Below are 113887 nucleotides of genomic sequence, written 5' to 3' on the forward strand. Positions count from 1 at the left end.
ATTGGTAGAGCAACTGACTTGTAATCAGTAGGTTGGGGGTTCAAGTCCTCTGGCCGGCACCACTTGTACGAGCCATTAGCTCAGTTGGTAGAGCATCTGACTTTTAATCAGAGGGTCGAAGGTTCGAGTCCTTCATGGCTCACCATTTATATATGCGGGTGTGGCGGAATTGGCAGACGCACCAGACTTAGGATCTGGCGCCGCAAGGCGTGGGGGTTCGACTCCCTTCACCCGCACCATTTTTATTTTGAATATTTGCGGAAGTAGTTCAGTGGTAGAACATCACCTTGCCAAGGTGAGGGTCGCGGGTTCGAATCCCGTCTTCCGCTCCAATAAGTGCCGGGGTGGCGGAACTGGCAGACGCACAGGACTTAAAATCCTGCGGTAGGTGACTACCGTACCGGTTCGATTCCGGTCCTCGGCACCACTTATTGATGCGCCCGTAGCTCAATTGGATAGAGCGTTTGACTACGGATCAAAAGGTTAGGGGTTCGACTCCTCTCGGGCGCGCCATAAACGGGAAGTAGCTCAGCTTGGTAGAGCACTTGGTTTGGGACCAAGGGGTCGCAGGTTCGAATCCTGTCTTCCCGACCATTTTTATTACTCTTTTTGGGGCCTTAGCTCAGCTGGGAGAGCGCCTGCTTTGCACGCAGGAGGTCAGCGGTTCGATCCCGCTAGGCTCCACCAAAAACATTTTAAAAAAGTTATTGACATAACAAGTTAAGATGTTGTATGATTATAAAGTCGCTTCTGAAGCGAATGAGATTGTTCTTTGAAAACTGAACGAACGTAAAACGTCAAGCGTAATTCTAAAAAAGCTGATTTATCAGCAACAAAGCACCATAGGTGCAAATGAGCTAATCAAACACTTTATTGGAGAGTTTGATCCTGGCTCAGGACGAACGCTGGCGGCGTGCCTAATACATGCAAGTCGAGCGAATCTGAGGGAGCTTGCTCCCAAAGATTAGCGGCGGACGGGTGAGTAACACGTGGGCAACCTGCCTGTAAGACTGGGATAACTCCGGGAAACCGGGGCTAATACCGGATAATATCTATTTATACATATAATTAGATTGAAAGATGGTTCTGCTATCACTTACAGATGGGCCCGCGGCGCATTAGCTAGTTGGTGAGGTAACGGCTCACCAAGGCGACGATGCGTAGCCGACCTGAGAGGGTGATCGGCCACACTGGGACTGAGACACGGCCCAGACTCCTACGGGAGGCAGCAGTAGGGAATCTTCCGCAATGGACGAAAGTCTGACGGAGCAACGCCGCGTGAGTGATGAAGGTTTTCGGATCGTAAAACTCTGTTGTTAGGGAAGAACAAGTATCGGAGTAACTGCCGGTACCTTGACGGTACCTAACCAGAAAGCCACGGCTAACTACGTGCCAGCAGCCGCGGTAATACGTAGGTGGCAAGCGTTGTCCGGAATTATTGGGCGTAAAGCGCGCGCAGGCGGTTCCTTAAGTCTGATGTGAAAGCCCACGGCTCAACCGTGGAGGGTCATTGGAAACTGGGGAACTTGAGTGCAGAAGAGGAAAGTGGAATTCCAAGTGTAGCGGTGAAATGCGTAGAGATTTGGAGGAACACCAGTGGCGAAGGCGACTTTCTGGTCTGTAACTGACGCTGAGGCGCGAAAGCGTGGGGAGCAAACAGGATTAGATACCCTGGTAGTCCACGCCGTAAACGATGAGTGCTAAGTGTTAGAGGGTTTCCGCCCTTTAGTGCTGCAGCAAACGCATTAAGCACTCCGCCTGGGGAGTACGACCGCAAGGTTGAAACTCAAAGGAATTGACGGGGGCCCGCACAAGCGGTGGAGCATGTGGTTTAATTCGAAGCAACGCGAAGAACCTTACCAGGTCTTGACATCCTCTGACAATCCTAGAGATAGGACTTTCCCCTTCGGGGGACAGAGTGACAGGTGGTGCATGGTTGTCGTCAGCTCGTGTCGTGAGATGTTGGGTTAAGTCCCGCAACGAGCGCAACCCTTGATCTTAGTTGCCAGCATTTAGTTGGGCACTCTAAGGTGACTGCCGGTGACAAACCGGAGGAAGGTGGGGATGACGTCAAATCATCATGCCCCTTATGACCTGGGCTACACACGTGCTACAATGGATGGTACAAAGGGCTGCAAGACCGCGAGGTTTAGCCAATCCCATAAAACCATTCTCAGTTCGGATTGTAGGCTGCAACTCGCCTACATGAAGCCGGAATCGCTAGTAATCGCGGATCAGCATGCCGCGGTGAATACGTTCCCGGGCCTTGTACACACCGCCCGTCACACCACGAGAGTTTGTAACACCCGAAGTCGGTGGGGTAACCTTTTGGAGCCAGCCGCCTAAGGTGGGACAGATGATTGGGGTGAAGTCGTAACAAGGTAGCCGTATCGGAAGGTGCGGCTGGATCACCTCCTTTCTAAGGAATATACGGAATTAACTTGATGTTAGACTGTTCGTTCAGTTTTGAGAGTGCAATCTCTTTGATATGATTAAATACTTTACCGTGAAGTTATGTGGGCCTATAGCTCAGCTGGTTAGAGCGCACGCCTGATAAGCGTGAGGTCGATGGTTCGAGTCCATTTAGGCCCACCATTTTAACTTTAATACGGGGCCTTAGCTCAGCTGGGAGAGCGCCTGCTTTGCACGCAGGAGGTCAGCGGTTCGATCCCGCTAGGCTCCACCAACAAATCGTTCTTTGAAAACTAGATAATGTAATGAAGAAGATTACCGAGTAATCGCCACCTTAGTTATTTTTTCTCTCTATATATTATAGATTGATTTAAGATACTAAACTTTTTTAATAAACACAACCGAGAGGGTTGTGAGAAGCAAGCAGTTCAAGGAAGCGAGCGAGGAAACACCGGAGTGTGCGTCTTGTGCACATGAGGATGTTGACGAGTGAGCTGACGCCGAAATGCGTAGCTTATCGCAAGCCGAACAATGGTTAAGTTAATAAGGGCGCACGGTGAATGCCTTGGCACTAGGAGCCGATGAAGGACGGGACTAACACCGATATGCTTCGGGGAGCTGTAAGTAAGCTTTGATCCGGAGATTTCCGAATGGGGAAACCCCCTATCCGTTATGGGATAGGATCCATACCTGAATACATAGGGTATGGAAGGCAGACCCGGGGAACTGAAACATCTAAGTACCCGGAGGAAGAGAAAGCAAACGCGATTCCCTGAGTAGCGGCGAGCGAAACGGGATTAGCCCAAACCAAGAGGCTTGCCTCTTGGGGTTGTAGGACATTCTATACGGAGTTACAAAGGAACGAGATAGACGAAGAGGTCTGGAAAGGCCCGCCATAGGAGGTAAAAGCCCTGTAGTTGAAACTTCGTTCCCTCCAGAGTGGATCCTGAGTACGGCGGGACACGAGAAATCCCGTCGGAAGCAGGGAGGACCATCTCCCAAGGCTAAATACTCCCTAGTGACCGATAGTGAACCAGTACCGTGAGGGAAAGGTGAAAAGCACCCCGGAAGGGGAGTGAAAGAGATCCTGAAACCGTGTGCCTACAAGTAGTTAGAGCCCGTTAATGGGTGATAGCGTGCCTTTTGTAGAATGAACCGGCGAGTTACGATTACATGCGAGGTTAAGTTGGACAGACGGAGCCGTAGCGAAAGCGAGTCTGAATAGGGCGAATGAGTATGTGGTCGTAGACCCGAAACCAGGTGATCTACCCATGTCCAGGGTGAAGTCCAGGTAACACTGGATGGAGGCCCGAACCCACGTACGTTGAAAAGTGCGGGGATGAGGTGTGGGTAGCGGAGAAATTCCAATCGAACTTGGAGATAGCTGGTTCTCTCCGAAATAGCTTTAGGGCTAGCCTCATGCGTAAGAATCTTGGAGGTAGAGCACTGTTTGGACTAGGGGCCCTCATCGGGTTACCGAATTCAGACAAACTCCGAATGCCAAAGATTTATCCATGGGAGTCAGACTGCGAGTGATAAGATCCGTAGTCAAGAGGGAAACAGCCCAGACCACCAGCTAAGGTCCCAAAGTATACGTTAAGTGGAAAAGGATGTGGAGTTGCTTAGACAACCAGGATGTTGGCTTAGAAGCAGCCACCATTTAAAGAGTGCGTAATAGCTCACTGGTCGAGTGACTCCGCGCCGAAAATGTACCGGGGCTAAACGTATCACCGAAGCTGTGGATTGAACATCGTTGATGTTCAGTGGTAGGAGAGCGTTCTAAGGGCGTTGAAGCTAGACCGTAAGGACTGGTGGAGCGCTTAGAAGTGAGAATGCCGGTATGAGTAGCGAAAGATGGGTGAGAATCCCATCCACCGAATGCCTAAGGTTTCCTGAGGAAGGCTCGTCCGCTCAGGGTTAGTCGGGACCTAAGCCGAGGCTGAAAAGCGTAGGCGATGGACAACAGGTTGATATTCCTGTACCACCGTATTCTGTTTGAGTGATGGGGGGACGCAGGAGGATAGGGTAAGCGCACTATTGGATGTGCGTCTAAGCAGTTAGAGGGACCATGAGGCAAATCCCATGGTCATATACCTTGAGCTGTGATAGCGAGGGAAATTTAGTACCGAAGTTCTTGATTCCACACTGCCAAGAAAAGCCTCTAGCGAGGAATAAGGTGCCCGTACCGCAAACCGACACAGGTAGGCGAGGAGAGAATCCTAAGGTGAGCGAGAGAACTCTCGTTAAGGAACTCGGCAAAATGACCCCGTAACTTCGGGAGAAGGGGTGCTCATTAGGGTGTTAAAGCCTTGATGAGCCGCAGTGAATAGGCCCAGGCGACTGTTTAGCAAAAACACAGGTCTCTGCGAAGCCGCAAGGCGAAGTATAGGGGCTGACGCCTGCCCGGTGCTGGAAGGTTAAGAGGAGAGGTTAGCTCACGCGAAGCTTTGAATCGAAGCCCCAGTAAACGGCGGCCGTAACTATAACGGTCCTAAGGTAGCGAAATTCCTTGTCGGGTAAGTTCCGACCCGCACGAAAGGCGTAACGATCTGGGCACTGTCTCAACGAGAGACTCGGTGAAATTATAGTACCTGTGAAGATGCAGGTTACCCGCGACAGGACGGAAAGACCCCGTGGAGCTTTACTGTAGCCTGATATTGAATTTTGGTACAGCTTGTACAGGATAGGTAGGAGCCTTAGAAGCCGGAGCGCTAGCTTCGGTGGAGGCGTCGGTGGGATACTACCCTGGCTGTATTGAAATTCTAACCCACATCCCTTATCGGGATGGGAGACAGTGTCAGGTGGGCAGTTTGACTGGGGCGGTCGCCTCCTAAAGAGTAACGGAGGCGCCCAAAGGTTCCCTCAGAATGGTTGGAAATCATTCGTAGAGTGTAAAGGCACAAGGGAGCTTGACTGCGAGACCTACAAGTCGAGCAGGGACGAAAGTCGGGCTTAGTGATCCGGTGGTTCCGCATGGAAGGGCCATCGCTCAACGGATAAAAGCTACCCCGGGGATAACAGGCTTATCTCCCCCAAGAGTCCACATCGACGGGGAGGTTTGGCACCTCGATGTCGGCTCATCGCATCCTGGGGCTGTAGTCGGTCCCAAGGGTTGGGCTGTTCGCCCATTAAAGCGGTACGCGAGCTGGGTTCAGAACGTCGTGAGACAGTTCGGTCCCTATCCGTCGTGGGCGCAGGAAATTTGAGAGGAGCTGTCCTTAGTACGAGAGGACCGGGATGGACGCACCGCTGGTGTACCAGTTGTCTTGCCAAAGGCATCGCTGGGTAGCTATGTGCGGAAGGGATAAGTGCTGAAAGCATCTAAGCATGAAGCCCCCCTCGAGATGAGATTTCCCATAGCGCAAGCTAGTAAGATCCCTGAAAGATGATCAGGTTGATAGGTTAGAGGTGGAAGTGTGGCGACACATGCAGCTGACTAATACTAATCGATCGAGGACTTAACCAATTCGAAATGCGGAGGCGCCTTGCCCAGGTGCGACAAGCATAAGACGAATTTGACAGGAGGTTGTTCTTTAACCTCATGACAAATTTGGCTTATGACCTCGAGCACCTAGGCGCCGCAGCTAGACAGCACTACGTAAGTAGTCGCGTCAGCAACGCATAGGCGATTACTCAATAAATATCTTCTTCAACATTACCTAGTTTTGAGGGAACGATTCCCTTACAATTTCATAGTCCGGTGGCGATAGCGAGAAGGTCACACCCGTTCCCATACCGAACACGGAAGTTAAGCTTCTCAGCGCCGATGGTAGTTAGGGGCTGTCCCCTTGTGAGAGTAGGACGTTGCCGGGCAAGATAAAAGAGCACATCATTTGTATGTGCTCTTTTTTGTCGTGCTATAATGAATTCGTTTATTTAAATGGACAAATAACATCTACACAATCTAAACATAATATAAATTTAATGAATCAACCTATATTTCATACGTTTGAGATTTAGAAAAAAAGGGGAAAATTAATAATACTACTTCGTTGCAACATTTCACACAAATCATGTATAATTTATGTCAAATATAGTCAAAGTCAGATAGGGGGAGGCCGGGTGAAAAATATATCAGATATTATTGAAAAATATCTTAAAGAAGTCTTGGAACTTAGCGAAAGGGAAATTGTTGAAATTAAGCGGAGCGAGATCGCTGATAAATTTCAATGTGTCCCATCTCAAATAAATTACGTCATAAATACTCGGTTTACAGTTGAAAAAGGCTATGCTGTCGAAAGTAAACGTGGCGGTGGTGGTTATATAAGAATCACCAAAGTGCAAGCTTATGATTATGTTGATTTAATTAATCAATTGATTAGGATTGTACGTGATCGTATTTCACAAAATAGTGCTGAAAATATTATAAACAGATTAGTTGAAGAAGAGATTATTACTACTCGAGAAGCGAAGATTATGTTAAGTGTCATTGACCGTTCAGTTCTTTACTTAGAGTTACCCTATAGGGATGAGTTAAGAGCAAGGATGCTTGTTGCGATGCTAAATACATTGAAATATAAGTAGGCTGTAAAGTATGGAGGGGTGAAACAGATGATATGCCAAGAATGTAATCAGAGACCTGCGACTCTACATTTTACAAAAATTATGAATGGCGAAAAGGCTGAGTTCCATTTATGTGAAAAATGTGCCCAAGAACATGGGGATATGTTTATGTTAAATAATGGATCTGGATTTTCTATTAATAATCTATTGAGCGGATTATTTAATATAGATACAAGTTATGCAAATAACCAAGCTCAGTTAAATAAACAAGCGCAGGTAGTACAGTGTGAGCAATGCTCGATGACCTTTCCTCAATTTGTTAAAGTCGGGAAATTCGGATGTGCCCACTGTTATGAATCTTTCCGAGCACAGTTAAAGCCAATTATTAAAAGGCTTCATAGTGGTAATTGGAATCATAATGGAAAAATCCCTACAAGAATGGGTGGAGATATCCATTTGAAAAAGCAAATTGAGGATTTAAAAATAAACTTGAAAGAACTTATAACTAAAGAGGAATTTGAGAAAGCAGCAGAGACAAGAGATGCAATACGTCAATTGGAAAAAGAAATGAAAAACCATCTAGAGGGAGGGGAATGAACTTGTCTTTAGAAAGGTTTATCAATCAGGCTGTCAGCTCTTGGATGAGTGCAGAAGGTCCTGATTCTGATATCGTACTTAGTTCTAGAATTCGTTTAGCTCGCAATATTAAACAGGTTAATTTTCCAACAATCTTTTCCCATGATGAAGCTAAACGTGTGATAGAGATCATTAAAGCAAGAATGGAAAAATCGACTTTTGATACTTATGGTGACTTTTCGTTATTGCAAATGGATGATTTACAACCATTGCAAAAAAGGGTGCTGATGGAAAAACATTTGATTAGTCCTCATTTAGCAGAAAACGCTAGTCATGGTGCCTGCCTACTTACTGAAAATGAAGAGGTTAGCATTATGTTGAATGAAGAAGATCATATACGTATACAGTGTTTATTTCCAGGCTTCCAATTATCAGAAGCATTAGAAGTTGCAAACCAAATTGATGATTGGTTAGAAACTGAGATTGATTATGCATATGATGAACAGGTAGGGTATTTAACTAGTTGCCCAACGAATGTCGGTACAGGTCTCAGAGCATCTGTCATGATGCATTTACCAGGATTAGTATTAACTCATCAAATGAATAGAATCATTCCAGCAATTAACCAACTTGGATTAGTTGTTAGAGGAATTTATGGAGAAGGTAGCGAAGCATTAGGTAATATCTTTCAAGTTTCTAACCAAATCACATTAGGGAAATCAGAAGAAGATATTGCTGAGGATTTAAAAAGTGTTGTGGAGCAATTAATTTCGCAGGAAAGGTCAGCAAGAGAAGCATTAGCGAAAACCTCTAACATACAATTAGAAGATAGAGTCTTCAGATCCTATGGTATTTTATCTAATAGCCGAATCATTGAATCAAAAGAAGCGGCTAGATGTTTATCGGATGTTCGCCTTGGAATAGACATGGACTATATACAAGGCATATCAAAAAATATATTAAATGAATTAATGGTTTTAACGCAACCAGGATTTTTACAGCAATATGCTGGAGGCCAATTACGACCGTTTGAACGGGATATTCGTAGAGCTTCTCTTATTCGAGAAAGATTAAAAATGGAAGATCAAGAGTTGGGAGGATGATGATAGATGATGTTTGGACGTTTTACTGAGAGAGCACAAAAAGTATTAGCATTAGCACAGGAAGAAGCCATTCGCTTAGGACATAACAATATTGGGACTGAGCATATACTTCTAGGGTTAGTAAGTGAAGGTGAAGGAATTGCCGCTAAAGCACTTTATGCCTTAGGTCTAGGTTCAGAAAAAATTCAAACGGAAGTTGAAAATCTAATAGGTAGAGGGCAAGAGGCCTCCCAAACACCGCATTATACACCAAGAGCAAAAAAAGTAATTGAATTATCAATGGATGAAGCAAGAAAATTGGGCCATTCCTATGTGGGAACTGAGCACATTTTACTTGGTTTAATTAGAGAAGGTGAGGGTGTAGCTGCAAGAGTACTTAATAACCTTGGCGTAAGTTTAAATAAGGCAAGACAGCAAGTACTACAATTACTTGGTAGTAGCGAGTCTAACGGGCATCAAGGCAGCTCTTCAGCCAATGCAAATACACCAACACTAGATGGTTTAGCGAGAGATTTAACTGCCATTGCACGTGAAGGAAGCTTAGATCCAGTTATTGGACGTAGTAAAGAGATTCAACGTGTAATTGAAGTATTAAGCAGAAGAACAAAAAATAACCCCGTATTAATTGGAGAACCTGGTGTGGGTAAGACTGCGATAGCAGAAGGCCTAGCTCAACAGATCATAAATAATGAAGTGCCGGAGACGCTACGTGATAAACGTGTAATGACTTTAGATATGGGTACGGTAGTTGCAGGTACTAAATACCGTGGTGAATTTGAGGATCGCTTGAAGAAAGTGATGGACGAAATTCGTCAGGCGGGCAACATTATTTTGTTCATCGATGAATTGCATACATTAATTGGTGCTGGTGGAGCAGAAGGTGCGATTGATGCATCAAATATTCTAAAGCCATCACTTGCGCGTGGAGAGCTACAGTGTATTGGAGCGACGACGCTAGATGAGTATCGCAAATATATTGAGAAGGATGCAGCGCTTGAGCGTAGGTTCCAACCAATTACGGTTGATGAGCCGACTGCAGATGAGTCCGTACAAATTTTAAAAGGACTACGTGACCGTTATGAAGCCCATCACCGTGTGACAATTACGGATCAAGCCATCGATGCGGCAGTTAAATTATCAGATCGTTATATCTCTGATCGTTTCTTACCAGATAAAGCGATTGATTTAATTGATGAAGCAGGCTCAAAAGTTCGCCTACGTTCTTATACAACGCCTCCGAATCTCAAGGAGTTAGAAGTTAAATTAGAAGATGTAAGAAAAGAAAAGGATGCAGCTGTTCAAAGTCAAGAGTTTGAGAAAGCAGCATCTTTAAGAGACAATGAACAAAGATTAAGAGAAAAGTTAGAAGAAACTAAGAAAACATGGAAAGAAAAGCAAGGGAAAGAAAATAGTGAAGTGACGGTAGAGGATATTGCCAATGTCGTTTCTAACTGGACAGGAATTCCAGTTACTAAATTGGCACAAACTGAGACCGACAAACTATTGAATTTAGAAGAAATCTTACATTCGCGCGTAATTGGCCAAGAGGAAGCAGTAAAGGCGATCTCTAAAGCAGTTAGACGGGCAAGAGCCGGTCTTAAAGATCCGAAGAGACCAATTGGTTCTTTCGTTTTCCTAGGGCCAACAGGTGTGGGTAAGACAGAACTTGCTCGTGCCTTAGCTGAAGCGATGTTCGGTGATGAGGAAGCGATGATTCGCATCGATATGTCTGAGTATATGGAGAAACACTCCACATCTAGATTAGTTGGTTCACCTCCAGGTTATGTTGGATTTGAAGAAGGAGGCCAATTAACTGAGAAAGTACGTAGAAAACCGTATTCAGTTGTTTTATTAGATGAAATTGAGAAAGCCCATCCGGATGTATTTAACATTCTTCTGCAAGTCTTGGAAGATGGACGGTTAACAGATTCTAAAGGACGTACAGTCGATTTCCGAAACACGGTGCTTATCATGACGTCAAATGTTGGTGCCGAAGCACTTAAGCGTAATAAATATGTAGGCTTCAATATTCAAGATGATGAGCATGATTACAAAGATATGAAAGGTAAGGTTATGGAGGAATTGAAAAAGGCCTTCAGACCTGAATTCTTAAACCGTATCGATGAGATTATTGTCTTCCATGCATTAGAAAGAAAGCATCTGCAAGAGATTGTTACACTCATGTCCGATGCCTTAACGAACCGTTTAAAAGAACAGGATATTACATTATCCCTATCTGAATCTGCTAAGGTAAAAATCTCAGAAGAAGGCTACGATCCAGAGTATGGTGCAAGACCGCTTAGAAGAGCGATCCAAAAGCATATTGAAGATCGCTTATCTGAGGAATTATTAAGAGGAAAAGTGCTTACTGGTCAAGAAGTAGTAATCGATGTTGAGGAAGGCGAATTTGTCGTAAAAACAGCCGAACCAACTGGCACTGCCCAAAAATAATGAAATGTTAGAGAGAAGGTACACGCTAATCAATAGTGTGTACCTTTTTTGATAACAACAAATTTTCTTCCAATTATATGTTAACCTTTGAATACAAACGATTCCATTGATATAGTAAGAAATATAAATGTGTTGTACGAAAGAGAAGGAGAATGAAGATTGGCGAAAAGAAAATCAAAATTCATATGTCAAGAATGTGGTTATGAATCGGCAAAGTGGATGGGGAAATGTCCCGGATGCGGTGTATGGAATAAAATGACGGAAGAGATAGAGAAACCTGCTAACTCGAGAAGAGGGGCTTTTGCACATACACAAGAGACAACGATTAGAGCAAAAGCGACTCCGATTCCAAAAATTGAAACAGTCAATGAGCCACGTATTTATACGGAAATGAAAGAGTTAAATCGAGTCCTTGGTGGTGGGGTTGTTAGAGGATCTCTCGTTTTAATAGGTGGAGATCCTGGGATTGGAAAATCAACACTACTGTTGCAAGTTTCTTCACAATTATCTAATAAACAGCATTCTGTACTTTATATTTCTGGAGAAGAGTCGATAAGACAAACGAAGCTACGAGCTGACAGATTAAATATTTCATCAGAACATCTACTTGTTTATGCAGAGACAAGCTTAGAAGAGATTAGTCAAACGATTGATGAGGTGAAGCCGGAGTTTGTTATTATTGACTCCATTCAAACTATTTATCACCCGGAAGTGACCTCGGCCCCTGGTAGTGTTTCACAGGTAAGAGAGTGTACGGCTGAGCTTATGAGAATCGGGAAAACGAAAGGGATTGCGATCTTTATTGTTGGACATGTAACGAAAGAAGGATCGATCGCCGGTCCTAGGTTGCTGGAACATATGGTGGATACGGTGCTTTATTTTGAAGGGGAAAGGCATCACACGTATCGAATTTTAAGAGCAGTCAAAAACCGATTTGGTTCTACGAATGAAATGGGTATATTTGAAATGAAAGAATTAGGTTTAGAAGAAGTGGCAAACCCATCAGAGATTTTTTTAGAAGAACGATCACAAGGAGCAGCGGGTTCAACTGTTGTGGCTTCAATGGAAGGAACTCGGCCCGTTCTTGTAGAAATACAAGCATTAATATCCCCTACGAGTTTTGGTAACCCAAGAAGGATGGCAACAGGGATTGATCATAACCGTGTGCCGCTATTAATGGCGGTATTAGAGAAACGGGTCGGTATGTTGTTACAAAATCAAGATGCGTATTTGAAGGTTGCTGGAGGGGTAAAACTAGATGAGCCAGCAATTGATTTGGCAGTTGCAGTTAGTATCGCATCAAGCTTTCGGGACAAGCCAACAAGAGCAACAGATTGCATTATCGGTGAGGTGGGCCTCACTGGAGAAATAAGAAGAGTTTCAAGAATTGAACAGCGAGTCCAGGAGGCTGCGAAACTAGGATTTGAGCGTATTATTTTACCAGCGAATAATTTGAGCGGCTGGACAGGTCCTAAAAATGTTCAATTGATTGGCGTTCACTCGGTTAGTGAAGCACTTGAAGCTGCATTAGGAGGGTAAGCATATGGATTCAAAGAAACAAAGTGAAATTACAATCAGCGAATTATTGAAATTTTTAGCACCAGGGACACCCCTACGTGCAGGTATAGATAATGTATTAAGAGCAAACACGGGTGGGTTAATTGTTCTTTGTTCTAAGGAGCAGATTGCCAGTTTAGTGGATGGGGGCTTCCAAATTAATTGCCCTTTTTCGCCAAACTATTTATATGAGCTAGCGAAGATGGATGGGGCTATTATTCTCAATCAAGAAGGAAATAAAATCCTTATTGCCAACGCCCAACTCGCACCAGATTCGAGTATTCCTTCCTCTGAGACAGGGATGCGACATCGGACAGCAGAACGGGTGGCGAAACAAACAGGTGCGCTTGTTATTGCTGTTTCACAACGCCGTAATGTCATTACTTTATATAAAGGGGCTTCTCGTTATTCACTAAAGGATATTGGAGTTATATTAACAAAGGCTAATGTGGCAGTCACAACATTAGAGAAATATAAAGTTGTTCTTGAGCAAAGTATATCGAATTTAGGTATTCTCGAATTTGAAGAACAGGTGACCTATAATGATGTGTTAAATGTTATGCATAATATAGAAATGCTGTTAAGAATTAAAAATGAGTTACTAACTTATTTAAGCGAGTTAGGGACAGAAGGACGTCTCATTCGTTTACAAATGAATGAGTTATTGATTGAAATGGAAAGAGAATCAGAATTCGTTATTATGGATTATGCTAATGATCGTGATATTAGGGCAAAGGAAGCGCTTCAAAAGCTTCAAGAGTTATCAAAAGGTGAGACTTTAGAAGACTCAGTTATCATGAAATTACTAGGCTTTCATGGCTATATTCATACCGAAGAAGTCATTCATCCTAGAGGGATTCGGGTGCTGCATAAGGTGCCGCGATTACCACCTATTATTATTGATAACCTCGTTGATCGCTTTGAGGAACTGAGGTATATAGCGGCAGCTTCTATTGAAGAATTAGATGAGGTAGAAGGTATAGGAGAGGTACGGGCTAGGAAGATTGACGAAGGCCTCAAGCTTATACAAGACCAATTTTTTTCTGACCGACATTTATAAATACCATTGAACTACTATTCACCTTATGATAGAATAGGTAGTTTATCATTTGACATTCCCTTACTTACGGTGCTAGTCTAAGAGTATTCATAACCGTTTGATCTATCCTTTTATTTAGTTTACTGCAATAATTTTTTGTTTATAATATAAAATTTTCCAATATTGTGCGTTTTTTATTTTTGGAATTTGTTAATAATGAATAAAAGGAGGTGAGGGAATGTTAAAGAGAATTGTACAAGTCTGTTTCCTTATATTTGGGATCACATTAGGGATCTTTGTGATACCAGAATTACTAATTTTAGTCAGTTTAGATGACATTCCATTATTAAATAATCCTTATGTTTCCGCCATTTTAGGAGCTATTATTTTCTATCTTTTAACATTTTGGGCGGTTGACCATGTTGTCAATTTCATTAAATGGACAGAAGAATCGATTGTAAAGGTGCCAATTACCGATATTATATTTGGTAGTGTTGGACTGGTGTTTGGTCTTGTTGTCGCGTTTTTACTTGGTTATGGATTGTCGACACTCGAGATACCGGTATTAAATACTGTTGCTCCTATCGTCTTAACACTGTTATTTGGATATTTAGGTTTTCAAGTTGGATTTAAAAAACGAGATGAATTACTCAATCTTTTTACAAACAAAAAGAAAAAGTTAACTGAAGAAGAAGATAGTCAATCTGATGTGAATAAGCTTAAAATATTGGATACAAGTGTTATTATCGATGGTCGAGTAGCTGATATTTGTCAAACAGGGTTTTTAGAAGGAACAATTGTTATTCCTCGTTTTGTCTTAGAAGAATTACAGCATATTGCCGATTCTTCTGATGTGTTAAAAAGAAATCGGGGCCGCCGCGGTTTAGACATTCTCAACCGTATTCAAAGTGAGCTATCTATAAAGGTAGAAATTTACGAAGGTAATTTTGAAGAAATACAAGAAGTGGATAGTAAGCTAGTGAAATTAGCGAAATTAACTAACGGTGTGGTTGTAACCAATGATTTCAACCTGAATAAGGTATGCGAGCTACAGAAAGTCGCAGTTCTAAATATTAATGATCTGGCGAATGCTGTGAAGCCGGTTGTGCTTCCGGGAGAAGAAATGAAAGTTCAGGTCATTAAGGACGGAAAAGAACAAAATCAAGGGATTGCCTACTTAGACGATGGCACAATGATTGTCGTAGAAGAAGGTAGAAATTATATTGGCAAGCATATTGATGTAGTAGTGACAAGTGTATTGCAAACATCTGCGGGTAGAATGATTTTCGCTAAACCAAAACTTTTAGAAAAAGCATTATAATTATAGTATAGAAGAAGCAGAAGAGGGGGCCGTAAATTGGCTCTTTTCTTCCGCTTTTTATGCTGATTAAGGGAGTTAGAAGAAAATATGGGGTATAGAGTCGTCATCCCTGCAGCGGGGCAAGGGAAGAGAATGGGTGCTTCAAAAAATAAACTGTTGCTAGAACTAAGAGGGGTACCTATTTTTATACATACATTGCGCGTTTTCCAACGAGACTCCGCATGTGAAGGGATTTATTTAGCTATTAATCCTGCTGAGGAAAAGGAGATACGTGCGTTAATCGCTAAGCATGGGGTGGATAAGGTAAGGGCGTATATCGGTGGTGGACAGGAAAGGCAGCATAGCATTAGTCATGTGATACGTGAGTTAACAGGTGAAGGGATTGTGTTGGTACATGATGCCGCTCGACCTTTTGTTGAACAAGAGCATATCGATCAACTTGTATCTCAAGCTCAGTTCAATGATGGCGCCATTTTAGCCGTTCCCGTGAAGGATACGATAAAAAAGGGACGTGATGGATTAGTCGAGGGAACAATTGATCGAACGAGTCTATGGTCTGTGCAAACCCCTCAAGCTTTTAAGCTTAGTATTTTACAAGCGGCATATGAGAAAGCGCAAAAGGACCAATTTGTAGGGACTGATGATGCAAGCTTGGTGGAGAGAGTACATAATAAGATTGCTTTTGTACAAGGGAATTACGATAATATAAAACTAACAACGCCTGAGGACCTATATTTTGCTGAGGCGATTTTAAATAAAAGAGATGACTTTATCTAAAGGAGAAGATAATATGTTTCGCATTGGTCAAGGATTTGATGTACATCAATTAGTTGAAGGACGACCACTGATTATGGGTGGGGTTACGATTCCATATGAATTAGGATTACTTGGACATTCAGATGCGGATGTTTTATTACATACAGTGTCAGATGCCTGTTTAGGTGCAATTGGTGAAGGTGATATTGGTAAGCACTTCCCTGATACAGACCCAGACTTTAAAGATGCGGATTCAGCTAAACTGATGCAACATGTGTGGCAATTGGTAAAAGAAAAGGGTTATGAACTTGTGAATGCAGACTGTACTATTATTGCTCAAAAACCAAAAATGGCTCCTTATATTCCTGCTATAAGAGAAAGAATAGCGGAATTGTTAGAATCAGAAGTAGAGAACATTAACGTGAAAGCCACAACAACGGAAAAACTAGGATTTACAGGCAGAGGCGAAGGAATTGCTGCTCAAGTGGTTGTGTTGTTGAAGAAAAGTGCCTAGTCGGTTATTTACGGACTTTGACAACTTACAGTAGGATGATAAAATAAAGGGTGCTATTCATATTCAATTTTTGATAAAAAAGATGGATCGTCAGGTGGCTTATATAGCAATCAGCGGTTTTTCGAAATAGAACCGATTTTGAAGGAGGATCATCATGTCAAGTGATATTCGTGTACGCTATGCACCAAGTCCAACGGGACATTTACATATTGGTAATGCGCGTACAGCTTTGTTTAATTATTTATTTGCTCGTAGTAAAAATGGTAAATTCATCATTCGTATAGAAGATACAGATAAAAAACGTAATATTGAGGGCGGAGAAGAGAGTCAATTAAAATACTTACAATGGCTTGGTATAGACTGGGATGAAAGTATCGATAAAGATGGTGGATACGGCCCGTACCGTCAATCAGAAAGAAACGAAATTTACAAAAAGTATTATCAACAGTTACTTGATAGCGGACAAGCTTATAAGTGTTATTGTACGGAAGAAGAGTTAGAAGCTGAACGTGAGGCGCAAATGGCTAAAGGTGAAATGCCGATTTACTCAGGAAAGTGCAGACATTTATCAGATGATGATCGCCAACAACTCGAAGCTGAAGGAAGAAAACCAAGTATTCGTTTTCTTGTCCCACAAGGAAAAGTGTATGCATTCAATGATATGGTTAAAGGAGAAGTGTCATTTGAGTCAGATGGCATTGGTGATCATGTAATTGTTAAAAAAGACGGGACACCGACATATAATTTTGCTGTAGCCATAGATGATTATTTAATGAAAATCTCTCATGTATTACGTGGAGATGATCATATTTCAAATACACCTAAACAAATTATGATTTATGAGGCACTTGGCTTCCAAGTACCTGTATTTGGTCATATGACGCTAATAGTGAATGAAAGTCGTAAAAAATTAAGTAAACGTGATGAGTCAATCATTCAATTCATTGAACAATACGAAGAGCTAGGTTACTTGCCTGAAGCCTTGTTTAACTTTATCGCTTTACTTGGTTGGTCTCCGAGTGGAGAGGAAGAATTATTCTCCAAAGAAGAGCTAATTGAAATCTTTGATGAGTCAAGGTTATCTAAGTCACCGGCTTTATTCGATATGCAGAAGCTTGCTCATATTAATGCGCAGTACATGAAAAAGTTAGATGGTGACCAGTTACTTGATTTAACGTTACCTCATTTTAAAAAAGCAGGCAAAGTAGGAGATAATCCTTCTGACGATGAGTTACAATGGTTAAAGAAATTAGTGTTGTTGCTACAAGAGAAAATGAGTTATGGTGCGCAAGTAATTGAACTAAGTGAATTATTCTTTGTTCAGGATATCGAAGTTGAACCAGAAGCAAGCGAAGTTTTAGCTGAAGAGCAAGTACCGGAAGTGTTGACTGCTTTCTTACATGAAGTAGAGGCGCTTGAGGTATTTGAAGCTGATCAAATAAAGGCGGCAATGAAGTCAGTACAGAAAGCGACAGGACATAAAGGGAAAAAATTATTTATGCCGATTCGCTCAGCAACAACGGGGCAGACACATGGCCCAGACCTACCGAAAGCAATGGAGTTATTAGGTAGGGAAACTGTAAAAATTCGCCTACAGCGTATTTTAGGTTAACATATCGGTAAAAATATAATATAGTATAGAATATTAACGTATAAATCTTTAGAAAATCATTATAGATGCTAAATCATTGAAGAGGAAAAGTAAGAGTAATGACTGTTTATTAGAGAAAACCATCATCGGCTGAAAGTGGTTTAAACCTCTCATTCTCTGAAGTGCCCCTCTGAGTCCTGTTTCGAACCTTTATAGTAGAAATAGGCGGTTACCTTCCCGTTAACGAGGCAGAGTTGGAGCTTTTATTATATGAAAGCTTAAACAGAGTGGAACCGCGTGTAAACGTCTCTGTCTATTTTAGACAGGGGCGTTTTTTATTTATAGATATGTTATTTGTTTTCTGGTGATAAGGACCCACCCAAAGAGAGAGTGTAATCACTGTTACTTTTGTTGTTTTTATTATACGAGAAAAATGCTATTTAAAGACTGGAGGGAGAGAGCATGTTTAAAAGAATGAAGGAAGATATAGATGTTGTGTTTGAACAGGATCCTGCCGCAAGAAGTGTTTTTGAAGTAGTGTTAACCTACTCAGGATTACATGCGATTTGGAATCATCGCATTGCACACAGTCTTTATAAAAATAAATTTTTCTTCCTTGCAAGGTTGGTTTCACAAATTAGTCGTTTTTTTACTGGGATAGAAATACACCCTGGGGCGAAAATAGGCCGTCGATTTTTTATTGATCACGGGATGGGTGTTGTTATTGGCGAGACATGCGAGATTGGAGATAATGTTACTGTCTATCAAGGTGTAACACTTGGGGGGACAGGGAAAGAAAAAGGCAAGAGACATCCAACGATTAAGGATAATGCTCTTATTGCTACAGGGGCAAAAGTGCTTGGATCCATTACAATTGGGGAAAACTCAAAAATAGGTGCCGGCTCAGTTGTTTTACATGAAGTGCCACCTAATTCAACGGTTGTTGGTATACCTGGTAAGGTAAAAATCCAAGATGGCGTCAAAGTAACGAAAGATTTAAATCATACAGACTTACCAGATCCCATTTCTGATCGCTTTAAAGAGCTAGAAAATGAGTTAGAGCGCGTGAAAAAAGAGTTTGAACAACTGAAAGCTGAAAGGAGCCACTCATAAATGGCGATTCAATTATATAATACGTTAACAAGAAAAAAAGAGCCGTTTATCCCGTTAGAAGAGGGTAAAGTAAAGATGTATGTTTGCGGACCTACTGTATACAATTATATTCATATAGGAAATGCTCGCCCTGCAATTGTGTTCGATACAGTGAGGAGATATTTGGAGTATCGCGGATATGATGTGAATTTTGTGTCAAATTTCACAGATGTCGATGATAAATTAATCCGCACGGCCAAAGAACTAGGTGAAGACGTGCCGGAAATTGCGGAGAGATTTATTGAAGCGTATTTTGAAGATGTATCGGCATTAGGTTGCAAAAAAGCAGACACACACCCGAGAGTAACGGAAAATATGGATACGATTATTGATTTTATCCAAGCGCTGATTGATAAAGGTTTTGCCTATGAATCAGAAGGAGATGTGTACTACCATACACGAAAGTTTGAAGAGTATGGAAAGCTTTCTCATCAATCGATTGATGAGTTAAAGTTAGGCAATCGAATTGCTGTTGGTGAGAAGAAGAAAGACGCACTTGATTTCGTCCTTTGGAAAGCGGCGAAGGAAGGTGAGATTAAATGGGATAGTCCTTGGGGGGCAGGTCGCCCAGGGTGGCATATTGAATGCTCCGCTATGGCTCGTAAATATCTAGGTGACACGATTGATATTCATGCTGGAGGACAAGATTTATCATTTCCTCACCATGAGAATGAAATAGCACAGTCAGAGGCAGTGACAGGTAAAACTTTCGCTCGTTACTGGATGCATAATGGCTATATTAATATTGATAACGAAAAAATGTCTAAATCACTCGGTAATTTCGTCTTGGTACACGATATTATTAAGAAGCACAATCCGCAAGTGTTAAGGTTCTTCATGTTAGCAGTGCATTATCGTAATCAAATTAACTATAATGAAGAATTGCTGGAAAATACAAAAGCGGGTTATGAGCGTATTAAAGCATCGTATGAGAATTTAAAGCATCGTAAAGAGGCGAGTAGTGAGTTAACAGAAAATAACCAAGAATGGTTAGAGAAAATTGGTGATTTACAAAAGCAATTCATCACAGATATGGATGATGATTTTAACACGGCGAATGCCATCTCTGTTGTATTTGAATTATCAAAACAAGCGAATTATTATTTGATGGAAAAGAATACGTCCACTGCTGTAATCGATGCATTTATGACTCAATTCGAGGATTTCTTCGGTGTGCTTGGACTATCATTAGAGGATGAGCTACAGCTGTTAGATGAGGAAGTGGATCAATTGATAGCCGATCGGATTCAAGCAAGAAAAGATCGCAATTTCCAATTAGCTGATCAAATTCGTGATCAATTAAAAGAAATGAATATTATTCTTGAGGATACAGCTCAAGGAACAAGATGGAAAAGAGGATAAGAGTGATGCTTTCATACGAAGAAAATCTTAATCCTAAACAATTAAACAGTCTCGCCCTTGCTTATATGGGCGATGCTGTTTATGAACAATACGTACGTCAGGACTTATTACAAAAAGGTAATATAAGGCCAAATCAGTTGCATAAGGCAGCAACGAAATATGTATCTGCTAAAGCACAATCAAAAGTGATTCATGCATTTTTGGACGAGGGCGTTTTATCAGAAGAAGAAGAGGCGGTAGTAAGACGGGGGAGAAATGCTAAATCTGGCACCATTCCGAAAAACACCGATGTACAAACTTATCGTTATAGTACTGCATTCGAAGCATTGATAGGTTTCTTATATTTATCTAAACGAGTAGAGCGGTTAGAAGAGTTAGTAGTAAAAGCATTTAAGTGGACTGAGGATAGGAAGGAGGAGAGCAAGAAATGAGTCATGATTTCATTATTGGTAAAAACGCTGTAATCGAGGCACTTAAGTCAGAGCGTGATATGAATAAAATTATGGTTGCGGAAGGCTCTCAAAAAGGGCAAATGCAGCAAGTGGTTGGAATGGCGAAGGAAGCGGGTGTGCTGGTTCAATTTGTTCCGAAAAAGAAATTGGATCAAATGGAGCTAGGGAATCATCAAGGTGTGGTTGCTCAAGTGGCTGCCTATCAATATGCCGAGTTAGATGACCTATTTAAAAAAGCAGAAAACAGTGGACAAGCTCCATTCTTTCTTCTATTGGACGAGATTGAAGATCCTCATAATCTAGGCTCGATTATGAGAACAGCTGATGCTGTAGGTGCGCATGGGATTATTATTCCAAAGAGGCGTGCGGTTGGTTTAACAGCAACAGTTGCTAAAGCTTCAACGGGAGCGATTGAACATATCCCTGTTGCTCGTGTAACGAACTTAGCAAGAACGATTGATGAATTAAAAGAACGAGGCGTTTGGATTGCGGGTACAGATGCAAGCGGTAAACAGGATTATCGCCAATTGGATGGAGTGATGCCCATCGGATTAGTCATTGGTAGTGAAGGGAAAGGAATGGGAAGACTGATTAGAGATAAATGTGATTTTCTTATCAGCTTACCAATGGCTGGAAAAGTAACATCTTTAAATGCTTCAGTCGCTGCTGCTTTGTTGATGTATGAAGTCTACCGCAAACGCTCTCCGATTGAGCGATAATGATGAATATCCTTCTTGTTGACGGATACAATATCATCGGTGCCTGGCCAGAGCTTCAGCTTCTAAAAAATAAGGATTTAGAAGCAGCCAGGGACCTGCTGGTAGAAAAGATGGCTGAATATCAAGGGTATTCCGGTTACCGAGTCATAGTTGTCTTTGATGCCCATTACGTAAAAGGGACAGAAAGAAAATTTAAGAATTATAATGTTGAAGTTATTTTTACACGTACAAACGAAACCGCAGATGAACGTATTGAAAAGCTAGCGATTGCGTTAAATAATATTAAAACACAAATCTATGTAGCTACTTCAGATTTTACAGAGCAGAGAGTCATCTTTGCTCAAGGTGCGTTAAGAAAGTCAGCCCGAGAATTACACAATGAAATGAATCATATTGAAAAACAAATTAACAAAAAAGTAAAGAAAAGCCAGGAAAATAAGCCAGTGTCTAAAATCCCATTAAGTGATGAAATCGTTGAAATTTTCGAAAAATGGCGCAGAGAACGTTAAATGATTGGTTGACGCTGGAAAATACCCTACTGTATAATATTTCTAACCATGCTTGTACGGTCGGAGGGATCAGGATGAGTATCGACTTCAGGACAAAAGCTGAAAAGCATTCTTTATACGTGCAACTCGAAGATGAAGAAGTAATTGAATTAGTGCATAAAGGTGAAAGTGAAGCGCTAGATTATTTGATCCATAAGTATCGAAACTTCGTGCGTGCAAAGGCGAGGTCTTATTTCCTCATTGGTGCCGACAAGGAAGATATTGTGCAGGAGGGAATGATTGGTCTTTATAAGGCCATTCGAGATTTTAAGGAGGACAAGTTGTCTTCCTTCAAAGCATTTGCAGAATTATGTATCACAAGACAAATTATCACTGCAATTAAAACAGCAACAAGACAGAAGCATATCCCGTTGAATTCTTATGTATCGCTTGATAAGCCTATTTATGATGAGGAGTCAGATCGTACGTTAATGGATGTCATTTCTGGAGCGAAAGTGATGAACCCAGAAGAGTTAATTATTAATCAGGAAGAGTTTGACCACATCGAAGTAAAAATGTCTGAACTTTTGAGCGATTTGGAAAGAAAGGTGCTTGCCCTTTATTTAGATGGGCAATCATATCAAGAAATATCAGAAGAATTGAATCGACATGTGAAGTCAATTGATAATGCTTTGCAAAGAGTGAAGAGAAAACTAGAGAGATATTTAGAAATAAGAGAATTCTCTTTATAACTACTATATGTTAATATATTATTTATGGGCATATGAGAACCATTTTCGATTGATAACAGTGGAGGTTTTCCTATTTTTGCTGTTATTGACATGGATTATTGGCCATGGTAGAGTTTTAATGGCATAAATGTCGAAGAGGTGTGAAAAATGCCGAAAAAAGTGATACTAGCTTGTGCCGATTGTGGGACAAGAAATTACACTACCAATAGTAACAAAGGTAATGAGAGATTGGAATTAAAGAAATTTTGCAGTAAATGCAGTGCACATACAGTTCATCGCGAAACAAAATAATAGAGTAAAGAAGAGACAAAAAAGTAATAGAATGGCATTCAGGGGGATGTATTCTTAATCAACGCTTTTTTGTTAAAGGATATATCTCTTTAAAAGTTGGGGGTTAAGAAATGGGACGCATCGTGAAGTTTTTCCGTGAAGTTGGACGTGAGATGAAAAAGGTTAGCTGGCCTACAAAGAAAGAGCTAACGAAATATACGATCACAGTTATTGTCGTTGTTTTATTCTTTACGTTATTCTTTACTGTTGTTGATTTAGGTATTTCTGAATTGATTCGTTTAATTCTTGAATAACCCCTGAGCTTCCATGGTATAATGGATGATAACACAGGAACATTTGCAGGAGCCCGGTAACGGGTTTTTTCATTTGGTCAAGAAAGGCCTAGTCCATTTGCTTAGGATTCGATTGGTTTCGTAATCCGTCACTTTAGACAAACAAGAGATGTCAGTCTTTCAAAAATAAAAATAGATTGCAGGGAGGGAAGGACGTTAAGTCCCCTTTGATATGGAAAAGAATTGGTATGTAGTACATACGTACTCAGGGTATGAGAATAAAGTAAAAGCAAACCTTGAAAAACGTGTGGAATCGATGGGCATGCAGGATAAAATTTTTAGAGTGGTTGTCCCTGAAGAAGAAGAAACAGATATTAAGAATGGTAAGAAGAAAGTTGTAAAACGAAAGGTGTTCCCAGGTTATGTGTTGGTGGAGATTGTTATGACAGATGACTCTTGGTATGTAGTGCGTAACACACCTGGTGTAACGGGATTTGTTGGTTCAGCGGGTTCTGGCTCCAAACCGACTCCATTGTTGCCTGAAGAAGTGCAGGTCATTCTTAAACGTATGGGTGTTGAAGAAAAACGAATGGATGTAAACTTCGAAGTTGGGGAAACGGTTCAAGTAAACGAAGGTCCATTTGCTAACTTTACTGGATCTATTGAAGAAATCGATAAAGATAAAGCGAAAATCAAGGTGCTTGTAAATATGTTTGGAAGAGATACGCCAGTTGAATTAGATTTTTCGCAAATCGAAAAAATTTAACGGTCTTTCTCCCTTATATTTAACTAGAGAAAGTTGATTTTTGTATGATTTCGCCGTATCTAGCCATTGTCTTTCGCTTATGAGCTCTCCTATATTTTTGAAAAGAACTTGAAATCGTCTTTGAAAAATGATAATATTTCATAGGTCAGTATGTCTCAGAAGACGAGACCGGACATTGGACATTATTCTTTATGTTAATATAAAGAATTAACAGTTGAGTGGGAGGGGGAAAACCCCTATTACCACATCACGGACTTTAAGGAGGTGTGTCTCGTGGCTAAAAAAGTAATCAAACTTGTTAAATTGCAAATTCCTGCAGGTAAAGCAAATCCAGCACCACCAGTTGGTCCTGCACTAGGTCAAGCCGGTGTTAATATCATGGGATTCTGTAAGGAATTTAATGCACGCACAGCTGAACAAGCTGGTCTAATTATTCCTGTTGAAATCACGGTATTTGAGGACCGTTCATTTACATTTATTACGAAAACTCCACCTGCTGCTGTATTGCTTAAGAAAGCGGCTGGTATTGAGTCTGGTTCTGGTGAACCAAACCGTAATAAAGTAGCAACAGTCAAGCGTGACAAGGTACGCGAGATTGCTGAAACAAAAATGCCTGATCTAAACGCTGCTAGTGTAGAAGCTGCTATGCGTATGGTTGAAGGTACTGCACGCAGCATGGGTATTGTCATCGAAGACTAATACTATTTGCTATGTATGTATGATGATTGTTTCTAAAAAGGTTGCGATGCTGAATTAGTTTCACTCGCAACCTTTATAATGTTCGGACCTTGAGAAATTCTCGAGGGACCGACGTTTTTGAGATGAGAGGCAAACGTGCTTTTCGTCGGTGGGAGGTTATTCCGCTAAAACCACATTCAAGGAGGAAATTAAAATGGCTAAAAAAGGTAAGAAGTATGTAGAAGCTGCTAAACTTGTAGATAGCACAAAAGCTTACCCAGTTGCAGAAGCAATTGCTCTTGCGAAGAAAACAAACTTTGCTAAATTTGATGCAACAGTTGAAGTAGCTTTTCGTTTAGGTGTAGATCCTAAGAAAGCTGACCAACAAATTCGTGGAGCTGTCGTGCTTCCGAACGGTACTGGTAAAACTCAACGCGTGCTTGTATTTGCAAAAGGTGAAAAAGCGAAAGAAGCAGAAGCTGCGGGTGCAGACTATGTTGGAGATGCAGAATTCATCAACAAAATCAACCAAGGTTGGTTTGAGTTTGACGTAATCGTTGCTACTCCAGACATGATGGGTGAAGTTGGTAAACTTGGTCGTGTACTTGGACCAAAAGGTTTAATGCCAAACCCTAAAACAGGTACAGTTACATTTGATGTAGAAAAAGCTGTTAATGAAATCAAAGCAGGTAAAGTTGAATACCGTGTAGAAAAAGCTGGTAACATTCACGTGCCTATCGGAAAAGTATCATTTGAAGATGACAAGCTTGTTGAAAACTTCAACACAATCTTCGATACAATGATGAAAGCAAAACCTGCTGCAGCAAAAGGTACTTACATGAAAAACGTTTCTGTAACTACTACTATGGGACCTGGTGTGAAAATCGACCCTTCTACAGCGGCAACAAAATAATTAACCATTATTTGGTTTTTAAATAAAGTTGACATAGCAAAGTCCATTCTGTAGAATGAATCTTGTTATTATCATAACTTAATCATTTATACCGTAGACAGCAGGAGCCGATTGGGGCTTAATAACCTGCCGAGGTAATACGATAGATTTTAATTGCTTGAACGAGCTATTGTATACTTCCTCCATGTCTACCTTTGATATGGAGGTTTTTTAATGAGATGGTGAGCCTCACCTATCTGATTGAACGGTATGAATGCATAATTCAATAGGAGGTGTAAAGATGAGCAGCATTATCGAACAAAAGAAACAAATCGTAGAAGAAATTGCAGACAAATTCAAATCAGCTCAAACAGCAGTTGTTGTTGATTACCGCGGATTAACTGTTGCAGAAGTAACAGAACTTCGTAAACAACTACGTGAAGCGAATGTTGAATTCAAAGTTTACAAAAACTCTATGAGTCGTCGTGCAGCAGAAGCTGCTGAACTTGCAGGCTTAAACGAACATCTTACTGGTCCTAATGCAATTGCATTCAGTACAGAGGATGTTGTCGCACCAGCGAAAATTTTAAACGAGTTTGCTAAAAAGCATGAGGCTCTTGAAATTAAAGCGGGTGTAATTGAAGGTAATATCGCTTCACAAGAAGAAGTGAAAGCTCTTGCTGAACTTCCATCTCGCGAAGGTTTACTTTCTATGCTACTCAGCGTACTTCAAGCTCCAGTTCGCAACCTTGCTCTTGCAACAAAAGCTGTTGCAGATCAAAAAGAAGAACAAGGCGCTTAATTATCGGTTTTAACCAATATAATCTAACAAAAATTAAGGAGGAAATTATATCATGACTAAAGAACAAATCATTGAAGCAGTTAAAAGTATGACTGTTTTAGAACTTAACGATCTAGTAAAAGCAATTGAAGAAGAATTCGGAGTAACTGCTGCAGCTCCTGTAGCTGTTGCTGGTGGCGCTGCTGGTGGAGACGCTGCTGCTGAGAAAACAGAATTTGACGTAATTCTTAATTCTGCTGGCGATCAAAAAATTAAAGTTATCAAAGTTGTTCGTGAAATCACAGGTCTTGGCCTTAAAGAAGCGAAAGAAGTTGTTGATAACACTCCTAAAGCTATTAAAGAAGGCGCTTCTAAAGAAGAAGCTGAAGAAATCAAAGCTAAACTTGAAGAAGTTGGAGCTGGCGTAGAAGTTAAGTAATATAGTTTGTTTAAAAGCCCGCTTGTATGAGCGGGCTTTTTTAATATCAGTTATGTGGACTGTTTAGGTAAGTGAATTTAAGGAGAACGTTACAGCAACTAACGAAGCGTTTGCTTAATTTTACCCTCTACCAAAAAAATCCTCGCACATGCAGCTCTAATATCTGGAGGTGACCACTATGTCAGACCATTATTATTCTAAAACGCCTAATGTCGAAAGTAATCCACGTGTTTGGAGTTACAAACTAAGAGACAAAACATTTCAATTTAAAACCGATCATGGTGTATTTTCAAAAAGTGAAGTTGACTTTGGATCAAGGTTATTAATAGAGACGTTTATCCCTCCTGAAATATCTGGTGATGTATTAGATGTTGGTTGTGGGTACGGCCCAATTGGTTTATCAATGGCGTCGATTATGCAAGATCGTCAAGTCGTCATGCTCGACGTGAACGAAAGAGCGCTTGAGCTGGCACAAACGAACGGCGAGCTAAATGGTATCAACAATATCACTGTAAAAGAAAGTGACAAGTTGGCAGTTGTTAAAGACCAACAATTTGCAGCTATTTTAACGAATCCACCAATAAGAGCTGGGAAACAAACTGTTCATAGTATTTTTGAAGAGAGTTTTGAATGTTTATTGCCTGGTGGAGAACTATGGGTAGTCATTCAAAAGAAGCAAGGTGCACCATCTGCAATTGAAAAGCTCTCGGAATTATTTGCTGAAGTAGATACTGTTGTGAAGAAAAAAGGCTATTTTATATTAAGAGCAAAAAAAGATTGACTTGACATTTTCGCTATGTTAGTATTGTAAAATGCCAACATAATATACTACCAATAGGGATAAAAATTTATGCGTTATTGTATAAATTTATCCAGATGTGGGAAGTAATGAAAAGAATAGTCTAATGATGGAATTGTGGTTTTTGCTTGAAAAACCCTTTTTCTTTTTGTCTGATTGAGTTTATGTTTACGGAGGAAACTTGTGCTTTGGGGCTTCCGACGCTCTAGTTTTGGCAAAAATAGAGCGAAATGTGACTCGAGTTTAAGATATGTCAAGCTACCTGGATAATATTTCTCATGTAAAGAGTTTATCTCACTTGTGGGCTGGAATCCACAGGTAAAAAGATAGATTCTATTATTTACATGTGAGATTCACAGGTTGCTTTTCAAATAATAACGCTTGATTTGAGGGGTGAATCAGTTGACAGGTCAACTAGTTCAGTATGGACGACACCGCCAACGTAGAAGTTACGCACGAATCAGTGAAGTTTTAGAATTACCAAATCTAATCGAAATCCAAACCTCTTCTTATCAATGGTTTCTTGATGAGGGTTTAAGAGAGATGTTTCACGACATTTCTCCGATTGAAGACTTTACTGGTAATTTATCGCTTGAATTTATTGATTACAGCCTTGGCGATCCAAAATATTCGGTTGAGGAATCGAAGGAACGAGATGTTACATATTCTGCACCTTTGCGTGTGAAAGTGCGTCTTGTGAACAAAGAAACAGGCGAAGTCAAAGATCAGGATGTCTTTATGGGTGACTTCCCGCTTATGACAGAAACAGGAACATTTGTAATTAATGGCGCAGAACGTGTCATTGTTTCGCAATTGGTGCGTTCTCCGAGCGTATACTTTAGCGGAAAACTCGATAAAAACGGGAAAAAAGGCTTTACTGCCACTGTTATCCCGAACCGCGGCGCTTGGCTTGAGTATGAAACTGATGCCAAAGATGTCGTATACGTTAGAATAGATCGTACGAGGAAACTACCCGTTACGGTTCTTTTGCGTGCACTAGGGTTCGGATCTGATCAAGAAATCATCGAATTAATTGGTGACAATGAATATATCCGTAATACGCTTGAAAAAGATAACACAGAAGGTACGGACAAAGCATTGCTCGAAATCTATGAGCGTCTTCGTCCTGGTGAACCACCGACTGTTGAGAATGCAAAAAGCTTACTTGTATCAAGATTCTTTGATCCAAAACGCTATGATTTAGCAAATGTTGGACGTTACAAGATTAATAAAAAGCTTCATATAAAAAATAGATTATTTGGCCAAAGATTAGCTGAGAATTTGGTTGATCCTGAAACAGGGGAAATCATTGCTGAAAAAGGTGTTGTACTTGATCGTAGAACGCTTGATCGAATTCTTCCTTATCTTGAGAAGAATGTTGGCTTTAAGAAAGTGGACCTTGTCGGTGGCGTTATAGATGAAGAAGTCGATGTTCAATCGATTAAAATTTATGCACCGAATGAAGATGGCGAGAAAGTCATCAATGTAATCGGTAATGCGTATGTAGAAGAAGCTGTGAAGAATATTTCACCGGCTGATATTATTGCTTCTATTAGCTATTTCTTTGATTTATTACATGGTGTCGGCGATACAGATGATATTGACCACCTTGGTAATAGAAGATTACGTTCTGTTGGTGAGCTATTGCAAAACCAATTCCGTATCGGTTTATCAAGAATGGAGCGTGTAGTTCGTGAGAGAATGTCCATTCAAGATACGAACACAATTACGCCACAACAATTAATCAACATTCGTCCTGTTATTGCATCTATTAAAGAATTCTTTGGTAGCTCTCAATTGTCTCAGTTCATGGACCAAACAAATCCATTAGCTGAGTTAACACATAAGCGACGTCTGTCAGCCTTAGGACCTGGTGGATTAACACGTGAGCGTGCAGGCTTTGAAGTGCGTGACGTTCACTATTCCCACTATGGTCGTATGTGTCCAATTGAAACGCCAGAGGGACCGAATATCGGATTAATTAACTCTTTATCATCCTTTGCGAAAGTGAATCGTTTCGGATTTATTGAAACACCTTATCGTCGTATTGATCACGAAACAGGTACAGTATCTTCAAGAATCGATTACTTAACAGCTGATGAGGAAGATAATTATGTTGTAGCCCAAGCGAATGCAAGACTAGGTGAAGATGGTTCATTTATTGACGAGGAAGTTGTTGCTCGTTTTAGAGGGGAAAATACTGTTGTTAAACGTGACCGTGTTGATTACATGGATGTATCACCTAAGCAGGTTGTATCTGCTGCGACTGCATGTATCCCGTTCTTAGAGAATGATGACTCTAACCGTGCCTTAATGGGTGCCAACATGCAACGACAAGCTGTGCCTCTTATGCAGCCTGAAGCACCACGCGTTGGAACAGGAATGGAATATGTTTCTGGTAAAGATTCTGGTGCTGCGGTGATTTGTAAGCACGAAGGTATTGTTGAGCATGTTGAAGCGAAAGAAGTTTGGGTAAGACGTGTGAAAGAAGTAGATGGCCAAGAAGTAAAAGGCGATCTTGATAAATATAGAATGCTTAAGTTCATTCGTTCCAACCAAGGTACTTGTTACAACCAAAGACCAATTGTTGCAGTTGGTAACCGTGTAACGAAAGGTGAAATCCTTGCTGACGGACCATCAATGGAACTTGGTGAACTTGCGCTTGGACGTAATGTTCTCGTTGCTTTCATGACATGGGACGGTTATAACTACGAGGATGCGATCATCATGAGTGAGCGCCTTGTAAAAGATGATGTATACACTTCGATTCATATTGAAGAGTATGAGTCAGAGTCTCGTGATACGAAGCTTGGACCTGAAGAAATTACTCGTGACATCCCGAATGTAGGGGAAGATGCCCTACGTAATTTAGATGAGCGCGGTATTATTCGCACAGGTGCTGAAGTGAAAGATGGGGACTTGTTAGTTGGTAAAGTAACGCCTAAAGGTGTAACAGAACTAACTGCAGAGGAAAGACTACTTCATGCTATCTTCGGTGAAAAAGCACGTGAAGTACGTGATACATCCTTGCGTGTACCACATGGTGGAGGCGGTATCGTACTAGATGTCAAAGTCTTCAACCGTGAAGATGGCGATGAACTACCTCCAGGTGTAAACCAACTTGTACGTGTTTATATTGTTCAGAAGCGTAAGATTTCTGAAGGGGACAAAATGGCCGGCCGACATGGTAACAAAGGGGTTATCTCTCGTATTCTACCGGAAGAAGATATGCCGTATTTACCAGATGGCACACCGGTTGATATCATGTTGAACCCATTAGGGGTACCTTCTCGTATGAACATCGGTCAGGTACTTGAACTACACCTTGGAATGGCGGCAAGATCACTAGGCATTCATGTTGCTTCACCAGTATTTGATGGTGCAAACGAGGAAGATGTTTGGGAAACAATCGAAGAAGCTGGTATGGCTCGTGATGCGAAAACAGTTCTTTATGATGGACGTTCAGGAGAGCCGTTTGATAACCGTGTATCTGTTGGTGTCATGTATATGATCAAACTAGCACACATGGTTGATGATAAACTTCACGCTCGTTCTACTGGACCTTACTCACTTGTTACGCAACAACCGCTTGGTGGTAAAGCACAATTCGGTGGACAGCGTTTTGGTGAGATGGAGGTTTGGGCACTTGAAGCCTATGGTGCTGCTTATACACTTCAAGAGATCTTAACAGTTAAATCGGATGATGTCGTTGGACGTGTGAAAACATATGAATCCATCGTTAAGGGTGAAAATGTACCGGAACCTGGTGTCCCTGAATCATTCAAAGTATTAATTAAAGAACTTCAAAGCTTAGGTATGGATGTAAAAATCCTTTCAGGCGATGAAAAAGAGATAGAAATGCGTGATACGGATGATGATGAGGATATGCAACAGGCTGAATCCTTAACAATCGCTCCAGATACGCAAGAAACAGAAGTAGCAGAAACAGTAGCAACAAAAGAATAAATTTGAACAAGGAGGGCGATCACTGCCCTCCATTCGAGCTAAGTGGAATAGATGACTGGGACCCAAACTTATTAATAAGTTAATGGGAAAAACCTGTAGATCGAAAGGGAGGTAGGCCCCTTGCTAGATGTTAATAATTTCGAGTATATGAAAATAGGTCTCGCTTCACCAGATAAAATCCGCTCATGGTCTCATGGTGAAGTAAAGAAACCTGAAACAATCAATTATCGTACATTAAAACCTGAAAAAGATGGTTTGTTTTGTGAACGTATTTTCGGTCCAACAAAGGACTGGGAGTGTCATTGCGGTAAATACAAACGCGTTCGTTATAAAGGTGTTGTTTGTGATCGTTGTGGTGTTGAAGTTACACGTGCTAAAGTTCGTCGTGAAAGAATGGGGCATATTGAGCTAGCAGCGCCAGTATCACATATTTGGTACTTTAAAGGTATTCCAAGCCGTATGGGTCTTGTTCTTGATATGTCTCCTCGTGCATTGGAAGAAGTAATTTATTTTGCATCTTATGTTGTAACCGAATCCGGAGATACAGCATTAGAGAAAAAACAATTGCTCTCTGAAAAAGAATACCGTGCTTACCGTGAAAAATACGGTAATAAGTTCCAAGCGTCTATGGGTGCGGAGTCAATTAGAAAATTACTTTCAGATATTGACCTTGATAAAGAAGTAGATACTTTAAAAGAAGAATTAAAAACTGCACAAGGACAACGCCGTACACGTGCAATTAAACGATTAGAAGTGCTTGAAGCATTCCGTGGTTCAGGAAATGAACCGAGCTGGATGATTCTTGATGTGCTACCAGTTATTCCTCCAGAGCTTCGTCCAATGGTTCAACTAGACGGTGGTCGCTTTGCTACATCAGATTTGAATGACCTTTATCGCCGTGTAATTAACCGTAATAACCGTTTGAAACGTTTATTAGACCTTGGTGCTCCAAGCATCATCGTTCAAAATGAAAAGCGTATGCTTCAAGAAGCTGTTGACGCTTTAATTGATAACGGTCGTCGTGGACGTCCTGTTACAGGTCCTGGTAATAGACCACTTAAATCACTATCTCATATGTTAAAAGGTAAACAAGGACGTTTCCGTCAAAACTTGCTCGGTAAACGTGTTGACTACTCTGGGCGTTCTGTAATTGTCGTTGGTCCAAACTTGAAAATGTATCAATGTGGACTACCTAAAGAAATGGCATTGGAGTTATTTAAACCATTTGTCATGAAAGAGTTAGTTGAAAAGGGCCTAGCACATAACATTAAATCAGCTAAACGTAAAATCGAAAAAGTTCACCCTGAAGTTTGGGATGTACTTGAGAGTGTCATTAAGGAGCATCCGGTATTATTAAACCGTGCCCCTACACTTCATAGATTAGGGATTCAAGCATTTGAACCTACGTTGGTTGAAGGACGTGCCATTCGCCTGCATCCACTTGTTTGTACAGCATATAATGCTGACTTTGATGGTGACCAAATGGCGGTTCACGTACCTTTATCAGCAGAAGCGCAAGCTGAAGCTAGATTGCTTATGTTGGCAGCACAAAACATCCTGAATCCTAAGGATGGTAAACCAGTTGTTACGCCTTCACAAGATATGGTGTTAGGTAACTATTACTTAACTTTAGAAAGAGAAAATGCTGTTGGTGAAGGAATGGTCTTTAACGACACAAGCGAGGCGTTACTTGCTTACCAAAACGGATATGTTCACTTGCACACAAGAGTAGCTGTCCATGCTGGTTCGTTAAAAAATGAAACTTTCACTGAAGAACAAAACAAGCAACTATTAATGACAACAGTTGGTAAATTGGTATTCAATGAAATTTTACCGAAAACATTCCCGTATATTAACGAACCAACAAAAGAGAATCTTGAAATTGAAACACCGAAGAAATACTTTATTGATAAAGCTATTGATATTCCTGAAGCGATTCGTACAATGCCGATTGTCGATCCGTTTAAGAAGAAAATTCTTGGAAATATCATTGCTGAAGTATTTAAACGCTTCAAGATTACTGAAACATCAAAAATGCTAGACCGCATGAAGAATTTAGGTTTCAAATATTCAACTAAGGCTGGTATTACCGTTGGTGTGGCAGACATCGTTGTATTAGGTGAAAAAGAAGAAATTCTTCATGAAGCTCAAAATAAAGTTGATAATGTATTAAAACAATTTAGACGTGGTCTTATTACTGAAGAGGAACGTTATGACAGAGTTATCTCTATCTGGAGTGCGGCGAAAGATAATATCCAATCGAAACTAATGAAATCATTGGATAAATCCAACCCAATCTTCATGATGAGTGATTCAGGTGCTCGTGGTAACGCATCTAACTTTACGCAGTTAGCTGGTATGCGTGGTCTAATGGCCAACCCGGCTGGTCGTATTATTGAATTACCGATTAAATCAAGTTTCCGTGAAGGATTAACTGTATTAGAGTACTTTATCTCTACTCACGGTGCGCGTAAAGGTCTTGCTGATACAGCCCTTAAAACAGCTGACTCTGGTTACCTTACTCGTCGTCTTGTTGATGTTGCACAGGACGTAATTGTACGTGAAGATGATTGCGGTACAGATCGTGGCTTATTGATTTCTTCCTTGAAGGAAGGAACAGAAGTGATCGAAAGCTTAGAGGAACGTTTAATCGGTCGTCATGTAAGAAAAGCGATTAGACATCCGGAAACAAATGAAATCATTGCACGTGAAAATGAACTGATTACTGAAGATTTATCTGCAGAAATCATCGCTGCAGGCGTTGAAGAAGCATGGATTCGCTCTGCGTTCACATGTAATACTCGCCACGGTGTATGTAAAAAATGTTACGGACGTAACTTGGCTACTGGTCAAGAAGTTGAAGTCGGTGAAGCAGTTGGTATTATTGCCGCTCAATCAATTGGTGAACCTGGTACACAGTTAACGATGCGTACATTCCATACTGGTGGGGTTGCAGGAGACGATATTACACAAGGTCTTCCTCGTATCCAAGAGATTTTTGAAGCACGTAACCCTAAAGGTCAAGCGGTTATTTCAGAAATCAAAGGTACAGTGGTTGGCATTAATGAAGGTCGCGATCGTCAACATGAAATCGTTATTCAAGGAGAAGTTGAATCACGCACTTATACTGCACCGTATACTGCGCGCTTAAAAGTACAAATTAACGATGAAGTGGAACGCGGTCAAGAGCTAACAGAAGGTTCTATCGATCCGAAAGAGTTAATTAAGGTGAGAGATGTTACAGCTGTTCAAGAATACTTGCTACGTGAAGTACAAAAAGTTTATCGTATGCAAGGGGTTGAAATCGGTGATAAACACGTCGAAGTAATGGTACGTCAAATGCTTCGTAAAGTACGTGTTATCGATGCAGCCGAGACAGATGTACTTCCAGGCACATTGCTTGATATCCATCAATTTACTGATGCGAATAGAAAAGCACTTATGGAAGGTAAAATGCCAGCTACTGGACGTCCGGTATTACTTGGTATTACAAAAGCATCTCTTGAAACTGATTCCTTCTTATCCGCTGCTTCATTCCAAGAAACAACTAGAGTTCTTACAGATGCAGCGATTAAAGGAAAACGTGATGAGTTACTCGGCTTGAAAGAAAATGTTATCATTGGTAAACTTGTTCCAGCTGGTACAGGTATGCAACGTTATCGTCAAGCAGAGCCTTATACAAAAGAGGCAGTTGAAGAAACAATCACGGTTGAATAATGATAGAAGTAAGGGTGTCGTTCTTTTTAAGAATGGCACCGACCTTCTATATTAAAAAAATATGAATGATTGTTGACATCATTTTCAATTGGTGGTAATATAGCAAAGGTGCTCCTATTACTGGATACTTTGGAGGATGAATTTATGTCTTATGAAAAAGTATTGCAGGCGAAAGAAATTATAGTAGGAACTAAACAAACAGTGAAAGCTCTTAAATCTGGAATTGTATCTGAAGTAGTCATCGCTAGCGATACAAATTTTCAAGTCAAATCTATGATAGAAGAAGCTGCTAAAGATCATAACGTTCCAATCACATATGTTGATTCGATGAAAAAGCTTGGTAAAGCATGTGGGATAGATGTAGGTGCTGCAGCTGTTGCATTAACTATTTAAAAACTGTTTTTGTAGATAGAAATCTGCAAGGACTTTGTTTTTGCCTTTAAATGAACCACCTGGATGTGTGGGCTTACATGAAAAGATGAAGGGAGGAAAAATACATGCCTACTATTAATCAATTAGTACGCAAGCCTCGTAAAACAAAGGAAGAGAAATCAACTTCTCCTGCGTTGAACAAAGGTTATAACAGCTTCAAAAAAGTACAAACGAACATATCTTCACCACAAAAACGCGGTGTATGTACTCGTGTTGGTACAATGACTCCAAAAAAACCAAACTCAGCGTTGCGTAAATATGCACGTGTACGTTTAACTAACGGAATCGAAGTGAATGCTTATATTCCTGGTATTGGTCATAACCTACAAGAGCACAGTGTGGTACTTATCCGTGGCGGTCGTGTAAAAGACTTACCGGGTGTACGTTACCATATCGTTCGTGGTGCACTTGATACTGCTGGTGTTAACAACCGTATGCAAGGTCGTTCTAAATACGGTGCTAAACGTCCTAAAGCAGCTAAGAAATAATTCACAAATAAAAATAACCCTTTCTTGAAAGGAGGAAAAATTACATGCCACGTAAAGGTCCTGTAGCAAAAAGAGACGTATTGCCTGATCCGATTTACAACTCAAAGCTTGTTAGCCGTCTAATCAATAAAATGATGGTAGATGGTAAGAGAGGTAAATCTCAAGCAATTCTATATAATGCATTTGATATCATTAGTGAGCGTACTGGCAAAGAGCCAATGGAAGTATTCGATCAAGCGCTTAAAAACATCATGCCTGTACTTGAAGTAAGAGCACGCCGTGTAGGTGGAGCTAACTACCAAGTACCAGTTGAGGTGCGCCCTGATCGCCGTACAACTCTTGGTCTTCGTTGGTTAGTAAACTACGCTCGCCTTCGCGGTGAGAAAACAATGGAAGAGCGTCTTGCAAACGAAATTCTTGATGCAGCTAACAACACTGGTGCATCAGTGAAGAAACGTGAAGACACTCATAAAATGGCTGAAGCAAACAAAGCATTTGCTCACTATCGTTGGTAAGATTCATTTTTATAATATAAAAATAATTCCCATACTAGGAAGGAGAAAGACACAATGGCAAGAGAGTTCTCCTTAGATAATACGCGTAATATTGGTATCATGGCTCACATTGATGCTGGTAAAACAACAACAACTGAACGTGTTCTTTATTACACTGGTCGTATCCATAAAATTGGTGAAACACATGAAGGTGCTTCACAAATGGACTGGATGGAGCAAGAGCAAGAACGTGGTATTACAATCACTTCTGCCGCTACTACAGCTCAATGGAAAGGCCACCGTGTTAATATCATTGACACGCCAGGACACGTAGACTTCACAGTTGAAGTTGAGCGTTCATTGCGTGTACTTGATGGAGCAGTTGCTGTACTAGATGCTCAATCTGGTGTTGAACCACAGACTGAGACTGTATGGCGTCAAGCGACAACTTACGGCGTACCACGTGTGGTATTCGTAAACAAAATGGATAAAATCGGTGCAGACTTCTTGTACTCTTTAGGTACAATACATGATCGTCTGCAAGCAAATGCAGCAGCTATCCAATTACCAATTGGTGCTGAAGACGAATTCGAAGGTATCATTGACCTTATCGAAATGAAAGCTACTTTCTACGGTAACGATCTTGGTACTGATATCGAAACTCGTGAAATTCCTGAAGAATATATGGATCAAGCCCAAGAGTATCGTGAAAAATTAATCGAAGCTCTTGCTGAACTTGATGAAGAATTAATGGAGAAATATCTTGGTGGTGAAGAAATCTCTAATGAAGAGATTAAAGCTGCAATCCGTCAAGGTACAGTAAACGTTGAGTTCTATCCAGTTATTTGTGGATCTGCATTCAAAAACAAAGGTGTTCAAAAAATGCTTGATGCAGTAATCGACTATCTTCCATCTCCATTGGATGTACATGCCATTAAAGGTATTAATCCAGACACAGAAGAAGAAGTTACTCGTCCATCAAGTGATGAAGAGCCTTTCTCTGCATTAGCATTTAAAGTTATGACTGACCCTTATGTTGGTAAATTAACTTTCTTCCGCGTTTACTCTGGTACGTTAGATTCAGGTTCTTATGTTAAGAACTCTACAAAAGATAAACGTGAACGTGTAGGTCGTATCCTACAAATGCATGCAAACTCTCGTGAAGAGATCTCTACAGTTTATGCAGGGGATATTGCTGCTGCTGTTGGTTTGAAAGATACTTCTACTGGAGATACACTATGTGATGAAAAGAGTCTTGTAATTCTTGAATCTATGGAGTTCCCAGAGCCAGTTATCTCTCTTTCTATCGAACCGAAGTCTAAAGCAGACCAAGATAAGATGACTACAGCACTTCAAAAACTTCAAGAAGAAGATCCAACATTCCGCGCGCATACTGACCAAGAAACTGGTCAAGTAATCATCGCTGGTATGGGTGAGCTTCACCTTGATATCCTTGTAGACCGTATGAAACGTGAATTTAAAGTAGAAGCAAATGTTGGTGCACCACAAGTTGCTTATCGTGAAACTTTCCGTGCATCTGCAAACATCGAAGGTAAATTCGCGCGTCAATCCGGTGGTCGTGGTCAATTTGGTCACGTTTGGATTGAGTTCTCTCCAAATGAAGAAGGTGCAGGATTTGAATTCGTAAACGGCATCGTTGGTGGTGTTGTTCCACGTGAATATATCCCTGCAGTACAATCTGGTCTTGAAGATGCTATGGAGCGTGGTGTATTAGCCGGCTATCCAATGGTTGATATTAAAGCTAGATTATTTGATGGATCTTACCATGATGTTGACTCATCTGAAATGGCGTTTAAAATTGCCGCTTCTATGGCACTGAAAAACGCTGCTTCAAAATGTAACCCAGTTATCCTTGAACCGGTAATGAAAGTTGAAGTAGTTATTCCGGAAGAGTATATGGGAGACATTATGGGTGATGTTACTTCTCGTCGTGGACGTGTAGAAGGTATGGAAGCTCGCGGTAACGCGCAAGTTGTTCGTGCAATGGTTCCACTTTCTGAAATGTTTGGTTATGCTACTTCATTGCGTTCTAATACGCAAGGTCGCGGTACATTCTCAATGCACTTTGATCATTATGAAGAAGTTCCAAAATCAATTTCTGAAGAAATCATCAAAAAAAATAAAGGTGAATAATTGATTTTACCTTTTTAATCAAGTATAACTATCATTGTAAGTAACCTGACATTGGAAGGTAGCCACCGACCAATGTCAATCAAATACTTAATTTATTTAAATTTAAAGGAGGATTTTCCTAATGGCTAAAGAAAAATTTGACCGTTCAAAACCCCATGTTAACATCGGAACTATCGGACACGTTGACCATGGTAAAACTACATTAACAGCAGCAATCACAACTGTACTTGCGAAAGCAGGCGGCGGTGAAGCTCGTGGATATGACCAAATCGATGCTGCTCCAGAAGAAAGAGAGCGTGGTATCACAATCTCTACTGCACACGTTGAGTACGAAACTGAAAACCGTCACTATGCACACGTTGACTGCCCAGGTCACGCTGACTATGTTAAAAACATGATCACTGGTGCTGCACAAATGGACGGCGGTATCCTAGTAGTATCTGCTGCTGATGGCCCAATGCCACAAACTCGTGAGCACATCCTTCTTTCTCGTCAAGTAGGTGTACCTTACCTTGTTGTATTCATGAACAAATGTGACATGGTAGACGACGAAGAATTACTTGAATTAGTAGAAATGGAAGTTCGTGACCTTCTTTCTGAATATGAATTCCCTGGTGACGATATTCCTGTAATCAAAGGTTCTGCGCTTAAAGCTCTTGAAGGAGATGCTGCGTGGGAAGAAAAAATCATTGAATTAATGGCTGCAGTTGATGAGTATATCCCAACTCCAACTCGTGACACTGAAAAACCATTCATGATGCCAGTTGAGGATGTATTCTCAATCACTGGTCGTGGTACTGTTGCTACAGGTCGTGTTGAGCGTGGACAAGTTAAAGTCGGTGATACTATTGAAATCATCGGTCTTGCTGAAGAACCAAAATCAACTACTGTAACAGGTGTTGAAATGTTCCGTAAGCTTCTTGATTATGCTGAAGCAGGAGATAACATTGGTGCTCTTCTTCGTGGTGTTGCACGTGAAGATATCCAACGTGGTCAAGTATTAGCTAAACCAGCTTCAATTACTCCACACGTAAAATTCAAAGCTGAAGTTTACGTTTTATCTAAAGAAGAAGGTGGACGTCACACTCCATTCTTCACAAACTACCGTCCTCAGTTCTACTTCCGTACAACTGATGTAACTGGTATTTGTAACCTTCCTGAAGGTGTAGAAATGGTTATGCCTGGAGATAACATCGAAATGAACGTAGAACTTATCTCTCCAATCGCTATCGAAGAAGGTACTAAATTCTCTATCCGTGAGGGTGGACGTACTGTAGGCGCTGGCGTAGTTGCTACAATCGTTGAGTAATAAATTTTGATTATGATATTTGAAGGGGACGCCTTTCATAGAAAAAGCAGTCGGGACGCCGGCTGCTTTTTCTTTATGCTTTTTTTACATCAATCATGAAGAGGAGTGTACATTAAAGTATCTTGCTTCGGGGTGTGAAAACACCATAGCTGTAACAGAGGCTTCAGGTTCCATCATATAACCTTCTGTTAATTCGATCTCAATATCCTCTGGTTGTATAAGACGGAATAACTTCGCTTGATCTTCTAAATTTGGACAGGCTGGATAACCGAATGAAAATCGTTGTCCTTGATATTTAGCCGCAAAACGCTCCTCCATCGTCATTGTTGGGTGATCTGGAAAACCCCATTTATCCCTAATCTGTCTGTGAATATACTCAGCCAGCCCTTCAGCTGTTTCTAACGCAATTGCTTGCAATGCGTGACTTTCTAGAAATCTGCCTTCCTCTTTTAATTGTGTAGCTGCTTGTCGTATTCCCTTTCCTGCTGTTACAGCAAAAAAACATACGTAGTCTGTTTGCTTTTCTCTTAGATAATCAGCAAGACAAAGATTTTTTCCTTTTTCTTGTTTAGGGAATGCAAACTTTTCAATAGGAAGATCGTCTTTATTCATTATAATGATATTATTTCCATTGGCATTTGCTTTAAAAAATTGGTAAGTAGCTTTTGGTTGTATCCAGTTATTTTTAATTATTTCATGGATCAGTGAGTCTAACAGGATATTCACCTTTTCTAGTTTTTCATTAGTGAGCTCCCTTTTTTGATTTTTAACCCCAAGATGATATAGCAGCATTTTACGGTTAATATATGGTTCTATATGGTGGAAAGAGAGATTTGTAATTAAATGTCTCTTTAAGTCTTGCGGTTGAAAAATAGGAGCTTCTTGAACGGTTTTCATTCCAACGGCTGGTTCGGAATATTTTTTTATCAATTGGGCTTCTTCTTTGGTAGTTTGTGCTGTTCTCGAGATTTGTGCTTGAAATAATTCACTATAGCGACTTGGTTCTCGGATTTCATTTGCTAAACTCAGACCGGTCATTGCATCTTTTGCATATAAGACGAGTCCTTTGTAGTTAGGGGCGATTTTATTATTCGTAAATTTTCGAGATAAGGCAGCTCCCCCCACCATAATGGGGGTTTGTATATGGGCATCCTGTAAGTCCTTTGCTGTTAATGCCATTTGTTGTGCTGACTTTACGAGTAAGCCAGAGAGTCCAATGATGTCGGGTTTTTCCTCTCTAATGGCTGCGATAAGTTCAGCAGAAGAGACTTTAATTCCAAGATCAATGGTTTCAAATCCATTGTTAGAGAGAATAATATCGACAAGATTCTTACCGATATCATGGACATCACCTTTGACGGTTGCGAGTAAAACTTTCCCCTTACTTGTAGATGTTTGTTTATCATTCTCCATATAAGGTTCTAAAAACGCGACTGATGCTTTCATCACTTCTGCACTTTGTAAGACTTCTGCAACAATTAATTGATTATCATTAAATAATCTCCCTACTTCTGCCATACCATTCATTAATGGTCCGTTGATAATATCTAATGGATTTGGGTATTTCGCTAATGCTCTTTCTAAATCTGGGAGAAGGCCTTCTTTTGTTCCTTCTATTATATAGCTTGATAAACGTTCTTCTAATGATAGTAAATGGGTTTCTATCCTTTTTTCCTTCTTCTTATCACGATAAAAGTCAGTAAAATCAGCTAAAATGCTATCGCTGGTTTGAAAAAGAAGCTTTTCTGCTAATTCGACTTCATTTTTAGGGATGCTTGGGAAACGCTCTAGCTTTTCTGTATTGACGATTGCATAGTCTAGCCCGGCTTTCGTGCAATGAAAGAGGAAGACGGAATTTAAAATTTCTCTCCCCACACTCGGAAGACCAAAGGACACATTACTAATGCCTAAAATCGTTTTCGCCTCCGGTAGAGCTTCTTTAATAAGTTTAATACCAAGTACAGTTTCTTTAGCAGAACCAATATATTGTTCATCTCCAGTGCCGACAGGAAATACGAGGGGGTCGAAGATAATATCCTCTGGAGGTACTTGATACTGCTCAACGAGGATATGATAGGCCCGTTTAGCTATGACTAGCTTGTTTTCAGCTGTGATGGCCATGCCTTCCTCATCAATGGTACCGACAACAATGGCTGCTCCGTACTGATGGATAAGCTTTGCAGCAAAGGCGAATCGGTCCTCACCATCTTCTAAGTTAATCGAATTGATTATAGCTTTACCTTGAGAGTAGGTAAGAGCTTTGGCGATTACTTCATCATCAGTTGAATCAATGACTAGGGGAACTTTGATTTTTTTCGTTACTTCAGCTAAAAAATGGTCCATATCTTCTATCTCATTACGATCAGGGTCAGCAAGGCATATATCAATGACGCTTGCTCCTTTTTTAACTTGGGCTCTAGCAATTTCCGATGCTTCCTCATACTTTCCTTCATTAATCAACCGTTTGAATTTCTTTGAGCCAATGACATTTGTCCGCTCACCAACCATAATCGGTCTAATAGATTCATCATAGGTAAGGGGTTCAATACCTGATAGTTTATGCTGTCTCTTTTTAGTAATGGGACGGGGTGGTACATGGGCTAATGCTTGACTGATTGCTGTGATGTGCGCTGGTGTGGTACCGCAACAACCACCAACGATATTCACCCAGCCCTGTGTGGCAAAATCCAAAAGCTTTGTAGATAGAGATTCTGCTGTTTCGTGATAACAACCGTCTTCATCTGGTAAGCCTGCATTAGGATAACAGCTAACCCCAGTTGAAGAGAGTTGTGCTAGAGAGCGAATATGCTCTTGCATAAATTCCGGTCCAGTTGCGCAGTTGAGTCCAACAGCTATTGGTTTCATGTGCTCTATTGAAATGTAAAACGCTTCGATGTTTTGCCCTGCCAAAGTGGTGCCCATCGGTTCTATTGTCCCTGATACCATTATAGGGAGTTCTTTCTTTGTGTGATGAAAGGCTTCTTTAATCCCTAGGAAAGCAGCTTTTACATTAAGGAGATCTTGGCTTGTTTCTATTAATAATAAATCTACACCACCGTCAATGAGTCCTATGGCTTGTGTACGATAATCCATGACTAATTGTTTAAAAGTTGTTCCACCGGTAACGCTTAATGTCTTAGTAGTTGGTCCCATAGATCCTGCTACATATCGCGGATGATTAGGCTTGTCGTATTTATGCGCTGCTTTTATAGCGATTTCAGCCGCTCTGCGGTTTAATAATTCACTTAAATGCCCAATATTATATTCTTCCAAAACGATACGCGTCGCTCCGAATGTATTTGTTTCAATTATATCTGCCCCTGCCGAAAGATAAGCTTCATGAATTGATTGAATCAATTCAGGTCGCGTAAGTGTGAGATGTTCATTACAACCTTCTAAATCCTCACCACCAAAGTCATCTGCAGTTAGGTGGGCTTCTTGTAGCATGGTACCCATTGCTCCATCAATGATTAAAATCTTTTCCGTCATTTGTTTAGTGATGGCTACTTTTGACATAATGATGCTCCTTCATCTGTTGATCTTTTCTTCTAATATGATTGGTCAGCTCGGTTGTAAGTTGATATCTAAGGAAGGGGGTAACAAGGTAGATGCCTTGAAAGAGTTCTAAGGCTGCATCGATCAACTCTTTTGTAATTAATAAGCCTTCTTTCTCAGCTAGAACAGGGTTAACCGCTTTAGCCATTCTGTCGCGGGTCGTTTGAGTAATCTTGATACCAGGCACTTCGTTATGAAGATACTCTGCATTTTTGCTGCTAATCAGTGGCATCATTCCGATGAAAATAGGTGCGGACAGATGCTTTGTTGCCTCATGAATCTCTAATAGTTGTGTTACTGAAAACACTGGCTGTGACACGAAATAATCAGCGCCTGCTTTTATCTTCCTTTCAAGTCGGGCAACAGCTTTGTCTAAGGATTTGACATGAGGATTAAATGCTGCCCCGACAGAAAAGACGGCATTTTCACCAAGTTCAGAACCTGAAGGGGAAATTCCTTCATTAAATTGTTTAATCATTTCTATTAATTCAAAGGAAGATAAATCAAACACAGATGAAGCGCCTGGGAAATTACCAACTCTTGCCGGATCCCCTGTAATGGCTAAAATATCATGCAATCCCAATGTATGAAGACCCATGAGATGTGATTGTAAGCCGATTAAATTTCGATCTCTACAGGAGAGGTGGACAAGTGGTCGAACGTTTGTATCCTTTTGGATGATATGTGCTAGGGCTTCATTTGCGATTCGTGGTGTCGCAAGAGAGTTATCTGCGAGTGTGATTGCATCAACCCCAGCATCTTTTAAGGCTCTGGCACCTTCAAAAAATTTAGCAGTTGATAGCTTCTTAGGTGGGTCTAGTTCGACGATGATGGTGCGTTTTTTTTGTACAAGTGTCTCTAACGGGGTATTGGTGCGTTCGATTGTAATTCTCTCTATTTTAGGTTTCCTTTTATTTGTTACTTGTTTTTCAATAATAGGTACAGCATGCCTAACTTCGTCTGCAAATGCTTTAATATGGCCAGGTGTCGTTCCGCAGCAACCACCAAGCAGTCGAACACCTTGCTTAAGGAAGGACTTCGCTGATTTTCTAAAATAGTCTTCACTCTCCTTATATTGAATCGTACCATCGATATAGGCCGGTAGACTCGCGTTAGGATATGCAGAGAGAAACGCGTGCTGAGGTAATTCAACGGAGGAGAGTGTCTCTAACATATGATGTGGACCTAAACGGCAGTTTACCCCGACAACATCTGCCCCTTTAGCTTCTAACCTTTTTAAGGCGTCATTAATTAACGTCCCATTTTGTAATATAGCGATTTCTTGTAAAGACACTTGGGCAATTATAGCTATATCCGTTTCTTTCCGGGCAATAGAGAGAACCGTTTCTAATTCTTCTAAATCATAATATGTTTCAAGAAGGAGCCCATCTACGCCTTCTAACAATAAGCAGTATAGCTGTTCACGAAAGTTACTTTTAATTTCATCTAGAGGAATAGAGAGGGGGTTTAATCCTCGTACACCTCCAATTGTGCCAAGCACATATGCCTGGTGCTGTTGAATACTAGATCGTGCCAGTTTTACAGCCGCACTATTAATCTCTTTGACTGAATCCTCTAGGCCATACCGTTTCAATTTTAAATAATTCGCAGCATAGGAATTTGTTTGAATTAAATCAGCACCTGCATGGAGATAGGCTTGATGAATGTGCTGAATTTGTTCCGGTGCTGAGAGGTTTAACTCTTCAAAACATGTATCCGTACCATAAGAATAAAGAAGTGTTCCTATCGCACCGTCAGCAATTAATACTTGGTTCTTCATTTTTTCAAGGAAGTTCAAAGGTCTCACTCCTTCAATTCATATTTTGTTGAATTCAATGGATGAGAAGCCAAAGAGAAAATAAAAAAGGCCCTCAAGAAGAAGGCCTATTATTATCATAGTCATCTTCTCATCTTTCAAGCGTATAGCTTGTAGGAATTAGCACCTTTTCAATAGTGTTCACTATTGATGGTTGCTGAGGTGTCATCGGGCCTATCCCTCAACCTCTCATGATAAGAAATAAAAAATATTTTATTGACTAAAATTTACATGAATGAGTCTATGTTTGTCAAATAAAAATTTAGAAAATTTAAAAATAAGTAATTAAGTAAGCGTTTTTTTAGAAAATGATGTAAAGAGGAAGATATACTTGAAAACACTATTAACAGCAGTTATAATGTTAAAAGTGTGCAGAACAGAGAGAAACGCAATCAATAGTTGCATTTGTTATGTCTTTTCTGTATAATAGACAATGTTGGTCTTTGACTGCGATGAAGTGAAAGGTTGCTGACACACCCGGCCGCTTTGCCATGGCGAGTGTGTGGGAAATTTTCACGGAGAATGTCTATATGAAAATAGGCGAAAAGGAGGGAAAATAATGGCAAAACAAAAAATTCGTATTCGTTTAAAAGCTTATGATCACAGAATTCTTGATCAATCTGCTGAAAAAATCGTTGAAACTGCAAAACGCTCTGGTGCGGCTGTATCTGGTCCAATCCCATTGCCAACTGAAAAGTCAGTTTACACAATTCTTCGTGCGGTGCATAAATATAAAGATTCTCGTGAGCAATTCGAAATGCGTACACACAAACGTTTAATCGACATCATTAATCCAACACCACAAACAGTCGATTCATTAATGCGTTTAGACTTACCATCTGGTGTTGATATCGAAATTAAACTTTAATTAATACATTAAAACAATCTAGGAGGTGTGACTGAAATGACCAAAGGAATCTTAGGAAGAAAGATTGGTATGACTCAAGTATTTGCTGAAAACGGTGATCTTATCCCGGTAACAGTGGTTGAAGCTACTCCAAACGTTGTTCTTCAAAAGAAATCAGTTGATACTGATGGATACGAAGCAATCCAAATCGGTTTTGAAGATAAACGCGAAAAGCTTTCAAACAAACCGGAAAAAGGACACGCTGCTAAAGCTGATACTACTCCTAAGCGCTTCGTTCGCGAATTACGCGGAGCTGACTTAGCTGAGTATGAAGTTGGTCAGGAAGTCAAAGTTGATATTTTCGCTGAAGGTGAAAAAATTGATGTAACAGGAATTTCAAAAGGTAAAGGTTTCCAAGGTGCAATTAAACGCCACGGACAATCTCGCGGACCAATGGCACACGGTTCACGTTACCACCGTCGCCCAGGTTCAATGGGTCCTGTTGCTCCAAACCGCGTATTTAAAGGTAAACTATTACCTGGTCGCATGGGCGGAGAACAAATCACAGTACAAAACCTTGAAATCGTAAAAGTAGATGCAGAACGCAATCTTCTATTAGTAAAAGGTAATGTACCTGGCTCTAAAAAAGCGCTTCTAAAACTAGTAAGTGCGGTTAAAGCAAAGTAATAACCCGGAAAGGAGGAAGTAAGAATGCCTAAAGTTGCATTATTAAACCAAAGTGGTTCACAAGTTGGCGATATTGAGCTGAACGACTCAATCTTTGGTATCGAGCCAAACAACCACGTGATGTTTGAAGCTGTTATTATGCAAAGAGCTTCTCTACGTCAAGGAACTCATAAAACTAAAATTCGTTCTGAAGTAGCTGGCGGAGGACGTAAACCATGGCGTCAAAAAGGCACAGGTCGTGCTCGTCAAGGTTCAATTCGTTCACCACAATGGCGCGGAGGCGGTACTGTATTTGGTCCTGTACCACGCAGCTATAGCTATAAATTACCTAAAAAAGTTCGTCGCTTAGCTATCAAATCAGCGTTATCTACTAAAGTTGCGGAAGAGAACATTCTAGTATTAGAAACACTATCTTTCGAAGCTCCAAAAACAAAAGACTTTAAAGGTCTACTTAAAGGTCTTTCTGTAGATTCTAAAGCATTAATCGTAACTGCAGACATCGATGAAAACGTAGCATTATCTGCTCGTAACATCCCTGGAGTAACAGTTGTTACTGCTAACGGAATCAGCGTATTAGACGTTTTAAATCATGATAAATTGATCATGACTAAGCAAGCGGTCGAAAAAGTAGAGGAGGTGCTTGCATAATGGATGCACGCGATATCATTAAGCGCCCCGTTATCACTGAACGTTCTACTGACATCATGGCTGACAAAAAATATACTTTTGAAGTTGATGTAAGAGCTAATAAAACTCAAGTTAAAGATGCTGTTCAAGAAATCTTTGATGTAAAAGTTGAAAAAGTGAACATCATGAACTACAAAGGTAAATTCAAGCGCATGGGTAAATTCGGTGGTTATACAAACAAACGCCGTAAAGCGATTGTTAAACTAACTGCTGACAGCAAAGAAATCGAAATCTTTGAAGCTTAATTTCTAACAAGAAGAGGAGGGAAATGAAATGGCGATTAAAAAATACAAACCTACCTCTAATGGTCGTCGCGGCATGACGGTATCTGATTTCGCAGAAATCACTACAGACAAACCAGAAAAATCTTTGCTTGCTCCAGTAAAGCGCAAAGGTGGCCGTAACAACCAAGGTAAGTTGACAGTTCGTCATCAAGGCGGCGGTCATAAACGTCAATATCGTATCATCGACTTTAAACGTGACAAAGATGGAATACCAGGTCGCGTTGCTACAGTCGAGTATGATCCAAACCGCTCAGCTAACATTGCACTAATTAATTATGTAGATGGAGAAAAGCGTTACATCCTAGCTCCTAAGACTCTTAAAGTAGGCGCAGAAGTAATGTCTGGTCCTGAAGCAGATATCAAAGTAGGTAATGCATTACCACTTACAAACATTCCTGTGGGTACTGTAATCCACAACATCGAACTTAAACCTGGTAAAGGTGGACAGTTGGTACGTTCTGCTGGAACAAGTGCACAAGTACTTGGTAAAGAAGGCAAATACGTATTAGTACGTTTAAACTCTGGTGAAGTTCGTATGATTCTTGCTACTTGCCGCGCTACTGTAGGTCAAGTTGGTAACGAACAACACGAATTGATTAACATCGGTAAAGCCGGTCGTTCTCGTTGGTTAGGTAAACGCCCAACTGTACGTGGATCTGTTATGAACCCTAACGATCACCCACACGGTGGTGGTGAAGGTAAAGCTCCTATCGGTCGTAAATCACCTATGTCTCCTTGGGGTAAACCAACTCTTGGATACAAAACACGTAAGAAAAACAATCAATCTGATAAATTTATCGTACGTCGTCGTAAAAAATAACGGGATTGAACTACGGTTCCAAAGACGGGCCGTAGAACAATCACGAAGGGAGGTTCAATCATGGGTCGCAGCTTAAAAAAAGGACCTTTTGTTGACGAACATTTAATGACAAAGATCGAAAAGTTAAATGAAACTGATGGCAAGCAAGTAGTGAAGACTTGGTCTCGCCGTTCTACGATCTTCCCACAATTCATCGGACACACTATCGCAGTGTATGATGGTCGCAAACATGTGCCTGTTTATGTTACTGAAGATATGGTAGGCCACAAGCTTGGAGAATTTGCTCCAACACGTGCATACAAAGGCCATGGTAATGATGATAAGAAAACAAGACGTTAATGAGAGGAGGGCATTATAATGCAAGCTAAAGCTGTTGCAAGAACAGTTCGTATTGCTCCTCGTAAAGCTCGTTTAGTCGTAGATTTAATTCGAGGTAAGCAAGTAGGTGAAGCGGTAGCGATTTTAAATTTAACTCCAAAAGCTGCTTCTCCAATCGTAGAAAAAGTATTAAAATCTGCACTAGCTAACGCAGAGCACAACTACGAAATGGATGTTAATAATTTAGTAGTTGAGCAAGCATTTGTTGACGAAGGACCAACTTTAAAACGTTTCCGTCCACGCGCACAAGGTCGTGCTAGCGCAATCAACAAACGCACAAGTCACATCACAATCGTTGTATCAGAAAAGAAGGAGGGATAATCTGTGGGTCAAAAAGTAAATCCAGTCGGTTTGCGTATCGGTGTCATCCGTGATTGGGAGTCAAAATGGTACGCAGGTAAAGACTACGCTGATCTTTTACACGAAGACCTGAAAGTTCGTGAGTACATCACAAAACGCTTAAGCGATGCATCTGTTTCTAAAGTAGAAATCGAACGTGCAGCTAATCGCTTAAATATCACAGTCCATACTGCAAAACCAGGAATGGTTATCGGTAAAGGTGGTACTGAGGTAGAGGCGTTGCGTAAAGCACTTAACGCACTTACTGGCAAACGTGTTCACATCAATATTCTTGAAATCAAAAAAGCTGACATCGACGCGAAATTAGTAGCGGAAAACATTGCTCGTCAATTGGAAAACCGTGTATCATTCCGTCGTGCTCAAAAACAAACTATTCAACGTGCTATGCGCGCAGGAGCTAAAGGTATCAAAACAATGGTATCTGGACGTCTTGGCGGTGCTGATATCGCTCGTTCTGAATCTTATAGCGAAGGAACTGTACCACTTCATACTCTTCGTGCTGACATTGATTATGCTACAGCAGAAGCAGATACGACTTACGGTAAGTTAGGCGTAAAAGTATGGATCTATCGTGGAGAGGTGCTTCCTACAAAGAAGAATAATGGGGAAGGAGGCAAATAATATGCTATTGCCAAAACGCGTAAAATATCGTCGTGTACACCGTGGAAAAATGCGCGGTCAAGCAAAAGGTGGTACTGAAGTAACATTCGGTGAATATGGTCTACAAGCTCAAGATGCTTCTTGGATCACTAACCGTCAAATCGAATCTGCCCGTATTGCAATGACTCGTTACATGAAACGTGGCGGTAAAGTTTGGATTAAAATATTCCCGCATAAGCCATACACTGCTAAGCCTCTTGAAGTCCGAATGGGTTCTGGTAAGGGTGCTCCTGAAGGATGGGTTGCAGTTGTTAAGCCTGGTAAAGTAATGTTCGAAATTGCAGGTGTATCTGAAGAGATCGCTCGTGAAGCTCTACGTCTTGCAGCACACAAACTTCCAGTTAAATGTAAGTTTGTAAAACGAGAAGAAATTGGTGGTGAATCAAATGAAAGCTAATGAAATTCGTGACCTTACCACTGCCGAAATAGAACAAAAAGTTAAATCATTAAAAGAAGAGCTTTTTAATCTACGCTTTCAATTGGCGACTGGACAACTGGAAAACACAGCTCGCATCCGTGAAGTGCGTAAAGCAATTGCTCGTATGAAAACTGTTATCCGTGAAAGAGAAATTGGTTTTAGCAAGTGATATTGAGAGGAGGTTCGCACAATGAGTGAACGTAACCAACGCAAAGTATACTCTGGACGCGTTGTTTCAGACAAAATGGATAAAACTGTTACTGTTTTAGTCGAAACATACAAAAAGCATCCATTATACGGCAAACGCGTAAAGTACTCTAAAAAGTTTAAAGCTCATGATGAGCAAAATGAAGCAAAAATCGGCGATATCGTTCGTATCATGGAAACTCGCCCATTATCTGCGACTAAACGCTTCCGTCTAGTTGAAGTTGTTGAGAAAGCAGTTATTATCTAATTGTTCGGAAATATGTTTGATCCCGAAGGGAGGTTACACAGATGATTCAACAAGAATCACGTTTAAAAGTTGCTGATAACTCTGGTGCTCGTGAAGTACTTACAATTAAAGTTTTAGGTGGATCAGGCCGTAAAACTGCCAACATCGGTGATGTAATTGTTTGCACAGTGAAACAAGCAACACCAGGTGGCGTTGTTAAAAAAGGTGATGTTGTTAAAGCTGTTGTCGTTCGTACAAAGAGCGGCGTTCGTCGTAAAGATGGCACATACATCCGTTTTGATGAAAACGCATGTGTAATTATTCGTGACGATAAAGGTCCTCGTGGTACACGTATCTTTGGACCAGTTGCTCGTGAACTACGCGAGAACAACTTCATGAAAATCGTATCATTAGCTCCAGAAGTACTATAAAAATTAAACAAAATGCCTTTAAGGAGGTGCACACAGATGCATGTAAAAAAAGGTGATAAAGTAATGGTCATCTCTGGTAAGGATAAAGGCAAATCAGGCGTTATTCTTGCTGCTTACCCAAAACAAGAACGCGTTCTTGTAGAAGGTGTTAATATCGTAAAGAAACACGCTAAACCATCTAACTTGAATCCTCAAGGTGGAATCCTTAGCCAAGAAGCACCTATTCATGTATCAAACGTTATGCCGGTTGACCCTAAATCTGGTGAACCAACTCGCGTAGGCTATCAAACGGTTGATGGGAAAAAAGTGCGTGTAGCAAAAAAATCAGGTGAATCTTTAGATAAATAGATCAATGAAGAAGGGAGGTACAATCGATGAACCGCCTAAAAGAAAAACATGTAAAAGAAATTACTCCTGCTCTTGTGAGCAAGTTTAACTATAAATCAGTAATGCAAGTACCAAAACTTGAAAAAATCGTTATCAACATGGGTGTGGGTGATGCTGTGCAAAACTCTAAAGCATTAGATAATGCTGTTGAGGAATTAACACAAATCGCAGGTCAAAAACCTGTTATCACTCGCGCGAAAAAATCAATCGCTGGCTTCCGTTTACGTGAAGGTATGCCAATCGGAGCGAAAGTTACTTTACGTGGAGAACGCATGTACGAATTCTTCGATAAATTAGTATCTGTTTCTCTTCCACGTGTACGTGACTTCCGTGGTATTTCTAAAAAGTCTTTTGACGGACGCGGAAACTACACACTTGGTATTAAAGAGCAATTGATCTTCCCTGAGATCGATTACGATAAAGTAAGCAAAGTTCGTGGTATGGATATCGTTATCGTAACAACTGCCAATACTGATGAAGAAGCTCGTGAACTTTTAACACAATTTGGAATGCCATTCCAAAAGTAATCGTTAATTAGAGGGAGGCGAAAACGTGGCTAAAAAGTCAATGATTGCGAAACAAAAACGCACGCCTAAATACAAGGTACAAGAATATACACGTTGCGAACGTTGTGGACGTCCACATTCTGTATACCGTAAATTTAAGCTTTGCCGTATTTGTTTCCGTGAATTAGCATATAAAGGACAAATTCCTGGCGTTAAAAAAGCTAGCTGGTAAACCCAAAGTTAGGGAAGGAGGTAAAAACAATGGTCATGACAGATCCAATTGCAGATTTGCTAACTCGCATCCGTAATGCGAACATGGTTCGTCACGAAAAATTAGAAGTTCCTGCTTCTAATATTAAAAAAGAAGTTGCTGAAATCCTTAAGCGTGAAGGCTTCGTACGTGATGTAGAGTTTATCGAAGATAACAAGCAAGGCATTATCCGCATTTTCTTAAAATACGGTGCAAAAAATGAACGTGTAATCACAGGCTTAAAACGTATCAGTAAACCTGGTCTTCGTGTTTATGCTAAAGCTGATGAGGTACCACGCGTTCTTAACGGTCTTGGTATCGCACTCGTTTCTACTTCTCAAGGCGTTCTTACAGACAAAGAAGCTCGCGCGAAACAAGTAGGCGGAGAAGTACTAGCGTACGTTTGGTAATATAGTTTCAGAAAGAATGGAGGTGCAATAAATGTCCCGTATAGGTAAAAAACCAATTGAAATCCCTAGTGGAGTAACAGTAACGCTTGATGAAAATCATCACGTTATCGTAAAGGGTCCTAAAGGTGAGCTTTCTCACACTTTTAATAAAGATATCGCAATTAACATCGAAGAGAACGTAATCAACATCGTGCGTCCTTCTGATCAAAAAGAGCACCGTGCGCTTCATGGTACAACTCGTGCATTGATCGCTAACATGGTTGAAGGTGTATCTAAAGGCTTCGAAAAAGGCTTAGAACTTATCGGTGTCGGTTACCGTGCCCAAAAACAAGGTAAAAAGCTTGTATTGAACGTTGGATACTCTCACCCAGTTGAAATCGAACCTGAAGAAGGTATCGAAATCGAAGTACCAGCTAATACGAAAGTAGTAGTAAAAGGTGCAAGTAAAGAACGTGTAGGCGCTTTAGCGGCTAACATTCGTGACGTTCGTCCTCCAGAACCTTACAAAGGAAAAGGTATTAGGTATGAAGGAGAATATGTTCGTCGTAAAGAAGGTAAAACAGGTAAGTAATGCTGCATAGCTAAACGAAAGGAGTGACCGAAATGATTACGAAGGCTGATAAAAATGCAGTGCGTAAGAAAAGACACGCTCGCGTAAGATCTAAACTTTCTGGCACTGCGGCTCGTCCTCGTCTAAATGTGTATCGCTCAAATAAACACATTTATGCACAATTAATTGACGATGTGAACGGAGTAACTCTTGCTAGCGCGTCTACACAAGACAAAGAAGCTAGTATTGAAGCTACAGGCAACGTTGATGCGGCTGTTAAAGTCGGCGAATTAATCGCTAAACGTGCGGAAGCAAAAGGATTGAAATCAATCGTATTTGACCGTGGAGGATACTTATATCATGGTCGTGTTAAAGCGTTAGCAGATGCTGCTCGCGAAAACGGGTTAGAATTTTAATAGACAAAGGAGGGACATATAGAATGCGTCGTATTGATCCAAACAAACTTGAACTTGAAGAGCGCGTAGTTACGGTAAACCGTGTAGCTAAGGTTGTTAAAGGTGGACGTCGTTTCAGATTCTCTGCTCTTGTAGTAGTTGGAGATAAAAACGGTAACGTTGGCTTTGGTACAGGTAAAGCTCAAGAGGTACCAGAAGCTATTCGCAAAGCAATTGAAGATGCGAAGAAAAACTTAATTGAAGTTCCTATGGTTGGAACAACAATTCCTCACGAAGTAATCGGTCACTTCGGAGCTGGCGAAATTCTTCTAAAACCTGCATATGAAGGTACAGGAGTTATCGCTGGTGGACCAGTTCGTGCGGTACTAGAGTTAGCGGGTGTAGGCGATATCCTTTCTAAATCATTGGGTACAAACACACCAATTAACATGGTTCGCGCAACACTAGATGGTCTACAACAATTAAAACGTGCTGAAGACGTAGCTAAGTTACGTGGTTTATCAGTAGAAGAACTGTTAGGATAAGGAGGGAAATCAAATGGCGAATAAACTAGAAGTTACCCTCACTCGCAGTGTGATTGGTCGCCCTGAGGACCAACGCCAAACAGTAACAGCTCTTGGATTACGCAAAATGCACCAAACAGTTGAGCACCAAGACAATCCTGCCATCCGTGGTATGATTAATAAAGTTGCTCATCTTGTAACGGTAACTGAAAAATAATTTTCGATCTTCTACAAAATAAGGAGGTGCCAACATGAAACTTCATGAATTAAAACCTGCAGAAGGTTCACGTCAAGAACGTAAACGCAAAGGTCGCGGTATTGGTTCAGGTAACGGTAAAACTGCTGGTAAGGGACATAAAGGTCAAAATGCTCGTTCTGGCGGCGGCGTACGTCCTGGATTCGAAGGTGGTCAAACACCTTTATTCAGACGCTTACCAAAACGCGGATTCACTAACATTAACCGTAAAGAATATGCGGTAGTTAATCTTGACGCACTTAATCGTTTTGAAGATGGAGCGGAAGTTACTCCAGAGCTTCTTATTGAAACGGGTGTTGTAAGTAACGAAAAAGCAGGAATTAAAGTTCTTGCTAAAGGCAACGTAGAGAAAAAGCTTACAGTTAAAGCTCATAAATTCTCTGCTGCGGCTAAAGAAGCAATCGAAGCTGCCGGCGGTAAAGCCGAGGTGATCTAATGCTTCAGACAATCTCCAATTTTATGCGCGTGGGTGACATAAGAAGAAAGATCATTTTCACCCTATTAATGTTAATTGTATTTCGCATCGGCACATTTATCCCCGTTCCAGGGGTGAATGCACAAATTTTACAATCACAGGATCAAATGAGTGTATTTGGTGTCTTGAATGTATTTGGTGGCGGTGCGTTATTAAACTTCTCAATTCTTGCGATGGGAATCATGCCGTATATTACAGCATCAATCATTGTTCAGTTACTACAAATGGACGTTGTGCCGAAATTTACGGAATGGGCTAAGCAAGGTGAGGCAGGTCGTCGTAAACTAGCTCAGTTTACACGATACTTTACTATCGTGCTTGGTTTTATCCAAGCTCTTGGTATGTCTTATGGGTTTAATAATCTTGCTGGTGGCATGTTAATTGAAAATACGGGTATTGGCTCTTATTTATTAATTGCTACAGTATTAACTGCAGGAACTGCTTTTTTAATGTGGTTAGGGGAGCAAATTACGGAAAAAGGTGTTGGTAATGGTATTTCTATTATTATCTTCGCTGGAATCGTTGCCGGTATTCCTTCCATCGCTAACCAAATTTATGCGCAGCAAATTGAAGGTGCTGGAGATCAATTATTCCTACGTATCGTAACCCTTGTACTTATCGTGCTTGCGGTTATTGCTATTGTAGTTGGAACAATCTTTATCCAACAGGCATTAAGAAAAATTCCAGTACAATATGCAAAACGTGCATCAGCAGGTAAGACGCCAGTAGGTGTTCAAAACACTCATTTACCTTTAAAAGTAAATGCTGCAGGTGTTATCCCTGTTATCTTTGCGATTTCATTTATCATTACACCACGAACGATTGCAGGCTTTTTTGAATCGAATAGTGTAACGAGTTGGATCCAGAAGATATTTGATTATACTGAGCCAATTGGTATGGTCATCTATGCTGCATTAATAATTGCTTTCACATATTTCTATGCATTCATTCAAGTAAACCCAGAGAAAGTCTCTGAGAACTTGAAGAATCAAGGTGGTTATGTACCGGGCATCCGTCCTGGTAAAAACACGCAGGAATATTTAACTAAAGTCTTATATCGTTTAACTTTTGTTGGTGCTCTTTTCTTAACAGCGATTGCAATCATTCCAATGTTCTTCATTAATGTTGCAGGGCTACCAGAAACTGCTCAAATCGGTGGAACGAGCTTACTAATCGTGATTGGTGTTGCTCTTGATACTTACAAACAGTTAGAGTCTCAGCTAGTTAAACGTCATTATAAAGGTTTTATCAAATAGAAAGGTTTAAGGGGACGATTGTTCCCTCAAACCTAATAGAATAGGGGGGAATTCACTTGAATCTTGTATTAATGGGGCTCCCTGGTGCCGGTAAAGGTACACAAGCAGAAAGAATTGTTGAAAAGTACGGTATTCCGCATATCTCTACTGGAGACATGTTCCGTGCAGCGATCAAAGAAGAAACTGCTCTAGGTTTAGAAGCAAAGTCTTTTATGGATAAAGGTGAACTTGTGCCAGACGAAGTAACAATTGGTATTGTTAGAGAACGTCTTGGTAAACCCGATTGCGAAAAAGGTTTTCTTTTAGATGGTTTCCCTAGAACCGTTGCTCAAGCGGATGCTTTAGAAAATATTCTTTCTGATCTATCAAGAAAAATTGATTACGTTATTAACATTGATGTAGATCAAGAGATTTTGATGGAAAGGCTAACTGGCCGCAGAATATGTAAATCTTGTGGGGCAACATATCATCTTGTATTTAATCCTCCAACTAAAGAGGGCGAATGTGACCGTTGTGGTGGAGAATTATATCAACGTGAAGATGATAATGAAGCAACTGTTAAAAATAGACTTGACGTAAACATTAAGCAAACAAAACCTTTGCTTGATTTCTATGAAAATAAAGGCTATTTACGTAACATTAACGGTCAACAAGAAATTGGTAAAGTATTTACTGATCTAGATAGTCTTTTAAGAGGCTTACAATAATGATCATAAGCAAAACTCAACGTGAAATCGATATTATGCGAGAAGCTGGTAGAATTGTCGCTTTAACACATGAGGAATTACAAAAGCATATCACTCCGGGAATAACGACAAGAGAATTAGATCGTCTTGCTGAGGCTTTTATTCTCAAATGTGGGGCCGTCCCATCTTTTAAAGGATATAACGGTTTTCCAGGTAGTATATGTACATCTGTGAACGAAAAGCTAGTTCACGGGATTCCTGATGATAACAGCTTAAACGATGGTGATATCATCAGTATTGATATAGGTGCAAAATATAACGGTTATCACGGTGATTCTGCCTGGACCTACGCAGTAGGGGCAATTGATGAACAATCAAAAGCATTGCTTGAAGTTACTGAGCAGTCATTATATGAAGGCTTAAAACAAGCAAAGCCAGGTGTACGCTTATCGAACATCTCTCATGCAATCCAAACATATGCGGAAAGCAAAGGTTTTTCCATTGTACGAGAATATGTCGGACATGGGGTAGGGCAAGACTTACATGAGGAACCACAGATTCCACATTTTGGTCCCCCGAATAAAGGGCCTCTATTAAAACCAGGTATGGTATTAGCTATCGAACCGATGGTAAATATCGGTAGTAGATATGTATCAACGCTATCCGATCAATGGACAGTCGTAACAGTCGATGGTAAGCGTTGTGCCCATTTCGAACATACAATAGCCATTACTGAAACTGGTTATGAAATACTTACTGTAAAATAACAGTAGGCTTTTCTAAAATACTCCGTTTCTAACTCATTTTTCTTTTTACTATAAGGAGACGTCAAACTCTTTTTATGTTATAATCAGAAGGTTGTTGTGTATATGTTTAAAATCATTTGTTTTGAGTAAGATGATTATTAGCTCATAAAGCTTGCATTGATTACGCGACCTATGAGATTATGTATCGGAATGTCCGAATGTGTTATTCTGCGAACCTTTTAGCAAAGAATATCTACATGCTTGGGAAAGCATTTGATATATTTCGTATATGATTTTATGGAAGGGAGACTTGTTTAGTGGCGAAAGATGATGTAATTGAAGTAGAAGGCACAGTCATAGACACTTTGCCAAATGCAATGTTTAAGGTAGAATTAGAAAACGGTCATACAGTTTTAGCTCATGTTTCCGGTAAAATCCGCATGCACTTCATTCGTATTTTACCAGGGGATAAAGTAACAGTTGAGCTTTCTCCTTATGACTTAACTCGCGGAAGAATCACTTATCGTTTTAAATAATCATTGCACTCCGTACTACTAAGGAGGTTAGGATAATGAAAGTAAGACCATCAGTTAAACCGATCTGCGAAAAGTGCAAAGTCATCCGCAGAAAAGGTAAAGTAATGGTTATCTGTGAAAACCCTAAACATAAACAAAAACAAGGCTAATTTGAAGGAGGTGCGCATATAGTGGCACGTATTGCAGGTGTAGATGTACCACGTGAAAAACGTGTAGTAATCTCATTAACTTATATCTATGGTATTGGTAAAACAACTGCTCAAAAAGTTCTAGCAGAAGCTGGTGTAAACGAGAATACTCGTGTACGCGATCTTACTGAAGATGAATTAAACAAAATTCGTGAGCAAATCGATTCATTAAAAGTTGAAGGTGACCTTCGTCGTGAAGTATCACTTAACATCAAACGTCTAATGGAAATCGGATCCTACCGCGGTCTTCGTCACCGTCGTGGCTTACCTGTTCGCGGACAAAATACTAAAAACAATGCTCGTACACGTAAAGGTCCTCGTAAGACTGTAGCGAACAAAAAGAAATAATCGGTAAAGGAGGGTTCTTAAAATGGCTCGTAAAACTAATACACGTAAACGTCGTGTCAAAAAGAATATTGAAAGCGGAATTGCACATATTCGTTCAACATTCAATAATACAATCGTAACTATCACTGATTCTCATGGTAATGCTCTTTCTTGGTCAAGTGCTGGTGCGCTAGGATTCAGAGGTTCTCGTAAATCGACTCCTTTCGCTGCGCAAATGGCTGCTGAAACAGCTGCGAAAGCATCTATGGAACATGGTATGAAAACTTTAGAAGTAACAGTTAAAGGACCTGGTGCAGGTCGTGAAGCTGCTATTCGTGCATTACAAGCTGCTGGTCTAGAAGTTACTGCTATCAGAGACGTTACTCCAGTACCACATAACGGATGTCGTCCACCAAAACGCCGCCGTGTATAATTAATCTGTATAAACTTTTGAATCCCTGTCTATAATGGGATATGATACAAAGTAAATGAATTATACAGTATTTATTATTCCAGTTGTTGTGCACAAAACGGGAACGTATACATGGGGGAATTTCGGTTAATAAACCGGGGTTTCGACGTTTTGAAGGAGGGTGTATTTTGATGATCGAAATAGAAAAACCAAAAATCGAAACGGTTGAGATCAGCGATGATGCTAAGTATGGTAAGTTCGTCGTAGAACCACTTGAGCGTGGATATGGAACAACTTTGGGTAACTCCTTACGTCGTATCCTATTATCCTCACTCCCAGGTGCCGCTGTCACTTCGATCCAAATTGATGGGGTACTTCATGAGTTCTCAACAATTGAAGGCGTCGTAGAAGATGTAACATCTATCATTTTAAACATTAAAAAGCTCGCATTGAAAATCTATTCTGATGAAGAAAAAACATTAGAAATTGACGTTCAAAGCGAAGGTGTAGTTACTGCTGCAGATGTAACACATGATAGTGATGTAGAGATTCTTAATCCGGATCTTCATATTGCTACTCTTGGTTCAAATGGTCATTTGCATATGCGTCTAACTGCTAAACGTGGTCGTGGTTATACACCAGCTGTTCAAAACAAAAAAGAAGATCAACCAATCGGTGTAATTCCTATTGATTCTATTTATACGCCAGTTTCACGCGTACAATATCAAGTTGAGAATACTCGTGTTGGTCAATTGAGTAATTTTGATAAATTGACTTTTGATGTTTGGACTGACGGAAGTACTGGCCCTCAAGATGCAGTTGCACTTGGAGCGAAGATCTTAACTGAGCATTTGAATATCTTTGTTGGTTTAACTGATGAAGCTCAAAATGCTGAAATTATGGTTGAAAAAGAAGAAGACCAAAAAGAAAAAGTCCTTGAAATGACAATTGAAGAACTAGATTTATCTGTTCGTTCATACAACTGCTTAAAACGTGCAGGCATTAACACTGTTCAGGAGTTAGCTAATAAAACTGAAGAGGATATGATGAAAGTACGTAACTTAGGTAGGAAGTCTCTAGAGGAAGTAAAACATAAACTAGAAGAGCTTGGATTAGGTTTGCGTAAAGACGACTGATTGTCTTTTGAAATCTAGCCTTTAATGACTTCAACAAAGGAGGGAAACTTTCATGGGATACAGAAAGTTAGGACGCACTAGCGCTCAACGTAAAGCGATGCTACGTGACTTATCAACAGATTTAATCATCAATGAGCGTATTGAAACAACTGAAGCTCGTGCTAAAGAACTTCGTTCAGTAGTTGAAAAATTGATCACTCTTGGTAAACGTGGAGATCTTCACGCTCGTCGCCAAGCAGCTGCATATGTTCGTCATGAAGTAGCTGATGCTGAGAAAAACCAAGATGCTGTTCAAAAATTGTTCAGTGATATTGCTCCTCGTTATGAAGAGCGTCAAGGTGGTTACACTCGTATTATGAAAATCGGTCCTCGTCGTGGCGACGCAGCACCAATGGTAATCATCGAATTAGTATAATAAACGTATCTTCTTAGATTAGGATAACCTAACCTTTGGGATTCATGTGCAGATTGAGGGCGCCTGAATGGTTTCATTGGAACTTATTCAATGCCCTCTTTCTTTAAATAGGGATACCCCTAAAGCCAATGAGCAAAACCATTTTGAGTGTTACGATGGACATCCGTAATATTGAGGTGTTACGTCTAGCTCTTTGCATCTTCATCCATTTGCTTTACTCGTCCATACAGGAATGCCTGTATTACTAGGATGAGGATGCAGGCTTTTTTAAAAACAACCATTGCCAAGGCAATTATTAATGAGCCTTTGTTATGGAGATAGTTGCAGATAGGATAGAACTCCATATACATAGTAGCTCGCCATCAATAATGGCGGCTTTTTTATTATATAAAGAGAAATTTTTGTTTTGCCCCTAAGTTTAGTTAATAGAACTTTTGTAACTCCTTATTCAATAGCATAATTAGTGGCAGAGTACGTGGGTATGTATGGTCGGTGCGCATACAGGTAAGGGAAAAAAGAAGAATTACTTATATACGTGAAAACGCGTAAAAGATATGGGGAAAGTGAAGAACTGCATGCACAGGGTGAAATCGCGCAAAAGGTAGGAAAGAAAGGCAAAGAATTGCGCGTAAAGGGTGGAATCGCGCAAAAGGTAGGAAAGAAAGCCAAAGAATTGTGCGTAAAGGGTGAAAGCGCGCAAAAAGTAGTAAAGAAAGCTAAGGAATTGCGCGTAAAGGGTGAAAGCGCGCAAAAGGTAGTAAAGAAAGCTAAGGAATTGCGCGTAAAGGGTGAAAGTGCGCAAAAGGTAGTAAAGAAAGCTAAGGAATTGCGCGTAAACGATGGAAACGCGCAAAAAGTAGTAAAGAAAGACAAAGAACTGCGCGTAAAAGGTGGAAACGCGCAAAAAGTAGTAAAGAAAGCTAAGGAATTGCGCGTAAACGATGGAAACGTGCAAAAAGTAGTAAAGAAAGCTAAGGAATTGCGCGTAAAGGGTGAAAGCGCGCAAAAAGTAGTAAAGAAAGACAAAGAACTGCGCGTAAAAGGTGGAAACGCGCAAAAAGTAGTAAAGAAAGCTAAGGAATTGCGCGTAAAGGGTGAAAGCGCGCAAAAAGTAGTAAAGAAAGCTAAGGAATTGCGCGTAAAGGGTGAAAGCGCGCAAAAAGTAGTAAAGAAAGCTAAGGAACTGCGCGTAAACGATGGAAGCGCGCAAAAAGTAGTAAAGAAAGCTAAAGAATTGCGCGTAAAGGGTGAAAGCGCGCAAAAAGTAGTAAAGAAAGCTAAGGAATTGCGCGTAAAGGGTGAAAGCGCGCAAAAGGTAGTAAAGAAAGCTAAGGAATTGCGCGTAAAGGGTGAAAGCGCGCAAAAGGTGGCAAAGAAAACCAAGGAATTGCGCGTAAACATTGGAATTGCGCTAAAACTAGTAAAGAAGCAAGACTTGTGCATAAGGAATCATTAAACGCATGAACCATTCTGAATGCAAGCCAGTGATATTAGTACGATTAAGAATTGGTTTTCTATCACTTCAGAGCCGTGACTTATTGATAGCATTGAAGAATAGCGATGAAGTGAGTTAGAAGAAAGAGTGAAGTATAAGAGCAACTAAGACTCTGTCATTGTCTTAACGGGCTTGCCAATCGCCCATTTTTCAATCACTTCAGAGCAATTATCTTTTGACAAGCAGAGAAGAATAATAGCTATGAGGCCTGTCAAAAGAAAGAACGAAGTATAAGAGCAACTAGGTCTCTGTCGTCGCCTTAAAGGCTTGCCAATCGCACAGTTTTCTAATAAAATTTAGACGTTAGATTTTTAGGTTTGTTTTTAGTAGAGTTGAGAGCAGCAGAGGTTGGAGAGGAGTAGATGAGTATGAAGAATTCCCTCGTGCAGATAAGGAATCTTTCTTTTAAATATGATGAGAATGCGGATTATGCGTTGAAAGATGTGACGTTTGATATATATGAAGGGGAATGGTTGGCGATTGTTGGTCATAATGGATCAGGGAAGTCAACGATGGCTAAGCTTTTAAATGGCTTGAATTTCCCCAAGGAAGGCAGTATTACGGTAGATGGTTTGCTGCTATCAGAAGAAACGGTTTGGGACATACGAGATAAAATTGGGATGGTTTTTCAAAATCCCGATAACCAGTTTGTTGGTACGACTGTACAGGATGATGTGGCTTTTGGTTTAGAAAATCACGGCATCGAGAGAGAAGAAATGATTAAGCGTGTCCATGACGCGCTGGAGAGTGTGAAAATGGAACAGTTTCTTGATCAAGAGCCGCACCATTTATCAGGTGGCCAAAAGCAGCGTGTGGCCATTGCAGGGGTTCTAGCGCTTAGGCCAAATATCATTGTCTTGGACGAAGCGACCTCTATGTTAGACCCGCGTGGTCGTGAAGAGGTGTTAGAGACGATTAGGCAGTTAAAAGCATCGCAAGAAATGACTGTTATTTCCATCACACATGATTTAGAAGAAGCAGCAAAGGCTGATCGCATGATTGTGATGAATAAAGGACAGCTTTATCGGGAAGGTAGTCCGGAAGATATTTTCCAATTAGATGAAGAGTTGATTTCGTTAGGACTCGATATTCCATTCCCTGTGAAAATGAGCAAAATGTTAAAAGGCTTAAATATCCCAGTATCTAAGCATCATTTATCTGAAGAAGAATTGGTGGAAGAATTATGGACATCTCACTCAAAAATGTAGAATATCGCTATCAGGTCAATACGCCGTTTGAAAGATTAGCGATTCAAGATGTGTCTATAGATATTCCGTCTGGCACATTTCTCGCTTTAATAGGACATACTGGTTCTGGGAAATCGACCGTCCTACAACATTTAAATGCATTACTGAAACCTACAGCGGGCGAAGTTGTTATTGGTGAGAGAACGATTACTTCTGAAAAGAAACAGAAAGGCTTAAAAGCGATACGCCAAAAAGTAGCGATTGTGTTTCAATTTCCTGAGCATCAACTATTTGAAGAAACTGTAGAGAAGGATATTTGTTTTGGTCCGATGAATTTCGGTGTGAATGAAGAAGAAGCAAAAAGGCGAGCGCATGAAGCAATTAAACAAGTGGGCCTAGATGAGTCGATTTTACAAAAATCGCCGTTCGATCTTTCTGGTGGACAAATGCGCCGAGTTGCCATTGCTGGTGTATTAGCGATGCATCCTGATGTCATTGTGCTTGATGAACCAACAGCTGGCTTAGATCCTCGTGGGCGTAAAGAAATTATGGATATGTTTTATCAGCTTCATAAAGAGCGGAATTTATCTACGATTCTTGTAACGCATAGTATGGAGGATGCCTCACGCTATGCGGATAAGATTGCTATTATGCATAAAGGTGAAGTCTATAAAGTGGGCACACCACTCGAGATTTTCTCTGACCCGGAGCAATTGATAAAAATGGGCTTAGACGTACCAGAGGTTGTGAAGTTCCAGCAAAAGCTAGAGAAAACATTCGGCTATAAGTTTGCTAAAACATGCTTAACAATAGAGGAAATCAGTCAAGAAATGCCTCGCTTTTTAAAGAGAGGTGAAGCCTAATGATGGAAAAAATGATTTTTGGACGCTATGTTCCAGCTGATTCAGTGATTCACCGAATGGACCCGCGTTCCAAACTCATTATCGTTCTTTTATTCGTATGTGTTGTTTTTATCGCTAATAATGCGATTACGTATGGTGCCCTTGTTGTCTATACCTTATTAATGCTAGCGATGTCGAAAGTGCCGATGCGCTTTGTATTTGGCGGCTTAAAACTCGTCTTCATTTTGATTATTTTTACGTTCTTGATGCATATCTTTTTAACAAGAGAAGGACCGATTATTTTTGAATTAGGATGGTTTAAAGTTTACGAGGAAGGCTTGAGACAAGGGATATTTATCTCTTTACGCTTTTTCCTATTAATCTTAATCACATCGATCCTAACGTTAACAACAGCCCCTATTGCGATTACAGACGGTTTAGAGAGTTTGTTAGGCCCACTTAAGAAGTTGAAGTTTCCGGTGCATGAGCTCGCTCTAATGATGTCTATCGCCTTAAGGTTTATTCCGACGCTCATGGAGGAAACAGATAAGATTATGAAGGCACAATCAGCAAGAGGCGTGGAGTTCTCCTCAGGCCCTGTAAAAGACCGTGTGATGGCGATTATTCCACTACTGATTCCGCTGTTTGTGAGTTCATTTAAACGAGCAGAGGAGCTTGCCACAGCAATGGAGGCTCGTGGTTATCGTGGAGGCGATGGACGGACAAGGTATCGTAAGCTTGTGTGGAGCGGTATTGATACCTTGATGTTGTTATTGCTTTTGGCTTTAACGATATTGTTAATTATATTTAGAACATAAAGAGGACATATCATGAGAATCAAATGTATTATCGCTTACGATGGCACAGGCTTTGCGGGCTATCAAGTACAACCGAATAAACGGACTGTCCAGAGGGAGCTAGAATCAGCACTTACGAAGCTGCATAAGGGCAGTGAAGTGAAAGTTGTTGCTTCTGGCCGCACGGACGCTGGTGTTCATGCGGTGGGTCAAGTAATTCATTTCGATAGTCCTTTGCAGTTGCCTGAGGAGCGGTGGCCAGCTGCTTTGAATTCTATTCTGCCGAATGATGTTGTAGTAGAGGAAGCGGCCTATGTAGCAGAGGACTTCCATGCGCGATATCATGCTATAGGTAAGGAGTATCGCTACCGATTAATACGTACGAAGAAAAGCAACCCTTTTTTGCGGCATTATGCTTATCAGTATTCCTTTCCAATAGATGTGGAACGTATGCGCAAAGCCATCCCGTATTTATTAGGAGAACATGACTTTACAAGCTTTTGTTCAGCAAGATCTGAAGTGGAAGATCGCGTGCGGAACATCTATGGGATTTATATTGAGGAACATGATGATGAGCTACTGTTCCGTTTTGTTGGTAACGGGTTTCTTTATAATATGATTCGCATCTTAATGGGGACCTTACTTGAGGTTGGTAAGGGCGAGCGAGAGCCACATGAAATAGAGAAGATTTTAGCGAAGAAAAACCGTATCTTTGCTGGGAAAACGGCACCTGGTCATGGCCTGTATTTATGGCAAGTCTATTACGATGAAAATATTGCTAATGATAAGTAAAGAGCGTCATTTGCTGGATTTGCGAGAAAAAATTCTTAAAACAACTAATCCAGGTGTAACATCGACTTGACAATCAGCTGGTAAAGTTATATTATAGCATATGGTATTATTATTAAAACCACGATAAGCCCCGGAATCTTATTGTGTAAGAATATATGAAACCAAAAATGATTATAATGGATTTAATTTAGGAGGGAAAACCGATGCGTACAACGTTTATGGCGAATGCAAACAATATCGAACGTAAATGGTACGTAGTTGATGCTGAAGGCAAAACTCTTGGACGTCTTGCTAGTGAAGTAGCATCAATTCTACGTGGTAAACATAAACCAACTTATACACCACATGTGGATACTGGTGATCATGTAATTATCTTGAACGCTTCTAAGATCGAATTAACTGGTAAGAAGCTTACTGATAAAATTTACTACCGCCACAGCATGCACCCTGGTGGTTTAAAAACTAGAACTGCTAATGAAATGCGTACAAACTACCCTGAGAGCATGTTAGAGCTTGCTATTAAAGGCATGCTTCCAAAGAACTCTCTTGGTCGTCAAATGTTTAAAAAATTACATGTTTACGCTGGTAGCGAACATGCGCACCAAGCACAACAACCAGAAGTTTACGAACTTCGTGGATAATTAATTAGGGGAGGTTATTAACTTGGCACAGGTTCAATATACTGGTACTGGTCGCCGTAAGAGCTCAGTAGCTCGCGTACGTTTAGTCCCTGGCGACGGTAAAATCGTTATCAATGGTCGTGAAATCAATGAATATATCCCGTTTGCAGCTTTACGTGAAGTTGTTAAACAACCACTAGTAGCTACTGAAACAGTAGGAAGCTACGACATTCTTGTAAATGTTAAAGGTGGTGGATACACTGGTCAAGCTGGCGCAATCCGCCACGGTATCGCTCGTGCGTTACTTCTAGCTGATCCAGAATACCGTCCAACACTAAAACGCGCTGGACTATTAACACGTGACGCTCGTATGAAAGAACGTAAAAAATACGGTCTTAAAGGCGCTCGTCGTGCACCTCAGTTCTCAAAACGTTAATATACCAACGTTTCAAGACCCTCGAACAGTTTTGTTCAAGGGTCTTTTTTGATGAGAAAAATAGCTTTTGACCTAATTTTGACCTAATTTATTCTAATTCCATAAATTTAAGGAAGTTTTCAGCGGTTTTTTGAGACATTGTTTTTGAGACATGAGTATATACATTCATTGTTGTTTGGATGTCTTTATGGCCCAACCTAGCTTGTACTTCTTTAATGCTTGCGCCAGCTTCAAATAACATTGAGGCATGTGTGTGTCTCAGTCCATGAATAGTAATACTATGTAGGTCATAGATCGTTATAAAGTTATTTAATAGTTCATTCGGATATGCTAACCTTATAGGTCGTAAATCGCCTCTTAAGAGAATATGTGAGGGCTTCTTGTTGATTCCGTCCGCAAGCAACAATTCTTTCTGCTTAACCTTCCAACTTGTTAATAACTTTGTTGTATGGCTATCTATGTCAATCGCTCTATTTGATGCGTACTTTTTAGCTGTTTGAACAATTTCCTTTCCTTTTTCAAAGAACATAGTTTTATTAATATTTATTGTTTGTTCTTTGAGGTCTATATCATCCCATGTCAGAGCGACCAGCTCACCTTTCCTCATGCCTGTATATATTAACAAATAGAACATCATAAAGTATTGTATAGACATATGCTTTTTTGCTAATTTTAAGAATTTCTTAACCTCATTTTTTGTCCAGTAATTCCTTTCTTCTTTAGCAGCTAAAAAAGTTTCTTCTTTCTTCGGTATTGTTACATACTCCATTGGATTTTTTAGGATATAGTCCATTTTAACAGCATACTTAAAAACTAAATTTGCTTGAATCTTGATATCATTTACAGAATTTATTTCATCAGCTATTTCATTTATTACTTTTTGACAATACCCCTTTGTAATTTCTTTTATTTTTAGTTTGCCGAATCTTGGTAGTATATGCTTGTCAAACTTCGATAATTTGCTGTATTTCGTGCTCGGCTTTATTGTTTTTGAGTGAATATCCCACCATTCCTTAAATATATCTTCAAACAATAGAGCTTGCTTAGAGAGAAGGCCAGAATCAATTTCCTGCTTAAGTTTCATGTAAGCTGCTTGGGCTTCTTTTTTTGTCTTGAATCCTCTGCGTGTAGTCATTACTTTTTTTCCGGTCCCTGGATCAATTCCAATAATTAATTTGAACATCCACTTATCGCCTTGCTTAGTCTTATATTTTTGGTAGGAGGCCATAATAATCACCCTTTCCATATCTTTATTTTGTTGCTACAGCTACTTTATTTCTCTTTTTAATATAGTAACCACTCTGGAAATATAATTTATTTTGAAACATTTCTAATCTCCTTAAAGCGAAATCAAAGTCCACATTAAATTGATTCATAATTTCATTAGCCGTTACATTCTTTATTTCCTCTAGCATAAAGGTTGGTACGCAAAAGTGATAAGCGAAGTGATTTGCTTGAAATTCTTGCAAATCTCTAAATAAGGGGTGCATATTCAATTGATTTCCACAATGCCTTATATAATGTGTTACCTCATGTCCGAATAACATCCACTCTTCTTGTTTTGTTCCTCTAACTAAAACTATTTCATTATTTAATCTAAAAGGTCTCATTTTATAAACAAGTTTAATCCCTATATTTTTTGCAATTTTATTCATATCTAAATCTTCTGGTTTCTCCACTCCAATAGATGTGTATAGTTCATAAATGAAATCTTCAAGGTGTGAATACAAATAATGACCTCCATTATAGGAATGTATGTTCCCTTTTTAGGCAAAATATAGGGTGCACAAATATATGTACACCTTTAATTTTTAATTAGCATTTTCAAGACCAGTCATCGATTTTATGACAGATGGTAACTCTCCATCAAGGTAATTACGCGAGATTTCCCCAATATAATTGCCTACTTTTTCGCTATTCTCTAGTTTAGTATTGTAATTACCTTCTAATAGATCATTGATTGCATATATTACTGCATCGGCTAATTGATTTAATTCTTTAATTGCAGGTATTTCAGAGTCGTATTCATGTTGCATTTCATTCACTGCTATATTAACATCAGTTAATGCTTCGTTTAATATTTTCTGCTCTTCCTCTTTAGTGGTTGCTAAAGTGTCAACCGATGAATACTTCGAAATGATTAGTGTCATATAATACATTACTCCAGATTCAAGTATTTCAGTATGTTTCTCTGTATTTTCTTCATCTGAATCGGATATATTATTTGTTGATTCATTTGACGAACAACCTGTTAGTAATATAGATAATAACAAAATGAATATCGTTTTTTTCAATATAATACCCCTTTTTAAACATTATCTTTTTGACTTAGTTTAAATTTTATATATTCATACACTTCTTTCATATCTTCAACTGTTAATGATTCCATATCCTTAAACATCAAGTCGACATCAGGAAATTCTTTAACGATTTTATTCTTGTAATATTCTAGCTCGTTACTTTCTGTTTCATGACCAAGGAGAAAATCTGTGGTTACGTCAAAAAACTCAGCAAAAGATTTTATCATTTCAGGATCTGGTTTTCTATCCCCTGATTCATATCTAGAAAGTTGCACATTAGAAATTCCTAATGCATCAGCTACTCTTTTTTGTGAATAATTATTTTTATTTCTTAAATATTTTATACGACTACCTAATATATTCATCGTCTTCTTCCTTCTATTGTTTTATAGCATTATTCTACCATTTACCAAAATGGTAAAAAATAATTTTGCCAAAAAGGTAAAAATATAATTGACATTTCCAAAATGGTAATATAAAATACAATTAAAGTTACCAAATTGGCAAATTCGGAGGTGACATATGGTGGAAAAGGTAATTAAAAAAGTCGATTTAGAAAAGATTAAATCATTAAGGAAAAAAGCAAATCTTTCTTTAAGTGAAATGGCCAAACTATTAGGCTATGAAAGTGTCAATGGTTATTATTATTTAGAAACTGGAAGAGGTAAATTCCCGGCTGAAACTTTGGCGAAAGTAGCAAGCATATTCAATGAAAATGTAGATAATCTTTTTTTTGATGTTAAAATTACCAAAATGGCAAATAATTCGAAACAAGCAATTTAGAAACATTAATTGAAAAGATGGGAGGGATATCATGTCGCACACTCTTCGGGAAATCGAAGATAAACTACTCAACTTACATTTAGAAACCTTTTTTCGTAAAGCATACGAACAAGGTATAGCTGACGGAAGAAAACAATTTTCTAGACCTGAGCTTTTGACATTAAGTGACTTACAAGAAATGTTTCAAATTAAATATCCTACAGTTTTAAAAATGACTGCTAACCCTGAGTTTCCACGATCTACTCAGATAAAAGCTAGGTTTCCAAGAGACCAAGTTTATAAATGGATAGAGGAAAATTCTAATTGGGTTAAACAAAACACAAACTATTATTCTAAGGAGGCCATGTAATGGAAAAATTGCAAATATTCAAAAATGACTTATTCGAGGTATCTGCTAAAACTGAAGGTGCTGATATCCAATTCGATGCTGAACAAGTTGCGATAAATTTAGGTATTACAGAAACAAAAAACAATAGGCAATACGTGATGTGGAGAAGAGTGAATCAATATATTAAGCCTTTCGGCACATCTGCCGAAAATTCTCCACAAGTGGGGAAAGGTGATTTCATCCCTGAACCTCTTGTGTATAAGTTAGCTTTCAAAGCATCTAATACGCTAGCAGAAAAATTTCAAGACTGGCTAGCAATCGAAGTAATACCACAAATCAGAAAAACTGGTTCTTACTCAAATAAGGTTGTGCCATTAAACAGCAAAGAGTCACTGATAGCGGCAATGAAACTCTCCATCGAAACATCAGAAGAACTGGACCAAGTAAAAGGTGAAGTCAAAGAAATTCGCCACATGGTGGAAGAACAAATCACTCTCACAAGCGGTGAGCAAAGACGACTCCAAAAGGGCGTTGCTACGAAAGTGTATGAAATCGAAAACGATCCTGAATATAGACCGACTCTTTTCAGAGAGATTCATCGAGAACTTAAAGATCGCTTTGGTGTTGCTAGTTATAAAGACATCAAGAGAAAAGAGCTGCAAGCAGCTCTCAACTACATAGAACATTGGGTGCCGCGAAAAGTTTCTTGAAATAGAAAGCATCCGGCGAAGCTGCCAGGCGAAACCGGATGTGTTCCTTCATAAATATATTTTATTCGAAAACTAGAAATCTAGCAGTACATAAATCGGAACATGACAACTAGAAAACCGAACAAATTGTTCTAACTTGGAACAGAAGGAGGATAGAAGATGCATTACGGTTCTTTTCTTAAGAAATTGAGGGTTATCAAAGGCTATTCACAAGAGGAAATGGCTGAAAAAATGCTTATGGCACGAACGACAATATCAAAAATTGAAAACAACAAGATGGAATTGAAATTATCTGATGCAGTTAGATGGGGGCAAGTGACGAATGCACCTGAGGCATTAGCAGCTATGTTATGCGGTGTAGATATCGCTTCATTAACACAAATATTAACCATGTTAGTAGGAGGTTTTAGTAGATGGATATGGTGATTCTAACAATCATGTTTACATTTATCGCATTTTTCTTAGGAGTTATGTTTGGAGATTTTAATAGTAAAAACAAAAATGAGCAGTGAACGGCCAGGCTCACTACTCAACGACTCATATGAAATAACCAACTTAATTGTATCATTCATTCGGTGAGGAAACAAGAACTTTTGTTCCCACCGTGCAGGGTCAAAGTTTTTTATCTACCAACCACCCCATCCCCTTTACTTTGGCTCTGCACGGTGCGAATAAAGCGCCATGATCTTTGATATTCGAACAGAAAGGGGTGAGACATTTGAGTAAAAAGGAAACGATGGATGCTCTGATTAAAAGACTCAAAAAAGACGGCATAAAAATTGACTGGTGTGTCAAATTCACAAATCTGAAGGAGGGTTGATTGATGGAGCATCCTGAGGTTACACAGTTACGAAGGACAGGCTATCCGAATTTGGTTGCACAGCCAGAGAATGCCGGGATTGACTACTTTGGAGAAGAGATTCTCGAAGGTGATGAAATCGTTGAATATGACGGTGAGATTATCTTGGAGGGCAACCTTCAACGCTACTTATGCGAGGTACTTGGCTTTGAGTTCAAAAGTGCATAAAAAAAGACTCCTGCGAGCAACAGGAGCCGATGATTAAACAATATTTAAAGTTATTTTAGCACAAAGCTTTGATAACGGTAAAGGGAGGATATCAAATGGCAGTTAGCAATGCAATATCAACAAAAGATATGAGTCGTTTTGAGTGGTTACAAGAACGTTCCAAAGGAATTGGCGGTAGTGATGCAAGTATTATCCTTGGACTAAACAAATACAAAACAGCCTTTGAGCTGTGGTTAGAAAAAACAGGTCAAGTCGAACTGACTGAAATTAGTAGCGAAGCAGCATACTGGGGCAATGAAATGGAGGAAGTGGTTGCCAAAGAGTTTGAAAAGCGTACAGAAAAGAAAGTACGTCGTCGCAACTATATGTTCTCTCATCCAGATCACCACTTTATCAAAGCCAACATTGACCGCGAAGTCATGAAAGAGTCTGCTCTTCTAGAGTGCAAGACTGCTAGTGCGTATTTAAAAGCTGAATGGGAGGGAGACGAAATTCCTGCTTCGTATCTCGTACAGGTTCAACATTATCTAGCAGTAACAGGCAAGGAGAAAGCTTATATCGCAGTTCTAATAGGTGGAAACCACTTCACTTGGAAAGAGATCGAGCGAGACGACGAGTTAATCCAGATGATTATCGATGCAGAGGTGAACTTCTGGGAGAAACATGTAATTGGCTTTGTTCCGCCAGAATTAGATGGTTCAAGTGCTGCCGAACTATACCTCAAAGAGAAATATAACAAAGCAGAAGAAGGGAAAGAGATTGTTCTACCTTCTAATTATAAAGAAATGCTTCTCAGTTATGAGCAAATTAAGAACGATGAAAAGCTCATACAAACAGCCAAAAAAGATATTGAGAACAAGATCAAAGCCGAGTTGAAAGATGCAGAGGTGGGACTTGTAGACACTCATATTATTACTTGGAAAAATGTCGTCTCTAATCGAGTAGATACAAAGGCATTAAAAGAAAAATTCCCTGACATCTACAAAGAAGTAATCAAACCATCTACATCACGCCGTTTCGGCATTAAGGAGTTGAACTAATTATGGCAACGAATGCAGCATTAAAAAACCAAATTGCTAGCAAACAGGATACAGCCCCTCAAAAGGTTGCTCCGCAAGCGTTGGGACTTAAAGGGTTATTAAATGCACCAACAATGAAAAAGAAATTCGAGGATGTGCTTGATAAAAAGGCTCCTCAGTTTATGTCATCACTTTTGAACCTCTATAACGGAGATTCTTACCTACAAAAAACTGATCCGATGACAGTAGTTACCTCTGCGATGGTTGCAGCAACTTTAGATTTACCTGTTGATAAAAACCTAGGATATGCCTGGATAGTTCCATACAGTGGAAAAGCACAATTTCAACTTGGTTATAAGGGTTATATCCAGTTAGCCCTCCGTACAGGTCAATATAAAGGAATTAACGTCATCGAGGTAAGAGAAGGAGAGTTAGTTAAGTGGAATCGTCTAACCGAAGAATTGGAGCTTAATCTCGATGGTGCCACAAGTGACAAAGTTATTGGTTATTGCGGTTATTTCAAGTTGATCAATGGGTTTGAGAAAACCGTCTACTGGACTAGGGGAGAAATTGAAGCCCATAAAAAGAAATTCTCTAAAAGTGATTTTGGATGGAAAAAGGACTTTGATGCGATGGCTAAAAAAACCGTTTTAAGAAACATGCTTTCTAAATGGGGTATCTTGTCCGTTGAAATGCAGACAGCCGTTTCAAAAGATGAACAAGTACCAGAAATGAAGGATATCACCGAAGAAGTAGATCAACCAGATATTATCGATGCTGTACCGTCAGAAGAGAAACCTAGTGCAGATATAGAAATTGAGTTTGATGTAAATGAATAACCAAACAAACGTAGTCCTGCCTGCTTGGATTTTCGAGCAGGCACAGGACAAAGAACAGTTGAAAATGCTTGTACTAAATTATATGCAGAAGTACCCGGATTATACCGTAAAACGAATAACTAAGCGGTTTGCGGTTTGTGAGATTAATAGGTAATAGGAGGAAAATAAATGAAAGGTGCATTCCAGACAAGCAGAGAGATTTTTGAAAACCCTATTTGGAACGATATACCTAAATTTAGAATCTTCTTCTATATATACGGAAATGCAGTTTTTTCTAAAGAAGGAACAACGGTTGCTGGAATGCATCTGAAGAGAGGTCAATTCTTAAGGTCGTATCGAAATCTCAGGGATGATCTTGCGTATGTAGAAAATAGAAGTGTTAAACAATACTCACTGTCAGTCATAAAAAGGAAGGTTGATTCGTTAGTTAAAGAAAATCGATTGAAAATCGAAGAGACCGAACTTGGAACACTATTTACAGTAATTAATTACGAGCAATACCAAGGCTTTGAGCATTATAAAAACAGTAACTTGGAACGCAGTGAGAACGCACTTGGAACAGGGATGGAACGCAGTGAGAACAATAATAAGAATGTTAATAAAGATAATAATGTTAAAGAAAAAACTACTACTACTACAACAGCGCCAGAAAATCCGGTCCAATTGTTCGAGTATCTTCTTTGCAGATTATCACCAATTCAGATGAACTCTCTTTATCAGTGGGTTGATGATTTTAAAGGTAATCAAGAAATAGTAAATGCAGCTATTAAATTAGCTGACAACAAAAACAAACGTAACTTTAACTTTGTGGAGTTTCTCCTTAAAGAATGGCATAGCAACAACCTAATGGATATCGATAGAGTACGAGCTTATGAACGAGAGAAATTTAACAACTCTAAAGTAAAGCCTTTTGCTCGCAAAGGCAAAGGCGTTATACGTACAGAAATGCTGCCAGATTGGTTTGAGGAAGATGCGCAACAATCTAAACCGAAGCCTAGCGATCAACCAGCAGTCAATGATGGTGAACAAATGAGCGAATTTGAGCGCTTGATGGAGTTACGAAAAAATTCGGGGAGTTGAAGGAATGGCGAAAATGCAGGCTTTTAAAAACAAAGATTTGATGCGTAAAGGTTACATCGAAGAACTTAACGCAATGAATATTACGACTAGTCGTGAAGGAGTGCCATTGGAGCAACTTGATTACGAAGCCCTTAGATACGAAAAAACAATAGCTTCATTCAGAGAAATAGATTCAGAGACAAGCAGTAACGCTTGGTTCTAAGGAGGAATATGAAATGACCATTCAAAATGTAAAACCAGTTTTAAATTGTCCGCGATGTAAGACAAAAGGATATCTACTCGCTCCATCAGGCAAATTGGTGTTAATGGAATGTGATGACACAAAGTGCGGCCAACAATGGCATACCTTCGCTAAGATTTGCCCGGAATGCAAAAAGCCTAATGGATACTTTGTCGAAGGACCATGTAGAAAATGCTATGCAGAGAAGTACATGTCGTCATGAAGAAACGTAACCCCGTTATTCAGAAAGCTTATGAACAAGGCAGAACTGAGGGCTTTGCGTTAGGTGAGGATATGGGCGAATTAAAAGGCATTGCTAAGACAACATCATTTTTCCGCGAAAAATTTCTTGAGTTAGAAAAAACGCCAGGTATAGGACCGAAAACCTTGGATCGGATTCGCAAGGCAATCGGTGAGAAGTATTTTGAAGCAGGTGAGCGTAATGGTTCTTAAAAACGCAACAAAACAAAGACAAAAGAGAATCATTGTTTTAGAGGATTTGGATTTTTTATGGGATGAGTTGGAGCTAGAAGAAGTCGCTCGTCAGTGGAAAGTTGGAAAAGACGTTAGGTTGATTGCTAGTAGTTTTAATAGAGATCCAGACGAAGTGTTATTAGCTCTCATCCATTTAGCAAAAGAGGATATGGTCTTCAAAAGAAATGGGGGACTTACCCTTGGATTTTAGAAAAGCGACTCTAGGGCAGCTATATTACATATCACGACACACAGAATTAGCCCTAGAAGCTCTTAATGAGATTAATAGGAGGGTTAACCTATGCAAGATATAATCATTCGTCGTGCAAGGAAATATGAAGCTGAAAAGGCTATTCAGGACCATGTGAAAAGAGGATGCGAAATCATTTTTCCTCTAACTGAGTTCTCAAAGCAAGGTAAGACATTTGATTGTGATAGCTACAATCGTCATGTATTTGCTGGACATAATTATTCGTCAGTTTGGATGGCTAAATTAAGAAGGGTGGAAGGTTAATGCTAGATTTAATCGCAATGTACGAGGCACAGAAGGTATTTAGAAACAGGATTGATTATAAAGGTGATGATCGTTTTGGAGAACTTACTCTGGCTCTTCAAGTGGAGCTAGGGGAATGTGCGAATGAACTTCCGAAAGTATTCAAGTTTTGGGCACACAAAGAGAACAACCTACAAGACGCATTAATCGAATATGCTGATGGACTTCATTTCATTCTGGATATCGGTCACGAAATATTCTTTGAAGACTTTGTCATGATCTACTTGTTGTCTGGAGCAGATAAGAAGCGACCATTAGCAACCCAGTTCAGATACATCTTCGCTCTCGTATCTAAGTTGGATAAGACGAAGAGTTCAATTACCTTTATCGAACTACTCTCCGAATATATCGGTCTTGGTGAAATGATTGGCTTCTCCTTTGAACAAATCGAAGAAGCATTCTATGTGAAAGATGTCATTAACCACGAGAGGCAAAGTGAGGGTTATTAATGGGGGCAAGAAAATACAACAAGTACGGCAACCACAAACAAGTTGTCGATGGACATAAGTTTGATAGCAAAGCAGAAGCAATGTATTACGGCCAATTAAAATGGTTGCTGCAAGCTAAACAGATAAAAGGGTTTAAGTTGCAACCGAGATACCTTCTTCAAGAGGGTTTTAAAAAGAACGGAAGGACTTACAGAAAGATTGAATATGTTGCGGATTTTGAAGTAGAAAAATTAGACGGGACAATCGAGATCATTGATATAAAAGGAACAGTCACCAAAGAATTTTCAATAAAAAGAAAACTGTTCGAGCGTCAATACATGGATTCTATTAAATTACTAAAATATGACCGAGATAGGGGATTCGTGGAGGTAAGTTAATGACTAGAAGAATCGTAGAAACGAATGCAGTTAGTCTTGATCGAGAAAAGCTCCAGGTTGTTGTCATCTACGAGGAAGGCATATCGAAGCAGCAGATTAGAAATGAAAATCCATATAGCAAACGGCATGGGGTTATTTTCCCCAGTGCCGGGGCTTATGAGGTGAAAGGCTTAGATTACTGATTTTGTGTATTATGTTCACTAAAATTTGGAGGGATGACCGTGCGTGAGATAAAGTTTCGTGCTTGGGATAAATCAAGAAAAGAAATGGAATACATCAATAATATGTATTGGTTTGAAGAAAATGGTGTTGATGATATCAACAACAATGTGTTTTTGGATTTCATGCAATACACAGGCTTAAAAGACAAGAACGGCAAGGAGATATATGAGGGGGATGAAGTCGAATTTAATGATTTCGATTCATTGCGTACTGGCGGACATACAGAGGATAACATTTTACAGGGAGAAGTAAGTTTCTCATGTGGAGCATGGATAGTTATAACTGAAAGAGGACATTACGATTTATATAATGCATTGGTAAATGACGAAGAGTTTGAAATCATCGGCAACATTTACGAAAATCCAGAGTTAATCAATCAAGAAAAATAAAAAGAAGAGCCCAGGCAGTGGCTCTTCGAAGAAATGATAAAAAAAGAGAAATCCATCGTATCCATTATATACTATGTGAATTTCGGTTTAATGATTGGGTGTTTTAATCACCTTTTGAATTAATTAAGAAAAAACAGTTAGAGGTTTACAAGAAATCCAAAAATAAACATTATAAAAATAATATTTACGTACATGGTTGCTATGACTACGCCATAATGAATTTTTTTAAAAAAGAATAGTGAAAACGGAGCTGGAAATAATACGAGAACCAACAATACTATAATAGATTCATTTAAGTAAAGTAGGATAATCATCTCCTTCAAAAAATCAGTGTTTATAGTATTTCTTAATAATTAGAGGTTATGCAACACAAGATAGATTAAGTAAAAAAGAGCCGACTGACTTTGAAGAATTCTTTACACCTTTTCAATTATATGGATCGATATACTGCCACTTTTGAAATAAGTAAATTAAGGAAGCGCAGATAATACAATTAATAAAAATTACAATATGAAAGTGATCATCCATTTTATAAATCCCGAAATATTCATAAAGGTTCATTATTCCAAAAGAAAAGATTGCATCGCTTATAGTGTTAAGGGTGATATAAAGCCAAAAGTTACCGAATGTAAAGTATAAAAATATTGTGGGTAAGACTATGTATATTCCATAGATGAAAGGTGTTGTATTAGTTAAAGGGAAAATTGTTTCAACAACTTCAACCAGATTATATCTTTGATATAGCTGAAATAATATTGTCAAAAGCAAGGCACTCACTAATCCACCTGGAATGAAGGACTTCACCCTTTTGGTATCTAATAAAAGGAGAATAAACCAAGGCAAAATTAACATGGACCATAAAAAAATATGAGTTAGCATATAGACTATACCTCCAACAAAGGATAATAATAATCTAACCTCTAGCTCTTTAGCCTATTCATAAAAAAGCTAGGAAGGTTCGTCTGAAGTAAGAAAAACATTTAGTGAAATTATAAAATATGGAGTTTGCGTACGACAAGGAATTCTTATATGGCCATTTGAGAATTTTAGCCTTGTCCAATAATTAGCATATCCATAATTAGTAAAAGTATGTAGGCAATTTTAATTTACACGATAAGCAGGGAGTTAATTAAGGAGGAATAGAGATGGAACAAGTATACCTAAAGCAACTGATTGAACACTTGGAATCACAATTGGATGAACATGGTGATTTACCTGTGTGCTACTGCGATGATGCTTTAATTGGCAAGGAGACAGGATTACCTATACCATCAAAGATTTATTCATATAAATCATACGACCTCTTAAACAGTGATTCTTTAGATGTATTAGATGAGAATTTGTATGATGTTGATTTAGAGAAACCAATTATTAAAGCATAGTAAATTAAAGCAACTAAATGATAGATCAGTTTAGCAATTGAAAGGAGTAGGACAATATAGAAAGCCTACTTTTGTATAAAGAAGGCTTTTAGAACAACTAATAAGTGTTTATTCGGTATTATTTAATTTGCCTTTATAGTACAGGTAATCAACTTTGTTTTTTGTAGCCGTTAATTGGGAAGCTAATATTGCAGTATATATTGTTGTTAGAAGGACAGCTAATACACCAAGTCCTAATACAGAATCATTTTTTAACATAAAATTACACCTCCTTCTAAATTTATCTTTTCTAAATAAGAAGAATTTATACGAAGGATAATTAGTTGATTAGGAGGGGAAGAGGATGCATTGGGAATGTCGATATTGTTATTTTCCAACTACAGTGGAAGGCGATAGGGTTTGTTCATCATGTGGCGCAGAATGGGAAGCAGCAAAAATTCTAGTTGAAGATGATGATTAAGAAACAAAAGGTAGGAGGAGTTAATTTCAATGAATTACACAATAGGCAGCACGCTGATCCACGAGGGTAATAGATTCACAGTTCAAGATATTACGCACCTTGACCAGTTGACCTTTCTCTTTTTCGCAGAGAGTCCTGCTCAGGGGGTTAGGGAAGATTTGATTAAGTGGAATGAAATTACATTAGAGGAGGACAATTATGCCAATAGTTGATATTGATAAAACAAAGCAATTGGAATTTGGATATGGTGATATTGAAGTGGCTGCAGGACTTTTGCAATCTGATGATACAGTCGGTACCGTGTTGTTTTGGAATAACGAGAAGAGAAATGAAATTGGTGCTTATCATGAGTACGGTGAAGATAAAGTTATGAGTGTAGAAGAAACACCAGTACGGATGCTCTTTACAAAAATTGAAAGTATAGATGTTGTTATTGATGCATTAGAGAAATCTAAACAAAAGATGCTATCTAAAGATAAACAAGTAAACACAAGATAGAGAAAGTTTACTACGAAAAGAAAGAGCCCATCCAAGCTCTCTCTAATCGTGTGACCATATTATGGAAGTGGGTAAGAAAATATACCTAAGTAGGCACTGCGGAAGATTTTTAATTCCTTACCCAATAATAATTTATCCATAATTAATAAAAGTATGCATGAAAAATAAATAATTTAACAAAAGAAGAAAATAGCTCATATAGAGGGGTTGATTAAATGAAGAATAGATATGAGACACTTGGCGAGACTACCGTCATCTTCATAAAACGTAGAAACGGTGATGTGTTCAACACATTTATTGATACTTCTGATCTGGAAAAAGTAGATAGTTTCCCAGGTAGTTGGTTTGTAAATTACAACAAAAAGACAGAATCCTATTATGTGATGGGCAACACAAAAAACAAAGAGGGGAAACCTGCTTTGATCGGCATGCATAGATATATTATGGACGCACCAACAGATAGATTTGTGGACCACGTAGACAGGAACACTTTAAACAATAAAAGAAATAATTTGAGAATAGTAACCTTGTCCGAAAACAACCAAAATACAAGGGTTCAAAAAAATAACACATCTGGTGCTAGAGGCGTCACTTGGGATAAAGATAAGAAAAAATGGAGAGCTACTGTCAAATATAGAGGGAAGGTTTATTATTTCGGTTATCACAGAACTGTAGAAGATGCTTCGCTAGCAGCTAAAGAAGGAAGAAAAAAACTTCTCCCTTTTGCAAATTAAAAGTCCCTGCAATGCAGAGACATGACCAGGAATCCCCGGCACCCAATTATATTTTAACATAGGGGGTTCCTGTATGAAAGAAGCTGCCAGCATTAAAAGAATCGAATCGTTGTTAAAAGATTATCATTGGATGAAAAAAGAAGTGGAGCGCCTTGAAAAAGTACTATTTGGATATTCTACACCTATGAAAAGTTGGGGTGTTGCTCAATATGGGATAGAGGCAACTTTGCCAAAAGGAAGCTCTGGAAAAAGCCAAGCGGAGTTAAATAACATGGATTTACGTGAAGAACGTTTATATAACAGGCTAGAGCGACTTAGAGAGAAAGTATATGTTATTGAGTTTGCTGCCGAATTATTGGAAGATGAACGCGATAAAGTCATTTATGATTGTATCCTAGATGGCATGTCATTCCGAGAGATATCTTATCATTTGTGTATATCTAGAAATCAGGTCAAAAAAGCCAAAGAAACCATATTGAACCATTTGAGCCAAAAAAGCCACTTTGTGCATTTGTTGAAACACGAAAAATCGGCATGCTAAAATGGAAGGCAGGACAGGGGAGGCAGTTAAACAAGCTGCTTCCTCTATTTTTGTGCGTTGCTCACCTTTCGGTGATTTTATAGGAGGATTTACCCCGTTTTATGGCGAATTATGTTATAAAAAGGGGAGGATTGCATATGGAGCAGGTGAAACAAGGATTGTGGATTTGTTCTAAATGTGAGGCAGTAATCACAGATTATAATGAGTACCATGACAATGATGGCGTTTGTGATGTGTGTTATTCCATTCCTATTAAAAAACGAAGGGGGCTTTTGAAATGAGAAAAGATCCAGGTGGAGGAAGAATTAAGAAGGACCCAGGTGGTGGCGGCTATCATTCAGATCTAGGTGTAGGAGGTCATCATATTGACCCAGGCGGTGGCGGGTGGAAAAGATGAGATTAGTTTTATTTGATGCTAAAAATGAAGTAACGATAGAAGAAATGGTAGCGAAAATGAATTATTATATTGAAAAGTCTCAGCAAGGTATGGAGGCTTATGAAGGTAATAAAAAACTCGCTTTCGAGATAGCTAAAGAATTAAGAAAAGAGTTAGATATTGAATATAAAAATAACTCATTAAACAAAGTTAAATCATTCTATGAGGATAACCTTATTTTTGATAGTTATTATCGTCCTGCTGTACATAAAGCAGTAGCTTCGATTGCTGGCAGATTGACATATGGAAATGTTTTTAGCTTTTTATATGACGTGAATGATTATATGGATTATCACAAACCAGATCGAGTTAACAACTAAGCATCCTTTCGAGGGTGCCTTTTTTATGTTCCAAAACAACTCAAATATATGGAGGTGGCAGGTGATGTAGCATGGCTGAAAAATATGTACAAGCAGAAAAAGATTATGTAAAAGGCATGAAATATAAAGACATTGCAGAAAAATACGATGTCTCCATTAACACCGTAAAGTCGTGGAAAAAGCGATATGGGTGGAATAGAGATAGGGGTGCACCCAAAGAAAATAGTGTGCACACAAAAAAGCGTGGTGCTCCAAAGGGCAATATAAACGCTAAAGGCAATAATGGCGGTGCTCCTAAATCAAATCAAAACGCTGTAACACATGGGTTCTTCTCCAAGTTCCTTCCTGCTGAGACATTAGAAATCATGGAGCAAATGGAAGAACGTTCACCAGCTGATTTGATTTATGACCAGATACAGATTCAATATGCAGCTATCATAAGAGCGCAAAAGATAATGTATGTAGAGGATAAAGACGATATCATAAAAGTGCTCAAAAAGAAAAAGGATTCCGATTTTGCAGAAGAACGTGAATGGGAATATCAATTTGCTTGGGACCGTCATGCAACATTTATAAATGCCCAGTCTAGAGCGATGAGTGAGTTACGATCACTTATTAAGCAGTTCCTAGATATGGCTCATGAAGATGACGAGAGAAGGCTTAAACTGGAGCAGATGCAGTTAACTGTTGATAAGACTAAAGCAGAGATTGAGAAAATCTCTAACGATAGCAAAAACGACACTACACCATCCATCACCGTTGTAGATAGATGGAGTGATGACAATGAGTAAGCCAACGATTGATATTCAGAAAGAGGTTAATCCTCATTTTAAGAGTGTCTGGACCACTAAGAAGCCATATAACATATTAAGAGGCGGCCGTAACTCTTTTAAATCATCTGTCATTGTTTTAATGCTTGTTTTCATGATGATGAAGCTCATAAGAAAAGGTGAGAAAGCAAATGTTGTTGTTATCCGTAAGGTTGGTACATCTTTAAGAGATAGTGTGTTCTTAAAGATTCAGTGGGCTTTACGTAAGTTTGGGTTCTCTGTTGGGAAAACAGGTGATTTTAAGGATAGTGTTGCACCTTTAAAATTGACCCATAAAAGTACAGGTTCTACGTTCTATTTTTATGGGCAGGATGACTTCCAGAAACTAAAATCAAACGATATTGGAAACATTATTGGTGTTTGGTATGAAGAAGCAGCAGAGTTTGCAAATGCTGAGGAATTTGACCAGACTAATACAACATTTATGCGGCAAAAGCATCCTTTTGTTGATATGGTTCGTTTCTTTTGGTCATACAATCCACCACGTAATCCGTACAGCTGGATCAATGAATGGTCTGACAGTATGATTGGTGAAGATAACTACCTTGTACATGATTCGAGTTACAAGAATGATGAGTTAGGTTTTGTTACTGAGCAGATGCTACAGGATATCGAAAGGATAAAGAATAACGACTACGATTATTATCGGTATTTGTACCTTGGTGAACCTGTAGGACTCGGAACCAATGTGTACAATATGAGTCTGTTTAAGCCGTTAGAGCAGTTGCCAGATGACGATAGGGTTATTGCTCTATTTTACTCAATGGACACTGGACATAGCGTTTCTGCAACTTCCTGTGGATGTTATGGACTAACTGCAAGGGGTAAGGTGATTAGATTAAATGGTTACTATTACAGTCCAGCTGGTCAAGTGAATAAAAAGGCTCCTAGTGATCTATCAAAGGATATATTCCAATTTATTATGGCTACATCTACTCAAGCACCCTATACAGGAGCGAGGATTAGGAATCGTACAATTGATAGTGCTGAAGGAGCTTTGCGAAATCAATATTTAAAAGATCATGGGCAACATTGGAACCCAGTTAACAAGCTTAAAAAAGTAGATATGGTAGATTACGTTCACGACCTTTTAGCGCAAGGTCGTTTTTATTATCTTGTAAATCCATTACCTACTAATCTACCGAACTGTGACAGCAACGATATATTTATAGAAGAACATAAAAAGTATCAATGGATAGAGAAGACACAGAACACTGATAATCCGCAAGTGGTGAAGGAAGATGACCATACTTGTGATGATTTTCAGTATTTTTGTGTTTCAAATGCTAGAGACTTGCGTTTGAAGGTGTAGGAGGTGGTAGATTGAGAATTATTGATCGTGTCAAAAGTCTGTTTAAGAGGGGAGGTTATGATTTGGCTGGGAAGAACCTGAAATCAATTAACGATCATCCTAAAATCAATATTGATCCGAAAGAATTGGCTCGTATTGAGCGTAATATGAAGCAATATGCAAATGAATATCCACAAGTGGAGTATTTCAACTCGCAGGGCCTTTTGAAAAAGCGGGATTATATGCCACTAAACATGAGGAAATTAAGCGCCGATGTACTTGCAGGATTGATTTTTAATGAGCAATGCGAAGTTACTGTTTCCGATAGAAAAGACGAGGAAAAGAAGGAAAATAGCTTTAAATCAGCACATGAATTCATTAAGCATGTATTTGAACATAATAAATTTAAGAAAAATCTAGCTGATTACTTGGAACCTATGCTGGCGCTTGGTGGGTTAACAGTAAGACCTTATGTAGACACTGAAACTGGTAATATTGAATTTTCTTGGGCGTTGGCCAATGCCTTTTATCCGTTACGAAATAACAGTAATGGTATATCGGAAGGTGTGATGAAATCAGTTACTACCAAAATTGAAGGTAATAAAATTATTTATTATACATTACTAGAATTTCATGAGTGGAAGAATGGATTGTATGTAATCACTAATGAACTTTATAAGTCTGAAAGTCCAAATGAAATTGGCAAGAGAGTGCCACTTGATGAAGTTTACAATGGATTACAAGAACAAGCAGAAATATCAGGGCTATCCAGGCCTTTGTTTAATTATCTCAAACCTTCTGGTTTTAATAACATAAACCCCCACAGCCCATTAGGGTTAGGGATTGCAGATAATGCAGTTACTACGCTAAAAAAGATTAATGACACATATGATCAATTTTGGTGGGAAATCAAGATGGGACAGCGAACAGTGTTTGTTAATGATGCAATGTTAAGTACATTGCCAGATGAAAGTGGTAGACCTCCTATCCAAGTATTCGACCCAGATGTCAATGTTTATAAATCCATTCATATGGGGGATGGTAAGGACCCGGTCAAAGATGTCACGAGTGATATTAGGACCGACCAATATATATCAGCTATCAATCAATCGCTCAGAACGTTAGAAATGGAATTAAAACTTTCTGTAGGGACATTTAGTTTTGATGGTCGAAGCATGAAAACAGCTACTGAGGTTGTCAGCGAAAATGATTTAACCTACCGCACTAGAAACGATCACGTTTACGAAGTGGAGCAATTTATTAAAGGGTTGATTGTATCCGTTCTTGAACTTGCCAAAGCGACTACCTGGAATGGTAAAAGCCTGTTTGATGGCGAAATCCCCACGTTTGAACATATTGGTGTCGATTTTGATGACGGAGTATTCCAGGATAGAGACGCCTTACTCACCTTCTACGGTAAAGCTAAAACGTTTGGTTTAATACCAACAGCAGAAATTATCCAGCGTGTTTTCAAAGTACCTAAAGAGACAGCTGAGCAATGGATAAAAGAAATTAATGCAGATCAATTAGGAACGGAGCCAGCAAACGTTAATCACCGCAGAGAAAGGCAGTACACAGGTGATGATGAATGATTACACCACATCAATTAGATTTGTGGTCGAGTAACATGGCTGAATTGTACAACAGTCTTGAAGGTGAAATCATTAGGTTGCTTATTAAGCATTTAAAAGATGGTTCTAGGGATATTACTGATTGGCAAGCTAAGAAACTATATGAATTAAGGTTATTCAATAACGAGGTTGTATCTCTTCTTTCTAAGGTTACAGATGTTTCTGAGAAGGAAATTAAACGTATGTTTGAAGATGCTGGTGAGGGCATTATAAAAGACATTGATAAGAGTATGACGGTTCCGTCTAAGCCTATTCCGAGTAATTTGGATATGATTATGCAGGCTTATTATGAGCAAGCTTGGGGAGATATTGAGAACTACGTCAATCAAACACTCATTACAACCAATTTCGGTATAGGAACTGCTCAAATTGCTTATCAAAATGTGCTAAATCAAACTGCTGCAATGTTCAATACAGGAATTTTTACATTTGAGGAGTCTCTCGAAAGAGCAATAACTGATTTAGCCCAAAAAGGAATCCGTACAACTCTTACAGACAGAGGAAATAACACATGGAGCCTTGAAGGTTACGTTAGAACAGTTTTGAAGTCCACACTAGGAAATACCTATAATGAATTGAGAACACAGCGTATGAGTGAATATGGCGTTTATACAGTGGTTGTTACTAGTCATGTAGGAGCAAGGAAACAATGCTCTGCCATTCAGGGGAATGTTGTTGATTTGAGGATGCCTAGTGAAATACCTGAGGATAGTGAGTATAAATCAATATACGACCCTTCTTGGGGTGCTGATTATGGAACAGCAGGCGGTCACAGGGGCGTCAATTGCAGGCATTTGCATATTCCTTTTATTCCAGGTGTAAATACCAATAATCAACCTCATTACGATGCTGATCTAAATGCTCAAGTCGCTCAAGCCAGGGATACACAACGCAGGATTGAGCGAGAAATAGTTAAGTATAAAAAGAAACTTATGGTTGCTGAGGAATTAGGCAGTGATAAGGCTGATTACTGGCGAATGATGGTCAGACGGAGACAGGCGGCTATGAGGGAGCATCTTGATAAAAATAACAAGTACCTTAGTAGAAATCACAAAAGAGAAAAAGTATATACTCCTTTATCCACACTGATGAAAGACTTTGAAGATAAAGGACATGCTAGTTATTTAAGTAAATCGGAATTGAGAAGTGCCAATGAACAATATCAAAGGTACAAATCATTATTAGGGAGTGAAAGGCTTCCAAGAAGTATAGATGGATTCCTTGATCTGAAGTATAATAAAGTAGGAGAATGGAATAAAATACAAGATAATTATTATGTGAAATCAAAATTGAAGGATGGCCAGTTCGGTTCCACTATTAACCCTGAAAAACAAGCTCCACACATGCAGGCTACGAAAATTGAAGGTAAAAGTTATTTTTATGACAGTGTAGATGTTCAAAAGTTATTTGATGAATATGCTGGGACTGGGGTAATTGAAAGAGATAATAATGGCAAGAGGAGAAACACAGAAAAAATGAGAATAACCGATAATATTGGAATAGCTGTAAGTTTAAACGGAGTACGACAGGCGAACTTTATAAAAATACACCATTCTAAAAATAGAACTCATATAGTACCAATATGGAAGGATGAATAATATGTTTTCAAAAATCCCTTTATTAGATTCCAAGGCAAAGGTAAAAGTTATTTTTGATGATGACAGTATCTTAATAGGTGTTGTTGACCATTGGACTTCTCCTGGAGATAGCGAAAAGGGTGTGGAAGAATTAACGATTGTTCCAACTCAAGGGAATTTAAAAGGTAACTATATCAATTTTGATGAAACAGAAGTGAAAAGTATTGAAGTAATCGATTGAAGCACTTAACCTCCGAAAAATGGTTAAGTGCTTTTTTATGCCTGGAAAGAAAGCTTTTGGAAGTACCCATTGTTACCTGACCTAAGCAAGTCATTAAAAGGCTTATTTATTATGCAATCAATCGCAGTTATGCGTTAAATAACTAATCCATCGCGGACAATACCGCGTCAACAAATGTAGGAGGAATGAAAGATGAATAGAGAGTTTCTAAAAAGTTTGGGACTAGAGGATGATGCGATTGAAAACATCATGAAAGAACACGGTAAATCAGTTAATTCCATCAAGGAAAAGGCTGATAAGGTAGAGAGTTTAGAATCTCAGATAGAAGATTACAAGACTCAACTAGATGAACGTGATACCCAACTAAAAGAACTAGGGGAAAAAGCAAAAGGTAACGAGGAATTAACAGCTGAGATTGACCGTTTGAAAGGTGAAAACGAAACAACAAAGAACGAGTATGAAGAAAAGCTTCAGAGGCAAGCTTTTGACCACAAACTAGAGAATACTTTGGCGGGTGCAAAGGTGAAAAACACTAAGGCATTGAGAGCGTTATTAGATATGGACACAATCAAGCTTGATGGGGATATTCTAAAAGGTCTAGATGACCAATTGAAAACCCTTAAAGAAAGTGATTCTTATTTATTTGAAACAGAGCAAAAGCCAAATTCACCAACAATAGTTGCTCCTGGAAATCCACAAGGTGGAACTGGTGGGGTAAACCCATTCAGCAAGGAAAGCTGGAATCTAACGGAGCAAGGTAAATTATACAAAGAAAATCCGGACTTATACAATGCGTTAAAAGCACAAGCCGGAAAATAAAAGGAGAATGATATAAATGACTACACGTTTACAAGATGTAATCCAACCGGAGATTTTCACTCCATACACAATTCAAAGAACTATGGAACTATCAGCATTAGTGCAAAGTGGAATTATTGCTAATGATACTGAATTCAATAACTTAGCAGGCGGGGCGAATACCCTTATTAATATGCCCTTCTGGAATGATTTAGGGAATGAAGAATCTCAAATCATGAAAGATGAAGGCGACATGTCTGTTGGGAAAATTACTTCTAGCGATGATGTGGCTCGCAAACATGCTCGTGTTAATGCTTGGGGGGCGAATGGTTTATCAGCAATGCTTTCTGGTGACGATCCAATGGATGCTATTGCTCAACTAGTTGCAGCTTATTGGGCAAGAGATATGCAGCGCACACTACTTTCTACGCTTGGTGGAGTATTCAAAAGCACTTCTATGTCCAGTAAAGTATATGACATTACAGGTCGTGACGGAATAGCTGGAACAATCAACATGAGTACATTTCTTGATGCTACTCAGTTGATGGGTGACGCAAAAGAATCACTAACTGGAGTTATGATGCATTCTGCTGTTGAAACAGAACTACGTAAACAAGATTTAATTGATTACGTACCGCAATCACAACAAGGCAAACCAATTCCTTACTTTAACGGAAAACAAGTAACTGTAGACGATTCTATGTTCTACGATACAGCTACAGGACAAGCCGAAATGTACATTTTCGGTCAAGGTGCTATTGCACTTGGTAATGGATCACATCCGCGAATCATCCAAACAGAAGTTAGCAGAAATCCATTAGCTTACTCTGGTGAAGAAGCGCTTATCAACCGTAAAATTTTCATCTTGCACCCACGTGGCGTTAAGTGGAATGAAGGCGGAGTGGCTAACGTATTCCCTACGAACTCTGAAATTGACACTGCAGCACGTTGGACTCGTGTTTATGAGCCGAAATCAGTACGTATCGTAAAGTTCCGATTCAATACAGTACCGCAAACACCAGCAGGTTAAGGAGGCTAAAACATGGCTAAATACAAGGTATTGCAACCGTTCAGAGACATTAAAACAGATGAAGTTTACAAAAAAGATCAAGAAATTGAAATGACTGTCAAGCGCGCTGATGAAGCTGCCGAAAACTTAAAAAATCACAAAGGTGAGTTTTTGGAACGTATAGATAACAAAGAAGATAATGAGGGAGACAAATAGTCTCCTTCTTTTATTAGGAGGGAGATTATGGCTTATCTCACTTTTGAGGAATTTAAGGAACTGAATAATCGTGATATTGATGAGAGTGATTTTAATAAATTACTCTCAAAAGCTTCTGCTGTAATCGATAACGTTACTAACCACTTTTACCAAAGGGTGAACATCGAAAAGGATAATACATGGCGTGTAAATAAATTTAAACAAGCGTTATGTACTCAAATTGAATACTTCCACGTTCTTGGAGCTACAACATTCGAGGAAATAAATAATGCCCCCCAGACCTTTCAAGCAGGGCGTACAAGCGTTTCTAATGCAAGTAGATATAATCCAAGTGGGGCGAACGAAAGTAAGCCCTTAATCTCGGAGGACGTTTATATATACCTAGAGGGGACGGGCTTGTTATTTAGTGGTGTGATGACATGGTAATGCCTAAACCGCCGCAAAAATTTTTAATCGATGCTTTTTATTATAAAGAGTACATTGGAGAGAATGATTGGTCTGAACCTGAATACGCTGATTCAGTTCTCATTGAACACTGCCGTATTGACAGAGGCGCAGCTTATAGCTCGAGTGCCTCTGGTAAACAATTACTATATAATGCGGTTGTTTTTTGTTATGAGGGCATGACTACTCCAATACCTAAATTTAAAGTTCAATCAGTGCTTCATTTTGACGATACAAATCATATTGTCACGAAGGTTATTCCTATTTACGAAGCATATAGCACCACTATTTATTCTTATGAATTGGAGGTGGTCTAATATGGGGGTAACAGTTAATTTAAGTGTTGCTCGTAGTAAGTTGAGTGCCAAAGCAGTTAGAAATGGTCAAAGGACTTTAGCAAATCAAGCAGCCGCAGATATGAATCAGTTCGTTCCAATGGATGAAGGTAACTTAAGGCAAGCAATGAGTATTGCTGTAGATGGTTCTGGTATTGAGTATCATCAAAAGTACGCTGCAAGGCTTTTTTATATGTACATGCATAATTACACCACTCCTGGCACTGCTCCGAGGTGGGATATGAAAGCTAAAAACCTTTATATGAATGATTGGAACAAGGCTTTCATAAAGGGGGCTGATTGGTAATGGATTTTATAGAAAGATTGACCGATAGAATTAACCTAATCCCCAACCTTCCACTTAACTGTAAGAAGGGATATATAGGGGCAGAAGAATCGCTTGTTATATATCCCTTGCCTGGTTCACAAGTAATTAGGAAGTTCATGGATGGTGTGAGTGATCAACAATTAAACTATGAAATTGCTATGAAATCGAAGTCACAAAGCAAAATACATCAATCACTGTGGTTAGTACAGGATGAATTAGAGAGATTAGAAGAGTTGGAGAGTAATAATAATAGTTTTGAATTTGAGGACCTTTCAATAACGAACAAACCTTTCATCAATCAATTAGATGATCAGGGTTGGTTCGTTTTTTTATTAGATATTCAAGCAACAGTAACAGTCTTTAATACTAAGGAGGAATAAAGAATGGCAAGACAAAAAAATGCGTTAAGAGGACATTTTGTACAAGCATATCTTCCAGGTACAGAAACACCAGGAACAGAGTGGTTAGAACTTGCAAAATACATTTCTGCAATTGGTGATGATACACAAGAAGGAACTGAGGAGCAAGCATTCTATGACGGTGATGGCACACCAGAAACGGATGTTGTTTCTGTAGCTGGCGCTTACACTCCAGAAGGCTTTTATGACCCTGAAGACCCTGCTCAAGCATTGATTGCTGGATTGAAATACAAAACTGGTGATGGTCGTAAGGTTTGGCACAAAGTCGTTTCGGCAGATGGCAAGAAAGAATGGGTAGGTAGAGCAACAGTCTCAGCAATTGTAGCTGGAGCAGGCGATGCATCTGCTTATGAAACATTTAGCTGCAATATTCGTTTCGATACAATTCCAAAAGAAACAGATTTAACTACACCCTGAGGAACCTCCGGAAGACGGAGGCGATGAAGAAGAAATACCAGAAGGATAAGAGAGGTTTAATGCCTCTCTTTTATTTTTAGAGGAGGATTTATGATGTCAAAAGATATACAAATTGATATTAAAAGAACTGGATTTCCTGTGAAAGTTGGAAAAGTGGAACTGTGGTTTGATAGCTCTTTTGAAAATCTCAGAAGATATTTTAATGTTGATGAATTAGCACAAGAAAAATTAAAGGTGGCTGAGGAGAGAGCTAAACATATCCACTTTCCAGAAGAAATTACTGTTGAGAGTCTCGATGAAAAAACAGTAGATGCCGCATTTGATGTTAATAAAGAGTTCATTGCAGCTCAATATGACATTATATTTGGTGACGGCTCATTCCGTAAAATTTACAAAGAATATCCAGATATTCTAGCTTTAGAGAAAGCCTTAGAGGTAGTGGGAGCTGCCATCGCTCAACGGCTTGAGGAGCAAGAGACATCACGATCTAAAGAAGCTAAGAAAAAACAAAATGAATATCTAAATAAAAAAGCCAAAAAGAAGTAGGTGATGCAGAGTGAGGTTAAACGACCCTCTAATCACCGAGTTTACTTTTAAAGGTGAAATTTATTCGATTGATCTATCTTTTGATAATGTGTTAGATGTTTTTGATGTTCTATATGACGAGGTTCTCAACCCTCTTGAAAAAGCAGAAACTGCATTAAACTTACTAATCGGTTGCGTTCCTGATTCTGATGTAATTGATATGTGGAATTTAATATATCAAGAGTTTATTAAAATTGAAAACGAAACGTCAATAGAATATGACCTTCAAGGCAATCCAATGCCTGTTCAACAAGAACATGAGCAACTTATTGATTTAAGTATAGATGCAGAATCCATATATGCCTCTTTTCAACAAGCCTATGGAGTGAACTTGTATAAAGAGCAAGGAAAGCTTCACTGGCATGAATTTCAATCCTTACTCAACGGATTGCCAGATGAAACGATCATGAAGAGGATTATTCAAATTAGGGCATGGAAACCGAAAAATACTGATTCACCTGATTATAAGGCTAATATGGAGAAACTTCAGAGGAAATATTCTTTAGCTCGGGAGGAGGTGGAATAATTGGCAGATGGATCAATTAGGATTGAGATTGAGGTTGATGGCAGACAGGTAACAGTTGCATCTAATGCATTAGATAGGTTGGGAGATTCAGCAATTAGGTCTGGCCGTGGAATGACAGTTGTAGAAAATAGTATGGATAGTATTAGTGATAGTAGTACTCAAGCAAGCTCTAGTGTGCGTGGTGCAGGTAGTGCTATTGAAGGATTAGGAGAAAGTGGTTCTAGGGCAAGTAGAGATTTAAGGGGCGTAGAAGGCAGTGTTGATGGCTTAGCTGATAGTAGTACTAGTGCTGCATCTAGCGTTCGCGGTGTTTCAGATAGTTTGGACGGCATGGCAAGCCAAGCTCAAGAGGCGAGTCAAGAGGTGTCAAATGTTGGAGAAGAAACCGGTAGAGCCTCATTCGGCATAAAAGAGTTAGCCACCTCTTTGGGATTGGTGGCAATTGGTACAGCGGTATTTAATGAATTAAAAAACTCAGTGGATGCGGCAATTGCACGTTTTGATACACTTAATGCATTTCCAAAAGTACTACAAGCCTTAGGGGTTTCTGCTGAGGATTCAGAGAAAGCGATGAATAAACTTTCTGAAGGTATCGATGGATTACCAACTACACTTAATGATATCGCTGGCAGTGCTCAAAGAATGTACACCTCTTTTAATGACATGGATAAGTCAACAGAGTCAGCGATTGCATTAAACAATGCATTGCTTGGCTCGGGTTCTAGTGCAGAGGAAGCAAAGCGTGGAACTGATCAATATATTAAGGCTTTACAGACCGGAACCATGAATATGGATACTTGGAACACATTATCCGAAACGATGGATGTCGGTTTGATTAAGATTGCTGAAGGTTTTGGATTTGCTGGTAAAAGCGCTAAGGATGATTTATACAACGCTTTACAAGACGGGGCTATTACTTTAGATCAATTCAATGAGAAACTTATTGAAGTTGGTACTGGTACTGGAATCATGGCCAAACTTGCAAAAGAAAATAGTTTAGGAATTGCTACTTCTTTAGGAAACTTACGAAATGCAGCAGCAAAAGGGATTGCCGATATCATTAAATCTTTCGATAAGCTATCCCAACAGGTAACTGGGAAAGATATCGCTCAAAATATTGATAGTTTAAAAGCAATAGTTAACCAGTCATTTAAAGTGGTTGGTTCGGTGATTGAAAGCACAACACCAGTCGTAAAGGCTTTTGGTTCTGCGGTAGGAGCAGTTATCCCTGTAGCGAAAGCTTTATCCCCGGTAATATTGAGCATGGTATCAGCATATGCAGGGCTAGTGATAGTCACTAAAGTTATAGCGTCTATTAAATCAATGAATGCAGTAATTACAACTGCTATTGCATCACAACAAGCTTTAACACTAGCTACACGTACTCAAATTACAGCACAAATGACATCAACTGCAGTAACTAGAGCTGGTGCCGCTGCTACGGTAGCTCATACAGGCGCTATTACATTAAGTAGTTTAGCTCTGGGTGTTTTAACAGGGAAAGTCAAGTTGGCAACTGCAGCGAAAATTGCATTTGCCGCTGCAACAAAATTGGCTATGGGTCCAATTGGTTGGATCACACTTGGTATAGGTGCATTAGTAGGTGGAGTCATTGCATTAGTAAAATGGTTTAACAAAACAAGTGAAGAAGCTGAGAAATTAAATGCTGAGACTGAAAAGCTTGGTGAATCTGTAAATTCATTAAATGATCAAATTAATAATAACGCTGAAGCGTACAAAAAGAATCAAACTGAAATTAATGCATCAGCTATGGCTAACGAAGAATTAGCTAAGAAAATAGAAGAACTAGCCGGAAAAGAAAAGAAGTCTGCTGCTGAAAAAGAAATACTTAACTCCTATATCGAACAATTAAATGGATCCATAGATGGTTTAAACCTTGCTTATAACGAAGAAGCAGGGGCGTTAAGCATGTCATCGAAGGAAATACAAGCCCGCGTTGAGTTAATGAAGGAACAGACATCTTACAATGGTGCGTTAGAAAGACAATTAGAAATATCAAAAGAGCAAAATGAAATTGACATGCAATTAAAAGAAATAAATGCCTTACAAGAAGACTGGAATCAGAAAAAGGCAGAAGGAACAGTTAAATCAGGAGAATATAAGGATGCGATGGCTGCTCTTGATGAACAGGAGGCATCTTTAATTGATACTCAATCACAGTTAGCTGTACAACAGAAGGTTACTGAAGAGCAGATGGTCTCCTCTCAAGAGGCTATTACAGAGGCTGTTAAGAATGGTGTCAATAATCAAGTGATAGATTTTGAAAGATTATCAGACACTAATAAAGAGATCGTCGAGTCCATGAAATCGACATGGGAGAGTTACAAAGAACAAGCTACGAATATGTTTGATACCCTTAGTGAAAAATCAAAGATAACTGTTGCAGAAATGACGGAGAATCTCCAAACGAACCAAGAGATTATTAGCAATTGGGCAGAGAATATTGCCACTTTAGCTGAGCGTGGTGTTGATGAAGGTTTGCTCAATACTTTAAGAGAAGCAGGTCCCGAATCAGCAGGACACGTAAATGCATTAGTTAATGCCTCTGATGAAGAGTTAAAAAATTTAAGTGAAGCCTTTCAAAAAGGTGGAGACACAGCTACTGATGCTTTGAGCAAATCCTTAGGTATTGAAGAATCAGGTGTAATGGAAGCTGTAGGACATTTAGTAACTGGTATGGAACAATCCTTAGCTGAAGAAATACAATCAGCTGATTTTAAATCACTCGGAAAGGCAATGCCAGAAGGAACAGCAGGAGGGATTGAAGAAGGATCACCACAAGCACAAAATGCTTCTAAAAATATGGCAAAGGATACGGCAAATGCCTTTAAGCAAGAAGCTGGAATAAATAGCCCTTCTAAAGTTTTTAAGGGTTTTGGCTCTAACATTACAGAAGGTTTAGTTCTTGGTATAAACGAAGGTAGTAATGCTGTTTTGCAATCAGTTCAAAATATGTTCAAAGGTATTCTTGAAAGCTCCGAAAAGAATTTTAGACAAATTTCTAAGGGGCATGATAATTCAGTCAAGATTATAGAAAAGTCGCTCAAAAAGCTACCACTAGTTACTCAACAAGCCATGAAAAACATGCTTGGTAGATTAAGAGCAGGGTCAAATGATCAAACCAAAACAATGAGGTTGTTAGCGAAAGATTTAGTTACTCCGTTCAACGGTACAAGAGGTCAATTTAATTTAGTAGGTAGGAATGCCATGGCTGGTTTAAATCAAGGTCTATTAGCTGGTAGAGGTGCAGTAATGTCTACAGCCAGGAGTATAGCAAATAGTGTTGCAAGCACCATGAAAAACGCTTTAAGAATCCATTCCCCTTCTCGACTAATGAGGGATGATGTAGGTCGTTGGATTCCCGAAGGAATTGCTGTAGGTATCAGGGAAAACGCTAAATCAGTTTATAAAGAACTAGATACCCTGTCTAACGGAATGATTTTAACATCAACGGCCGAACAAGCTTTAGGCACATCAAGAATGGCACATAGTGGCATGGGGAATCAGCTTGTAGATGCTATTAGAGGATTTCAAATTCCTACACAAAATGAAGGTAATCAAGGTGAACCAAACAGTAAGCAACCAGCTGTTATTTCACTTTATGTTGGTTCTAAAGAAGTCGCAAGAGAGATAGTTGATGATATAACTAATCTACAAAACCGTTCCAACAATCGTAAACGAAGAAGACCAAGGTAGGGGAGGTGAGAATATGATTTTTAACGGTATTGAAAAAGACTATATCAGGGTAATAGCTGATTTATTTAGACCACCTTCGCCTCCTATTATGTTTGATACATTCAATATGTCAAAAAGTGGAACTAGGGTTAGAAAAAAGAAGTTAATGGATGATAACTTACAAGTGCCCATTAGGATTTCTAGCAATCAAAGAATAGAGTCATTGAAAGAAGATATGTCCACATGGCTTATTCATGATGAACCGAAAAAGTTGATATTCAAGGATAACCCTGACAGGTATTACCTTGCCTATTACGAAGGAATGGAGTTAAGTGAACGCCCCAAATATGCAAAGGGATACATCAACTTTTATTTACCACAAGCCTATAGGTTTGGATCTGAAAAAATAATCAATGTTACCTCACAGCCTTCTGTTCATACAATTAGTGGTCAGGTGGAAGTACCTTGGACAATTGAAGTTGTCTTTACTAAGGCTACAAATACTCTAGAAATAGAAGGAAGTAATAACTTCTATCTGCTATTAGCATATGAGTTTGTAGTTGGTGACAGGCTTACACTTAAATTGGATGGGAGAAAGGCATTATTAAATGGTGAAGATTTAAGACATTCTTATAGAATGATTTCTAATTTTGTTCATTTGCAACCTGGTCCATTTACGATAAAGGCAAACCATAATTGCACTTTGAAATATGTCGAGAGATATTATTAATGAGGTGAGAAATCCTTAGGGAAAGGATGTGATAGATTGAGTGAATTGTATGTCTTTAGCCAAAGGGAAAAACACTTAACCATATTGTCAGAAGACACAGGGCTAGTCAGTACGAATTACCGGATAGAGGTAAATAGCGTGCCGGACAAGCCTTTTTCTTTTACCATTGAGGCAGACCACGAAAATACTGTACACGTAAAAGAAGAAAATAAAGTCGTCTTTAAAGATCATGAAGGCGATTGGCGGTTAATGGTTATTCGTGAAATTGACGATAGTGATGGCATAAATGGACCAATGACAATAGCAACCTGTGAACCTGTATATCTAGCTGAGTTAAATGATCATATTGTTGTCGATAGGCGATTTGTTGATAAAACAGCAGATGAAGCACTAGATGCCGCATTATTAGGTACCCGTTGGATTGGAGAAGTATTGGTATCATTAGGTTTAGCCACTACAAACTTTTATTATTTATCAAGTGTAGAAGCTGTATGGGATATCCTGTCTACTTGGGGTGGAGAAGTAAAAGATGTTGTGGATTTTGACGAGCGCACTAATGAAATCAAGGCATGCAAGATTCAGATTTTACAACGTCGTGGATATGAACATGGTCAACGGTTTGAAATTGACCATAATACAACAGAGATTGGTCGAACCATTCTAAGCTATCCAAAGACAGCGTTATACGGTCGTGGTTCATCCTTACCAATTGAAGACGATGAGGGCGAACACACAGGTGGGTTTACCCGTTATATTGATTTTGCGGATGTTGAATGGTCTGTTTCAAAAGGTCATCCTGTTAATAAGCCAAAAGGACAAGTATGGGTCGGCGACCCTAAAGATATCCCCATTTTAGGCTATGAAGATGAAAACGGGGAGATGAAGCATCGTTTTGGCATCTATAGCAACCAACAATATGAAGATCCAGAAGAGTTGTTATGGGCTACTTGGGATAACTTACAGACTATAAAAAAACCAGAAGTCAATTATCGACTTGCTGCCGAACTGTTTGATGAAGAAGTATTCCTTGGTGACACCTCGGTTGCTATTGACCGTCGTTTTGCGCGTCCTATCGAAATCCAAGCTAGAGTAATAGCCATGGAATATGACATTTTAGACATTGACGGTACCACGGTTGTAGAGATGGGGCAATTTCTCGATTTAGAGGATGATCGGCTTGAAGAGTTAAAAAAAGAAGTTGAACAAATCCGTGATCGTCCACAACAAGTCACAGAGGGAAGTTTCCCAGACATCAAGCCCACTATTCCAATAAATGTTGAAGCGATAAGTGGAATGGGAGCTATACAATTATATTGGGACTACGGCAGTTCGATTTATGTAAAACACTACGAAGTATATGGCTCACAATTAAAAGACTTTGTGCCAGATACACAGCACTTATTGTGGAGGGGAAATACTAGTGGTTTTCTCCATTCGGTTGGTACTGATCAAGTTTGGTATTACCGTATACGGGCAGTTAATCAGCATGGAACCCCAAGTGACTGGTCTGTGCAAGTTATGGGAGCAACCCACAGGGTAGTCAGTGATGATATATTATTCGGACCCGATATAGCTGCCGAATTGAGAGAGCTATCAAAAACTGCTGACATACTTGCTGATGGCACTATTTACGCTGATATGATTCGCCAAGATGTATATAATCAAATTCAAGCTGATTCAAAGCAATATACAGACGCTGAGATAACAGCAACAGAAGTTAGCTTGATGTCTGAACTTGCAAATAAAGCAGGCTTTGACTATGTGGATGGAAAGATATATCTGGTTAATGAGGAATTGATTAATAAGGTTGATAATGGAGTTTACCAGAATAAAATTCTTCAAATTGATAACAGCCTAGATGGGTTGTCTTTACGAGCGCAAAATGTGGAAGCTAATGTTAATGAATTAACCGGTGAAGTTGGTAATGCTATTAGTCAAATTGCTGCAGTTGATATTAAGGCTAATAAGATTTCTACTAGTGTAAATGAGCTTAGGTCTGATTTTAATAATTTGGAGATTAGTGGACGCAATTTAGCAAGAAGGAGTCTCGTTGCACCATGGGGCAATACTTATCAATTTGATGCATACACCTATACCATAGAGTCAATGGGTTCATCTGGAGCTGGTTTACGTTTGAGCAATACGATATTTAAGCCATTCACTGAATATATCCTAGCGTTTAAGATTAGAAAAATTTCTGGGAATATTACTACTATGGGTGGTCATAGCCAATTATCTTCGGGTAATCCAGTGTCTGTTTATAGAAATAATGAACTAGTGAGTGATGTGTGGACTGTTGGCTCTCCTTATCCCAATGATGAAGAAATCTATGATTATGAGATACATTTTACAACAAATGGTATGACAGCCACAGATACGCATCTGTATATCCAGCCTAATAGATCCAGTGGGTCTGGTGGATATGTCCCAATGAAAGCAGAAATATGGGATTTACAAGTGATAGAAGGCAATAAACTCGCTGGGTGGTCCCCTCCACCAGAAGACATAGAAAGCCGTGTTTCATCAGCAGAAACAAAAATTGACCAAACAGCATATGACTTAACATTTAAAGCATCCACTCAAGAAGTTAATTCATTAACCGGTAGAATGACTTCAGCAGAATCATCCCTAAGGCTCTTATCAGATGATATTGAATTGAAAGTAGACCGAGATGGGATTATTGGTGCGATCAATGTACAACCTGGAATAGTTAAAATCCAAGCAAGATTACTAGATGTTGGTGATTTTACTAATCTCGTAGATAATGGAACATTCGAAGATGATGCTCCTAACGTTACAAACAAAGTAACTGGATGGATAAACGAAAACCCAAGTAACTCAGTTTTTATGGTATATGATCAAACAACATGGGGCTTACAAAACGGCTCAACAAAGACCATGGTTTTATGGGCAAATTCTGTTCGAAATGTTGATGTCATGCAAGAAAGATATATCCAAGTAAGTGAGGGGGATGAGCTTTACTTTGAATGGGAGTATCGAAATCACAATACTGCAGGGACTGGAAGACAAACTTTTGGTGTACGTAATTACTCTCCTTCTAAAGAACATCATAGTTGGGGAACAGCTTTCACTACAACAACCAAGACTGTAAATTGGACTAAAATGAATGGTTCATATAAAGTGCCAGCTGGAGTTGGATATATTAGAATTCGCGTTACATTTGAAAACAATGGAGAAACTTCTAACCGCCTATATGTTGATAACCTTGTCGTTAGAAGAAAAAATAACGCAGCATTGATTGTAGATGGATCAATCACAGCAAACTTAATGGCAGCAAATAGTATTACCGCACAAAACGGCGCATTAGCAAATGCGTCTATTACGCGTGCAAAATTACAAGATGCCATTATCGGAACTGCTCAGATAGATAATTTAGCTGTTACAGCTGCGAAAATTGCAAGCGTGAATGCTGACAAAATCACTGTGGGCGCTTTACGTGGTATTGACGTATATGGTTCTAAGTTCCGTTCTTCTGACGGATTAACTAACTTAGAAATCATTGGTGGTAATGTCCGTCTTACGCAGTCTAATGGGCAATATGTAAATGTTAATCCTGACGGTTTATTTGGATATAATTCAGGTGGTTCTCAACGATTTAGAGTAGATAAATTATTGGTTACTAGTGCAGCACTAGGGACAAGTAATTCGAATGTTTATCTAGCTCCTGATGCAAACAATGAAGCGCGTGTTGTTGATGTTAATAGTATTCCATCTGATGGTGCCGCAGAAAATTATACTTATCGACCGATTAGGGCATTGGGTTATCGCTTTAAACCTGGTTTACACGGATATATAGGCGTAGATACAGACAGAGAAGTAAGAATTACATCTCTAGGACTTAGACAAGACGATGGATCGGTTATTTATCGTGCACTCAGGGCAGCAGGGATTTACGCTGACCATATAAGTATAAACAATACAACAACCGGTGCGAATTTATATGCTAGACCAGCTAATGATGGTGAACTCAGGGTAACACGGGTTGATACTACTGATGATTACAGACCTGTGCGCGCGAGTGGCTTTCTTGGTACGTATATTGACAGGTCAACTCATGCTGATGGAAGCCATATATATGTGAGACCAGCTGGAGACCCAGGAGAAGTTAGGGTAACGGTGCGAGGTACTACGGATACTTGGAGACCATTGCGAGCAAGCGGGTTCTATGGAAACCATATTAGTATTAATGGGAATACAGATGGAGTACATTTATACTTAAGACCATCAAGTAATGGAGAGGTTCGAGCTACTGCGTCTGGTACAACGGGCACATATATACCAATGCGCGCTTCTTCGTTCCCTACAGGTTCTTTGGCTGCATTCAAACAGGATATAAAAGTGTGGACAGGTAGTGCTTTAGATATCATCAACCGTTCAACAATTTATGAATATCGTTTAAAAAGCGAAGTGGAAAATGGTGTTTCTCGAGCTAGACAAGGTCTTGTAATTGGTGATGGGTATCGTATTGCACCAGAATTAATTGATGGTGATGGAGTAGAGCAATATCTCATGAATTCAATTAATATGAAAGGCATTCAAGAGCTTGATAAAAGAACCCTTGAACACGCTGACGAAATTAACTGGCTTAAGATAGAGAATCAGCATTTAAGACAAAAGGTTGCAAAATTAGAAGAAAAAATAAGCGCCGCATAAATTAGGAGGTTTTAAAATGAAAGTAGAAATCGAAAACGGTAAATTAGTAGCTGCAATTAACTTTATGTATGATCTAAAACTAGCAAGAAAACACTCGCGTTTCCGTCGCCATTTTATTAACAAAATGACTGAGAGACTAAAAACTGTAGAAGAAGATCGTAAAGAACTTGCAAAAGAACATTCCCATAAGGACGAAAAAGGAGAAGCAATCGTGAAAGATGGTCAATTCGACATCAAAGACATGGTTGCTTTTTCTAATGACTTAAAGGAATTGAATACTGAAAAACTGGTAATTGAAGGTGGTGATAATCGTGAAATGATACGAACTATCAAACACGTTCTAAAGAAATTCGAAGATGTTGAATACGAAGGACAAGACTCAGATATTTACGATTATCTTTGTGAACAATTTGGTGTAGATGAAGAAGAAAAGGGAGATGAAGAATAATGTTTGATATTCAAATTACAGGTACAAATATTCGCTATGCTGATGATGGTATTTCAGTAGTACATGTTCAATTTAGAGCCAATGATTCAGAGTCAACAGTCACATTAAATGGTTATATTCCAATATCCGCAGAGGATTATCAAGGAAATGAATCGATTCCAGCATTAAAAAATGTAGTACGAACTAAATTGATTGAACGACTAACACCAGAAGCCGAGTAAGGCTTTTTTATTTTGGATAAGGGGGAGAGACATTGGAGGCGGTGGAGATGAACGCACAGGATAAAGAAATAGCAGAAATGAAGCAGGATATAAAGTTGCTTGAAAAAGATGTAGCAGATTTAAAAAATAAGACATCTGTTCATGAAGAACAAATTAGAGCAATTAATAAATCACTAGACAGTATCGAAGGCAATACAACATGGATTAAACGCGCCATAATAGGTGCGATTATTACAGCGGTTAGCACTGGCTTAATTGGCGGGGCAATCGCTCTTTTTTATAACGTGATAGGAGGATGAATAGATTGAAAATGGACAAAGGGACAGTAATTAGAACAGCAGTATTATTGGTGGCAATTGTTAATCAGTTCTTGGTAGCAACAGGATTAAATCCAATCCCAGGTAGCGAACAACTATGGGGTGAAGTTTTAAGTACTGCATTTATTGGTGTGGCTGCAACATGGGCATGGTTTAAGAACAATTACGTAACAGCAAAAGGTAAAAGGCAAAGAGCTGCTTTAAAAATGAAAGGTTTGACTAAATAAGGCTGTCCCAAAGGGCAGTCTTTTTTATTGTCATTAAAGGAGGTGGTTTCTATGTGAATTTAGTTAATGTGTACAAACGTTACATTTGCCATTGGAATACTTATATATTAAAGGAGAGGTTTAATTATGGTTAAAATTTATATTGATCCAGGTCATGGTGGTACTGATCCAGGTGCGGTAGGGAACGGTTTACAGGAGAAAGCATTAACTTTGCAGATTGCTACAAGGGTACGTGATTTATTAAGAAATTATAGTAATGCTGATGTTCGTATGAGTCGTACAGGAGATCAAACTGTATCACTTGCACAAAGAACTACTGATGCAAATAATTGGGGAGCTGATTTCTTTCTATCTATCCACATCAATGCTGGTGGCGGTACAGGTTATGAGGATTATGTCTATCCCGGAGTAGGTGCTCCCACAACAACATATCAAAACCGTATTCACGAAGAGATTTTGAAGGTAGTAGACTTTCGGGATCGGGGTAAAAAGCAAGCTAATTTCCATGTGCTGAGAGAAACAAGAATGCCGGCTTTGCTTACTGAGAATGGATTTATTGATACTGTGGCAGATGCGAATAAATTGAAACAATCCTCATTCTTGCAATCTATTGCTCAGGGACACGTAAACGGCTTAGTTCGTGCATTTAATCTAACACCATCTGGTGGGGCGGTTTACCATACTGTAGTTTCTGGTGATACCGTTTATGCATTATCAAGGAGATATGGTAGCACTATACAAAAAATTCGTAGTTGGAATGGTTTGGATGAAAACTATACAATTCGTGTTGGACAAGTTTTAAGAGTGAAATAATACTAAAAAGCCCTTCTTAATCGAGAGGGGCTTTTACTCTTGTAAGATCATGCACTGTAGAAAGAAACTATTCCTAAAACTGCAAATATGAATAAGATACCAACTACTGTAATAATACTAATTCTTAACTTGGTCAAGGCGAATCACTCCTGCATTAAAATAGTTTATAAATTAATATTTCGTTTATCATCAAGTTTATTCCTTTAGTAAAATTACCTCATTTAAAATCTTTTCATTCCTTCAAATGCCTTCTGTAAGGATTCTTTTATTGTGCTACCTTCAACCTTTATCCCTCCATTGTCAGATGTTACAACAACGGTGGGGTTTCGACTTTGGGCAAAAATATAGTATTTACCCCCTCTCTCATTAGTAATAGAAATATACATTTTCATAGGTTTCATGGAATCATTCCTTTTTATCTATTAGTATTTAGGTATAAAATACCTATTTTGTAAAAATATTATTAATTTCATTGAAATTTTCTAAAAATTTAAATAAAATGTAATGTGTTAAATATATCATATAGAAAGAGAGAGAGAGAGAGATGAAAAAAGGAAGATTATCTAAGGGATTAAAGGGGTTAATGGTTTTAATTTTATTATTTTCTTTAATAGGGAACATACCAGTAAGAGCTAATGCGGAGGAACAAGAGGTAGATATTGATTTTGAAAATATAGAATTAACCGCTGAAGAAGAAATACTGGCTGAAGAGCTAGCTTCAGAGTTACAGTTTCTTGTCGAAGAGGGAGCAATAGTTGATGAAGAAAATGATATTTTACTAGGATTTGATGAAGATGTACTTGATGCTAGATATACTGGAAAGGCAGAGTATCAAGACATTAAGAATATGTTAATTACCTCTGGAGCATTTATTGATAAGAATGATCCAGGAAACGGAGCAGGAAATGGGGGAGGTAACGGAGGCGATAATGATGTTGAACCTCCGGAGATTGAAATAATGGCACTGAAAAAGGAAAACCCTAAATTTACTGCTGCTGTTAATTCTTGTCTTAAGAGTGAAGTTAAAGCTTCTTTTGGATTAACAGCAACTACAGCTACTGTTGAAGGTATTAAATCAATGATAAAGAAAGGACAATATAAAAAGGCTGCACAAGCGATTATAAAGTTTGGTATTAAATCAAGTATTGTCGGTACGGGTGTACTTATGGTTTGGATTGTAGCAAACTGCGAAGAGAAAGCATTGAAAAAGCATAAAAAATGGCTTTAAATAAATATTGGCGGTGAGAGTAAGTGTCAAATAAATTCAGTTCACTACTAATTTCATACCCTATTACCTTTCTTATTGTTTCTATAATTTGGTGGTATATCAAGGGGACACCAGAAAAGTTTTTTGATACAACCTCATATTTAGGATGTTATTATATTGTTGCATCAATTATTGTTTATATCGATATAAAGACTAATGAGAAAAAACAAAAAAAGACTTTAAAAAGATGTAATGAGGAAGAAGTTACTGAATAAAATAAGCCCTTCTCACTTGAGAGGGGCTTAAAAATCTTCTTAGTTATCGCTAGAATTAAGCCGAATTACGCACAAGTTTCTTAATCATAACTTTGGATATTTATTTGAAATGGATGATTCTAAGGAACACTCTTTATCTGAAAAAAATAAAGTGATAATAGTCTCTCGTCAAAAATTTAACTATTCGTATCATTTTTTCTTTAAAAGTTGGTTGAGTGTATCTTGTAATTGTTCAACTTTGGTATTTAAGTTTATCATTTCTTGTTCATTGCCTTTTACTAATACTAAAATTTGATTGGGACCAGTTCTTTTAATAACTCTAAATCCAGTTTTTGATATTGTCGCAATTCCTTCATCATTCGATTGACAGTACCCATTCTCTTCACAAGTTCCATCATCTCTCACTAAGATTTGTCCAATAAGCCCCACAGCCATCCATTCTGGACGTTTATATCTTGGGATATATTCTTGATCAGGGTTCCATTTCGGATTTATCAGAGGTTGAATCTCTTTTTTGGAAGAAATAATTTCTTTTCCCTCTTTATCTAAAATAGGTGGTATTTCTACTTCTTGATAAGTCCTACGACCCCATTCATCTAACTGATATCTTCCTTGCCAATTAAGGCCAGCACTATTACCTATAATACTCGGTGTAGCGCTAGTAATACCGAGAACATAGTCATTTGATGATGTGACTTTTCTGATTTTATTGTTTTCTAATGTAACAAAATAACCCACATCAATTGGATTTCCGTCAATACTCTCAAACATCTCAGCGAAGTCTGCACCACCAGTATTATAAGAAGCTCCATCAATATACATTTCTCCATTACTTGCTAACCACTTTGCACCTAATCCCCTATTAACACTGTCTGTACCGTTTCCAATATACCAAGAATAGTCTTCTTCTGCATCACCATATCGCCCCATAATATGAGTAGCTGTAAAACCCGCTGTACTAGTGTTTATTCCTTCTGCATGTGACATTTGCCCACTTGCGGTCGTAAATATTCCCTCAGCGTGTGAATTAGCTCCACTTGCAGTATTTTCTTGACCTTCTGCATGTGCATGATCCCCTGTAGCTATGGTCAAGTACCCTTCTGCATGAGATCGAATTCCAATAGCTGATGTTTGATCACCTTCAGCGTGAGCGGAAGGTCCAGATGCAATGGAAGAAAATCCTTCTGCGTGAGAAAAGGCACCGCTCGCTTCGGTTGCGTATCCTTCCGCATGCGAATTCTCTCCACTTGCTATGGTCTCCTCACCCTCAGCATGTGAAGCATAACCTATTGCTCTCGTATTGGCTCCTTCTGCATGTGTAGCATATTCCTCAGCAGAACTACCTTCACCTTCAGCATGTGAATAGTCCCCAGAAGCACTAGTGTTGCTTCCTTCTGCATGTGCTCCTGGCATAATAGCAGCTGTATTTAAACCTTCCGCATGGGAACCAGCACCACTGGCTGTAGAATTATTACCTTCTGCATGCGCCGCCTCTCCTGAAGCTGTTGAATCAAAACCTTCCGCGTGAGCAGCTAGCTCACTAGCTATTGTATTGGCTCCTTCTGCATGAGAGTTATTCCCCTCAGCTAATGTATTAACCCCTTCTGCATGAGAAGCAGTTCCATTAGCTGTAGTTTCAATTCCTTCTGCATGTGAAGAAATTCCAGTCGCATTTGCATTCACACCTTCAGCATGTGAATAGTCCCCTGAGGCTGTTGTGCTTTGTCCTTCAGTATGTGAAGCGATGCCTAAAGCGCTTGTACTATAACCCTCCGCATGAGAGCCGTTTCCACCTGCTACTGTACTATTCCCTTCTGCATGTGTATCTTCTCCAGATGCAATGGTATTATAACCCTCAGCATGAGCAACAAGACCACTGGCTATTGTAAGTGCTCCTTCTGTGTGTGATGAATTACCAATAGCTTGAGTATTGTAACCTTCCGCATGAGAGGCATCGCCGCTTGAACTCGTCCCACTACCTTCCGCATGAGAGGCTTCTCCACTAGCTATGGTATTGATTCCTTCTGCTTCAGAACAAATACCAGAGGCATTTCTATTGCAATAAGCCATATTATCACTCCTTTTTAGTAATAGAATAATATATTCATTAATAGTTTTAGATGTTTGGACAAAACCATTATAAAATTAAAAAAGCCCTTCTCAATCGAGAGGGGCTTTCATTCCTTCAAATGCTTTCTGTAATGCATCTTTCATTGTATTACCTTCAACCTTTATCCCTCCATTATCAGAGGTTCCGACAACAGTTACTGGATGACTTTGAGCAAAAATATAGTATTTATCACCTTTCTCATCTGTAACAGAAACATACAAGTCCTCTGGTTTCATGACATCATTCCTTTATCTATATGGTTATATTACAAAGGAAATAATTTTTTAATTTAATTTTGACTTTTATTTCTTTGACGAATAAACCAAAGTGATGACAATCCCAAATATAAGAAAACACAACCAAATACCAGAATTAATTTTAATAGAGATCCCCAAGAGTCAATTAAATCTTTAAAGAGGGCAGGATAATCAATTATGTATTCAGAAATTCCTAAGCTAAAAGCTAAAAATAATAAAATAAATGCAACCACAATTGATGGATGTTTTTGTGTTGTTGTACACTTACAAGGGTCATTTGATGAACAGCCACAACTTTTTAAAGATAATCCAGTTAATTTAGAAATTCCATTTAATAAAAGAAAAATCAATAAAACAATTGCTCCAATTGCTAAACTAGAAAATACAAGGAGTTTTCCGGTTTGTACACCATTTATATTCCCTAAAATATTCCTCAAAATGTCTAATCCACCAAATGCTGATAACATAATAGCGCTAAAAATACCAAGTATTGTTACGAAATCTGTAGTCAACTTCTTTGATTTTTTTTCTAATTCGGAAAATTTTTCTTCGTGTAAATCGTTACTTTTCTCAATATTTTCAATAGAAGAAGATGCTTGTTGGATATGTTGTGTAAGGCTTCCTAGTGATTCAGTATAATCCCGTTTAACATTATCAAGATGCGAACTTATATAGTTCTTTTGATTTATACAAAGGTTGATATGATCATTTAATTTGTGGAAATTTTTAATATGCTTAGAGCTGTTAGCATCAGATATGTATATTACGCCTAAAACATTATAGGCAAGTGTTTCATTTCTTTCATCTTCAAGGCTAAACACGATTTGACTAATTATTGAATACTCATGTCTTTCATTCTTAGTATAAAAACACTCGAGTTTATCAAATACCTCTTCGTTTTTTGAATATTCAAACGAAAAGTTAGTCGATAGCTCGAGTAATTGATCTTCGAAGTTAACCTCTTGCATATTACACCTCAAACGAATTAGGGTGCTTTATGAAAAAGTCCCTTAGTTCTGTTTTATTGTAATATAACCCTTTTACGCCATTATTTATATTAGGTTCATCCTCTTTCCATGGTGTATGTTCATGAGTTGCATTAACTAAAATAAAAGGACCGATACTACTATATTTATCAACAATAGTGTTAATAACATTTTTGTCATGTTCATCGATAATATCTACATTAAAAGAGCTAACACTTACCTTACCTGTATCATCAATACTAATCCTGTTTGGAATGTATTTTATATTATTTGAACCAAATTCTTTATATTCATGATATACACTTTCAACAACAGGGCCCAATCGCCATTTAGAGATATCATCAGTAAATAAAGTGGAGTCATTAACAAGATAATGCGCTTCGAGAAAATACAAGATTTTCTGTAACTTCAAATGGGATATATTTTTACCGGTCTCAATACAATAGTGAACAATGTAGTCTGCAACGTCTAATGCACGATAAACAGTCACTAACACCCCTCCTATTTTTTGAATTTTCAGATATACATATACATCTATATTATTATAATACATTCTTTTTACTAATATTTCTATCCATAAAAAGGAATTAAAACCTTTATTTTGACTATTAGTGTCTTATGTTTAAATAAAAATCCAATAATTCCTCACATTTATTCCTAATCCTCGGATTAAAATAATTATGATGCTCATCATAACCTTTGTAATGAAACTCATACATGGTAAACGACTCATCATGTCCAATCTGATTCACTCTCATATTCCCTTTTCTCATCATATCTTTAACTTCTTTCAGATCACGCTGTACCTTCTTTATTGTATTTTCCATCAAGGTAATATAAGGCTGTTTAATCTTAAACGGCGACTTTTCAATGATCTTTAAATCTCTTTCAAGAATGATAATAATCATCGGCAAGTATATTGCTTGCTCTAGCACATCACGATCAGCTTCATTAATCCTAGTCATGTTCTTAAACCCTTTCGACAGATATCACTTCATCAATGTGGAATTTTAAGATTTTTAAATCGTTCGTTTCCAAGTGAATGTTCATATTAATATGATCGATTTTATCGACAATGCCCTCAAAGGTTTTTGTGGACCCATCAACCCAAATGGTCATTTTGATTGTAAGGGTGTAGTTTAATGATTCCATCGTTATTATCTGTATTTCTTGAAGTTCTTGCTCATCTAACTCTGGCTTTTTCACTTTTTCATATTCGGCGGGTATCTGCTTAAGTAATTCGGTGTGTTCGCTCATAAAGAACCCTTGCCATTTCATTTTTCCACGGTCTCGAATCATAAACTACATCTCCTTTTTTAATATTATATGCGAACTTTTGTTCTTAATTCAATTGAAATCGAACAAAAGTTCGTATAAAATAATGGTAAGGGAGGGCTAATCGATGAAAGGTTTACTTATTAGAGGAGTTAACAATAAAAAGGAATTAGAAATGATTTATCTGGATAACAAGGGAGATATCAGCCAGAGAAGAATTAAAATTTTGTCCGTTTACGAAGATTACTTTCGTGCATATTGTTTTACCAAGCGACAGCAGCGCACTTTTAAGGTGAGTAACATCTTATCGATTGGTCCAGTCAGCAAAGTAAAGAGAGGAGCTTGATCATGGGAGTGAAAATGCCGAAGAAATCAAAACCTCAACGACCTTCAAGGGATGAATTTGAATTAGAAGAGCTGGGAAATGCAGTAGTTGAGGCACATAGGGAGAAAAAGGAAGTTTTAATATTGTTGTGGCAAAAAGATCCTATACAAGGAAAAATCGTTAAGCTTGATGGACAATCTCAATTAATACATATTGAAAGTAGTTATGAAACGATTAGGGTGAAATTTATAGATATATTATCGATACAGAGCGCACCTCAATAGGAGGGCGCTTTTTTGTTTGAAAAGTATATCACACACTTTTTGCATGTTTATTAAAAGTGTAAGGGAATGGACTAGAATTTAGAATGGAGCACTCGGGTATGTGCTTATACAAATTATGCCGATGTTGTTGAAAGTTTTGAAAGAGGTTGGTAGTGCAATATAAAATTGACCTACTTTTGACCAACTTTTAAATATCTTTTTGTATAGCTGGATATATCTTTTTTTCGAGTTTCTTCTATATATAATAGTTTTATGAGGATAGCTATATTTGAGTGCAGGTATGATATGAAAGAACGTAAAAAATACGGTCTTAAAGGCGCTCGTCGTGCACCTCAGTTCTCAAAACGTTAATATACCAACGTTTCAAGACCCTCGAACAGTTTTGTTCAAGGGTCTTTTTTTGATGCGAAAAATAAGTTTTGACCTAATTTATTCCCATGTATTTGGGGAGTATTCAGCGGTTTTTTGAGGCATGAGTAAATACATCCATTGTTGTTTGAATGTATTTTTATGACCCAAACTAACTTGTACTTTTTTAATGCTTGCGTCAGGTGAAGGAGAGAAATTTTAACTTGTATTCGATTGTTAATGCCAATATACTTTTAAACTATTGTACAAGAATAAATAAAATAAGCTGCTCACATAATAGGTCTAGATACTTTATCTGGAGGTGAGAAAAGAAGTGGGAAATATAGAAAGAAATCTTGATGATAATATCCGGCATATTAAGGAATTATTTAATAATACATCAGATTTAGTTGTGAAAAGGTTTAAGTTAGGTTTAGAAAAGAAAGAATATGCTGCGATGATTTATATTGATGGTATTATTGACTCAGACATAATACAGGATTTTGTGTTGAAGCCATTACTTAATACAAAAACTTCTGACAAAAAACAAATAATAAATTATATTACTGAAGTAATTGAATCAACAAATATCAATATGTGTACAAAACATAATGAAATAACAGATGCCGTTGTTAATGGTAAAACTACAATTTTATTTGAAAATCATGACACTGGAATCATTATAGATGCTCCAATGTGGCAAGAAAGAAGTCTTGAAGAAGCTCAAGGTGAACGTGTAATACAAGGGCCGATTATTGGTTTAACAGAAAAACTTAAAACTAATATAAATATTTTACGATCCATTATAAAATCACCTAATCTATGTGTAGAAAATAAAGAGATTGGAGTAATTTCAAAAACACAAATATCAGTTGTTTATATGAATGGAGTCGTCGATAAAGGAATACTAGAAAAGGTTCAAACTCGTATAAGAAATGTTTCCGTTAAATACATATTAGAAGCACGGATTATTGACGTTATAATTGAAGAAAAGAAAAATTTATTTAATTTAAATAAATCAACAGAACGCCCTGATGTACTTGCGTCAGCTCTGTATGAAGGAAGGGTGGGCGTTATTGTAGATGGTACGCCCTTGGCCATTATAACGCCAAACTTATTTATAGATTCTTTTCAAACTCCTGATGATTATTATTTTAAAACAGGTCGTTTTACAACTCGATTAATTCGTTTATTTTGTTTTTTCTTATCTGTATATTTGCCTTCAATATATCTTACCTTAGAAAAATTCCATCAAGATGAATTTTCTAAGGAAGTAGTAAAATCATTATTCTCTGATGGTGAAATACTACCTGCATTTTGGGAAATGACCTTTTTAATATTTTTATTGAAAATACTTACAGATGCTTCTTTTCGAATTCCTAAAAGTGCAATAATTCTTGTTTCATTAGTTGCAACTATTGTAATTGGTGAAACAGCAGTTACAGCTAAACTTATTCACCCAGCAAGCCTTATTACCATAGGAATTACTTTTTTATCCAGTTTTCTTATTGTGTTTAGAGGTTTGGGGAATGCAATGGCGACTTTACGTTTTCTTTTTGTAATCATTTCTCTTTATTGGGGGTTTGGTGGTTTAATAGTTGGAACAACAATTCTCATATTGTATATGGTAAATCTCAAGTCTGCAGGAGTCCCTTATCTTTCACCTTTAATTCCTTTTAGATATCAAGAGTTAAAGGATACTTTTTACAGAGGAGATTTAAAATCTTTAACAAATAGTAAGCATACTTACCCTGATAATAATGGTTGAAAAATTGTTATTATTTGTTATTGTAATAGGGGCTCATGAACTAGTTTTTAATGTGCTTAATCAGTTGGTGGAAGTGCATACAAAATTGACCTACTTTTGACCAACTTTTAAATATTTTTATGTATAGTTAGATATATCTTTTTTTCGAGTTTCTTCTATATATAATAGTTTTATGAGGATAGCTATATTTGAGTGCAGGTATGATATGAAAGAACGTAAAAAATACGGTCTTAAAGGCGCTCGTCGTGCACCTCAGTTCTCAAAACGTTAATAAACCTTATATACCAAGGTTTTGCCCTCTATGCTCTTATGAGCAGGGAGGGCTTTTTCATGTATAAATTTAGAATTGAATACCCTTTGAATACCCCAAGCTAAAATTTCATGTACTTCTGGAACATCTCGGCTGTTTTCTCCTTCGCTTCATCGGTCACATAATGTACATATCCATGTTAGAGTGTTATCGTGGGGTGTGGGTAATAATTATTGTCCAGGGATTAATTAATGCGCACCCACAGCATATTATTATATTTTTTTAAATTGAAATGAAAAAGCGTATGATATAATCGGAAAAGACCTTAACATTTTATATGAAAAAAAGAGTCTTAATAGACTCTTTTTAATTAAGTTTTATTTTCTTATAGATTCAATTTGATCTAACTCAAATTGATATTTACTTAGCTGCAATTCGTTAGTTAATAGTTCAAAGAACTTTCGGGTATTTCTAAGAATATCATCAATTAAAACATCACTATTAACGACTATAGACTTTTCATGAACACTAAACTTAGCTTTGGTCCCTTCCTTCTTCAGTTCGACCTTCATAGGCTGACTAGGAAAATAAAAGGATGCTTGACCATTTTCCTTGAACTCTTCAACTAAATTGAGCATATAAGACAATAATGTTGGCAAATC

Annotated in this window: 131 protein-coding genes, 10 tRNA genes, 3 rRNA genes, 3 pseudogenes, 1 riboswitch and 2 other annotated features (2 of these 150 running past the window's edge); of the genes and pseudogenes, 132 read left to right on the top strand and 15 right to left on the bottom strand. The window is 38.8% G+C overall.

Annotation, left to right across the window (positions count from 1 at the left end; translation table 11 throughout):
- The 44 genes from MHI57_RS15465 to tuf all read left to right on the top strand — a co-directional run.
- Positions 1-62: transfer RNA gene (locus MHI57_RS15465), tRNA-Thr, on the top strand; it begins 14 nt to the left of the window's first position.
- 7 nt (positions 63-69) lie between these two features.
- Positions 70-145 (top strand) — tRNA-Lys (locus tag MHI57_RS15470).
- Positions 146-154: 9 nt separating this feature from the next.
- Positions 155-239: transfer RNA gene (locus tag MHI57_RS15475), tRNA-Leu, on the top strand.
- 18 nt (positions 240-257) lie between these two features.
- Positions 258-332: transfer RNA gene (locus MHI57_RS15480), tRNA-Gly, on the top strand.
- Between the two features lie 6 nt (positions 333-338).
- Positions 339-427: transfer RNA gene (locus MHI57_RS15485), tRNA-Leu, on the top strand.
- 9 nt (positions 428-436) lie between these two features.
- A tRNA-Arg gene (locus MHI57_RS15490) sits at positions 437-513 on the top strand.
- Positions 514-517: 4 nt separating this feature from the next.
- Positions 518-594 (top strand) — tRNA-Pro (locus tag MHI57_RS15495).
- A 17-nt stretch (positions 595-611) separates the two neighbouring features.
- Positions 612-687: transfer RNA gene (locus MHI57_RS15500), tRNA-Ala, on the top strand.
- A 183-nt stretch (positions 688-870) separates the two neighbouring features.
- Positions 871-2419 (top strand): 16S ribosomal RNA (locus MHI57_RS15505).
- Between the two features lie 99 nt (positions 2420-2518).
- Positions 2519-2595 (top strand) — tRNA-Ile (locus MHI57_RS15510).
- A gap of 15 nt (positions 2596-2610) precedes the next feature.
- Positions 2611-2686: transfer RNA gene (locus tag MHI57_RS15515), tRNA-Ala, on the top strand.
- Between the two features lie 259 nt (positions 2687-2945).
- A 23S ribosomal RNA gene (locus tag MHI57_RS15520) occupies positions 2946-5878 on the top strand.
- 230 nt (positions 5879-6108) lie between these two features.
- A 5S ribosomal RNA gene (rrf, locus tag MHI57_RS15525) occupies positions 6109-6225 on the top strand.
- Together the 16S, 23S and 5S rRNA genes with 10 tRNA genes alongside form the textbook arrangement of a ribosomal RNA operon.
- A 249-nt stretch (positions 6226-6474) precedes the next feature.
- Positions 6475-6936 (top strand): CtsR family transcriptional regulator, encoded by a 462-nt coding sequence (locus MHI57_RS15530; protein ID WP_095371254.1) that lies wholly within the window; start codon positions 6475-6477, stop codon positions 6934-6936.
- Positions 6937-6963: 27 nt separating this feature from the next.
- On the top strand, positions 6964-7512 hold the full coding sequence (locus MHI57_RS15535; protein WP_095371253.1) for a UvrB/UvrC motif-containing protein: 549 nt from the start codon (positions 6964-6966) through the stop codon (positions 7510-7512).
- A gap of 2 nt (positions 7513-7514) precedes the next feature.
- Positions 7515-8594, top strand: coding sequence for a protein arginine kinase (locus tag MHI57_RS15540; RefSeq protein ID WP_340977145.1), 1080 nt, complete (start codon positions 7515-7517; stop codon positions 8592-8594).
- Between the two features lie 6 nt (positions 8595-8600).
- Positions 8601-11045, top strand: coding sequence for an ATP-dependent protease ATP-binding subunit ClpC (gene clpC, locus MHI57_RS15545; protein ID WP_328200188.1), 2445 nt, complete (start codon positions 8601-8603; stop codon positions 11043-11045).
- A 159-nt stretch (positions 11046-11204) separates the two neighbouring features.
- Positions 11205-12584 carry a DNA repair protein RadA gene (gene radA / locus MHI57_RS15550; RefSeq protein ID WP_095371250.1) on the top strand — a complete coding sequence of 460 codons (1380 nt, stop codon included), beginning with the start codon at positions 11205-11207 and terminating at the stop codon, positions 12582-12584.
- A gap of 4 nt (positions 12585-12588) precedes the next feature.
- Positions 12589-13662 carry a DNA integrity scanning diadenylate cyclase DisA gene (disA, locus tag MHI57_RS15555; RefSeq protein ID WP_095371249.1) on the top strand — a complete coding sequence of 358 codons (1074 nt, stop codon included), beginning with the start codon at positions 12589-12591 and terminating at the stop codon, positions 13660-13662.
- Between the two features lie 217 nt (positions 13663-13879).
- The gene (locus MHI57_RS15560; RefSeq protein ID WP_095371248.1) at positions 13880-14962 is read left to right on the top strand and encodes a PIN/TRAM domain-containing protein; all 1083 of its coding nucleotides are present in this window, start codon (positions 13880-13882) and stop codon (positions 14960-14962) included.
- An 87-nt stretch (positions 14963-15049) separates the two neighbouring features.
- Entirely contained in the window at positions 15050-15739 is a 690-nt protein-coding gene (gene ispD / locus MHI57_RS15565) for a 2-C-methyl-D-erythritol 4-phosphate cytidylyltransferase (RefSeq protein ID WP_340977150.1), read from the top strand.
- Positions 15740-15752: 13 nt separating this feature from the next.
- Positions 15753-16232 (top strand): 2-C-methyl-D-erythritol 2,4-cyclodiphosphate synthase, encoded by a 480-nt coding sequence (ispF, locus tag MHI57_RS15570; protein WP_095371246.1) that lies wholly within the window; start codon positions 15753-15755, stop codon positions 16230-16232.
- A 154-nt stretch (positions 16233-16386) separates the two neighbouring features.
- Positions 16387-17844 (top strand): glutamate--tRNA ligase, encoded by a 1458-nt coding sequence (gltX, locus tag MHI57_RS15575; protein ID WP_322910604.1) that lies wholly within the window; start codon positions 16387-16389, stop codon positions 17842-17844.
- Positions 17845-17911: 67 nt separating this feature from the next.
- Positions 17912-18137: a binding site (T-box leader), on the top strand.
- A 148-nt stretch (positions 18138-18285) separates the two neighbouring features.
- Positions 18286-18936, top strand: a complete 651-nt coding sequence (cysE, locus tag MHI57_RS15580) for a serine O-acetyltransferase (RefSeq protein ID WP_095371244.1) — start codon at positions 18286-18288, stop codon at positions 18934-18936.
- On the top strand, positions 18937-20337 hold the full coding sequence (cysS, locus tag MHI57_RS15585) for a cysteine--tRNA ligase (protein ID WP_095371243.1): 1401 nt from the start codon (positions 18937-18939) through the stop codon (positions 20335-20337).
- Positions 20338-20342: 5 nt separating this feature from the next.
- On the top strand, positions 20343-20768 hold the full coding sequence (locus tag MHI57_RS15590; RefSeq protein WP_340978635.1) for a Mini-ribonuclease 3: 426 nt from the start codon (positions 20343-20345) through the stop codon (positions 20766-20768).
- Positions 20765-21508 carry a 23S rRNA (guanosine(2251)-2'-O)-methyltransferase RlmB gene (gene rlmB, locus MHI57_RS15595; RefSeq protein WP_095371242.1) on the top strand — a complete coding sequence of 248 codons (744 nt, stop codon included), beginning with the start codon at positions 20765-20767 and terminating at the stop codon, positions 21506-21508. Before MHI57_RS15590 ends, rlmB begins: the two co-directional genes overlap by 4 nt.
- 2 nt (positions 21509-21510) lie before the next feature.
- A complete protein-coding gene (locus MHI57_RS15600) occupies positions 21511-22017 on the top strand; it encodes an NYN domain-containing protein (RefSeq protein WP_095371241.1) in 507 nt (168 codons plus the stop codon).
- Positions 22018-22025: 8 nt separating this feature from the next.
- Positions 22026-22748, top strand: a complete 723-nt coding sequence (gene sigH / locus MHI57_RS15605) for an RNA polymerase sporulation sigma factor SigH (protein WP_180317053.1) — start codon at positions 22026-22028, stop codon at positions 22746-22748.
- A 147-nt stretch (positions 22749-22895) separates the two neighbouring features.
- Entirely contained in the window at positions 22896-23039 is a 144-nt protein-coding gene (gene rpmG / locus MHI57_RS15610; protein WP_191816903.1) for a 50S ribosomal protein L33, read from the top strand.
- A gap of 110 nt (positions 23040-23149) precedes the next feature.
- Positions 23150-23332, top strand: a complete 183-nt coding sequence (gene secE, locus MHI57_RS15615) for a preprotein translocase subunit SecE (protein WP_095371238.1) — start codon at positions 23150-23152, stop codon at positions 23330-23332.
- Between the two features lie 211 nt (positions 23333-23543).
- A complete protein-coding gene (nusG, locus tag MHI57_RS15620) occupies positions 23544-24077 on the top strand; it encodes a transcription termination/antitermination protein NusG (RefSeq protein WP_095371237.1) in 534 nt (177 codons plus the stop codon).
- A 273-nt stretch (positions 24078-24350) separates the two neighbouring features.
- Positions 24351-24776 carry a 50S ribosomal protein L11 gene (gene rplK, locus MHI57_RS15625; RefSeq protein ID WP_009336545.1) on the top strand — a complete coding sequence of 142 codons (426 nt, stop codon included), beginning with the start codon at positions 24351-24353 and terminating at the stop codon, positions 24774-24776.
- Between the two features lie 193 nt (positions 24777-24969).
- Positions 24970-25668: a 50S ribosomal protein L1 gene (gene rplA / locus MHI57_RS15630; RefSeq protein WP_095371236.1), complete on the top strand. Its 699-nt coding sequence runs from the start codon at positions 24970-24972 to the stop codon at positions 25666-25668.
- Between the two features lie 73 nt (positions 25669-25741).
- Positions 25742-25889: a sequence feature (ribosomal protein L10 leader region), on the top strand.
- A gap of 59 nt (positions 25890-25948) precedes the next feature.
- The gene (gene rplJ / locus MHI57_RS15635) at positions 25949-26449 is read left to right on the top strand and encodes a 50S ribosomal protein L10 (RefSeq protein ID WP_095371235.1); all 501 of its coding nucleotides are present in this window, start codon (positions 25949-25951) and stop codon (positions 26447-26449) included.
- A 52-nt stretch (positions 26450-26501) separates the two neighbouring features.
- Positions 26502-26867 carry a 50S ribosomal protein L7/L12 gene (gene rplL, locus MHI57_RS15640; protein WP_095371234.1) on the top strand — a complete coding sequence of 122 codons (366 nt, stop codon included), beginning with the start codon at positions 26502-26504 and terminating at the stop codon, positions 26865-26867.
- 178 nt (positions 26868-27045) lie between these two features.
- A complete protein-coding gene (locus MHI57_RS15645; RefSeq protein WP_095371233.1) occupies positions 27046-27648 on the top strand; it encodes a class I SAM-dependent methyltransferase in 603 nt (200 codons plus the stop codon).
- A gap of 420 nt (positions 27649-28068) precedes the next feature.
- Positions 28069-31632 carry a DNA-directed RNA polymerase subunit beta gene (gene rpoB / locus MHI57_RS15650; RefSeq protein WP_340977158.1) on the top strand — a complete coding sequence of 1188 codons (3564 nt, stop codon included), beginning with the start codon at positions 28069-28071 and terminating at the stop codon, positions 31630-31632.
- A 120-nt stretch (positions 31633-31752) separates the two neighbouring features.
- Positions 31753-35349: a DNA-directed RNA polymerase subunit beta' gene (rpoC, locus tag MHI57_RS15655; protein WP_340977159.1), complete on the top strand. Its 3597-nt coding sequence runs from the start codon at positions 31753-31755 to the stop codon at positions 35347-35349.
- Positions 35350-35493: 144 nt separating this feature from the next.
- Positions 35494-35742: a 50S ribosomal protein L7ae-like protein gene (locus MHI57_RS15660; protein ID WP_095371230.1), complete on the top strand. Its 249-nt coding sequence runs from the start codon at positions 35494-35496 to the stop codon at positions 35740-35742.
- 104 nt (positions 35743-35846) lie between these two features.
- Positions 35847-36269: a 30S ribosomal protein S12 gene (gene rpsL / locus MHI57_RS15665; protein WP_095371229.1), complete on the top strand. Its 423-nt coding sequence runs from the start codon at positions 35847-35849 to the stop codon at positions 36267-36269.
- Positions 36270-36313: 44 nt separating this feature from the next.
- Positions 36314-36784, top strand: coding sequence for a 30S ribosomal protein S7 (gene rpsG / locus MHI57_RS15670; RefSeq protein ID WP_095371228.1), 471 nt, complete (start codon positions 36314-36316; stop codon positions 36782-36784).
- 54 nt (positions 36785-36838) lie between these two features.
- Positions 36839-38917 carry an elongation factor G gene (gene fusA / locus MHI57_RS15675; protein WP_095371227.1) on the top strand — a complete coding sequence of 693 codons (2079 nt, stop codon included), beginning with the start codon at positions 36839-36841 and terminating at the stop codon, positions 38915-38917.
- Positions 38918-39038: 121 nt separating this feature from the next.
- Positions 39039-40226, top strand: a complete 1188-nt coding sequence (gene tuf / locus MHI57_RS15680; RefSeq protein ID WP_095371226.1) for an elongation factor Tu — start codon at positions 39039-39041, stop codon at positions 40224-40226.
- A gap of 93 nt (positions 40227-40319) precedes the next feature.
- Here tuf and metH read toward each other — a convergent pair whose 3' ends face one another.
- Entirely contained in the window at positions 40320-43742 is a 3423-nt protein-coding gene (gene metH / locus MHI57_RS15685; protein WP_340977162.1) for a methionine synthase, read from the bottom strand.
- Positions 43720-45579, bottom strand: coding sequence for a bifunctional homocysteine S-methyltransferase/methylenetetrahydrofolate reductase (locus tag MHI57_RS15690; protein WP_340977163.1), 1860 nt, complete (start codon positions 45577-45579; stop codon positions 43720-43722). The genes metH and MHI57_RS15690 overlap by 23 nt, the downstream gene beginning before the upstream one ends.
- Positions 45580-45685: 106 nt before the next feature.
- Positions 45686-45798, bottom strand: a riboswitch (SAM riboswitch).
- A 358-nt stretch (positions 45799-46156) separates the two neighbouring features.
- On the opposite strand from MHI57_RS15690, the gene rpsJ reads away from it, so the two are divergent.
- The 37 genes from rpsJ (at position 46157) to rpsI (MHI57_RS15875) (ending at position 67226) form a co-directional block, all read left to right on the top strand.
- The gene (rpsJ, locus tag MHI57_RS15695; RefSeq protein ID WP_003348621.1) at positions 46157-46465 is read left to right on the top strand and encodes a 30S ribosomal protein S10; all 309 of its coding nucleotides are present in this window, start codon (positions 46157-46159) and stop codon (positions 46463-46465) included.
- Between the two features lie 36 nt (positions 46466-46501).
- Complete coding sequence (gene rplC / locus MHI57_RS15700; protein WP_095371223.1) at positions 46502-47131, top strand: 50S ribosomal protein L3; 630 nt, start codon at positions 46502-46504, stop codon at positions 47129-47131.
- 24 nt (positions 47132-47155) lie between these two features.
- On the top strand, positions 47156-47779 hold the full coding sequence (rplD, locus tag MHI57_RS15705; protein WP_095371222.1) for a 50S ribosomal protein L4: 624 nt from the start codon (positions 47156-47158) through the stop codon (positions 47777-47779).
- Positions 47779-48063 (top strand): 50S ribosomal protein L23, encoded by a 285-nt coding sequence (gene rplW / locus MHI57_RS15710; RefSeq protein WP_095371221.1) that lies wholly within the window; start codon positions 47779-47781, stop codon positions 48061-48063. Before rplD ends, rplW begins: the two co-directional genes overlap by 1 nt.
- Positions 48064-48091: 28 nt before the next feature.
- A complete protein-coding gene (gene rplB / locus MHI57_RS15715) occupies positions 48092-48922 on the top strand; it encodes a 50S ribosomal protein L2 (RefSeq protein WP_095371220.1) in 831 nt (276 codons plus the stop codon).
- Positions 48923-48982: 60 nt separating this feature from the next.
- Entirely contained in the window at positions 48983-49261 is a 279-nt protein-coding gene (gene rpsS, locus MHI57_RS15720) for a 30S ribosomal protein S19 (protein WP_095371219.1), read from the top strand.
- 18 nt (positions 49262-49279) lie between these two features.
- Entirely contained in the window at positions 49280-49621 is a 342-nt protein-coding gene (gene rplV, locus MHI57_RS15725) for a 50S ribosomal protein L22 (protein ID WP_095371218.1), read from the top strand.
- A 3-nt stretch (positions 49622-49624) separates the two neighbouring features.
- Positions 49625-50281: a 30S ribosomal protein S3 gene (gene rpsC, locus MHI57_RS15730; RefSeq protein WP_095371217.1), complete on the top strand. Its 657-nt coding sequence runs from the start codon at positions 49625-49627 to the stop codon at positions 50279-50281.
- A 1-nt stretch (position 50282) separates the two neighbouring features.
- Positions 50283-50717 (top strand): 50S ribosomal protein L16, encoded by a 435-nt coding sequence (gene rplP, locus MHI57_RS15735; protein WP_095371216.1) that lies wholly within the window; start codon positions 50283-50285, stop codon positions 50715-50717.
- On the top strand, positions 50707-50907 hold the full coding sequence (gene rpmC / locus MHI57_RS15740; protein WP_009336588.1) for a 50S ribosomal protein L29: 201 nt from the start codon (positions 50707-50709) through the stop codon (positions 50905-50907). The genes rplP and rpmC overlap by 11 nt, the downstream gene beginning before the upstream one ends.
- A 21-nt stretch (positions 50908-50928) precedes the next feature.
- Positions 50929-51192, top strand: a complete 264-nt coding sequence (gene rpsQ, locus MHI57_RS15745) for a 30S ribosomal protein S17 (protein ID WP_095371215.1) — start codon at positions 50929-50931, stop codon at positions 51190-51192.
- 41 nt (positions 51193-51233) lie between these two features.
- Positions 51234-51602: a 50S ribosomal protein L14 gene (gene rplN, locus MHI57_RS15750; protein WP_095371214.1), complete on the top strand. Its 369-nt coding sequence runs from the start codon at positions 51234-51236 to the stop codon at positions 51600-51602.
- 36 nt (positions 51603-51638) lie between these two features.
- Entirely contained in the window at positions 51639-51950 is a 312-nt protein-coding gene (gene rplX, locus MHI57_RS15755; protein ID WP_095371213.1) for a 50S ribosomal protein L24, read from the top strand.
- A gap of 26 nt (positions 51951-51976) precedes the next feature.
- Positions 51977-52516, top strand: a complete 540-nt coding sequence (rplE, locus tag MHI57_RS15760) for a 50S ribosomal protein L5 (protein ID WP_095371212.1) — start codon at positions 51977-51979, stop codon at positions 52514-52516.
- Between the two features lie 25 nt (positions 52517-52541).
- Entirely contained in the window at positions 52542-52727 is a 186-nt protein-coding gene (gene rpsN / locus MHI57_RS15765; RefSeq protein ID WP_009499044.1) for a 30S ribosomal protein S14, read from the top strand.
- A gap of 29 nt (positions 52728-52756) precedes the next feature.
- Positions 52757-53155 carry a 30S ribosomal protein S8 gene (rpsH, locus tag MHI57_RS15770; RefSeq protein WP_095371211.1) on the top strand — a complete coding sequence of 133 codons (399 nt, stop codon included), beginning with the start codon at positions 52757-52759 and terminating at the stop codon, positions 53153-53155.
- Positions 53156-53186: 31 nt separating this feature from the next.
- Complete coding sequence (gene rplF, locus MHI57_RS15775) at positions 53187-53726, top strand: 50S ribosomal protein L6 (protein WP_095371210.1); 540 nt, start codon at positions 53187-53189, stop codon at positions 53724-53726.
- A gap of 32 nt (positions 53727-53758) precedes the next feature.
- The gene (rplR, locus tag MHI57_RS15780) at positions 53759-54121 is read left to right on the top strand and encodes a 50S ribosomal protein L18 (RefSeq protein ID WP_095371209.1); all 363 of its coding nucleotides are present in this window, start codon (positions 53759-53761) and stop codon (positions 54119-54121) included.
- A 23-nt stretch (positions 54122-54144) separates the two neighbouring features.
- Positions 54145-54645, top strand: a complete 501-nt coding sequence (gene rpsE / locus MHI57_RS15785; protein ID WP_095371208.1) for a 30S ribosomal protein S5 — start codon at positions 54145-54147, stop codon at positions 54643-54645.
- A gap of 13 nt (positions 54646-54658) precedes the next feature.
- The gene (rpmD, locus tag MHI57_RS15790; RefSeq protein WP_095371207.1) at positions 54659-54841 is read left to right on the top strand and encodes a 50S ribosomal protein L30; all 183 of its coding nucleotides are present in this window, start codon (positions 54659-54661) and stop codon (positions 54839-54841) included.
- Positions 54842-54875: 34 nt separating this feature from the next.
- Positions 54876-55316 (top strand): 50S ribosomal protein L15, encoded by a 441-nt coding sequence (gene rplO, locus MHI57_RS15795; RefSeq protein WP_095371206.1) that lies wholly within the window; start codon positions 54876-54878, stop codon positions 55314-55316.
- The gene (secY, locus tag MHI57_RS15800; RefSeq protein ID WP_095371205.1) at positions 55316-56611 is read left to right on the top strand and encodes a preprotein translocase subunit SecY; all 1296 of its coding nucleotides are present in this window, start codon (positions 55316-55318) and stop codon (positions 56609-56611) included. The genes rplO and secY overlap by 1 nt, the downstream gene beginning before the upstream one ends.
- A 56-nt stretch (positions 56612-56667) precedes the next feature.
- Positions 56668-57318 (top strand): adenylate kinase, encoded by a 651-nt coding sequence (locus MHI57_RS15805; protein WP_095371204.1) that lies wholly within the window; start codon positions 56668-56670, stop codon positions 57316-57318.
- The gene (gene map / locus MHI57_RS15810; protein ID WP_251163144.1) at positions 57318-58064 is read left to right on the top strand and encodes a type I methionyl aminopeptidase; all 747 of its coding nucleotides are present in this window, start codon (positions 57318-57320) and stop codon (positions 58062-58064) included. Before MHI57_RS15805 ends, map begins: the two co-directional genes overlap by 1 nt.
- A gap of 296 nt (positions 58065-58360) precedes the next feature.
- On the top strand, positions 58361-58579 hold the full coding sequence (gene infA / locus MHI57_RS15815) for a translation initiation factor IF-1 (RefSeq protein WP_095371202.1): 219 nt from the start codon (positions 58361-58363) through the stop codon (positions 58577-58579).
- A gap of 35 nt (positions 58580-58614) precedes the next feature.
- The gene (gene rpmJ / locus MHI57_RS15820; RefSeq protein WP_003156543.1) at positions 58615-58728 is read left to right on the top strand and encodes a 50S ribosomal protein L36; all 114 of its coding nucleotides are present in this window, start codon (positions 58615-58617) and stop codon (positions 58726-58728) included.
- A gap of 21 nt (positions 58729-58749) precedes the next feature.
- Positions 58750-59115 carry a 30S ribosomal protein S13 gene (rpsM, locus tag MHI57_RS15825; protein WP_095371201.1) on the top strand — a complete coding sequence of 122 codons (366 nt, stop codon included), beginning with the start codon at positions 58750-58752 and terminating at the stop codon, positions 59113-59115.
- 22 nt (positions 59116-59137) lie between these two features.
- Positions 59138-59527, top strand: a complete 390-nt coding sequence (gene rpsK, locus MHI57_RS15830) for a 30S ribosomal protein S11 (RefSeq protein ID WP_095371200.1) — start codon at positions 59138-59140, stop codon at positions 59525-59527.
- A 170-nt stretch (positions 59528-59697) separates the two neighbouring features.
- Entirely contained in the window at positions 59698-60642 is a 945-nt protein-coding gene (locus MHI57_RS15835; protein ID WP_095371199.1) for a DNA-directed RNA polymerase subunit alpha, read from the top strand.
- 52 nt (positions 60643-60694) lie between these two features.
- Complete coding sequence (rplQ, locus tag MHI57_RS15840) at positions 60695-61057, top strand: 50S ribosomal protein L17 (RefSeq protein ID WP_095371198.1); 363 nt, start codon at positions 60695-60697, stop codon at positions 61055-61057.
- A 535-nt stretch (positions 61058-61592) separates the two neighbouring features.
- On the top strand, positions 61593-62513 hold the full coding sequence (locus MHI57_RS15845; protein ID WP_340977183.1) for a hypothetical protein: 921 nt from the start codon (positions 61593-61595) through the stop codon (positions 62511-62513).
- A 407-nt stretch (positions 62514-62920) separates the two neighbouring features.
- Positions 62921-63760, top strand: coding sequence for an energy-coupling factor ABC transporter ATP-binding protein (locus MHI57_RS15850; RefSeq protein ID WP_307317062.1), 840 nt, complete (start codon positions 62921-62923; stop codon positions 63758-63760).
- Entirely contained in the window at positions 63736-64602 is an 867-nt protein-coding gene (locus MHI57_RS15855) for an energy-coupling factor ABC transporter ATP-binding protein (RefSeq protein ID WP_095371195.1), read from the top strand. Before MHI57_RS15850 ends, MHI57_RS15855 begins: the two co-directional genes overlap by 25 nt.
- Positions 64602-65399 (top strand): energy-coupling factor transporter transmembrane component T family protein, encoded by a 798-nt coding sequence (locus MHI57_RS15860; protein ID WP_095371194.1) that lies wholly within the window; start codon positions 64602-64604, stop codon positions 65397-65399. Before MHI57_RS15855 ends, MHI57_RS15860 begins: the two co-directional genes overlap by 1 nt.
- A gap of 9 nt (positions 65400-65408) precedes the next feature.
- The gene (truA, locus tag MHI57_RS15865; protein ID WP_328200194.1) at positions 65409-66170 is read left to right on the top strand and encodes a tRNA pseudouridine(38-40) synthase TruA; all 762 of its coding nucleotides are present in this window, start codon (positions 65409-65411) and stop codon (positions 66168-66170) included.
- A gap of 203 nt (positions 66171-66373) precedes the next feature.
- Positions 66374-66811, top strand: a complete 438-nt coding sequence (gene rplM, locus MHI57_RS15870; RefSeq protein ID WP_095371192.1) for a 50S ribosomal protein L13 — start codon at positions 66374-66376, stop codon at positions 66809-66811.
- 22 nt (positions 66812-66833) lie between these two features.
- Positions 66834-67226, top strand: coding sequence for a 30S ribosomal protein S9 (rpsI, locus tag MHI57_RS15875; RefSeq protein WP_095371191.1), 393 nt, complete (start codon positions 66834-66836; stop codon positions 67224-67226).
- 88 nt (positions 67227-67314) lie between these two features.
- Here rpsI (MHI57_RS15875) and MHI57_RS15880 read toward each other — a convergent pair whose 3' ends face one another.
- The 4 genes from MHI57_RS15880 to MHI57_RS15895 form a co-directional block, all read right to left on the bottom strand.
- Positions 67315-68409, bottom strand: a complete 1095-nt coding sequence (locus MHI57_RS15880; protein WP_340977185.1) for a site-specific integrase — start codon at positions 68407-68409, stop codon at positions 67315-67317.
- Positions 68410-68476: 67 nt separating this feature from the next.
- On the bottom strand, positions 68477-68956 hold the full coding sequence (locus tag MHI57_RS15885; protein WP_340977186.1) for an ImmA/IrrE family metallo-endopeptidase: 480 nt from the start codon (positions 68954-68956) through the stop codon (positions 68477-68479).
- An 81-nt stretch (positions 68957-69037) separates the two neighbouring features.
- Positions 69038-69520: a hypothetical protein gene (locus MHI57_RS15890; RefSeq protein WP_340977188.1), complete on the bottom strand. Its 483-nt coding sequence runs from the start codon at positions 69518-69520 to the stop codon at positions 69038-69040.
- Positions 69521-69534: 14 nt separating this feature from the next.
- Positions 69535-69891 carry a helix-turn-helix domain-containing protein gene (locus tag MHI57_RS15895; RefSeq protein WP_340977190.1) on the bottom strand — a complete coding sequence of 119 codons (357 nt, stop codon included), beginning with the start codon at positions 69889-69891 and terminating at the stop codon, positions 69535-69537.
- A gap of 160 nt (positions 69892-70051) precedes the next feature.
- Here MHI57_RS15895 and MHI57_RS15900 point away from each other — a divergent pair, with 160 nt between their 5' ends.
- From MHI57_RS15900 to MHI57_RS15980, 17 genes and pseudogenes are all read left to right on the top strand, one after another.
- Entirely contained in the window at positions 70052-70309 is a 258-nt protein-coding gene (locus MHI57_RS15900; RefSeq protein WP_340977192.1) for a helix-turn-helix transcriptional regulator, read from the top strand.
- Between the two features lie 31 nt (positions 70310-70340).
- Positions 70341-70658 carry a helix-turn-helix transcriptional regulator gene (locus MHI57_RS15905; protein ID WP_095371186.1) on the top strand — a complete coding sequence of 106 codons (318 nt, stop codon included), beginning with the start codon at positions 70341-70343 and terminating at the stop codon, positions 70656-70658.
- Positions 70658-71347 carry an ORF6C domain-containing protein gene (locus MHI57_RS15910; protein WP_340977195.1) on the top strand — a complete coding sequence of 230 codons (690 nt, stop codon included), beginning with the start codon at positions 70658-70660 and terminating at the stop codon, positions 71345-71347. Before MHI57_RS15905 ends, MHI57_RS15910 begins: the two co-directional genes overlap by 1 nt.
- A gap of 159 nt (positions 71348-71506) precedes the next feature.
- Positions 71507-71773, top strand: coding sequence for a helix-turn-helix domain-containing protein (locus MHI57_RS15915; RefSeq protein ID WP_340977197.1), 267 nt, complete (start codon positions 71507-71509; stop codon positions 71771-71773).
- 397 nt (positions 71774-72170) lie between these two features.
- Positions 72171-72374, top strand: coding sequence for a YqaI family protein (locus MHI57_RS15920; protein ID WP_340977199.1), 204 nt, complete (start codon positions 72171-72173; stop codon positions 72372-72374).
- 95 nt (positions 72375-72469) lie between these two features.
- Positions 72470-73414, top strand: coding sequence for a YqaJ viral recombinase family nuclease (locus MHI57_RS15925; protein WP_340977201.1), 945 nt, complete (start codon positions 72470-72472; stop codon positions 73412-73414).
- A gap of 2 nt (positions 73415-73416) precedes the next feature.
- A complete protein-coding gene (locus tag MHI57_RS15930) occupies positions 73417-74232 on the top strand; it encodes a recombinase RecT (RefSeq protein ID WP_340977203.1) in 816 nt (271 codons plus the stop codon).
- Between the two features lie 168 nt (positions 74233-74400).
- Entirely contained in the window at positions 74401-75312 is a 912-nt protein-coding gene (locus MHI57_RS15935) for a DnaD domain-containing protein (RefSeq protein WP_340977204.1), read from the top strand.
- 4 nt (positions 75313-75316) lie between these two features.
- Complete coding sequence (locus MHI57_RS15940) at positions 75317-75514, top strand: hypothetical protein (RefSeq protein WP_322910564.1); 198 nt, start codon at positions 75317-75319, stop codon at positions 75512-75514.
- Between the two features lie 237 nt (positions 75515-75751).
- The gene (locus MHI57_RS15945) at positions 75752-75985 is read left to right on the top strand and encodes a hypothetical protein (RefSeq protein ID WP_322910563.1); all 234 of its coding nucleotides are present in this window, start codon (positions 75752-75754) and stop codon (positions 75983-75985) included.
- Positions 75957-76217 carry a hypothetical protein gene (locus tag MHI57_RS15950; protein WP_340977205.1) on the top strand — a complete coding sequence of 87 codons (261 nt, stop codon included), beginning with the start codon at positions 75957-75959 and terminating at the stop codon, positions 76215-76217. The genes MHI57_RS15945 and MHI57_RS15950 overlap by 29 nt, the downstream gene beginning before the upstream one ends.
- A 90-nt stretch (positions 76218-76307) precedes the next feature.
- Positions 76308-76520, top strand: coding sequence for a hypothetical protein (locus MHI57_RS15955; RefSeq protein WP_322910561.1), 213 nt, complete (start codon positions 76308-76310; stop codon positions 76518-76520).
- Complete coding sequence (locus tag MHI57_RS15960) at positions 76520-77008, top strand: dUTP diphosphatase (protein WP_322910560.1); 489 nt, start codon at positions 76520-76522, stop codon at positions 77006-77008. The genes MHI57_RS15955 and MHI57_RS15960 overlap by 1 nt, the downstream gene beginning before the upstream one ends.
- Positions 77008-77379, top strand: a pseudogene (locus MHI57_RS15965) (DUF1064 domain-containing protein); the annotation flags it as partial. The gene MHI57_RS15960 and the pseudogene MHI57_RS15965, both read left to right, overlap by 1 nt.
- A 5-nt stretch (positions 77380-77384) precedes the next feature.
- Positions 77385-77567, top strand: coding sequence for a hypothetical protein (locus MHI57_RS15970; protein ID WP_322910559.1), 183 nt, complete (start codon positions 77385-77387; stop codon positions 77565-77567).
- A gap of 39 nt (positions 77568-77606) precedes the next feature.
- On the top strand, positions 77607-77996 hold the full coding sequence (locus tag MHI57_RS15975; RefSeq protein ID WP_322910558.1) for a YopX family protein: 390 nt from the start codon (positions 77607-77609) through the stop codon (positions 77994-77996).
- Between the two features lie 1145 nt (positions 77997-79141).
- A complete protein-coding gene (locus tag MHI57_RS15980; protein ID WP_322910557.1) occupies positions 79142-79378 on the top strand; it encodes a hypothetical protein in 237 nt (78 codons plus the stop codon).
- A 108-nt stretch (positions 79379-79486) separates the two neighbouring features.
- On the opposite strand, the gene MHI57_RS15985 is transcribed toward MHI57_RS15980, so the two are convergent.
- The gene (locus MHI57_RS15985) at positions 79487-79636 is read right to left on the bottom strand and encodes a hypothetical protein (protein WP_322910556.1); all 150 of its coding nucleotides are present in this window, start codon (positions 79634-79636) and stop codon (positions 79487-79489) included.
- Positions 79637-80036: 400 nt separating this feature from the next.
- On the opposite strand from MHI57_RS15985, the gene MHI57_RS15990 reads away from it, so the two are divergent.
- The 28 genes from MHI57_RS15990 (at position 80037) to MHI57_RS16125 (ending at position 104140) form a co-directional block, all read left to right on the top strand.
- Positions 80037-80336 carry a hypothetical protein gene (locus tag MHI57_RS15990; RefSeq protein WP_322910555.1) on the top strand — a complete coding sequence of 100 codons (300 nt, stop codon included), beginning with the start codon at positions 80037-80039 and terminating at the stop codon, positions 80334-80336.
- A 215-nt stretch (positions 80337-80551) separates the two neighbouring features.
- A complete protein-coding gene (locus tag MHI57_RS15995) occupies positions 80552-81070 on the top strand; it encodes a hypothetical protein (RefSeq protein ID WP_322910554.1) in 519 nt (172 codons plus the stop codon).
- A gap of 73 nt (positions 81071-81143) precedes the next feature.
- Entirely contained in the window at positions 81144-81611 is a 468-nt protein-coding gene (locus tag MHI57_RS16000; protein WP_095371164.1) for a sigma-70 family RNA polymerase sigma factor, read from the top strand.
- 137 nt (positions 81612-81748) lie between these two features.
- On the top strand, positions 81749-81892 hold the full coding sequence (locus MHI57_RS16005) for a hypothetical protein (protein ID WP_157733841.1): 144 nt from the start codon (positions 81749-81751) through the stop codon (positions 81890-81892).
- Positions 81893-82004: 112 nt separating this feature from the next.
- Positions 82005-82367 (top strand): hypothetical protein, encoded by a 363-nt coding sequence (locus MHI57_RS16010; protein WP_340977209.1) that lies wholly within the window; start codon positions 82005-82007, stop codon positions 82365-82367.
- 71 nt (positions 82368-82438) lie between these two features.
- Positions 82439-83158 (top strand): phage terminase small subunit, encoded by a 720-nt coding sequence (gene terS, locus MHI57_RS16015; protein ID WP_340977210.1) that lies wholly within the window; start codon positions 82439-82441, stop codon positions 83156-83158.
- Positions 83151-84509 carry a PBSX family phage terminase large subunit gene (locus MHI57_RS16020; RefSeq protein ID WP_340977211.1) on the top strand — a complete coding sequence of 453 codons (1359 nt, stop codon included), beginning with the start codon at positions 83151-83153 and terminating at the stop codon, positions 84507-84509. Before terS ends, MHI57_RS16020 begins: the two co-directional genes overlap by 8 nt.
- 11 nt (positions 84510-84520) lie before the next feature.
- Complete coding sequence (locus MHI57_RS16025; protein ID WP_340977212.1) at positions 84521-86080, top strand: phage portal protein; 1560 nt, start codon at positions 84521-84523, stop codon at positions 86078-86080.
- The gene (locus MHI57_RS16030; protein ID WP_340977213.1) at positions 86077-87717 is read left to right on the top strand and encodes a phage minor capsid protein; all 1641 of its coding nucleotides are present in this window, start codon (positions 86077-86079) and stop codon (positions 87715-87717) included. The genes MHI57_RS16025 and MHI57_RS16030 overlap by 4 nt, the downstream gene beginning before the upstream one ends.
- Position 87718: 1 nt before the next feature.
- Complete coding sequence (locus tag MHI57_RS16035) at positions 87719-87937, top strand: hypothetical protein (RefSeq protein ID WP_095371156.1); 219 nt, start codon at positions 87719-87721, stop codon at positions 87935-87937.
- Positions 87938-88129: 192 nt separating this feature from the next.
- Entirely contained in the window at positions 88130-88756 is a 627-nt protein-coding gene (locus MHI57_RS16040) for a phage scaffolding protein (protein WP_322910546.1), read from the top strand.
- Positions 88757-88772: 16 nt separating this feature from the next.
- Entirely contained in the window at positions 88773-89765 is a 993-nt protein-coding gene (locus tag MHI57_RS16045) for a major capsid protein (protein ID WP_322910545.1), read from the top strand.
- Positions 89766-89777: 12 nt separating this feature from the next.
- Complete coding sequence (locus MHI57_RS16050) at positions 89778-89960, top strand: hypothetical protein (RefSeq protein WP_251163180.1); 183 nt, start codon at positions 89778-89780, stop codon at positions 89958-89960.
- A gap of 27 nt (positions 89961-89987) precedes the next feature.
- Entirely contained in the window at positions 89988-90386 is a 399-nt protein-coding gene (locus MHI57_RS16055; protein ID WP_322910544.1) for a hypothetical protein, read from the top strand.
- Entirely contained in the window at positions 90380-90721 is a 342-nt protein-coding gene (locus tag MHI57_RS16060; protein WP_322910543.1) for a putative minor capsid protein, read from the top strand. Before MHI57_RS16055 ends, MHI57_RS16060 begins: the two co-directional genes overlap by 7 nt.
- A 1-nt stretch (position 90722) precedes the next feature.
- Positions 90723-91046 carry a minor capsid protein gene (locus MHI57_RS16065; RefSeq protein WP_340977215.1) on the top strand — a complete coding sequence of 108 codons (324 nt, stop codon included), beginning with the start codon at positions 90723-90725 and terminating at the stop codon, positions 91044-91046.
- Positions 91046-91447, top strand: coding sequence for a minor capsid protein (locus MHI57_RS16070; RefSeq protein ID WP_251163184.1), 402 nt, complete (start codon positions 91046-91048; stop codon positions 91445-91447). Before MHI57_RS16065 ends, MHI57_RS16070 begins: the two co-directional genes overlap by 1 nt.
- 3 nt (positions 91448-91450) lie before the next feature.
- The gene (locus MHI57_RS16075; protein ID WP_095371148.1) at positions 91451-91903 is read left to right on the top strand and encodes a phage tail tube protein; all 453 of its coding nucleotides are present in this window, start codon (positions 91451-91453) and stop codon (positions 91901-91903) included.
- A 93-nt stretch (positions 91904-91996) separates the two neighbouring features.
- Entirely contained in the window at positions 91997-92449 is a 453-nt protein-coding gene (locus MHI57_RS16080) for a hypothetical protein (RefSeq protein ID WP_340977218.1), read from the top strand.
- A gap of 10 nt (positions 92450-92459) precedes the next feature.
- On the top strand, positions 92460-93014 hold the full coding sequence (locus tag MHI57_RS16085; protein ID WP_340977219.1) for a Gp15 family bacteriophage protein: 555 nt from the start codon (positions 92460-92462) through the stop codon (positions 93012-93014).
- Positions 93015-96731, top strand: coding sequence for a tape measure protein (locus MHI57_RS16090; RefSeq protein ID WP_340977221.1), 3717 nt, complete (start codon positions 93015-93017; stop codon positions 96729-96731). It abuts the gene before it with no gap.
- Between the two features lie 13 nt (positions 96732-96744).
- Complete coding sequence (locus MHI57_RS16095; protein WP_340977223.1) at positions 96745-97440, top strand: distal tail protein Dit; 696 nt, start codon at positions 96745-96747, stop codon at positions 97438-97440.
- A gap of 36 nt (positions 97441-97476) precedes the next feature.
- A complete protein-coding gene (locus tag MHI57_RS16100) occupies positions 97477-102114 on the top strand; it encodes a phage tail spike protein (RefSeq protein WP_340977224.1) in 4638 nt (1545 codons plus the stop codon).
- Positions 102115-102130: 16 nt separating this feature from the next.
- On the top strand, positions 102131-102562 hold the full coding sequence (locus MHI57_RS16105; RefSeq protein WP_251163190.1) for a hypothetical protein: 432 nt from the start codon (positions 102131-102133) through the stop codon (positions 102560-102562).
- Positions 102562-102783, top strand: a complete 222-nt coding sequence (locus MHI57_RS16110) for a hypothetical protein (protein WP_191813060.1) — start codon at positions 102562-102564, stop codon at positions 102781-102783. The genes MHI57_RS16105 and MHI57_RS16110 overlap by 1 nt, the downstream gene beginning before the upstream one ends.
- Positions 102784-102830: 47 nt before the next feature.
- A complete protein-coding gene (locus MHI57_RS16115; RefSeq protein ID WP_340977228.1) occupies positions 102831-103082 on the top strand; it encodes a hemolysin XhlA family protein in 252 nt (83 codons plus the stop codon).
- A gap of 11 nt (positions 103083-103093) precedes the next feature.
- A complete protein-coding gene (locus MHI57_RS16120; RefSeq protein WP_340978636.1) occupies positions 103094-103327 on the top strand; it encodes a phage holin in 234 nt (77 codons plus the stop codon).
- 126 nt (positions 103328-103453) lie between these two features.
- Positions 103454-104140 carry an N-acetylmuramoyl-L-alanine amidase family protein gene (locus MHI57_RS16125; RefSeq protein ID WP_340977230.1) on the top strand — a complete coding sequence of 229 codons (687 nt, stop codon included), beginning with the start codon at positions 103454-103456 and terminating at the stop codon, positions 104138-104140.
- 221 nt (positions 104141-104361) lie between these two features.
- Here the strand turns inward: MHI57_RS16125 and MHI57_RS16130 are convergent, their stop codons facing one another.
- Positions 104362-104541, bottom strand: coding sequence for a hypothetical protein (locus MHI57_RS16130; protein ID WP_340977232.1), 180 nt, complete (start codon positions 104539-104541; stop codon positions 104362-104364).
- Positions 104542-104684: 143 nt separating this feature from the next.
- Here MHI57_RS16130 and MHI57_RS16135 point away from each other — a divergent pair, with 143 nt between their 5' ends.
- On the top strand, positions 104685-105368 hold the full coding sequence (locus MHI57_RS16135) for a hypothetical protein (RefSeq protein ID WP_340977233.1): 684 nt from the start codon (positions 104685-104687) through the stop codon (positions 105366-105368).
- Between the two features lie 443 nt (positions 105369-105811).
- Here MHI57_RS16135 and MHI57_RS16140 read toward each other — a convergent pair whose 3' ends face one another.
- The 6 genes from MHI57_RS16140 to MHI57_RS16165 form a co-directional block, all read right to left on the bottom strand.
- Positions 105812-107692: a peptidase G2 autoproteolytic cleavage domain-containing protein gene (locus MHI57_RS16140; protein ID WP_340977235.1), complete on the bottom strand. Its 1881-nt coding sequence runs from the start codon at positions 107690-107692 to the stop codon at positions 105812-105814.
- 90 nt (positions 107693-107782) lie between these two features.
- Positions 107783-107968, bottom strand: a complete 186-nt coding sequence (locus MHI57_RS16145; protein WP_340977237.1) for a hypothetical protein — start codon at positions 107966-107968, stop codon at positions 107783-107785.
- 53 nt (positions 107969-108021) lie between these two features.
- Positions 108022-108957, bottom strand: a complete 936-nt coding sequence (locus MHI57_RS16150) for a hypothetical protein (protein WP_340977239.1) — start codon at positions 108955-108957, stop codon at positions 108022-108024.
- 1 nt (position 108958) lies between these two features.
- Positions 108959-109465: a Panacea domain-containing protein gene (locus MHI57_RS16155; RefSeq protein WP_340977241.1), complete on the bottom strand. Its 507-nt coding sequence runs from the start codon at positions 109463-109465 to the stop codon at positions 108959-108961.
- A gap of 118 nt (positions 109466-109583) precedes the next feature.
- A complete protein-coding gene (locus tag MHI57_RS16160) occupies positions 109584-109940 on the bottom strand; it encodes a hypothetical protein (RefSeq protein ID WP_340977243.1) in 357 nt (118 codons plus the stop codon).
- Between the two features lie 4 nt (positions 109941-109944).
- Complete coding sequence (locus tag MHI57_RS16165; RefSeq protein WP_340977244.1) at positions 109945-110274, bottom strand: YolD-like family protein; 330 nt, start codon at positions 110272-110274, stop codon at positions 109945-109947.
- A 103-nt stretch (positions 110275-110377) separates the two neighbouring features.
- Here MHI57_RS16165 and MHI57_RS16170 point away from each other — a divergent pair, with 103 nt between their 5' ends.
- The 5 genes and pseudogenes from MHI57_RS16170 to rpsI (MHI57_RS16190) form a co-directional block, all read left to right on the top strand.
- Entirely contained in the window at positions 110378-110596 is a 219-nt protein-coding gene (locus tag MHI57_RS16170) for a hypothetical protein (RefSeq protein WP_340977247.1), read from the top strand.
- 2 nt (positions 110597-110598) lie between these two features.
- Positions 110599-110859, top strand: coding sequence for a YolD-like family protein (locus tag MHI57_RS16175; RefSeq protein ID WP_340977249.1), 261 nt, complete (start codon positions 110599-110601; stop codon positions 110857-110859).
- Positions 110860-111144: 285 nt separating this feature from the next.
- Positions 111145-111210, top strand: a pseudogene (rpsI, locus tag MHI57_RS16180) (30S ribosomal protein S9); the annotation flags it as partial.
- A gap of 331 nt (positions 111211-111541) precedes the next feature.
- Entirely contained in the window at positions 111542-112975 is a 1434-nt protein-coding gene (locus MHI57_RS16185) for a spore germination protein (RefSeq protein ID WP_340977251.1), read from the top strand.
- Between the two features lie 205 nt (positions 112976-113180).
- Positions 113181-113246 (top strand): annotated as a pseudogene (gene rpsI / locus MHI57_RS16190) (30S ribosomal protein S9); the annotation flags it as partial.
- Between the two features lie 356 nt (positions 113247-113602).
- Here the strand turns inward: rpsI (MHI57_RS16190) and MHI57_RS16195 are convergent.
- A protein-coding gene (locus MHI57_RS16195) for a hypothetical protein (protein ID WP_289432572.1) crosses the window boundary here: on the bottom strand, positions 113603-113887 show its 3' portion. The gene runs 225 nt beyond the window's last position; the window shows 285 of its 510 coding nt (coding positions 226-510); its start codon lies off the right edge, out of view; it ends in the stop codon at positions 113603-113605.

The sequence above is a fragment of the Cytobacillus sp. FSL K6-0129 genome, from assembly GCF_038007625.1.
Lineage (GTDB): Bacteria > Bacillota > Bacilli > Bacillales > Cytobacillaceae > Cytobacillus > Cytobacillus kochii.

Excerpts from the sequence above, each read along its gene's own strand:
- rpmD (WP_095371207.1), top strand. The coding sequence starts at position 54,659 with ATGGCGAATAAACTAGAAGTTACCCTCACTCGCAGTGTGATTGGTCGC.
- MHI57_RS16070 (WP_251163184.1), top strand. The coding sequence starts at position 91,046 with ATGGATTTTATAGAAAGATTGACCGATAGAATTAACCTAATCCCCAAC.
- MHI57_RS16105 (WP_251163190.1), top strand. The coding sequence starts at position 102,131 with ATGAAAGTAGAAATCGAAAACGGTAAATTAGTAGCTGCAATTAACTTT.
- MHI57_RS16010 (WP_340977209.1), top strand. The coding sequence starts at position 82,005 with ATGAGATTAGTTTTATTTGATGCTAAAAATGAAGTAACGATAGAAGAA.
- rplX (WP_095371213.1), top strand. The coding sequence starts at position 51,639 with ATGCATGTAAAAAAAGGTGATAAAGTAATGGTCATCTCTGGTAAGGAT.
- MHI57_RS15600 (WP_095371241.1), top strand. The coding sequence starts at position 21,511 with ATGAATATCCTTCTTGTTGACGGATACAATATCATCGGTGCCTGGCCA.
- rplM (WP_095371192.1), top strand. The coding sequence starts at position 66,374 with ATGCGTACAACGTTTATGGCGAATGCAAACAATATCGAACGTAAATGG.
- MHI57_RS16055 (WP_322910544.1), top strand. The coding sequence starts at position 89,988 with ATGGCTTATCTCACTTTTGAGGAATTTAAGGAACTGAATAATCGTGAT.
- MHI57_RS16080 (WP_340977218.1), top strand. The coding sequence starts at position 91,997 with ATGTCAAAAGATATACAAATTGATATTAAAAGAACTGGATTTCCTGTG.
- clpC (WP_328200188.1), top strand. The coding sequence starts at position 8,601 with ATGATGTTTGGACGTTTTACTGAGAGAGCACAAAAAGTATTAGCATTA.
- MHI57_RS16060 (WP_322910543.1), top strand. The coding sequence starts at position 90,380 with ATGGTAATGCCTAAACCGCCGCAAAAATTTTTAATCGATGCTTTTTAT.
- rplW (WP_095371221.1), top strand. The coding sequence starts at position 47,779 with ATGGATGCACGCGATATCATTAAGCGCCCCGTTATCACTGAACGTTCT.
- rpmC (WP_009336588.1), top strand. The coding sequence starts at position 50,707 with ATGAAAGCTAATGAAATTCGTGACCTTACCACTGCCGAAATAGAACAA.
- rpsQ (WP_095371215.1), top strand. The coding sequence starts at position 50,929 with ATGAGTGAACGTAACCAACGCAAAGTATACTCTGGACGCGTTGTTTCA.
- MHI57_RS15925 (WP_340977201.1), top strand. The coding sequence starts at position 72,470 with ATGGCAGTTAGCAATGCAATATCAACAAAAGATATGAGTCGTTTTGAG.
- MHI57_RS15985 (WP_322910556.1), bottom strand. The coding sequence starts at position 79,636 with ATGTTAAAAAATGATTCTGTATTAGGACTTGGTGTATTAGCTGTCCTT.
- rpmJ (WP_003156543.1), top strand. The coding sequence starts at position 58,615 with ATGAAAGTAAGACCATCAGTTAAACCGATCTGCGAAAAGTGCAAAGTC.
- MHI57_RS16035 (WP_095371156.1), top strand. The coding sequence starts at position 87,719 with ATGTTTTCAAAAATCCCTTTATTAGATTCCAAGGCAAAGGTAAAAGTT.
- MHI57_RS16045 (WP_322910545.1), top strand. The coding sequence starts at position 88,773 with ATGACTACACGTTTACAAGATGTAATCCAACCGGAGATTTTCACTCCA.
- MHI57_RS16135 (WP_340977233.1), top strand. The coding sequence starts at position 104,685 with ATGAAAAAAGGAAGATTATCTAAGGGATTAAAGGGGTTAATGGTTTTA.
- MHI57_RS16005 (WP_157733841.1), top strand. The coding sequence starts at position 81,749 with ATGGAGCAGGTGAAACAAGGATTGTGGATTTGTTCTAAATGTGAGGCA.
- MHI57_RS16140 (WP_340977235.1), bottom strand. The coding sequence starts at position 107,692 with ATGGCTTATTGCAATAGAAATGCCTCTGGTATTTGTTCTGAAGCAGAA.
- MHI57_RS16130 (WP_340977232.1), bottom strand. The coding sequence starts at position 104,541 with ATGAAACCTATGAAAATGTATATTTCTATTACTAATGAGAGAGGGGGT.
- MHI57_RS16120 (WP_340978636.1), top strand. The coding sequence starts at position 103,094 with ATGGACAAAGGGACAGTAATTAGAACAGCAGTATTATTGGTGGCAATT.
- MHI57_RS15590 (WP_340978635.1), top strand. The coding sequence starts at position 20,343 with ATGCTTTCATACGAAGAAAATCTTAATCCTAAACAATTAAACAGTCTC.
- rplO (WP_095371206.1), top strand. The coding sequence starts at position 54,876 with ATGAAACTTCATGAATTAAAACCTGCAGAAGGTTCACGTCAAGAACGT.
- rlmB (WP_095371242.1), top strand. The coding sequence starts at position 20,765 with ATGAGTCATGATTTCATTATTGGTAAAAACGCTGTAATCGAGGCACTT.
- ispF (WP_095371246.1), top strand. The coding sequence starts at position 15,753 with ATGTTTCGCATTGGTCAAGGATTTGATGTACATCAATTAGTTGAAGGA.
- MHI57_RS16145 (WP_340977237.1), bottom strand. The coding sequence starts at position 107,968 with ATGAAACCAGAGGACTTGTATGTTTCTGTTACAGATGAGAAAGGTGAT.
- rplN (WP_095371214.1), top strand. The coding sequence starts at position 51,234 with ATGATTCAACAAGAATCACGTTTAAAAGTTGCTGATAACTCTGGTGCT.
- rplF (WP_095371210.1), top strand. The coding sequence starts at position 53,187 with ATGTCCCGTATAGGTAAAAAACCAATTGAAATCCCTAGTGGAGTAACA.
- MHI57_RS16050 (WP_251163180.1), top strand. The coding sequence starts at position 89,778 with ATGGCTAAATACAAGGTATTGCAACCGTTCAGAGACATTAAAACAGAT.
- MHI57_RS15560 (WP_095371248.1), top strand. The coding sequence starts at position 13,880 with ATGTTAAAGAGAATTGTACAAGTCTGTTTCCTTATATTTGGGATCACA.
- fusA (WP_095371227.1), top strand. The coding sequence starts at position 36,839 with ATGGCAAGAGAGTTCTCCTTAGATAATACGCGTAATATTGGTATCATG.
- rpsS (WP_095371219.1), top strand. The coding sequence starts at position 48,983 with ATGGGTCGCAGCTTAAAAAAAGGACCTTTTGTTGACGAACATTTAATG.
- MHI57_RS15970 (WP_322910559.1), top strand. The coding sequence starts at position 77,385 with ATGACTAGAAGAATCGTAGAAACGAATGCAGTTAGTCTTGATCGAGAA.
- MHI57_RS16125 (WP_340977230.1), top strand. The coding sequence starts at position 103,454 with ATGGTTAAAATTTATATTGATCCAGGTCATGGTGGTACTGATCCAGGT.
- MHI57_RS16030 (WP_340977213.1), top strand. The coding sequence starts at position 86,077 with ATGATTACACCACATCAATTAGATTTGTGGTCGAGTAACATGGCTGAA.
- MHI57_RS15880 (WP_340977185.1), bottom strand. The coding sequence starts at position 68,409 with ATGTTCAAATTAATTATTGGAATTGATCCAGGGACCGGAAAAAAAGTA.
- cysS (WP_095371243.1), top strand. The coding sequence starts at position 18,937 with ATGGCGATTCAATTATATAATACGTTAACAAGAAAAAAAGAGCCGTTT.
- rpsH (WP_095371211.1), top strand. The coding sequence starts at position 52,757 with ATGGTCATGACAGATCCAATTGCAGATTTGCTAACTCGCATCCGTAAT.
- rplB (WP_095371220.1), top strand. The coding sequence starts at position 48,092 with ATGGCGATTAAAAAATACAAACCTACCTCTAATGGTCGTCGCGGCATG.
- disA (WP_095371249.1), top strand. The coding sequence starts at position 12,589 with ATGGATTCAAAGAAACAAAGTGAAATTACAATCAGCGAATTATTGAAA.
- MHI57_RS15960 (WP_322910560.1), top strand. The coding sequence starts at position 76,520 with ATGCTAGATTTAATCGCAATGTACGAGGCACAGAAGGTATTTAGAAAC.
- MHI57_RS15850 (WP_307317062.1), top strand. The coding sequence starts at position 62,921 with ATGAAGAATTCCCTCGTGCAGATAAGGAATCTTTCTTTTAAATATGAT.
- MHI57_RS15955 (WP_322910561.1), top strand. The coding sequence starts at position 76,308 with ATGCAAGATATAATCATTCGTCGTGCAAGGAAATATGAAGCTGAAAAG.
- rplA (WP_095371236.1), top strand. The coding sequence starts at position 24,970 with ATGGCTAAAAAAGGTAAGAAGTATGTAGAAGCTGCTAAACTTGTAGAT.
- MHI57_RS15945 (WP_322910563.1), top strand. The coding sequence starts at position 75,752 with ATGAAGAAACGTAACCCCGTTATTCAGAAAGCTTATGAACAAGGCAGA.
- MHI57_RS16160 (WP_340977243.1), bottom strand. The coding sequence starts at position 109,940 with ATGACTAGGATTAATGAAGCTGATCGTGATGTGCTAGAGCAAGCAATA.
- MHI57_RS16075 (WP_095371148.1), top strand. The coding sequence starts at position 91,451 with ATGGCAAGACAAAAAAATGCGTTAAGAGGACATTTTGTACAAGCATAT.
- gltX (WP_322910604.1), top strand. The coding sequence starts at position 16,387 with ATGTCAAGTGATATTCGTGTACGCTATGCACCAAGTCCAACGGGACAT.
- MHI57_RS15940 (WP_322910564.1), top strand. The coding sequence starts at position 75,317 with ATGGCGAAAATGCAGGCTTTTAAAAACAAAGATTTGATGCGTAAAGGT.
- MHI57_RS16110 (WP_191813060.1), top strand. The coding sequence starts at position 102,562 with ATGTTTGATATTCAAATTACAGGTACAAATATTCGCTATGCTGATGAT.
- nusG (WP_095371237.1), top strand. The coding sequence starts at position 23,544 with ATGGAAAAGAATTGGTATGTAGTACATACGTACTCAGGGTATGAGAAT.
- MHI57_RS16175 (WP_340977249.1), top strand. The coding sequence starts at position 110,599 with ATGGGAGTGAAAATGCCGAAGAAATCAAAACCTCAACGACCTTCAAGG.
- MHI57_RS15920 (WP_340977199.1), top strand. The coding sequence starts at position 72,171 with ATGGAGCATCCTGAGGTTACACAGTTACGAAGGACAGGCTATCCGAAT.
- rplQ (WP_095371198.1), top strand. The coding sequence starts at position 60,695 with ATGGGATACAGAAAGTTAGGACGCACTAGCGCTCAACGTAAAGCGATG.
- MHI57_RS15660 (WP_095371230.1), top strand. The coding sequence starts at position 35,494 with ATGTCTTATGAAAAAGTATTGCAGGCGAAAGAAATTATAGTAGGAACT.
- tuf (WP_095371226.1), top strand. The coding sequence starts at position 39,039 with ATGGCTAAAGAAAAATTTGACCGTTCAAAACCCCATGTTAACATCGGA.
- MHI57_RS15645 (WP_095371233.1), top strand. The coding sequence starts at position 27,046 with ATGTCAGACCATTATTATTCTAAAACGCCTAATGTCGAAAGTAATCCA.
- MHI57_RS15895 (WP_340977190.1), bottom strand. The coding sequence starts at position 69,891 with ATGAATATATTAGGTAGTCGTATAAAATATTTAAGAAATAAAAATAAT.
- rplV (WP_095371218.1), top strand. The coding sequence starts at position 49,280 with ATGCAAGCTAAAGCTGTTGCAAGAACAGTTCGTATTGCTCCTCGTAAA.
- cysE (WP_095371244.1), top strand. The coding sequence starts at position 18,286 with ATGTTTAAAAGAATGAAGGAAGATATAGATGTTGTGTTTGAACAGGAT.
- rpmG (WP_191816903.1), top strand. The coding sequence starts at position 22,896 with ATGCCGAAAAAAGTGATACTAGCTTGTGCCGATTGTGGGACAAGAAAT.
- MHI57_RS15990 (WP_322910555.1), top strand. The coding sequence starts at position 80,037 with ATGCCAATAGTTGATATTGATAAAACAAAGCAATTGGAATTTGGATAT.
- rpsG (WP_095371228.1), top strand. The coding sequence starts at position 36,314 with ATGCCACGTAAAGGTCCTGTAGCAAAAAGAGACGTATTGCCTGATCCG.
- MHI57_RS16065 (WP_340977215.1), top strand. The coding sequence starts at position 90,723 with ATGGGGGTAACAGTTAATTTAAGTGTTGCTCGTAGTAAGTTGAGTGCC.
- MHI57_RS16095 (WP_340977223.1), top strand. The coding sequence starts at position 96,745 with ATGATTTTTAACGGTATTGAAAAAGACTATATCAGGGTAATAGCTGAT.
- rplL (WP_095371234.1), top strand. The coding sequence starts at position 26,502 with ATGACTAAAGAACAAATCATTGAAGCAGTTAAAAGTATGACTGTTTTA.
- secY (WP_095371205.1), top strand. The coding sequence starts at position 55,316 with ATGCTTCAGACAATCTCCAATTTTATGCGCGTGGGTGACATAAGAAGA.
- MHI57_RS15930 (WP_340977203.1), top strand. The coding sequence starts at position 73,417 with ATGGCAACGAATGCAGCATTAAAAAACCAAATTGCTAGCAAACAGGAT.
- MHI57_RS16040 (WP_322910546.1), top strand. The coding sequence starts at position 88,130 with ATGAATAGAGAGTTTCTAAAAAGTTTGGGACTAGAGGATGATGCGATT.
- MHI57_RS16165 (WP_340977244.1), bottom strand. The coding sequence starts at position 110,274 with ATGATTCGAGACCGTGGAAAAATGAAATGGCAAGGGTTCTTTATGAGC.
- MHI57_RS15860 (WP_095371194.1), top strand. The coding sequence starts at position 64,602 with ATGATGGAAAAAATGATTTTTGGACGCTATGTTCCAGCTGATTCAGTG.
- rpsJ (WP_003348621.1), top strand. The coding sequence starts at position 46,157 with ATGGCAAAACAAAAAATTCGTATTCGTTTAAAAGCTTATGATCACAGA.
- map (WP_251163144.1), top strand. The coding sequence starts at position 57,318 with ATGATCATAAGCAAAACTCAACGTGAAATCGATATTATGCGAGAAGCT.
- MHI57_RS15995 (WP_322910554.1), top strand. The coding sequence starts at position 80,552 with ATGAAGAATAGATATGAGACACTTGGCGAGACTACCGTCATCTTCATA.
- MHI57_RS16000 (WP_095371164.1), top strand. The coding sequence starts at position 81,144 with ATGAAAGAAGCTGCCAGCATTAAAAGAATCGAATCGTTGTTAAAAGAT.
- MHI57_RS16170 (WP_340977247.1), top strand. The coding sequence starts at position 110,378 with ATGAAAGGTTTACTTATTAGAGGAGTTAACAATAAAAAGGAATTAGAA.
- secE (WP_095371238.1), top strand. The coding sequence starts at position 23,150 with ATGGGACGCATCGTGAAGTTTTTCCGTGAAGTTGGACGTGAGATGAAA.
- ispD (WP_340977150.1), top strand. The coding sequence starts at position 15,050 with ATGGGGTATAGAGTCGTCATCCCTGCAGCGGGGCAAGGGAAGAGAATG.
- rplJ (WP_095371235.1), top strand. The coding sequence starts at position 25,949 with ATGAGCAGCATTATCGAACAAAAGAAACAAATCGTAGAAGAAATTGCA.
- metH (WP_340977162.1), bottom strand. The coding sequence starts at position 43,742 with ATGTCAAAAGTAGCCATCACTAAACAAATGACGGAAAAGATTTTAATC.
- rplD (WP_095371222.1), top strand. The coding sequence starts at position 47,156 with ATGCCTAAAGTTGCATTATTAAACCAAAGTGGTTCACAAGTTGGCGAT.
- MHI57_RS16150 (WP_340977239.1), bottom strand. The coding sequence starts at position 108,957 with ATGCAAGAGGTTAACTTCGAAGATCAATTACTCGAGCTATCGACTAAC.
- MHI57_RS16115 (WP_340977228.1), top strand. The coding sequence starts at position 102,831 with ATGAACGCACAGGATAAAGAAATAGCAGAAATGAAGCAGGATATAAAG.
- rplP (WP_095371216.1), top strand. The coding sequence starts at position 50,283 with ATGCTATTGCCAAAACGCGTAAAATATCGTCGTGTACACCGTGGAAAA.
- MHI57_RS15980 (WP_322910557.1), top strand. The coding sequence starts at position 79,142 with ATGGAACAAGTATACCTAAAGCAACTGATTGAACACTTGGAATCACAA.
- rpsE (WP_095371208.1), top strand. The coding sequence starts at position 54,145 with ATGCGTCGTATTGATCCAAACAAACTTGAACTTGAAGAGCGCGTAGTT.
- rpsK (WP_095371200.1), top strand. The coding sequence starts at position 59,138 with ATGGCTCGTAAAACTAATACACGTAAACGTCGTGTCAAAAAGAATATT.
- MHI57_RS15835 (WP_095371199.1), top strand. The coding sequence starts at position 59,698 with ATGATCGAAATAGAAAAACCAAAAATCGAAACGGTTGAGATCAGCGAT.
- MHI57_RS15915 (WP_340977197.1), top strand. The coding sequence starts at position 71,507 with ATGCATTACGGTTCTTTTCTTAAGAAATTGAGGGTTATCAAAGGCTAT.
- MHI57_RS15910 (WP_340977195.1), top strand. The coding sequence starts at position 70,658 with ATGGAAAAATTGCAAATATTCAAAAATGACTTATTCGAGGTATCTGCT.
- MHI57_RS15905 (WP_095371186.1), top strand. The coding sequence starts at position 70,341 with ATGTCGCACACTCTTCGGGAAATCGAAGATAAACTACTCAACTTACAT.
- rplR (WP_095371209.1), top strand. The coding sequence starts at position 53,759 with ATGATTACGAAGGCTGATAAAAATGCAGTGCGTAAGAAAAGACACGCT.
- rplE (WP_095371212.1), top strand. The coding sequence starts at position 51,977 with ATGAACCGCCTAAAAGAAAAACATGTAAAAGAAATTACTCCTGCTCTT.
- MHI57_RS15855 (WP_095371195.1), top strand. The coding sequence starts at position 63,736 with ATGGACATCTCACTCAAAAATGTAGAATATCGCTATCAGGTCAATACG.
- MHI57_RS16020 (WP_340977211.1), top strand. The coding sequence starts at position 83,151 with ATGAGTAAGCCAACGATTGATATTCAGAAAGAGGTTAATCCTCATTTT.
- rpsL (WP_095371229.1), top strand. The coding sequence starts at position 35,847 with ATGCCTACTATTAATCAATTAGTACGCAAGCCTCGTAAAACAAAGGAA.
- MHI57_RS15935 (WP_340977204.1), top strand. The coding sequence starts at position 74,401 with ATGAAAGGTGCATTCCAGACAAGCAGAGAGATTTTTGAAAACCCTATT.
- MHI57_RS15535 (WP_095371253.1), top strand. The coding sequence starts at position 6,964 with ATGATATGCCAAGAATGTAATCAGAGACCTGCGACTCTACATTTTACA.
- terS (WP_340977210.1), top strand. The coding sequence starts at position 82,439 with ATGGCTGAAAAATATGTACAAGCAGAAAAAGATTATGTAAAAGGCATG.
- rplC (WP_095371223.1), top strand. The coding sequence starts at position 46,502 with ATGACCAAAGGAATCTTAGGAAGAAAGATTGGTATGACTCAAGTATTT.